This window comes from Sphingobacterium sp. UT-1RO-CII-1 (assembly GCF_026711005.1).
Lineage (GTDB): Bacteria > Bacteroidota > Bacteroidia > Sphingobacteriales > Sphingobacteriaceae > Sphingobacterium.
The window spans coordinates 57672-173014 of the sequence record NZ_JAPPVJ010000007.1 but is presented as its reverse complement, the minus strand read 5'-3'; the positions used below and the strand labels follow the sequence as shown (position 1 = coordinate 173014).

General features: G+C 37.0%; 104 protein-coding genes and 1 riboswitch (1 of these 105 only partly in view). Of the genes, 30 read left to right on the top strand and 74 right to left on the bottom strand.

What is annotated here, in order from left to right; genetic code table 11:
• Window positions 1-5: 5 nt before the first annotated feature.
• The 31 genes from infA to ORI89_RS15550 all read right to left on the bottom strand — a co-directional run bounded on the left by infA (window position 6) and on the right by ORI89_RS15550 (window position 20465).
• The gene (gene infA, locus ORI89_RS15700) at window positions 6-224 is read right to left on the bottom strand and encodes a translation initiation factor IF-1 (RefSeq protein WP_021071231.1); all 219 of its coding nucleotides are present in this window, start codon (window positions 222-224) and stop codon (window positions 6-8) included.
• A gap of 75 nt (window positions 225-299) precedes the next feature.
• Window positions 300-1082, bottom strand: a complete 783-nt coding sequence (gene map, locus ORI89_RS15695) for a type I methionyl aminopeptidase (protein ID WP_268231456.1) — start codon at window positions 1080-1082, stop codon at window positions 300-302.
• A gap of 7 nt (window positions 1083-1089) precedes the next feature.
• Window positions 1090-2433 carry a preprotein translocase subunit SecY gene (gene secY, locus ORI89_RS15690; protein ID WP_268231455.1) on the bottom strand — a complete coding sequence of 448 codons (1344 nt, stop codon included), beginning with the start codon at window positions 2431-2433 and terminating at the stop codon, window positions 1090-1092.
• 6 nt (window positions 2434-2439) lie between these two features.
• Window positions 2440-2886, bottom strand: coding sequence for a 50S ribosomal protein L15 (rplO, locus tag ORI89_RS15685; protein ID WP_268231454.1), 447 nt, complete (start codon window positions 2884-2886; stop codon window positions 2440-2442).
• 105 nt (window positions 2887-2991) lie between these two features.
• Window positions 2992-3171, bottom strand: a complete 180-nt coding sequence (gene rpmD / locus ORI89_RS15680; protein WP_268231453.1) for a 50S ribosomal protein L30 — start codon at window positions 3169-3171, stop codon at window positions 2992-2994.
• 5 nt (window positions 3172-3176) lie between these two features.
• The gene (rpsE, locus tag ORI89_RS15675; RefSeq protein WP_268231452.1) at window positions 3177-3695 is read right to left on the bottom strand and encodes a 30S ribosomal protein S5; all 519 of its coding nucleotides are present in this window, start codon (window positions 3693-3695) and stop codon (window positions 3177-3179) included.
• Between the two features lie 11 nt (window positions 3696-3706).
• Window positions 3707-4060, bottom strand: a complete 354-nt coding sequence (rplR, locus tag ORI89_RS15670) for a 50S ribosomal protein L18 (protein ID WP_268231451.1) — start codon at window positions 4058-4060, stop codon at window positions 3707-3709.
• A 5-nt stretch (window positions 4061-4065) separates the two neighbouring features.
• On the bottom strand, window positions 4066-4620 hold the full coding sequence (gene rplF, locus ORI89_RS15665; protein ID WP_268231450.1) for a 50S ribosomal protein L6: 555 nt from the start codon (window positions 4618-4620) through the stop codon (window positions 4066-4068).
• 21 nt (window positions 4621-4641) lie between these two features.
• Window positions 4642-5040: a 30S ribosomal protein S8 gene (gene rpsH, locus ORI89_RS15660; protein WP_442800891.1), complete on the bottom strand. Its 399-nt coding sequence runs from the start codon at window positions 5038-5040 to the stop codon at window positions 4642-4644.
• 136 nt (window positions 5041-5176) lie between these two features.
• On the bottom strand, window positions 5177-5446 hold the full coding sequence (gene rpsN / locus ORI89_RS15655; RefSeq protein WP_268231449.1) for a 30S ribosomal protein S14: 270 nt from the start codon (window positions 5444-5446) through the stop codon (window positions 5177-5179).
• A complete protein-coding gene (gene rplE / locus ORI89_RS15650; protein ID WP_268231448.1) occupies window positions 5439-6008 on the bottom strand; it encodes a 50S ribosomal protein L5 in 570 nt (189 codons plus the stop codon). The genes rpsN and rplE overlap by 8 nt, the downstream gene beginning before the upstream one ends.
• Window positions 6008-6349 (bottom strand): 50S ribosomal protein L24, encoded by a 342-nt coding sequence (rplX, locus tag ORI89_RS15645; RefSeq protein WP_442800890.1) that lies wholly within the window; start codon window positions 6347-6349, stop codon window positions 6008-6010. The genes rplE and rplX overlap by 1 nt, the downstream gene beginning before the upstream one ends.
• Before the next feature lie 2 nt (window positions 6350-6351).
• Window positions 6352-6720 carry a 50S ribosomal protein L14 gene (rplN, locus tag ORI89_RS15640; protein WP_268231447.1) on the bottom strand — a complete coding sequence of 123 codons (369 nt, stop codon included), beginning with the start codon at window positions 6718-6720 and terminating at the stop codon, window positions 6352-6354.
• A gap of 1 nt (window position 6721) precedes the next feature.
• Window positions 6722-6976 (bottom strand): 30S ribosomal protein S17, encoded by a 255-nt coding sequence (rpsQ, locus tag ORI89_RS15635; protein WP_268231446.1) that lies wholly within the window; start codon window positions 6974-6976, stop codon window positions 6722-6724.
• Between the two features lie 13 nt (window positions 6977-6989).
• Complete coding sequence (gene rpmC / locus ORI89_RS15630) at window positions 6990-7208, bottom strand: 50S ribosomal protein L29 (RefSeq protein WP_268231521.1); 219 nt, start codon at window positions 7206-7208, stop codon at window positions 6990-6992.
• 148 nt (window positions 7209-7356) lie between these two features.
• Window positions 7357-7779: a 50S ribosomal protein L16 gene (gene rplP / locus ORI89_RS15625; RefSeq protein WP_268231445.1), complete on the bottom strand. Its 423-nt coding sequence runs from the start codon at window positions 7777-7779 to the stop codon at window positions 7357-7359.
• A 53-nt stretch (window positions 7780-7832) separates the two neighbouring features.
• Entirely contained in the window at window positions 7833-8606 is a 774-nt protein-coding gene (gene rpsC / locus ORI89_RS15620) for a 30S ribosomal protein S3 (RefSeq protein WP_268231444.1), read from the bottom strand.
• 12 nt (window positions 8607-8618) lie between these two features.
• Window positions 8619-9050: a 50S ribosomal protein L22 gene (gene rplV, locus ORI89_RS15615; RefSeq protein ID WP_268231443.1), complete on the bottom strand. Its 432-nt coding sequence runs from the start codon at window positions 9048-9050 to the stop codon at window positions 8619-8621.
• A gap of 7 nt (window positions 9051-9057) precedes the next feature.
• Window positions 9058-9324 (bottom strand): 30S ribosomal protein S19, encoded by a 267-nt coding sequence (rpsS, locus tag ORI89_RS15610; RefSeq protein WP_268231442.1) that lies wholly within the window; start codon window positions 9322-9324, stop codon window positions 9058-9060.
• Window positions 9324-10148, bottom strand: a complete 825-nt coding sequence (rplB, locus tag ORI89_RS15605; protein WP_268231441.1) for a 50S ribosomal protein L2 — start codon at window positions 10146-10148, stop codon at window positions 9324-9326. The genes rpsS and rplB overlap by 1 nt, the downstream gene beginning before the upstream one ends.
• Before the next feature lie 5 nt (window positions 10149-10153).
• On the bottom strand, window positions 10154-10444 hold the full coding sequence (rplW, locus tag ORI89_RS15600) for a 50S ribosomal protein L23 (RefSeq protein ID WP_268231440.1): 291 nt from the start codon (window positions 10442-10444) through the stop codon (window positions 10154-10156).
• A 1-nt stretch (window position 10445) separates the two neighbouring features.
• Entirely contained in the window at window positions 10446-11075 is a 630-nt protein-coding gene (gene rplD, locus ORI89_RS15595; RefSeq protein ID WP_268231439.1) for a 50S ribosomal protein L4, read from the bottom strand.
• A gap of 5 nt (window positions 11076-11080) precedes the next feature.
• A complete protein-coding gene (gene rplC, locus ORI89_RS15590) occupies window positions 11081-11698 on the bottom strand; it encodes a 50S ribosomal protein L3 (RefSeq protein WP_268231438.1) in 618 nt (205 codons plus the stop codon).
• Between the two features lie 377 nt (window positions 11699-12075).
• The gene (locus tag ORI89_RS15585; RefSeq protein ID WP_268231437.1) at window positions 12076-12435 is read right to left on the bottom strand and encodes a CoA-binding protein; all 360 of its coding nucleotides are present in this window, start codon (window positions 12433-12435) and stop codon (window positions 12076-12078) included.
• A 54-nt stretch (window positions 12436-12489) separates the two neighbouring features.
• Window positions 12490-13677: a serine hydrolase domain-containing protein gene (locus tag ORI89_RS15580; protein WP_268231436.1), complete on the bottom strand. Its 1188-nt coding sequence runs from the start codon at window positions 13675-13677 to the stop codon at window positions 12490-12492.
• 193 nt (window positions 13678-13870) lie between these two features.
• On the bottom strand, window positions 13871-15499 hold the full coding sequence (locus ORI89_RS15575; protein WP_268231435.1) for a pyruvate dehydrogenase complex dihydrolipoamide acetyltransferase: 1629 nt from the start codon (window positions 15497-15499) through the stop codon (window positions 13871-13873).
• A gap of 46 nt (window positions 15500-15545) precedes the next feature.
• Complete coding sequence (pdhA, locus tag ORI89_RS15570) at window positions 15546-16541, bottom strand: pyruvate dehydrogenase (acetyl-transferring) E1 component subunit alpha (RefSeq protein WP_268231434.1); 996 nt, start codon at window positions 16539-16541, stop codon at window positions 15546-15548.
• Between the two features lie 150 nt (window positions 16542-16691).
• Window positions 16692-18071: a histidine--tRNA ligase gene (gene hisS / locus ORI89_RS15565; RefSeq protein WP_268231433.1), complete on the bottom strand. Its 1380-nt coding sequence runs from the start codon at window positions 18069-18071 to the stop codon at window positions 16692-16694.
• A gap of 54 nt (window positions 18072-18125) precedes the next feature.
• Window positions 18126-18869, bottom strand: coding sequence for a ribonuclease III (rnc, locus tag ORI89_RS15560; protein WP_268231432.1), 744 nt, complete (start codon window positions 18867-18869; stop codon window positions 18126-18128).
• Window positions 18870-18948: 79 nt separating this feature from the next.
• Entirely contained in the window at window positions 18949-20202 is a 1254-nt protein-coding gene (gene fabF / locus ORI89_RS15555; RefSeq protein WP_268231431.1) for a beta-ketoacyl-ACP synthase II, read from the bottom strand.
• Window positions 20203-20225: 23 nt separating this feature from the next.
• Window positions 20226-20465: an acyl carrier protein gene (locus tag ORI89_RS15550; protein WP_268231430.1), complete on the bottom strand. Its 240-nt coding sequence runs from the start codon at window positions 20463-20465 to the stop codon at window positions 20226-20228.
• Window positions 20466-20729: 264 nt separating this feature from the next.
• On the opposite strand from ORI89_RS15550, the gene ORI89_RS15545 reads away from it, so the two are divergent.
• From ORI89_RS15545 to ORI89_RS15525, 5 genes are all read left to right on the top strand, one after another.
• On the top strand, window positions 20730-21236 hold the full coding sequence (locus ORI89_RS15545) for an IPExxxVDY family protein (protein ID WP_268231429.1): 507 nt from the start codon (window positions 20730-20732) through the stop codon (window positions 21234-21236).
• 127 nt (window positions 21237-21363) lie between these two features.
• Entirely contained in the window at window positions 21364-22794 is a 1431-nt protein-coding gene (pyk, locus tag ORI89_RS15540) for a pyruvate kinase (protein ID WP_268231428.1), read from the top strand.
• 228 nt (window positions 22795-23022) lie between these two features.
• On the top strand, window positions 23023-25704 hold the full coding sequence (locus ORI89_RS15535) for an outer membrane beta-barrel protein (protein WP_268231427.1): 2682 nt from the start codon (window positions 23023-23025) through the stop codon (window positions 25702-25704).
• Window positions 25697-26569: a GLPGLI family protein gene (locus tag ORI89_RS15530; protein ID WP_268231426.1), complete on the top strand. Its 873-nt coding sequence runs from the start codon at window positions 25697-25699 to the stop codon at window positions 26567-26569. The genes ORI89_RS15535 and ORI89_RS15530 overlap by 8 nt, the downstream gene beginning before the upstream one ends.
• Before the next feature lie 19 nt (window positions 26570-26588).
• Complete coding sequence (locus tag ORI89_RS15525; RefSeq protein WP_268231425.1) at window positions 26589-27434, top strand: helix-turn-helix transcriptional regulator; 846 nt, start codon at window positions 26589-26591, stop codon at window positions 27432-27434.
• 15 nt (window positions 27435-27449) lie between these two features.
• On the opposite strand, the gene ORI89_RS15520 is transcribed toward ORI89_RS15525, so the two are convergent.
• Both ORI89_RS15520 and ORI89_RS15515 read right to left on the bottom strand, forming a co-directional pair.
• Window positions 27450-27770, bottom strand: a complete 321-nt coding sequence (locus ORI89_RS15520; RefSeq protein ID WP_268231424.1) for an MmcQ/YjbR family DNA-binding protein — start codon at window positions 27768-27770, stop codon at window positions 27450-27452.
• A gap of 7 nt (window positions 27771-27777) precedes the next feature.
• Window positions 27778-28329 carry a thioredoxin family protein gene (locus ORI89_RS15515; RefSeq protein WP_268231423.1) on the bottom strand — a complete coding sequence of 184 codons (552 nt, stop codon included), beginning with the start codon at window positions 28327-28329 and terminating at the stop codon, window positions 27778-27780.
• Window positions 28330-28544: 215 nt separating this feature from the next.
• On the opposite strand from ORI89_RS15515, the gene dnaK reads away from it, so the two are divergent.
• The gene (dnaK, locus tag ORI89_RS15510; RefSeq protein WP_268231422.1) at window positions 28545-30452 is read left to right on the top strand and encodes a molecular chaperone DnaK; all 1908 of its coding nucleotides are present in this window, start codon (window positions 28545-28547) and stop codon (window positions 30450-30452) included.
• Window positions 30453-30573: 121 nt separating this feature from the next.
• Here the strand turns inward: dnaK and ORI89_RS15505 are convergent, their stop codons facing one another.
• Together ORI89_RS15505 and ORI89_RS15500 are read right to left on the bottom strand one after the other, a co-directional pair.
• Window positions 30574-31488 (bottom strand): nucleotidyltransferase family protein, encoded by a 915-nt coding sequence (locus ORI89_RS15505; RefSeq protein ID WP_268231421.1) that lies wholly within the window; start codon window positions 31486-31488, stop codon window positions 30574-30576.
• Window positions 31489-31549: 61 nt separating this feature from the next.
• Complete coding sequence (locus ORI89_RS15500) at window positions 31550-33100, bottom strand: helicase HerA-like domain-containing protein (protein WP_268231420.1); 1551 nt, start codon at window positions 33098-33100, stop codon at window positions 31550-31552.
• Window positions 33101-33417: 317 nt separating this feature from the next.
• Here ORI89_RS15500 and ORI89_RS15495 point away from each other — a divergent pair, with 317 nt between their 5' ends.
• Window positions 33418-34065 (top strand): carbonic anhydrase, encoded by a 648-nt coding sequence (locus ORI89_RS15495; protein WP_268231419.1) that lies wholly within the window; start codon window positions 33418-33420, stop codon window positions 34063-34065.
• Between the two features lie 32 nt (window positions 34066-34097).
• Here ORI89_RS15495 and ORI89_RS15490 read toward each other — a convergent pair whose 3' ends face one another.
• On the bottom strand, window positions 34098-35372 hold the full coding sequence (locus ORI89_RS15490; protein WP_268231418.1) for a hypothetical protein: 1275 nt from the start codon (window positions 35370-35372) through the stop codon (window positions 34098-34100).
• A gap of 148 nt (window positions 35373-35520) precedes the next feature.
• On the opposite strand from ORI89_RS15490, the gene ORI89_RS15485 reads away from it, so the two are divergent.
• Window positions 35521-37191 (top strand): glutamine--tRNA ligase/YqeY domain fusion protein, encoded by a 1671-nt coding sequence (locus ORI89_RS15485; protein WP_268231417.1) that lies wholly within the window; start codon window positions 35521-35523, stop codon window positions 37189-37191.
• Window positions 37192-37455: 264 nt separating this feature from the next.
• Window positions 37456-38046 (top strand): outer membrane beta-barrel protein, encoded by a 591-nt coding sequence (locus ORI89_RS15480; protein ID WP_268231416.1) that lies wholly within the window; start codon window positions 37456-37458, stop codon window positions 38044-38046.
• 62 nt (window positions 38047-38108) lie between these two features.
• Here ORI89_RS15480 and metF read toward each other — a convergent pair whose 3' ends face one another.
• The 3 genes from metF to ORI89_RS15465 form a co-directional block, all read right to left on the bottom strand.
• Window positions 38109-39065: a methylenetetrahydrofolate reductase [NAD(P)H] gene (gene metF / locus ORI89_RS15475; protein ID WP_268231415.1), complete on the bottom strand. Its 957-nt coding sequence runs from the start codon at window positions 39063-39065 to the stop codon at window positions 38109-38111.
• A 138-nt stretch (window positions 39066-39203) separates the two neighbouring features.
• Window positions 39204-39309, bottom strand: a riboswitch (SAM riboswitch).
• Between the two features lie 67 nt (window positions 39310-39376).
• Window positions 39377-39901, bottom strand: a complete 525-nt coding sequence (gene rimM, locus ORI89_RS15470) for a ribosome maturation factor RimM (RefSeq protein ID WP_268231414.1) — start codon at window positions 39899-39901, stop codon at window positions 39377-39379.
• 120 nt (window positions 39902-40021) lie between these two features.
• Complete coding sequence (locus tag ORI89_RS15465) at window positions 40022-40561, bottom strand: 30S ribosomal protein S16 (RefSeq protein ID WP_268231413.1); 540 nt, start codon at window positions 40559-40561, stop codon at window positions 40022-40024.
• 339 nt (window positions 40562-40900) lie between these two features.
• On the opposite strand from ORI89_RS15465, the gene ORI89_RS15460 reads away from it, so the two are divergent.
• On the top strand, window positions 40901-44272 hold the full coding sequence (locus tag ORI89_RS15460) for a UvrD-helicase domain-containing protein (protein ID WP_268231412.1): 3372 nt from the start codon (window positions 40901-40903) through the stop codon (window positions 44270-44272).
• Between the two features lie 15 nt (window positions 44273-44287).
• Window positions 44288-47185, top strand: coding sequence for a PD-(D/E)XK nuclease family protein (locus tag ORI89_RS15455; protein ID WP_268231411.1), 2898 nt, complete (start codon window positions 44288-44290; stop codon window positions 47183-47185).
• A 74-nt stretch (window positions 47186-47259) separates the two neighbouring features.
• Here the strand turns inward: ORI89_RS15455 and hpt are convergent, their stop codons facing one another.
• Both hpt and ORI89_RS15445 read right to left on the bottom strand, forming a co-directional pair.
• The gene (gene hpt, locus ORI89_RS15450) at window positions 47260-47802 is read right to left on the bottom strand and encodes a hypoxanthine phosphoribosyltransferase (RefSeq protein ID WP_268231410.1); all 543 of its coding nucleotides are present in this window, start codon (window positions 47800-47802) and stop codon (window positions 47260-47262) included.
• A gap of 30 nt (window positions 47803-47832) precedes the next feature.
• Window positions 47833-49869, bottom strand: coding sequence for a transglycosylase domain-containing protein (locus ORI89_RS15445; RefSeq protein WP_268231409.1), 2037 nt, complete (start codon window positions 49867-49869; stop codon window positions 47833-47835).
• Between the two features lie 128 nt (window positions 49870-49997).
• On the opposite strand from ORI89_RS15445, the gene ORI89_RS15440 reads away from it, so the two are divergent.
• The 3 genes from ORI89_RS15440 to ORI89_RS15430 all read left to right on the top strand — a co-directional run bounded on the left by ORI89_RS15440 (window position 49998) and on the right by ORI89_RS15430 (window position 52886).
• Complete coding sequence (locus ORI89_RS15440; RefSeq protein WP_268231408.1) at window positions 49998-51056, top strand: Mrp/NBP35 family ATP-binding protein; 1059 nt, start codon at window positions 49998-50000, stop codon at window positions 51054-51056.
• Window positions 51057-51929: 873 nt separating this feature from the next.
• Complete coding sequence (locus ORI89_RS15435; RefSeq protein ID WP_268231407.1) at window positions 51930-52394, top strand: MauE/DoxX family redox-associated membrane protein; 465 nt, start codon at window positions 51930-51932, stop codon at window positions 52392-52394.
• 150 nt (window positions 52395-52544) lie between these two features.
• Window positions 52545-52886 carry a hypothetical protein gene (locus ORI89_RS15430; RefSeq protein ID WP_268231406.1) on the top strand — a complete coding sequence of 114 codons (342 nt, stop codon included), beginning with the start codon at window positions 52545-52547 and terminating at the stop codon, window positions 52884-52886.
• Between the two features lie 70 nt (window positions 52887-52956).
• Here ORI89_RS15430 and ORI89_RS15425 read toward each other — a convergent pair whose 3' ends face one another.
• The 4 genes from ORI89_RS15425 to ORI89_RS15410 form a co-directional block, all read right to left on the bottom strand.
• Window positions 52957-54309 carry a RagB/SusD family nutrient uptake outer membrane protein gene (locus tag ORI89_RS15425; RefSeq protein ID WP_268231405.1) on the bottom strand — a complete coding sequence of 451 codons (1353 nt, stop codon included), beginning with the start codon at window positions 54307-54309 and terminating at the stop codon, window positions 52957-52959.
• A gap of 11 nt (window positions 54310-54320) precedes the next feature.
• Window positions 54321-57515: a SusC/RagA family TonB-linked outer membrane protein gene (locus tag ORI89_RS15420; protein ID WP_268231404.1), complete on the bottom strand. Its 3195-nt coding sequence runs from the start codon at window positions 57513-57515 to the stop codon at window positions 54321-54323.
• Window positions 57516-57533: 18 nt separating this feature from the next.
• Window positions 57534-58412, bottom strand: a complete 879-nt coding sequence (locus tag ORI89_RS15415; protein WP_268231403.1) for a TlpA family protein disulfide reductase — start codon at window positions 58410-58412, stop codon at window positions 57534-57536.
• A gap of 330 nt (window positions 58413-58742) precedes the next feature.
• The gene (locus tag ORI89_RS15410) at window positions 58743-58889 is read right to left on the bottom strand and encodes a hypothetical protein (protein ID WP_268231402.1); all 147 of its coding nucleotides are present in this window, start codon (window positions 58887-58889) and stop codon (window positions 58743-58745) included.
• 264 nt (window positions 58890-59153) lie between these two features.
• Here ORI89_RS15410 and ORI89_RS15405 point away from each other — a divergent pair, with 264 nt between their 5' ends.
• Together ORI89_RS15405 and ORI89_RS15400 are read left to right on the top strand one after the other, a co-directional pair.
• Entirely contained in the window at window positions 59154-59681 is a 528-nt protein-coding gene (locus ORI89_RS15405; protein WP_268231401.1) for a helix-turn-helix domain-containing protein, read from the top strand.
• Window positions 59682-59698: 17 nt separating this feature from the next.
• Window positions 59699-59827 carry a hypothetical protein gene (locus ORI89_RS15400; RefSeq protein WP_268231400.1) on the top strand — a complete coding sequence of 43 codons (129 nt, stop codon included), beginning with the start codon at window positions 59699-59701 and terminating at the stop codon, window positions 59825-59827.
• A 1052-nt stretch (window positions 59828-60879) separates the two neighbouring features.
• On the opposite strand, the gene ORI89_RS15395 is transcribed toward ORI89_RS15400, so the two are convergent.
• The 4 genes from ORI89_RS15395 to ORI89_RS15380 form a co-directional block, all read right to left on the bottom strand.
• Complete coding sequence (locus ORI89_RS15395; protein ID WP_268231399.1) at window positions 60880-62652, bottom strand: alpha/beta hydrolase family protein; 1773 nt, start codon at window positions 62650-62652, stop codon at window positions 60880-60882.
• Window positions 62628-63287, bottom strand: a complete 660-nt coding sequence (locus ORI89_RS15390) for a hypothetical protein (protein WP_268231398.1) — start codon at window positions 63285-63287, stop codon at window positions 62628-62630. The genes ORI89_RS15395 and ORI89_RS15390 overlap by 25 nt, the downstream gene beginning before the upstream one ends.
• 249 nt (window positions 63288-63536) lie before the next feature.
• A complete protein-coding gene (locus ORI89_RS15385) occupies window positions 63537-65036 on the bottom strand; it encodes a RagB/SusD family nutrient uptake outer membrane protein (RefSeq protein WP_268231397.1) in 1500 nt (499 codons plus the stop codon).
• A gap of 5 nt (window positions 65037-65041) precedes the next feature.
• On the bottom strand, window positions 65042-68365 hold the full coding sequence (locus tag ORI89_RS15380) for a SusC/RagA family TonB-linked outer membrane protein (protein WP_268231396.1): 3324 nt from the start codon (window positions 68363-68365) through the stop codon (window positions 65042-65044).
• A 793-nt stretch (window positions 68366-69158) separates the two neighbouring features.
• Between ORI89_RS15380 and ORI89_RS15375 the strand changes: the two genes are divergently transcribed.
• Window positions 69159-69692: a hypothetical protein gene (locus tag ORI89_RS15375; protein ID WP_268231395.1), complete on the top strand. Its 534-nt coding sequence runs from the start codon at window positions 69159-69161 to the stop codon at window positions 69690-69692.
• Between the two features lie 542 nt (window positions 69693-70234).
• Here ORI89_RS15375 and ORI89_RS15370 read toward each other — a convergent pair.
• The 5 genes from ORI89_RS15370 to ORI89_RS15350 form a co-directional block, all read right to left on the bottom strand.
• Window positions 70235-71050, bottom strand: a complete 816-nt coding sequence (locus ORI89_RS15370) for a hypothetical protein (RefSeq protein ID WP_268231394.1) — start codon at window positions 71048-71050, stop codon at window positions 70235-70237.
• 18 nt (window positions 71051-71068) lie between these two features.
• The gene (locus ORI89_RS15365; protein WP_268231393.1) at window positions 71069-72616 is read right to left on the bottom strand and encodes a RagB/SusD family nutrient uptake outer membrane protein; all 1548 of its coding nucleotides are present in this window, start codon (window positions 72614-72616) and stop codon (window positions 71069-71071) included.
• 10 nt (window positions 72617-72626) lie between these two features.
• Window positions 72627-75791, bottom strand: coding sequence for a SusC/RagA family TonB-linked outer membrane protein (locus ORI89_RS15360; RefSeq protein WP_268231392.1), 3165 nt, complete (start codon window positions 75789-75791; stop codon window positions 72627-72629).
• Between the two features lie 616 nt (window positions 75792-76407).
• Window positions 76408-77772 carry a RagB/SusD family nutrient uptake outer membrane protein gene (locus tag ORI89_RS15355; RefSeq protein ID WP_268231391.1) on the bottom strand — a complete coding sequence of 455 codons (1365 nt, stop codon included), beginning with the start codon at window positions 77770-77772 and terminating at the stop codon, window positions 76408-76410.
• Window positions 77773-77784: 12 nt separating this feature from the next.
• Complete coding sequence (locus tag ORI89_RS15350) at window positions 77785-80802, bottom strand: SusC/RagA family TonB-linked outer membrane protein (protein ID WP_268231390.1); 3018 nt, start codon at window positions 80800-80802, stop codon at window positions 77785-77787.
• A gap of 599 nt (window positions 80803-81401) precedes the next feature.
• Here ORI89_RS15350 and trmD point away from each other — a divergent pair.
• The 5 genes from trmD (at window position 81402) to trpC (ending at window position 85315) form a co-directional block, all read left to right on the top strand.
• Window positions 81402-82079: a tRNA (guanosine(37)-N1)-methyltransferase TrmD gene (trmD, locus tag ORI89_RS15345; protein ID WP_268231389.1), complete on the top strand. Its 678-nt coding sequence runs from the start codon at window positions 81402-81404 to the stop codon at window positions 82077-82079.
• A 240-nt stretch (window positions 82080-82319) separates the two neighbouring features.
• Entirely contained in the window at window positions 82320-83723 is a 1404-nt protein-coding gene (locus tag ORI89_RS15340) for an anthranilate synthase component I family protein (RefSeq protein ID WP_268231388.1), read from the top strand.
• Window positions 83720-83920: a hypothetical protein gene (locus tag ORI89_RS15335; protein WP_268231387.1), complete on the top strand. Its 201-nt coding sequence runs from the start codon at window positions 83720-83722 to the stop codon at window positions 83918-83920. Before ORI89_RS15340 ends, ORI89_RS15335 begins: the two co-directional genes overlap by 4 nt.
• Window positions 83910-84485, top strand: coding sequence for an anthranilate synthase component II (locus ORI89_RS15330; protein ID WP_268231386.1), 576 nt, complete (start codon window positions 83910-83912; stop codon window positions 84483-84485). Before ORI89_RS15335 ends, ORI89_RS15330 begins: the two co-directional genes overlap by 11 nt.
• Before the next feature lie 44 nt (window positions 84486-84529).
• Complete coding sequence (trpC, locus tag ORI89_RS15325) at window positions 84530-85315, top strand: indole-3-glycerol phosphate synthase TrpC (protein ID WP_268231385.1); 786 nt, start codon at window positions 84530-84532, stop codon at window positions 85313-85315.
• A gap of 26 nt (window positions 85316-85341) precedes the next feature.
• On the opposite strand, the gene ORI89_RS15320 is transcribed toward trpC, so the two are convergent.
• The 7 genes from ORI89_RS15320 to ORI89_RS15290 all read right to left on the bottom strand — a co-directional run bounded on the left by ORI89_RS15320 (window position 85342) and on the right by ORI89_RS15290 (window position 93149).
• Complete coding sequence (locus ORI89_RS15320; protein WP_268231384.1) at window positions 85342-86211, bottom strand: cupin-like domain-containing protein; 870 nt, start codon at window positions 86209-86211, stop codon at window positions 85342-85344.
• Between the two features lie 149 nt (window positions 86212-86360).
• Complete coding sequence (gene porN / locus ORI89_RS15315) at window positions 86361-87404, bottom strand: type IX secretion system ring protein PorN/GldN (protein WP_268231383.1); 1044 nt, start codon at window positions 87402-87404, stop codon at window positions 86361-86363.
• A 75-nt stretch (window positions 87405-87479) separates the two neighbouring features.
• Entirely contained in the window at window positions 87480-89003 is a 1524-nt protein-coding gene (gene porM / locus ORI89_RS15310) for a type IX secretion system motor protein PorM/GldM (RefSeq protein ID WP_268231382.1), read from the bottom strand.
• Between the two features lie 51 nt (window positions 89004-89054).
• Window positions 89055-89696 (bottom strand): type IX secretion system motor protein PorL/GldL, encoded by a 642-nt coding sequence (gene porL / locus ORI89_RS15305; RefSeq protein WP_268231381.1) that lies wholly within the window; start codon window positions 89694-89696, stop codon window positions 89055-89057.
• A gap of 30 nt (window positions 89697-89726) precedes the next feature.
• Window positions 89727-91016: a type IX secretion system lipoprotein PorK/GldK gene (gene porK / locus ORI89_RS15300; protein ID WP_268231380.1), complete on the bottom strand. Its 1290-nt coding sequence runs from the start codon at window positions 91014-91016 to the stop codon at window positions 89727-89729.
• Window positions 91017-91471: 455 nt separating this feature from the next.
• Complete coding sequence (locus tag ORI89_RS15295; RefSeq protein WP_268231379.1) at window positions 91472-92239, bottom strand: uroporphyrinogen-III synthase; 768 nt, start codon at window positions 92237-92239, stop codon at window positions 91472-91474.
• 10 nt (window positions 92240-92249) lie between these two features.
• On the bottom strand, window positions 92250-93149 hold the full coding sequence (locus tag ORI89_RS15290) for a DUF4271 domain-containing protein (RefSeq protein WP_268231378.1): 900 nt from the start codon (window positions 93147-93149) through the stop codon (window positions 92250-92252).
• A gap of 100 nt (window positions 93150-93249) precedes the next feature.
• Between ORI89_RS15290 and ORI89_RS15285 the strand changes: the two genes are divergently transcribed.
• Both ORI89_RS15285 and dusB read left to right on the top strand, forming a co-directional pair.
• Window positions 93250-93813: a DNA-3-methyladenine glycosylase I gene (locus tag ORI89_RS15285; RefSeq protein ID WP_268231377.1), complete on the top strand. Its 564-nt coding sequence runs from the start codon at window positions 93250-93252 to the stop codon at window positions 93811-93813.
• 52 nt (window positions 93814-93865) lie between these two features.
• Window positions 93866-94867 carry a tRNA dihydrouridine synthase DusB gene (dusB, locus tag ORI89_RS15280; protein WP_268231376.1) on the top strand — a complete coding sequence of 334 codons (1002 nt, stop codon included), beginning with the start codon at window positions 93866-93868 and terminating at the stop codon, window positions 94865-94867.
• A gap of 3 nt (window positions 94868-94870) precedes the next feature.
• Here dusB and ORI89_RS15275 read toward each other — a convergent pair whose 3' ends face one another.
• Genes ORI89_RS15275 through ORI89_RS15265 form a run of 3 tightly spaced genes read right to left on the bottom strand, consistent with a single transcriptional unit; the run spans window position 94871 to window position 97874 of the window.
• A complete protein-coding gene (locus ORI89_RS15275) occupies window positions 94871-96385 on the bottom strand; it encodes an MATE family efflux transporter (RefSeq protein WP_268231375.1) in 1515 nt (504 codons plus the stop codon).
• Window positions 96386-96391: 6 nt separating this feature from the next.
• On the bottom strand, window positions 96392-96670 hold the full coding sequence (locus ORI89_RS15270) for an acylphosphatase (protein WP_268231374.1): 279 nt from the start codon (window positions 96668-96670) through the stop codon (window positions 96392-96394).
• 34 nt (window positions 96671-96704) lie between these two features.
• A complete protein-coding gene (locus ORI89_RS15265; protein WP_268231373.1) occupies window positions 96705-97874 on the bottom strand; it encodes an amidohydrolase family protein in 1170 nt (389 codons plus the stop codon).
• Window positions 97875-98265: 391 nt separating this feature from the next.
• Here ORI89_RS15265 and ORI89_RS15260 point away from each other — a divergent pair, with 391 nt between their 5' ends.
• The 3 genes from ORI89_RS15260 to ORI89_RS15250 all read left to right on the top strand — a co-directional run bounded on the left by ORI89_RS15260 (window position 98266) and on the right by ORI89_RS15250 (window position 101635).
• Window positions 98266-100728 (top strand): TonB-dependent receptor, encoded by a 2463-nt coding sequence (locus tag ORI89_RS15260; RefSeq protein ID WP_268231372.1) that lies wholly within the window; start codon window positions 98266-98268, stop codon window positions 100726-100728.
• 110 nt (window positions 100729-100838) lie between these two features.
• Complete coding sequence (gene dtd, locus ORI89_RS15255; RefSeq protein WP_268231371.1) at window positions 100839-101297, top strand: D-aminoacyl-tRNA deacylase; 459 nt, start codon at window positions 100839-100841, stop codon at window positions 101295-101297.
• 11 nt (window positions 101298-101308) lie between these two features.
• A complete protein-coding gene (locus ORI89_RS15250; RefSeq protein ID WP_268231370.1) occupies window positions 101309-101635 on the top strand; it encodes a nucleotide pyrophosphohydrolase in 327 nt (108 codons plus the stop codon).
• Window positions 101636-101637: 2 nt separating this feature from the next.
• Here the strand turns inward: ORI89_RS15250 and ORI89_RS15245 are convergent, their stop codons facing one another.
• From ORI89_RS15245 to ORI89_RS15235, 3 genes are all read right to left on the bottom strand, one after another.
• Window positions 101638-102405 (bottom strand): endonuclease/exonuclease/phosphatase family protein, encoded by a 768-nt coding sequence (locus ORI89_RS15245; RefSeq protein WP_268231369.1) that lies wholly within the window; start codon window positions 102403-102405, stop codon window positions 101638-101640.
• A 176-nt stretch (window positions 102406-102581) separates the two neighbouring features.
• Window positions 102582-103898: a DNA recombination protein RmuC gene (locus ORI89_RS15240; RefSeq protein ID WP_268231368.1), complete on the bottom strand. Its 1317-nt coding sequence runs from the start codon at window positions 103896-103898 to the stop codon at window positions 102582-102584.
• A 42-nt stretch (window positions 103899-103940) separates the two neighbouring features.
• Window positions 103941-105128, bottom strand: a complete 1188-nt coding sequence (locus ORI89_RS15235) for a formimidoylglutamase (protein ID WP_268231367.1) — start codon at window positions 105126-105128, stop codon at window positions 103941-103943.
• 114 nt (window positions 105129-105242) lie between these two features.
• On the opposite strand from ORI89_RS15235, the gene ORI89_RS15230 reads away from it, so the two are divergent.
• Both ORI89_RS15230 and ORI89_RS15225 read left to right on the top strand, forming a co-directional pair.
• Window positions 105243-106208 carry an NAD-dependent epimerase/dehydratase family protein gene (locus tag ORI89_RS15230; protein ID WP_268231366.1) on the top strand — a complete coding sequence of 322 codons (966 nt, stop codon included), beginning with the start codon at window positions 105243-105245 and terminating at the stop codon, window positions 106206-106208.
• A 24-nt stretch (window positions 106209-106232) separates the two neighbouring features.
• Window positions 106233-107528, top strand: coding sequence for an HAD-IB family phosphatase (locus tag ORI89_RS15225; RefSeq protein ID WP_268231365.1), 1296 nt, complete (start codon window positions 106233-106235; stop codon window positions 107526-107528).
• 38 nt (window positions 107529-107566) lie between these two features.
• Here ORI89_RS15225 and ORI89_RS15220 read toward each other — a convergent pair whose 3' ends face one another.
• From ORI89_RS15220 to ORI89_RS15190, 7 genes are all read right to left on the bottom strand, one after another.
• Window positions 107567-108139 (bottom strand): 5-formyltetrahydrofolate cyclo-ligase, encoded by a 573-nt coding sequence (locus ORI89_RS15220; protein ID WP_268231364.1) that lies wholly within the window; start codon window positions 108137-108139, stop codon window positions 107567-107569.
• Between the two features lie 79 nt (window positions 108140-108218).
• Window positions 108219-108779 (bottom strand): elongation factor P, encoded by a 561-nt coding sequence (efp, locus tag ORI89_RS15215; RefSeq protein ID WP_268231363.1) that lies wholly within the window; start codon window positions 108777-108779, stop codon window positions 108219-108221.
• A 165-nt stretch (window positions 108780-108944) separates the two neighbouring features.
• Window positions 108945-109568, bottom strand: coding sequence for an ABC transporter ATP-binding protein (locus tag ORI89_RS15210; protein ID WP_268231362.1), 624 nt, complete (start codon window positions 109566-109568; stop codon window positions 108945-108947).
• 20 nt (window positions 109569-109588) lie between these two features.
• Window positions 109589-110386: an acyl-ACP--UDP-N-acetylglucosamine O-acyltransferase gene (lpxA, locus tag ORI89_RS15205; RefSeq protein ID WP_268231361.1), complete on the bottom strand. Its 798-nt coding sequence runs from the start codon at window positions 110384-110386 to the stop codon at window positions 109589-109591.
• A 1-nt stretch (window position 110387) separates the two neighbouring features.
• On the bottom strand, window positions 110388-111785 hold the full coding sequence (locus tag ORI89_RS15200) for a bifunctional UDP-3-O-[3-hydroxymyristoyl] N-acetylglucosamine deacetylase/3-hydroxyacyl-ACP dehydratase (RefSeq protein WP_268231360.1): 1398 nt from the start codon (window positions 111783-111785) through the stop codon (window positions 110388-110390).
• Window positions 111786-111802: 17 nt separating this feature from the next.
• A complete protein-coding gene (gene lpxD, locus ORI89_RS15195) occupies window positions 111803-112852 on the bottom strand; it encodes a UDP-3-O-(3-hydroxymyristoyl)glucosamine N-acyltransferase (protein ID WP_268231359.1) in 1050 nt (349 codons plus the stop codon).
• A 50-nt stretch (window positions 112853-112902) separates the two neighbouring features.
• Window positions 112903-114141, bottom strand: coding sequence for an HD domain-containing protein (locus ORI89_RS15190; RefSeq protein WP_268231358.1), 1239 nt, complete (start codon window positions 114139-114141; stop codon window positions 112903-112905).
• Between the two features lie 315 nt (window positions 114142-114456).
• Here ORI89_RS15190 and porX point away from each other — a divergent pair, with 315 nt between their 5' ends.
• Window positions 114457-115343, top strand: the 5' portion of a protein-coding gene (gene porX / locus ORI89_RS15185) for a PglZ domain-containing protein (protein WP_442800889.1). It continues 673 nt past the right edge of the window; 887 of the gene's 1560 nt are visible here — the first part of the coding sequence; its start codon is at window positions 114457-114459; its stop codon lies beyond the right edge, outside the window.

Genomic DNA, 115343 nt, shown 5'->3' with positions numbered 1-115343 from the left:
TGATTCTATTTATAACGGTATGTAATTCTTCCTTTTGTTAAGTCATACGGGGACATTTCCAATTTAACTTTGTCCCCTGGCAAGATTTTGATGTAATGCATCCTCATTTTACCAGAAATATGCGCAATTATTTCGTGACCATTCTCTAACTCTACTCTAAACATAGCATTAGAAAGCGCTTCCTTAATTATACCGTCTTGTTCTATAGAGGCTTGTTTAGCCATATGTTTTAACTTAATTTACATTTTCGCCTGTATAAACAGGAGTGCAAAGATAAATAAAATAAATGAAATGCCAAATTACTTTTTACTCAAAACTTCTTCAACATACTTGAAATCAAGTAAAATATCCGGAGCTCCTTTTTCTATAGCAACCATCTGTTCAAAATGCGCAGATAATTTACCATCTATTGTACTTACAGTCCAACCATCATCCCAGAAACGCACACCAGCTTTTCCTAAGTTAATCATAGGCTCGATACAAATTACTAAGCCCTCTTCTAGTTTAGGCCCCGACCCACGTTTCCCATAATTTGGAACTTCCGGTTTTTCATGCAAATGCAATCCGACACCATGACCTACAAGCTCTCGAACAATTCCGTATTTATAAGGCGATACATGTTCTTGGACGGCAGATGAAATATCACCAACACGTTTCCCTACTATAGCCTGATCTACTCCCTTAAATAATGCCTCTTTCGTAACATCTAATAGTTGTTGTGCTTCTTTAGAAATCTCACCAACACCAAATGTATAAGCAGAGTCACTAATAAAACCATTTAAGTTAACTCCACCATCGACTGACACTAAGTCGCCTTCTTTTATCACGTAGTCGCTAGGAAAGCCATGTACAATCTGATCGTTAACAGAGATACATAACGAAAAAGGAAAACCGTGATAATTTAAAAAAGCAGGAGTACCGCCATGATCATGTATAAAATCAAAAGCCAACTTATCTAAAGACAGTGTGGTAATGCCAGGCTCAATTACCTTAGCTATTTCACCAAGCAATAACGAGAGTACATTTGCAGACTCTCGTATTTGCTCAATTTGTTCTTTAGTTTTAAAATAAACTTTAGACATTTAAATATTAAATTGTTGATTGGTCTATTCCCTCTACCGAGGTTGTAGTTCTTCCTTTCACTCTGCCACTTTTCATTAAACCATCATAATGACGCATTAACAAATGACTTTCTATTTGCTGAAGTGTATCTAGCACGACACCAACTAAAATCAATAATGAAGTACCCCCATAGAAATGTGCAAATTGATTATTCACACCTAACTTACTAGCTATAGCTGGTAGGATTGCAATTATTGCAATAAAAACAGCTCCAGGAAAAGTAATACGAGAGATTACATTATCAATAAAAACATTTGTGTCATACCCAGGCTTAATTCCAGGTATAAAACCACCATTCTTCTTCATGTCTTCGGACATTTGCTGTGGATTGACCATTATAGCAGTGTAAAAGAAAGTGAATGCTATAATTAACAACGCAAAAGTCACATTATATGCCACAGACGTATAATTACTCAATGAAGCAAGAAAATCTGACTGTGAATTCGGAAAAAACTGCGATAATGCCATAGGAAGAAACATAATAGCTTGGGCAAAAATTATAGGCATAACTCCTGCGGCATTCACTTTTAATGGGATGTACTGACGTACCCCACCAACTTGCTTATTTCCTACAATTTTCTTCGCATACTGTACAGGCACTTTACGTATACCTTGCACAACCAATATAGCAAAAATAACTACGAAAAATAGTGCAACAAACTCAAGCAATAATGGAATAGCGCCACCACCGCTTGGGCTCATACGGGATCCCCATTCAGCTACAATACCCGCCGGCAATTGTGCTATAATTCCAGCCATAATGATTAAGGAAATACCATTACCAATACCTTTATCAGTAATCTTTTCCCCAAGCCACATCACAAACAAGGTGCCTGCTGTTAATACAATAGCAGAAAGAATAGTGAACATAGGCTCAGCCAAAGTTTTGGCTTCTGCCGGAACCTGCGTTTTAACGTAAGCGACGGCTTGAACCAAGGTGATTGCCAATGTTAAATAACGAGTTATCTGTGTCATTTTTTTACGACCAGACTCTCCTTCTTTTTGCATTTTTTGAAAGGCAGGAACCGCTATCCCCAATAATTGCACAACAATAGACGCAGAAATATAGGGCATTACGCCTAATGCGAAAATAGCAGAACGTGAGAAAGAACCTCCGGCAAACATATTGATAAGATCCAAAATACTATTGCCATCACTGCTTTTATTTGCTAATGCATCAGGATTAACACCTGGTAATACCACGTGACATCCGATACGGTAAATAAGAAGAAGGAGCAACGTCGTAATAATACGATTACGCAGATCTTCTATCTTCCATATATTGGTTAAGGTTGTGATTAGTTTCTTCATGTAATATTATAGTTTTACGATAGAACCACCTGCAGCTTCAATAGCTTTCTGAGCTGATTCTGAAAAAGAATGTGCTGTAACTTGAACTTTAGCAGAGAACTCACCACGACCCAAAATCTTAACTAAGTCATTTTTAGAAGCTAGTCCGTAAGTTCTAAGAACTTCTAGATTAACCTCTGTCAAGTTGTGCTTCTCAATTAAAGCTTGCAAAACATCTAAATTTACAGCGGCATACTCAACACGGTTAATGTTTTTGAAACCAAACTTAGGAACTCGACGCTGCAAAGGCATTTGGCCTCCTTCAAAACCTATCTTTACAGAATAACCAGAACGAGATCCAGCACCTTTGTGCCCACGCGTTGAAGTACCTCCACGTCCAGATCCTTGACCACGTCCTACACGTTTTTTAACTTTAACAGAACCTTTAGCTGGTCTTAAACTACTTAATTTCATTATGTTGAAAATTGTGTTACGCCTTCGCTCTCACTAAACAGGACGTAACGATTAAAAATTAATTAATAAATGGAAAGAACCTTTCGGATCTTTCCATTGTTGCATTTAGATAGCCTCAACAGCTACTAGATGGTTTACTTTTCTAACCATTCCAATAATCGCTGGTGTAGCTTCTACTTCCACTGAGTGATTGATCTTTCTAAGACCTAAAGCCTCAATTGTTTTCTTTTGGCGCTCGCTTCTGTCGATAACGCTCTTTATCTGGGTGATTTTTATTTTTGCCATGATAATTAACCGTTAAATACTTTATTCAAATCGACGCCACGATTGTGCGCTACAGTATATGCATCACGTAAATTCGTTAACGCATCTATTGTTGCTTTTACTACGTTATGAGGGTTTGAAGATCCTAATGACTTTGCTAATACGTCTTTAATACCCGCACTCTCTAATACAGCACGCATAGCGCCACCTGCTAGTACTCCAGTACCATCAACAGCAGGTTTAACCAAAACACGGCCTCCTGAGTATTTTCCATATTGCTCATGAGGAACAGTACCATTGATGATAGGAACTTTAATTAAGTTTTTCTTTGCATCATCGATACCTTTGGTGATTGCTTCAGTAACCTCTTTTGCTTTACCTAGTCCAAAGCCTACTATACCGTTCTCGTCACCGACGATAACGATAGCTGAGAAACTAAAAGTACGACCACCTTTTGTAACTTTCGCTACCCGTTGGATACTTACCAAACGATCTTTTAATTCGATTTCGCTGGATTTTACTTTATTTCTATTGCTTAATGCCATTTTATTAATGATTAAAAGTCTAAACCACCTTCACGAGCACCTTCTGCCAATGATTTTACACGGCCATGGTACAAATACCCGTTACGGTCGAAAACTACTTTGCTAATACCTGCTGCTACAGCTTTTTCTGCAACTAGCTTACCTACTGCTTTTGACTGTTCAACTTTATTTCCAGAACCTGCAAAGTCTTTCGACATTGAAGATGCTGAAGTTAATGTTCTACCTGTCGTATCATCAATAATTTGAGCATAAATGCCTTTGTTACTTCTAAAAACCGATAAACGTGGGCGCTCAGCTGATCCGGTCAGGCGTTTTCTAATTCCTTGTTTGATTCGCTCTCTGCGAGATGTTTTAATTCCTGCCATGGTTATTATTTTTTAGCTGATTTACCTGCTTTTCTTCTTAATACTTCACCAACAAATTTGACACCTTTACCTTTGTAAGGCTCAGGCTTACGGAAGCTACGTATTTTTGCAGCTATTTGTCCAACAAGTTGTTTATCTGCCGACTCTAAAGTAATAGTCGGGTTCTTACCTTTATCAGAAGTAGTAGAAACTTTAACCTCATTAGGCAAAACAAAAACAATCGGGTGAGAAAATCCCAGCATCAACTCTAATGTATTACCGGTATTTGATGCACGATAACCAACACCCACTAATTCTTGAGTAGTTTTGTAACCTTCAGTTACACCTACCACCATATTATAAATAAGGGCACGGTACAATCCGTGTAATGATTTGTGCTTTTTTTGTTCAGTAGCACGTGTTACGATCAAATTACCATCCTCTTGAGAAACAGTAATATCACGATCTACTTGTTGTGTTAGTTCGCCTTTTGGTCCTTTTACTGTTACCAGATTCTTATCTGATACAGTAATTGTTACCCCCGCAGGAATAGCAATAGGCGCTTTTCCAATTCTTGACATTTCTTTGTGTTTTTACCTAGATTAATAAACGTAACATAAAACTTCACCACCTACATTTTGTACACGGGCTTCCTTGTCTGTCATAACTCCTTTAGAAGTAGACATAACAGCAATACCCAAACCGTTCAATACGCGAGGCATAGTCTCCACACTTGCATACTTTCTTAAACCAGGTTTACTCACACGTGTCAATGTGCGAATAGCCGGAATTTTGCTAATTGGGTGATACTTCAAAGCTATCTTAATAAGCCCTTGAGGTCCATTTTCTTCAAATTTGTAATTAGCAATGTAACCTTTATCAAAAAGAACTTTCGTAATTTCTTTCTTAAGGTTCGATGCAGGAATCTCAACAACCCTGTGGTTGGCCTTAATGGCATTCCTTACTCGTGTAAGGTAATCCGCTATTGGATCTGTATTCATTATACTATAAATTATGACAATGGTTTCTTCCCCTCCTACGAGGCAGACCTTTTGCCTGTTAAAAAATTGCGAATTTAAAAAGCAGATAAACCCTTTATCGGATTTATCTGCGCAAAAGTAACTTATTTTCTTCTGATTACCAAGAAGCTTTTTTCACCCCTGGGATCTTTCCATCAAGTGCCATCTCACGGAAAGTTACACGAGAGATACCAAATTGACGCATATATCCTTTTGGACGTCCAGTTAATTTACAACGATTGTGTAAACGTACTGGTGAAGCATTTTTCGGTAATTTATCTAAAGCAACGTAGTCACCAGCAGCTTTTAAAGCTGCACGTTTCTCCGCATATTTAGCTACCAGTCTCTGACGCTTTAATTCGCGTGCTTTAACTCCTTCTTTAGCCATTGTTATTTGTGTTTTGATTTTTAAATGGTAGACCGAATTGCTTCAATAACTCAAGAGCCTCAACATCAGTATTTGCAGATGTTACAAATGTAATATCCATACCTTGAATTTTATTGATTTTATCAATGTTGATTTCAGGGAAAATGATCTGCTCAGTAATTCCTAAGTTATAATTCCCTCTACCGTCAAACCCCTTATCGTTAATTCCACGGAAATCACGAATACGAGGTAAAGAAACAGCAATTAAACGATCTAAAAATTCATACATATTATTGTCACGCAAAGTAACACGAGCACCTACAGGCATTCCTTTACGTAACTTAAAGTTTGAAATATCCTTTTTAGATTTAGTAGGAACAGCCACTTGACCAGTAATCAGTGTTAATTCACTGATTGCGTTATCAATTAATTTTTTATCAGCTGTTGCCGCACCAATACCTTGGGATAAGACAATTTTTTCCAGTTTAGGAACTTGCATAATGCTTTTATACTGGAATTTTTCCTTCAGCGCAGTACGGATCTCTTCCGCATATTTCGCTTTTAATCTTGGTACGTAAGTCATTATTTAATTTCCTCCCCTGATTTTTTTGCGTAACGAACTATCTTTCCTTCAGCATTTACACGACGCCCCACGCGAGTAGGCTCGCCTGTTTTTGGGTCTATCAATACTAGATTAGAAATATGAATTGCAGCTTCTTTTTCAATAATACCTCCATTAGGATTAGCTGCGCTAGGTTTAGTGTGCTTTTTAATGATGTTAGCTCCTTCTACAATCGCTCTATCAGCATCAGTTAAAACTTGCAGAACTCTTCCTTGAACACCTTTTGAGTTTCCAGCGATAACTTTCACTAAATCACCACTTTTAATCTTGATTTTGTGAGTTGTTTTTTTATTTTGTGCCATAATTATAAAACCTCCGGTGCTAGTGATACAATTTTCATGAACTGCTTCTCACGTAATTCGCGGGCAACTGGGCCAAAAATACGCGTTCCGCGTGGTTCATCGTTATTATTTAACAATACTACTGCATTGTCGTCAAAACGAATATACGAACCATCTTTACGACGAATTTCTTTCTTCGTACGAACAACTACTGCTTTCGTTACTGTTCCTTTTTTTACGTTTCCTGAAGGTATAGCGCTCTTTACGGTAACAACAATTTTATCACCGATAGATGCATAACGCTTACGCGTACCGCCCAAAACACGGATTACTAAAACTTCTTTAGCTCCTGAGTTGTCGGCCACATTTAGTCTTGATTCCTGTTGTACCATCTTATTTAGCCCTTTCTATTACTTCAACCAATCTCCAATTTTTTGTTTTACTCAGCGGACGAGTTTCCATTATTAATACCGTATCGCCGATACCGCAGGTATTCTCTTCGTCATGAGCTTTAAATTTGGTAGTTTTTTTAAGAAATTTACCATATATAGGGTGTTTTACTTTACGTTCAACGGCCACTACAATGGATTTATCCATTTTATTGCTAACTACTAAGCCGACTCTTGTTTTTCTTAATTTTCTTTCCATTTCGACTTTCTATTTATGCCTCAGAGGCTGTTTCAGATTTTGCTGCAATTCTACGCTTTGATAACTCTGTAGAGATACGAGCGATAGATTTGCGTGCTGCTTTGATTACATTAGGGTTCTCAATAGCAGAAACAGCGTGTGCAAATTTCAATTTGTTAAGAGCAGCTTTCTCTTCATTAAGACGAGCTGTAAGTTCCTCTTGTGATAATTCGATAATTTCTGAATTTTTCATCATTTTAATTTTTAGCTGATGTTGATAAAACTTTTCTTAACGAAATAATTTCATCTTCTTTCAGTGATCAGTTGGGTTATCAAGCATGTTATTTATAGCCTTGTGGGTAACGGCCACAAGGCCTAACTATTGACATTACCAACGGGTTTTATGCTTCTACGTAATCTCTACGTATAACAAATTTAGTTTGAACCGGAAGCTTCTGAGCTGCTAAACGTAATGCTTCTTTAGCAATTTCTAAAGGCACACCTTCTGCTTCAAATAACATTCGGCCTGGGCGTACAACTGCCACCCAATATTCCGGAGCACCTTTACCTTTACCCATACGTACTTCTGCAGGTTTTTTAGTAACCGGCTTATCTGGAAAAACACGGATCCATACCTGTCCTTCACGTTTCATATAACGTGTAACGGCGATACGCGCAGCCTCAATTTGACGGCTGGTTATCCATGCTGGTTCCATAGTCTTGATACCGAAAGAACCGAAAGCTAATTCCGCTCCACGAGAAGCGTTACCTTTCATGCGCCCTTTCTGCATCTTTCTGAACTTCGTTCTTTTTGGCTGTAACATGTTCGTATTATTAATATCTGTTTAAAAACAGACAATTTCAATCTATTAATTAATTAACCTTTTCTAGCTCCGCCACGGTTTCCACCACGGTTTCCACCACGACCACCTTTATTACGGTTATCACGACGATCTCCGGCGTTATCATTACCTCCACGTGATTTAACACCTGAAGTCTGTCCTATATTAGGAGATAAGTCACGTTTACCGTAAACTTCACCTTTACAGATCCATACTTTAACGCCGATTTTACCGTAAGTAGTTAAAGCTTCAGCTAATGCGTAATCAATATCCGCACGGAATGTATGTAGAGGAGTTCTCCCTTCTTTATACTGTTCTGTACGTGCCATCTCAGCTCCGCCTAAACGTCCTGAACACATTACTTTAATACCTTCCGCTCCCATACGCATTGTCGAAGCAATTGATGTCTTCATAGCACGGCGAAAAGAGATACGAGCCTCTAATTGCTTAGCAATACCTTCTGCTACTAATTTAGCATCTAACTCAGGTCGCTTAATTTCGAAAATGTTGATCTGAACGTCTTTTTTTGTCAGTTTTTTCAACTCTTCCTTAATTTTATCAACTTCCTGACCACCTTTACCAATCACAATACCAGGACGTGCTGTATGTATAGTTACTGTAATGCGTTTTAAGGTTCTTTCAATAACAACTTTCGATACACCGCCTTTAGCGATACGAACTGAAAGATATTTTCTTATTTTTTCGTCTTCAACTAACTTATCCGAATAGTTGTTGCCTCCGAACCAATTAGAGTCCCATCCTTTGATGATACCTAATCTGCTACCTATTGGATTTGCTTTTTGTCCCATTCTAAATATAAATTAGTTGTTTTTGTTATTTAAACTATCTACTACCAAAGTTACATGATTTGAACGCTTGCGAATTCTATTACCACGTCCTTGTGCTCTTGGGCGTAATCTTTTTAACTGACGTCCAGGTCCCACAAAAACTTCTTTAACATACAAAGCACTATCTTCTAAAGAAGTTCCTTCGTTGCTAGCTTCCCAATTTTTGATAGCTGACAACAATACTTTCTCTACACGAATAGCCGCTTCTTTTCCTGTATGTTTAAGGATATAAATTGCATTTTCTACTTTCTCACCACGGATAAGATCCACTACTAAACGCATCTTACGTGGAGAAGTAGGGCAGTTCAATAACTTGGCAGTAGAAGCTCCTCCTACTTGAGCTTTTTCCTGCTCTTTGCGCTGTCTAATAATGACAGACTTTTTAAGTTTCTTTGTTGCTTCCATTACCTAATTATCTTTTCTTTTCTGCGTGGCCTTTAAATGTACGCGTAGGCGCAAACTCACCAAGCTTATGACCAACCATATTTTCCGTTACATAAACAGGAATAAACTTGTTCCCATTGTGTACAGCGAAGGTATGACCAACAAAATCAGGAGAAATCATTGATCTGCGTGACCATGTTTTGATTACTGATTTTTTGTTTGTTTCATTCATAGAAAGAACTTTTCTCTCTAAGTTGTGATCGATATAAGGACCTTTTTTAATTGAACGAGCCATTATTTTTTCCTTCTCTCAATGATGTAACGATTCGATGTTTTCTTCTTATAGCGTGTTTTAAAGCCTTTAGCTAACACACCGTTGCGTGAGCGAGGGTGACCTCCTGACGTACGGCCTTCACCACCACCCATTGGGTGATCGATTGGGTTCATGGCAACACCACGAACACGAGGACGACGTCCTAACCAACGCTTACGTCCAGCCTTACCTAACACTGTATTAGCTTTCTCAGCATTTGATACTGAACCGATAGTAGCAACACATGTTAATAAGATCATACGCACCTCTCCTGAAGGCATTTTAATAATAGCATACTTGCCATCACGAGCAGATAATTGTGCATATGTACCAGCAGAACGCGCAATCGAGCCTCCTTGTCCAGGGTTCAATTCAATATTATGAATGATAGAACCTAAAGGAATATTTGCTAAAGGCAACGTATTACCAACCTCTGGAGCAACATTATCACCTGCAACTACAGTTTGACCTACTGTCAATCCTGTTGGGGCAATGATATAACGTTTCTCACCGTCTGCGTAATGTAACAAAGCAATACGAGCAGTACGATTTGGGTCATACTCTATAGTAGCTACTTGTGCGGGGATATCTTTTTTATCGCGTTTAAAATCTATCAATCGGTATGATTTTTTATGTCCCCCACCGAGATAACGCATAGTCATTTTACCGGTATTGTTACGTCCACCTGACTTCTTAATGCTAACTACTAATGATTTCTCAGGAACATTCGTAGTAACGTCTGTATAGTCAGCACCTACTCTAAAGCGAGTACCAGGAGTAACCGGTTTGAATCTTTTAACTGCCATTTTTATTATAGTGTACTGTAAAAGTCAATTGTTTCACCATCTTTCACCGTGATGATGGCCTTCTTATATTTAGGGCTTCTTCCAGAAACAAACCCAGCTTTTGTGTAGCGGCTTTTGGCTTTTCCAGCAACAACCGCAGTATTTACAGCAACAACCGTAATACCGAACATCTCCTCCACAGCTTGTTTTATCTGAATTTTATTAGCTCTGTGATCTACTTTGAAAGCGTAACGGTTTAATTTATCCGTTAATAATGAAGCTTTCTCCGTCAAAATAGGTTTTTTAATAATCTCCATATTATTTAGCGAATGCTTCCTCCAAAGTTTTAACAGAATCCGTAGTTAATAGCAATTTCGTAGCATGCAATACATCGTATGTATTCAACTCTGATGCTACAATTACCTTTGCCTTCTTAAGGTTTCTGCTTGATAAATAAACATTGTCATTATATGCCGGTAAAACCAATAAAGTTTTTTCATCGGCAACATTTAGAGCATTAATTAAAGCCAAGTAGTTTTTAGTTTTAATCGTATCGAATTTTACATCCTCCAATACTAAAACATTATTCTCTTGAGCTTTATAACTCAATGCTGACTTACGTGCTAATTGCTTAAGCTTTCTATTCAACTTAAACCCATAGTCACGAGGCTGAGGTCCGAAAACACGTCCTCCACCATTAAACAATGGAGATTTAATAGAACCTGCACGCGCACCACCAGTACCTTTTTGCTTGTGGATTTTACGCGTAGAACCAGCAATCTCATTACGTTGTTTAGACTTGTGTGTTCCTTGGCGCTGATTCGCTAAGTACTGTTTCACATCCAAATAGATTGCATGGTCGTTTGGTTTAACACCAAATACTGTCTCAGGAAGTTGCACCTTGGCTCCTGTTTCTTGTCCTGATAAATTTAATACTTTAACTTCCATCTCTTCTATTTGTCTACGATTACATATGAACCCTTAGCTCCTGGAATGGAACCACTAACAACAAGTAGATTTTGCTCAGGATAAATTTTCAAAACCTGTAAGTTCTGAACCTTTACTCTGTCTCCACCCATACGTCCAGCCATGCGCTTACCTTTAAACACATGTGAAGGCGTTGAACCCGCTCCTAAAGAACCGGGAGCACGGAGTGTGCCACCTTGACCATGCGTTGCACTACCAGCACCACTATAGCCATGACGCTTCATTACACCTTGAAAGCCTTTTCCTTTCGAAGTACCGACTACATCTACGTACTCACCTTCTTCAAAAATTGCTACATCAACGATGTCTCCTAGTTGTTTTTCGTCTTCAAAATACTTAAACTCAACTAGTTTACGCTTAGGAGTAACACCTGCTTTTGCAAAGTGCCCTTTTAAAGGAGCTGAAGTGTTCTTTTCCTTGGCTTCGTCATAACCAAGTTGAACAGCAACATAGCCATCCTTTTCAACCGTACGTATATGCGTTACCACGCACGGCCCAGACTCTATTACTGTGCAAGGGATATTTCTTCCCTCTGCATCAAACAGGCTGGTCATTCCTACTTTTTTACCAATAATTCCTGACATTTTTTAATAAATTAATTACAAGTCCATCGAAGCAGTAGGGCTTCGCTCAAGACATACTTTTCCCAATAAGGGATTGCAAAGTTATAAACTTTTCCGTAACTATCAAATAGCTAATCAATTATTTTTTTTTATTTATGATATTAAAGTATTTAAAGAAACAGATAAAGCAACCCCAACTATTGTCATGACTCTTTAAAGTATTTTAATTATCTTTTTATAAATAAATTTAATCACACTTTCTAGTCTTATTGACACATAAAACCATTCTCTACTAAAATCCAAAGGTCAAAATGACAACTATCATTTTGACCTTTGGATTAACTTAATTAATTAAGTTTAGTTAATTCAAGATAAAAAATCTAACAATAGATCTTCCATTAATATTGCTCAGTGTTTAATAAAACCAAAGTACAAGCTTCGACACTTTCTATACCTGCCTCTTCTAATTTTAACCTTAACTCTTCATTTTCTGTTCCTGGGTTAAAAATAACGCGATTAGGCTTTGTTTTTAAAATATAATCATAATAGGACTCCTGATTCTTTGTCCCGACATACAATGTGATTGTATCTATATCATCATAAACATCGCCTAGCTCCTCAATTTGCACCCCAGCGGCTCTCCCATCTCTTCTTCCAATATTTACAATTGGATATCCTTTTCTTACCAACTTATTCGCAACTAAGTAAGAATATCTAGTAGGATTATCACTAGCACCTAAAATTAGCGTTTTTTTCATTTCAATACTTTATATATCACGTTATTTCTTTCGATTCTTATTTAAAATAGAAAACTAATTGTTTACCATTTCTCCCTCGGAATTATATGCCCCTTGTCGTAAAATTGGCATTCCTAAAATTTCATATAATTCATCTAAATTTAAAAGACTACCATTTGCCATATTCGTTAACAGAACAATAGTAATGTCATTTGTTAAATCCCGCACATATAAAGACCTAAATCCATGCCACCACCCCGTGTGATAAACCACTTGTGCGGCATTGGGTGAAAAAGTACGCCAACCATAACCATAACTAAACAAACTTTTCTTAGCATCACTTCTTGGCACATAAGCTGAATCTAATAATTCCTGACTAACAATGCGCCCTTCCTTCAACGCGATGTCTAATAGAAACAAGTCTTGAACCGTGCTATAAACCCCCTTATCCCCTACAGGTCCGTCCAAATAGTTTTGAACAACCGATCGCCTCCAAACCTTATCATGCCCGACAACATCTGTCGGTATCTTTTCATAAACAGCCTTAGATAAAACAGCCGTATTTTTCATACCGATCGGTTTGAATATCCGCTCTTTCATAAAAACTCCAAAATCTTGTCCTGTGACATTTTCTATGATTGAAGCTAAGACCATATAGTTTGAATTATTATAATGAAAACTCCCTCCTGGACTGCCATAGCGAGCAGGCTTATGCTCTATCAAAAGATTCATAGCATCCACATTGCTCATCCCTTTCTTAGGGTCATTCCAAACTGTTTCCGAAAAATAAATATAATTTGGCAGCCCACTTCTATGACTCAAAAGCATTTCAATAGTGATACCTTCATATGGAAAATCCGAATAGAACTCATTTACTGTCTGCTTCAAATTCAACTTCCCTTCTTGCACCAATAGTAAAACACCTAGAGCTGTCAATGGTTTCGAAACGGACGCTAATTCGAATTTAGAATCAATTTTCAAACTATCCTTTAATAAATAATTTGCCCAACCAAAACTATTCTGATATAGAATAGTCTTCCCCTTAGCGATCAACACATTACCATTAAACCCTGACTTACTGTGAAGCTTAAGCATAAAGTCAGCAATCTTTTTATCTTCTTTTACTTTATCATAAATAAGGGCTACACTATCTATCTTCTCCTGCTTTTCAATTTTCTTTCTTTCTTTAGCCTCCGGCGAAGAACAATTAACAAAACATATACTTAAAAAATAAAGTAACCCTATAACAATCCAATATCTCACAAGCTTCTCCGATATTATTATTTTAACAACAATTTTTTTATAATTAGGCTACCACAACTCGCTTACAATAACCGTTTTATAAAAGAACAATATTCAAATTCTCACATAACCCCTCGCTACGTATTCGATTTCAGCAAAACAATAAATAAAAAAGCCACTTTGATTAAAGTGGCTTTATATTATTCATTTTATTTTACGCTAAAAGTCTGATAGGCGCCTCTAGTAAGGACTTAACTGTTTGTAAAAAAGCTGCTCCAGTAGCACCATCAACCACACGATGATCACAACCTAAAGTCAACTTCATCACATTACCAGGCACAACAGCCCCATTTTTAACAACAGGTATTTGCTGAATAGCTCCTACTGATAAGATAGCTCCATCCGGAGAATTAATAATTGACGTAAACTCATCAATTCCAAACATACCTAAGTTTGAGACCGTAAATGTAGATCCTTCCCAATCCGACGGCTGTAATTTTTTAGCTTTCGCTTTTTGACCGAAGTCTTTAACTTCAGCAGATATATGTGATAAAGATTTTCCATCAGCAAAACGAACAACTGGCACCAATAATCCGTCCTCTACAGCCATGGCTACCCCAACATTCACATGCTCATTAAAACGTATCTTATCCCCCCTCCAAGAAGAATTCACTCCTGGATGTTGCTTCAATGCTACGGCTACCGCCTTAATGATAATATCATTAAAAGAAACCTTAACAGGTGCAACTTCGTTAATCTGCGCACGAGCTTGCATCACATTATCCATATCTACAGATATAAACAAATAAAAATGTGGTGCTGTAAATAATGATTCTGACAAACGTCTTGCAATTGTCTTGCGCATCTGCGAAACATTCTGCTCAGTATATTTTTCTTCACCAATATATTGGGGCAAAGTAACTGTCTTAACTTCGGCTGCCTTTGTAGCTCCTACTTCAGTTGTAGAACTCGCTTTTGGAACGAAATTTTCCACATCTCTTTTTACAATTCGGCCACCATCAGCAGAGCCTTGAACATCATTTAAATTAATGCCTTTTTCCTTAGCAATTTTACGAGCCAGCGGCGATGCTTTAACTCTTGAGTCATCAGAATTGGATGCTGTAGATGCAGCAGATTCAGTTTTAACCTCCTCCTTTGCAGGCACATCATCATTTACTTCTTTTTTCTCAACAACAGTTTTCTGTTTCAACAAAGGAGTAATATCTGTACCAGCAGGGCCAACAATAGCAATAATATCATTCACTTTAGCTGCTTCACCTGCTTCAAGACCAATATACAATAGTGTACCATCAGCGTAAGCAGTCACCTCCATCGTTGCTTTATCCGTCTCCACATCTGCTATAGCATCATCAGATTTAATCGTATCTCCAACTTTAAAATTCCATTGTGCTATAACACCCTCCGTCATTGTATCACTCAATAACGGCATAGTGATAACTGTACAATCTAAATCTTCTGGACTTACAGCTTCCCCTCCTCCAACTTGATCTTCAATTTTATTTTCCGCAGATTCTTCATTCGTCTGAACATTAGATTCATCAGATGAAGATGCGCTATTTTCCAACAATGGTTTATAATCCTCTCCCTCTTCACCTAAAATAGCGATAACAGCATCAATATCTACAGCTTCACCCTCTTTAGGTCCAATATATAGCAATGTTCCTTCTTGATAGGATTCAAAATCCATTGTCGCTTTGTCAGTTTCTATTTCAGCCACTAAATCTCCAGCATTCACCTTATCACCGACCTTTTTGTGCCATTTAGCAATTACACCCTCGGTCATGGTGTCGCTCATTTTCGGCATTCTTACTACTTCAGCCATTTGTATAGTAAATTATATCTTTAAGTTAAAGTAATTCTGTTACTTATTAATCCATTATAAACGGGTAATCCTCTTGCACATAGATATCCTCATAAATCTCCCTAGCATCAGGATAAGGCGACTCCTCAGCAAATTTCACAGACTCATCAACTGTTTTTTTCACTTCAGCCTCTACCTCTTTAAACCACTCGTCATCTGCATATTTATTTTCCAAAATAGCCATTTTGGTTGATATCAAAGGGTCTTTTCCTTTGTACTCTTCCAATTCTTCTTTTGTTCGATATTTAGCAGGATCGGACATGGAATGTCCTTTATAACGATATGTACGCACTTCCAACAAAGTAGGCCCCTCTCCCGATCTAGCACGACGTACAGCTTCATCCATTGCATTATGCACCGCAACCACATCCATTCCATCAACAGGAGCACTTGGCATATCAAAGCCATGACCCATTTTATATAAATCCAACATGTTGGTCGTACGTTCAACTGAGGTCCCCATAGCGTATCCGTTATTTTCGATAACGAAAACAACAGGAAGCTTCCAAAGCATAGCCATATTTAACGTTTCGTTAAAAGCACCTTGTCTTACTGCCCCGTCTCCCATGTAACAAATATTCACATTATTTGTTCCCAAATATTTCTCAGCAAAAGCAATACCTGCACCTAAAGGTATTTGCCCCCCAACGATACCATGTCCTCCCATAAACTTATGCTCTTTGGAGAAAAAGTGCATGGAGCCCCCTTTACCTTTTGAACAACCAGTTACTTTGCCAAACATCTCTGCCATACATGCATTTGCAGAAACCCCTTTAGCCAATGCATGCGCGTGGTCACGATAGGTAGTAATCAAAGAATCTTCTGGGTTAATTACGGACATTGTTCCAGCCACAACAGCTTCCTGTCCAATGTATAAATGGCAAAATCCACGGATTTTTTGCTGCCCGTACAATTGCCCGGACTTCTCCTCAAACTTACGCATAAGCAGCATAGACTTATACCACTCTAAATATGTTTCTTTTGTTATAGGTGTTGAACTCATTTTAACGTATTGAATTTCGTAACTAAACTGACTACAAATCTAATCATTTATAACCATATTTATAACATTACAAACCCACGATTTGGTTGTTTTTTGTCACAAATACGTATTAATAATATTTTTAACAATAATCTGATTGGCAGACGCCTATTAACGCAATAGACTAATCACCTCATCAATATTTAAAAGCTTTTGCTCACCTGTAACCATATCTTTTATAGAAAACTCTCCGTTCTCAACTTCCTGCTCACCAACGAGTAACACGTAAGGAATATTCTTATCATCAGCATAGCCCATTTGTTTACGAAGTTTTGCAACCACAGGATATAATTCAGCAGCTATTCCCTGATCTCTTAACCTAAGTAACAATGGAAGTGTGTGCTGCTCCAAGGATTTATCAAAATTAACGATCAGCACTTTTGTTACGGCTGAAGACGAAGACGGGAACAAATTCAACTCCTCTAAAACATCATATATACGATCAGCTCCAAACGAAACCCCCACGCCGGTCAGCCCTTTTAATCCAAACATCCCTGTCAAATCATCATAGCGTCCACCACCGCCTATACTTCCCATAGCCACCTCGTTCGTTTTAACTTCAAATATGCATCCCGTATAGTAATTTAACCCACGAGCAAGCGTTATATCTACCTCTACTGTCTTTTCCAAAAGATCAGACTTACCAAAAGATCTCAAGTAATTAAAAACTTCTTCAATATCTTGGATACCTTCTAAACCAATATCAGATTTTTCTAAAATTACTCGAAGACTCTCCAATTTCTCAAAACTATCACCTTCCAAAAGAATAATCGGACGCAAAATCTCTAAATCTTTCTCTTCAAAACCTCGCTCTAAAAGTTCCTTATTAACTCCTTCTAATCCAATTTTATCTAACTTATCAATGGCAACAGTCATATCAACAATAAGCTCAGGTTTACCTAAGATCTGTGCTATACCTGTTAATACTTTACGGTTATTAATCTTTATTGTAAAGTTCTTTAATCCTAAAGCTGTCAAAGCTTCATTGTAGATGAGAATAAACTCCGCTTCATTTAATAAAGACGCAGAACCAACAACATCAACATCGCATTGATAAAACTCTCGATACCGTCCTCTTTGCGGTCTATCAGCCCTCCAAACTGGTTGAATTTGAAAACGTTTAAAAGGCAATGCTATTTCATGTTGATGCATCACTACATAACGAGCAAAAGGCACTGTCAAATCATAACGCAAAGCCTTATCTGCTATATGGGGGATTATTTTTTTCGAATTTTTATCGTTAATTAAAATCTCAGGAGTTTTATTGAGGAAATCTCCAGAATTTAATATCTTAAAAATTAATTGATCTCCCTCTTCTCCGTATTTACCAGTTAAAGTAGAAAGATTTTCAAATGACGGAGTTTGAATTTCGTTATAACCGAATTTTTTAAATACTCTTTTTAAAGTATCAAAAATAAAACTACGCTTTTCCATTTCCTTTGCGGAAAAATCACGCGTTCCTTTAGCTAATGAGGGTTTGATGTTTGCCATAATATGGCAAAGGTAACATATAGCATTGAAAAGATAAAGCCTCTTGGAAAGGCTTTAGTCATCTGTTTCAAAAACACGCAGAAATTCACAAGCTTTTTCTGCCGCTAATTTTTCAGCACTCTTTTTATTAAAATCCCTACCTTCACCACATGTAGACCCATCTACTAAAACTTCCACACTAAATAACTTGGAAGACTCTCCTGCTGGATTATCTAAATGCACAAACTGAACTTCCTTCCCATAGTGCTGACACCATTCTATTAATCTACTTTTAAAGTTCGTCTCCGTTATTTCTAAGGTATGAATATCAACATGCGGTTTAATTATTCTATTCAGTAAGAAGTCTTTAGTAAAAGTATAACCTCTTTCCACATAAACTGCACCAACAACAGCCTCAAACGCATCACCTAACAAAGAGCTTTGCTTATTTGGATAGCTTACCATTCTAGCATCATACTCAATAAGCTCATTGAAGCCTAGCTTTCTCGAAAGCTGATTTAAATTTGCTCTACTTACAATCTTCGAACGTAATTCAGTAAGAAATCCTTCATCTTTATAAGGATAAAGTTTAAACAAAAGCTCAGCAATCACAGAGCCTAACACAGCATCCCCCAGAAACTCCAGTCGCTCATTGCTGTTTTTCACTCCTTCCTTAATGGTTATCGCCACCGATTTATGTCTAAACGCCATTTGATAAAGCCGAACATTCTTAGGAACAAATCCCAGCATATTCTTAAGCTTTCGAACATAAGCTCTTTGTGACGAAAAATGTAAGTTATATATCCTTGTAAAAGGCATTTTACTGCGTAAATAACAAATAGGCAGCTCCCTAAAAGAAACTACCTATAAAGATTTTGAATAAGCGCTCATATCTGCCTTACGCACGAAACTTCTTGACAATTAGTGAGGCATTATGCCCTCCAAAGCCAAAAGTATTACTTAACGCAGCATTTACAACCCGCTTTTGCGCTACATTAAACGTAAAGTTTAAGTTATTATCAATATTAGGATCATCCGTAAAATGATTTATTGTTGGAGGTACAATATCATTTTTAACAGACAAGATAGAAGCAATGGACTCAATTGCCCCTGCCGCTCCTAATAAATGTCCTGTCATAGATTTAGTCGAGCTGATATTTAGATTGTAGGCATGAGATCCAAACAAATCAATTATAGCTTTCGTTTCACTAACATCCCCTACTGGAGTAGATGTTCCATGTACATTGATATAGTCAATATCCGAAAAGTCTAAACCAGCATCAGAAATAGCAGTACTCATTGCTAACTTCGCCCCCAGTCCTTCTGGATGCGATGCTGTTATATGATGCGCATCCGCACTCATCCCTCCTCCGGCAATTTCTGCATAAATCTTAGCTCCTCTTGCCAAAGCATGTTCTAAACTTTCCAAAATTATAGCTCCTGACCCTTCCCCTGACACAAACCCATCTCGGTCTTTATCAAATGGTCGCGAAGCAGTTTTAGGATCATCATTCCTTGTCGACAAAGCGTGCATAGCGTTAAAACCACCTATACCTGCTTCATTAATTGTCGCTTCTGATCCTCCTGTAATTATCATATCAGCTTTCCCCAAACGAATATAATTGAATGCATCAATCATAGCATTCGTTGCGGATGCACATGCAGATACTGCAGAAAAATTTGGACCTCTCAAACCATGGCGCATAGAAATATGCCCTGGAGCGATATCTACTAGCATTTTAGGGATAAAAAACGGATTAAAACGAGGAGTACCATCTCCGTTAGCATAACCCACAACTTCATCTAAAAATGTTTTCAACCCTCCAATTCCAGACCCCCAAATAACACCAATACGATTAGTATCTAAACTATCAAAGTCTAACCCAGCATCCCTAACCGCCTCATCTGTAGAAGCAATAGCATACTGAACGAAAGGATCAACCTTTCTAGCTTCCTTACGATCCATATAATCATGTGGATCGAACCCTTTTACTTCACAAGCAAACTGGGTTTTAAATTTTGATGCATCAAAATGCGTAATAGGAGCAGCGCCGCTCACACCATTAACCAATCCATTCCAGTATTCTGAAACGGTATTGCCTAGTGGTGTAAGAGCGCCTAACCCTGTTACAACTACTCTTTTAAGCTCCATTAATATGTTTGGCCTAATAAATCTTAGTTATTAACGTTTTTTTCTAGGTAAGAAATAGCTTGACCTACAGTGCTGATGTTTTCAGCTTGATCATCTGGAATAGCGACGTTAAATTCTTTTTCGAACTCCATGATCAACTCAACGGTATCAAGTGAGTCGGCACCTAAATCATTCGTGAAAGAAGCTTCTAGTGTTACTTCACCTTCGTCAACACCTAACTTTTCAACGATAATTGCTTTTACTCTTGATGCGATATCTGACATGATTTTATAGTTTAATTGTTTAATAAATCTGTGCAAAGAAAAATAAATTTCCCCAAAAATCAAACCTTTTTGGCTTTTAGATGCAAAATAAGAATTTAACACAAGTCAAATTCTTACTAAAAACATCACTAGCGACCTTATATTCAATGTTAATGATTTTTTTTCTTTCTTGCAAGAATCTGTCACTTTATCTCGAATAAAGTCATAAATATCACGTGTCCATTTTTTTTTATGTAATTTCGAATCAATTTCTAAACAAAAAAAGTGGCGATTACGAAAAAACATTTAACCCTTGATCTTGACTTCAGTCTGGAGTTGGATTTCGTGTTGATTGGAATCAGCTCTCCACTACGCGACTATCGATTGTGCCACTTCATCTACAAAGAAACAGGCCTTGCTTTTACACGCGGAAAAGAAGACTATATAGATCATAAGGGATACACTAAGCAAAAAGAAAAAGACGAAATGGATTATCATATTGTCTTTGAAAAAAACAAACAAAAAGAAATTATCAAACAATATTACAGCATATATCGATTTTGCGAAGAGAACTTTGAATTTGAGTACTATATATTAAACAACCGTAGCTTGGAAGGAAGTAGTTTGGTTCCCGAACTACCAAACTTTGATTACTTCTTACTCATCAAACATTACATCGATCAAGATGATCTCAAAAGTCTACTGGAAAATATAAAAAATATAAATGAAGTGTTATTAACAAAAGAATTAGAGCCTAGTGCATTGAAATCAAAGGAAAATCTCATATTTTAGTTATAACAAGAAGATGATAGTGTAAATTTTACACAGTATTAAAGCTAAGTTAAAAAACAGATTGCTATTTTTGCATAAATATTTCAGTTATTGCATTTAAAATATTCATAATATAAAATATTATTACATGAACAAGATTCAAAAAAGGACAAAAATTGTTGCCACACTCGGTCCAGCTTCTTCGGATAAAGCGATATTAACTAACATGATTGCCAAGGGTGTTGACGTTTGTCGCCTAAACTTTTCTCACGGAAGTCAAGATGACCATTTAAAAGTTATACAAACTATAAACGAAATAAATCAAGAGCACCCATTCAATGTAGGAATTTTAGCTGACTTACAAGGTCCTAAAATCCGTATTGGAAAAATGAAAGAAGGAGGTGCTATTTTAGTTAATGGTGCTGAAGTTGAAATTACTACTCAGGAGCAAATAGGTGACGAAAAAAGAATATACATTACTTATGAAAACTTCCCGAATGATGTAAACGAAAACGAGATCATTTTATTAGATGATGGAAAACTACAACTAAAAGTTCTTAGTACCAATCATAAAGATACAGTAAAATGTCAAGTAGTACACGGTGGAGTCCTTACCTCACGCAAGGGTGTTAATTTACCTAATACAAAGGTATCCATTCCATCATTAACTGAAGAAGACTTAGACAATCTAAACTTTGCACTTGACCATGGGGCGGACTGGATCGCCATGTCATTTGTTAGATCGGCAGAAGATATTGTACAGTGTAAAGAAATTATAAAAGCTAAAGGTAGCCACGCTTTAGTAATAGCAAAAATTGAAAAACCAGAAGCTATTGACAATATAGATGCGATCATCGAAGCTACGGACGCAATCATGGTAGCTCGTGGAGACTTGGGAGTAGAAATGCCGATGGAAGAAGTTCCTGGTTTACAAAAAATGATCGTACAGAAATGTCGTGATTTATCAAAACCAGTCATTATTGCTACACAAATGCTAGAAAGCATGATTACTACGCCACGCCCAACAAGAGCCGAAGTAAACGATGTTGCGAACTCAGTATTAGATGGAGCAGATGCAGTTATGCTTAGTGGCGAAACATCTGTAGGTGACTTTCCTGAAATTGTTATAGAAACAATGGCAAAAGTAATTACCCATGTTGAAGAAACATCTTACCCTTACTACAGTAACAAGTCAGGTCAAGTAGAAAAGAAAACAAGAATACCGGATGCAATTTGCGGTTCATCGATATTCTTAGCTCAAAACACCGAAGCTGCCGCTATTGCTGTTATGACATCCTCAGGGTACACGGCTTTTGAAATATCTAGCTATAGACCTAACGCCGACATTTATGTATTTACAGGCAACAAAAGCTTACTAAACTTATTAAGCTTGGTGTGGGGAGTAAAAGCATTTATGTATGAAAAATTTGAGAGTACAGATGGCACGATACAAGATGTTAATAGATTACTAACGGAGAACAACCTTTTATCGCCAGGTCAAATTGTCATCAATACTTCTTCCACTCCTTTACATGAAAAAGGAAGAACGAACACTATTCGTGTTTCAGAAGTAAAGTAAAGTATTATTTTTAATAATCATCCACAATGGTCGTATTCTTTAGAAGAGATACGACCATTGCTTTTTTTTACACACCCCACCTCTATTATACCGCACTTCTTAAACGACTTCTATCGTTCTTTTACAAAAAAATTAAAAGGAAAACAATGTATTAAAACCATTACAAATGACTATTTAACACTTATTTACCTTTATTCTCTATTTCTTTATCAGACGAATTAACTGACAATGAAAAAAACACTTCTATTACTCTTACTTCTTACGATAACTTACACTTTATCTGCACAGAAAGCAATTCAAGGAATAGTCGTGGAAAATTCCGAAAAAAAGCCGTTGCAAAACACATCAATTATACTTTTAGACACAGATTCTATTCTACGCCATTATACCCGAACTAATGAAAAGGGAGAATTCACTCTACAGAACGTTCACCTAAATAATTATATATTACTAGCAAGCTATCCCAAATTCCTAACATACAGCAAACAACTCCTCTTAGATCAAGCGAACATCAATCTTGACTCGATTAAACTACAATCAGAGGCACACCTGATCGACGAAATTATTGTAACAAGAAGAATTCCAATACAAATTAAAGGTGATACCTTAGAATATGATGCTGCCAGTTTTGAAACAGAACAAAATGCTAAGCTAGAAGACCTTTTACGACGCCTCCCTGGGCTGACTGTATCTGCGTCGGGCGAAGTGACAGCTCAAGGCAAAACAGTTTCCAAAGTTTTAATTGATGGGGAGGAGTTTTTTGGCTACGATTCTAAAATAGCCATACGGAATATACGTGCAGATGCTATTGACAAAGTTCAAGTATATGATCGAAAATCAGATGAATCAGAGCTAACAGGTATCGATGACGGAGTGCGACTTAAAACTGTAAACGTAGTACTAAAAGAAGAAGCTAGAAAAGGGTTTTTTGGCAATGCTAACGCGAATATTGGCTCGAAAAAGCTGTTTGATTTCAACATGTTTTCGGCCTTATTTAATAAAAGTCAACGTATGGGAATTACTGGAAATTGGAACAATATGGGCTCTACAGGAGAAGCTAGTCATATTCGCTCCAATAGTCAGATAACAGGAAAACCTGAACATAAAAACATAGGCACAAACTATGAAAACAACTTTCTAAACAAAAAGCTACATTTAACAGCAAGCTACAATTTAAACAATAACAGCACAGAGAATGAATCTGAACGGTATAATAAAAAAGTCCTCACGGACAATAAATCTCAAGAAACAAGCTCTAAAGCTAATGCCATTAAAAACACGACACTACATACTTTTCGAACAGAGACAAGATATAAAATAGACTCGCTAAGCAACTTAACTATTCGCTTCAACACAGATTTTGGGAAAAACCAATCAAGTTCCTCATCTCTTAATAGGACGACACGCGAAGACGCCACATTAGCCAATGATTTCCAAAGCTCCAATATATCTCATAGCGACAACAATAATTTTAGTTTGAATACAAACTATAGAAGACGATTAAATACAAAAGGAAGAAGTATCAACATAAATATTAACACACAACGCAGCGACCAAACATCCATCAACCGTGTGGATGAAACTACAAACTTATATAATGATTTAGGTAAACTAGACTCATCAAAAACAATCAATCAACTCCGAGAAAATACATCCATAAACAATCAATTCGGCTCTTCCATAAATATTAACGAACGCCTAGGTAAGCAAATAAACCTTACATTAGGTTATCATTTTAACACCTCTTCACGAAGAGGGACTGTTGATGCCTATAATCAATCCGACAATTTAAACTTCAATGTCATTGACACCCTATATTCTAAAAACGAATTAGACAATACCACTAATAACAGCTTAGACCTGACTCTGCGCTATCACACCCAAAAGTTTAATTTTAGCGTTTCTAATCGTATTCGTCATAGACAACAAAATCTAAAGGATACGTATAGAGATATACATTTAGCAAGAAATTTCTGGCAAAACAACTTAAATGCTGATGCTTTTTATACTATAAGCAATAGTAAAAGTATAAACCTCCGATACCGAAACAACACAAATGTGCCCAATTTCAATCAACTGCAACGCATACAGCCTCCTACAAATGATCTTTACCATCAGATAGGAAACCCTAATCTTAAAAGAGAAAATATAAATGCAGTAGATCTGAATTTTAATAGATTCACTTTATTAAAAGGTTCTTCTCTCAACATCAACATGTCTGCTTCACTTACAGACAATGCTATAATCAATAAAACCAGTACCGATGATAAAGGAAAAACTACTGCTACCTTTGTAAACTTAAACGACCATACAAATTGGAATACACAAATAAACACAAATTACGGTTATCCTATTTTTAATGGATTAGTGCAATTCGGTCCTTCTGCGTCTCTTAGTTTTGATAATAATTATCAATACGTCAATGCCGAACTGAACAAAAATAACACAGGCAGAGTCAACATCGGCCTACATGCAAACAAACAAAATTCCAAACTAATTGACTTCAACTTCAGAGTCAATATGATTTTAAATGTCGAGGAAAACTCTGTACAAACACAATACAATGCCACAAGCATAGGCTCTTCATTAATGACCGATATTAAATATTTTCTTCCTTTAAAGTTCAATTTAACACAAGTTATTTATTATGGCTATACGGGCAAAACCAAAGCTTTCCCAAAACCGATAAATCAGTTTTACATGAACTTAGAATTATCAAAGAAGTTACTTAAAAATGAATCTTTACTATTAAGTATAAAGGGTTTTGATGTATTTAATTCATTCAATAATATAAATAGATCCGCAAATGGAAACAACTTTTCTCAAACCCAACAACAACTTTTAACACAATATTTCATGGTAGGCTTAAAATGGGATTTCAATAAAAATTTAGGTAAAAAAAATGAATAATCTAATATTAGTGTGCTCAATATCATTTATGCTTATGTCTTGTATAGTCTCCGCACAACATGCTTATTTTCCAAATAAAGGAAAAATAGTTTTTGAGCGAGAAGTGTATGTTAAGGCCCGAATGCGTGATATGCAGCAGAACATATCTCGCACAAATACAGAAATGTCATTTAGATTTGGAGCTAACATAGAACAAATGCCCGAAAAAACATCCACTTACTTTATAATGGAATTTGATGACGATGAGACATTAATGCGGCAAGATGATTCAAATACAGATTTAACTAACGCCACAAGACAACCCTCAAATAGTAGAATGAATCAGGGGAACCGCAATAATGGTAGAAACTCAAGATCTATTAACCGCTCAACGATACAGCGAAAGAGTTCTGAAAAAATATATTATCAGAACTTCAGTACTAATGAAACTGAAATAGCTTTAGAATTAGATGATAAATATGTATTAAAAGACAGTCTTCAGCATGTGACATGGCGCTTCACAGATGAGTATAGAGAAATAGCAGGCTATACCTGTCGCCGAGTTAATGGAGCAACTGCAGACTCTCTATATCTGATTGCTTTCTACACCGAGCAAATACCACTCTCTGGAGGTCCAGCTCTAGCAAACGGTCTCCCTGGTATGATTCTTGGTCTTGTAGTACCTGAGATGCACATTAACTACTGGGCTACAGAGGTAAGTTTCACTGTAGACAATGTCACGAAACAATGGAGAGAGAAAAAAAGCAAACAGATGTCTATTCAAGATTTTTTTAAATCACTTGAAAACAACCGTATATATGGAGGGGGAAGATCATCAAGCCCTTCACAAATACGGCGTAATTTATTAGAAAGCTTAATCTATTAAATATCATTTTCACTACGTCATGCCCTTTAGCATTCAAGTACCCACCTTAAAACTTAATCATTTCCAAGATGAGTTTCAGAATGATTATCGATTAATAAACCACCAAATTGACGGTAGGAATACAATCTTAAAACCTCATAAACACGAGTTTTATTTATTTTTTCTTATAGAAAATGGTGCGGGAATCCACACTATTGATCATAAAAAATTCGAAGTAAAAAACAGTCAATTACATATCTTACTCCCCGATCAATCCCACAAATGGGAACTGGCTCCTGAAACTACTGGTTATCAGTTTATGATAAATCAAGAAATACTCCATTCTCTAGCCGACCTAACGCATTTAAACCTTATTAGATCACAACAGCTTCAGGTTATTAATCTACAAGCACAGTATTTTAATGCTTTATTACAGGAATTTAAAGCTTTAGAAGATGAACTGCTCTCCAAAAAAGACAATAACTGGCGTATCATTTATACCAGAAGTCAACTGATAACCCTGCTCATAGATCAAGAAATAAAACGTTATTACCAAGTAGAAGTTGCAGAAAAAATCCCCAATCTACTTGTAAACTACCAATCATTGATCAATAAAAATTTCATAACACAGAAGCAGGTAAGCTATTATGCCCAGCGTCTTCACATCACACCCAATTATTTAAATATTTTATGTAAAAAACACTTTAATTCCACAGCTCTCTCTCTTATACAAAACCGAATAATACAAGAAGCAAAAACAATGTTATTGTATAGCAACCTATCTGTTAAAGAAATAGCTTATACTTTAGGATTCAAGGACGTCTCTTATTTCTCCAACTTTTTCAGAGGACAGATCGGAACCTCTCCTCGCTCCTTCAAAGAATAAAATCAGCAAAATTTTCTAGACGATTAATTGGTAGCTATGATCTATTAATTCAAAAATCCTAGCATCAGATAATTGACGGTTACAATAAACTGTATTCCAATGTCTTTTATTCATGTGATATCCCTCAAAGACTGTTTCTATATAATCTGCTCGCAAGTCTATTGCGTACTCGGGATCACACTTTAAAGTACAACTTAATGTCTCATATTGATCAAGTGGTAATAGCATAAAAATCTTACCACGACACTTAAAAACTAATGTTTGCGGACCAAAAGGGGTGCTTTCCTCTACGTCCATCTTCTGCAAACAATACAACCTAATCTGCTCTATATCCATTCACTATTTAAGCTAGCTCCTTAAGTAGTTCTTTTTGTAACTCTTCTCCTTTATCTTCATTATACCATTTCTGAGTTGCTTCTTTTATTACCTCCAAACTTACATTCTGCTCTTTCATACTGACAAAAATATCTTGCAATTTTTGCGGACGTGGCCCCCACACTACTCGATCATGACCTACATCATTTCTAATAATTAGCTTAGGAATGGATTTAGATCCATTTGTCAAATAGTCTTCAATCAAAAAAGGTTCTGTATCCCTTAATTGTATTTCGAAATCGATATTAGGATTATCTTTAATCATCTGGTATATTTGCGGGACAGAATGCGCCGCATCCCCACACCATGGTTCAGTAATTACAATCCAATGCTGCTGCTCAGTTATGGCTGCTATGAAGCGCTTCATCTCCTCATTAGGCTCAAATCGTCTCATCCACCGATTCATTCTCGACCAATTTAACTTCGTATAGTGGAGATATTCATCATCAGCATACAATTTAGAACCGGGGGGAGAATTTACAATCTGTGCAAAATAGTCCAAATATTCTTGAAAAGTCATATTTACTTTAAATGTTACAACTACGAATCTACTAATTTATTTTGGCTTAATAAACAGCTGTAGATGAAGTAAAGCCGACACTATCTACAGCTAAAAAATGACAGTTTGTCAGAATAACTGCTTTTTATTTTATATAAACATGCATTTCTAGGCTTGGCACAACACTTGATAAAGATGAGTAACGAATAAAATAAGTAAATAATAAAATACTAGATATGTCAAAAATTATAGGAATCGACTTAGGTACTACGAATTCATGTGTTGCAGTAATGGAAGGTAACGAGCCCGTAGTCATCGCAAACAACGAAGGGAAACGCACAACTCCTTCTATTGTTGCTTTTGTTGAAGGTGGAGAGCGTAAGGTCGGTGATCCCGCAAAGCGTCAAGCTATCACCAACCCACATAAAACAGTTTACTCAATTAAACGCTTTATGGGTTTATCTTATGACGAATCTGTTAAAGAAGCACAACAAGTACCTTATAAAATTGTAAAAGGCGACAACAATACACCTCGTGTTGAGATTGACGACCGGAAATATACAGCACAAGAGATTTCAGCAATGACTCTTCAAAAAATGAAGAAAACTGCTGAGGATTTTTTAGGTCAGGAAGTAACTGAAGCTGTTATTACTGTACCAGCTTACTTTAATGACGCACAACGTCAAGCTACAAAAGAAGCAGGCGAAATCGCAGGATTAACTGTAAAGCGTATTATTAACGAGCCTACAGCTGCTGCCCTTGCTTACGGACTGGACAAAGCACACAAAGACATGAAAATCGTTGTGTTCGACTGTGGAGGTGGTACACATGACGTTTCTGTCCTGGAATTAGGTGATGGTGTTTTTGAAGTAAAAGCGACAGACGGTGATACCCATTTAGGTGGAGACGATTTCGACAATGCCATTATCAATTGGTTAGCAGAAGAGTTTGCAAATGAGAACAATGGTTTTGAGCTTAAAAAAGATGCTATGGCTCTTCAACGCTTAAAAGAAGCGGCTGAAAAAGCTAAAATTGAACTATCAAGCACCAGCTCTACTGAGATTAACCTACCTTACATTACAGCTGACGCTACTGGCCCGAAACACTTAGTACGCACATTGAGCCGTGCAAAATTTGAAAGCTTAGTTGCTGACTTAGTAAAACGCACCATCGACCCTTGTCGTACAGCATTAAAAAATGCAGGTTTCAGCACATCTGATATTGATGAAGTTATCTTAGTAGGAGGTTCGACCCGTATTCCTGCGATTGTTGATGCTGTTAAAGAGTTTTTCGGTAAAGAACCTTCAAAAGGAGTAAACCCAGATGAGGTCGTAGCATTAGGTGCAGCTATACAAGGTGGTGTTTTAACAGGTGAAGTTAAAGATGTATTATTATTAGATGTTACACCTCTTTCATTAGGTATTGAAACCATGGGAGGCGTAATGACAAAACTAATTGAAGCTAACACAACCATTCCAACGAAAAAATCAGAGGTATTCTCAACGGCTTCAGACAATCAACCATCTGTAGAAATACATGTGTTACAAGGAGAACGCCCAATGGCTGCTCAAAACCGTACATTAGGACGTTTCCAACTTACTGATATACCTCCTGCTCCACGTGGAATCCCTCAGGTTGAAGTGACTTTTGATATTGATGCCAACGGTATCATCAAAGTATCAGCTAAAGATAAAGCCACCGGAAAAGAACAAAATATTCGTATCGAAGCATCTTCAGGTTTATCAGATGAAGAAATCCAAAAAATGAAACAAGAAGCCGAAGCTAACGCCGAAGCTGACCAAAAAATTAAAGAAGAAGCGGATAAAGTAAACGCAGCCGATGCGTTAATTTTCTCAACAGAAAAACAACTAAAAGAGTATGGTGATAAAATTTCTGCTGACAAAAAAGCTCCAATTGAAGCTGGTCTAGAGAAATTAAAAGCAGCTCACTTAGCTAAAAACTTTACTGACATAGATAGCGCCTCAGAAGAACTTCAAAATGCGTGGAATGCAGCTTCAGAAGAAATGTATGCAGCTTCCCAGCAAGGTTCTGAAGCACAAGGACAACCAAATACGGGTCAATCTCAAGATGGCAATCAAGGAGGAGACGACGTACAAGATGTAGAGTTCGAAGAAGTAAAATAAACATTTAAATCTTTGCTAAAGTCTCCCTCGAATAATTCGAGGGAGACTTTTTTTTTATTGTAAATAAAAAAAGCCACTTTTTAAAAAAGTGGCTTTTTATTGATCATTTTATTTACAATTCTTAAAACAATTTTTCGGGGTATGCTCCTTCCTCAATCAATTTAGAAATTGATTCTTGTACAATTTCTTTATCTTCTTTATAAGTGACGCCAAACCACTTAGAAGACGTCGGAATAACTAAAAAATCCGCCATTCCCTGTTTAACCATATAATCCGGTACTGAAGGAATAAAAAATTCGGACTTAGGGTTGTCAGCATTCTCTTCTACAAAAGAAGCGAACATACTTTCTGCAACCTCAAACACCTTAGGTGTAAAACCCCAAAAATTCATAGACACACGTGCATCAGGGCTAAGATCATATTGCTTTTCATTCTCCTCAAAAACAATTTTTTTGTCGCCATCAGTTGTTGGGGTATAGTATATATTCGTACGCTCTGTTACTGAAGACATATAGCCTTTCTCATCCACTTCACAGACACCTCTTGAAACATAACCATGATCTGACATCGTATTACCTACCTGAAAACCCATTAAGGCCATATTCGTATCACTCACCTCTGATCTTAAAAACTCTGCCATTTTATCAAACGAATCTGCTCCATAAAAATCATCAGCATTAATAACACAAAAAGGGCCATCTATTTGATTTTTCGCACTCATAACAGCATGCGCTGTCCCCCATGGTTTCGAACGTTCAATTTCTTTATCTATTCCAAACTTCTTCAAGTCATAGCTCTGAAAAGCATAGTCTACCTCAATCTTACCCTCAAGTTTAGCATCAAAAACTTCACGCATCTTATCAACAAATTCCTCACGGATAATAAAAACAACTTTACCAAAACCAGCACGAATAGCATCGTAAATAGAGTAGTCAATAATAGTTTCCCCATGTGGTCCAAAAGAGTCTATTTGTTTTAACGATCCGTATCGACTAGCCATTCCAGCCGCAAGAATTAACAATGTTGGTTTATTCATTATATTTTTATTATTCTATTTATATAAATTTTTAAAGGTCTGCAAAGATAAAAATATTATTTTACTTCTTCCTAAATATACTATCTAAGATGCCGTTAGCTAATTTTCCTAATAGCTTAGCTCCTTCTCGTGCTAAAGTTCTCGAAGCTTGATTTGTTGCAGCTTCCATAGGAGTCTGCCTTGTACTCCGTCTAACATTTTTATTAACAGCAGTAGCCTCTTTTCGTATTTCTTCCTTTTCTCTTTCTAAATTAAATTGAGTCATTTTCTCATCTACAATCTCTGCTGCACTACGTCTTTCTACACGTTGCTGATACTTTGCATAAAACTCAGACCCACTAACAATACTACTATAGGTCTGAGGTGAAGCTGGTCCCATTACAGCTCGCGCTGGCACCAAATGTGTAGCAACAACCTCTGTCGGGATCCCTTTATCGTTTAGTACTGTTACTAAAGCTTGTCCTGTTCCTAAAGAAGTTAATACTTTATCTATCTCATAAAAATCTGAGCTAGGGTAAGTTTTTACTGTCTTGCGTAGGTTATCCGCATCATTGGGAGTAAAAGCTCTCAAAGCATGTTGTATACGATTACCCAACTGTCCTAATACAGAGGGAGGGATGTCCGTCGCAGCTTGTGTACAAAAGAAAACACCCACCCCTTTTGAACGGATTAGTCTCACAATCTGCTCGATCTGGCTCAAAAAAGCTTTCGAAGCACCATTAAAAAGAAGATGAGCTTCATCAAAAAAGAAAACCAATTTTGGTTTATCTAAATCACCAACTTCTGGCAATTTTTTAAACAACTGCGCCAATAAGCTCAATAAAAAAGTAGAAAATAACAAAGGTTGATCCTGTATATCTGAGATATTCAATAATGTAATAACACCTTTACCATCTACCTTATTAAACAAATCATTGATATCAAACTCTTTTTCCCCAAAAATATGTCCTACTCCCTGTTGTTCAACTGCCACAATTTTCCGAAGAATAGTGCCCGAAGTAGCCGTACTTATTTTTCCATATTCTTCTTTTATCTCTGCTGCCCCTGGCCCTTCTGACAAATAAGAAAGTAGCTTTTTTAAATCATTCAAATCTACAATTGGCCATTTTTGATCATCTGCATACTTAAAAATAGCTGCAAGCACACCTGTCTGAGTTTCATTAAGATCTAAAATCCGCGATAATAAAACCGGACCAAAATCTTCTACTGTCAAGCGCATGGGCGCCCCCAGTTTACCGCTTAAAGAAAACACTTCTATAGGAAAATTTGACGGTTCAAACGGTATGCCAACAAGTCTTCCTCGCTCCAGCAAAGCTTCATTTGTAGTGCCAGGCTCAGCAAGTCCTGAAACATCACCTTTCACATCTAACATGAAAACAGGAACTCCCGCATCAGATAACTGTTCGGCAATCAACTGTAAGGTCCGTGTTTTACCTGTACCTGTCGCTCCGGCAATAAGTCCATGTCGGTTCATCATCTTTAGTGCCAAATTCACCTCAGCATCCGTTACAACCTGTCCTTCAAGAATACCTGCTCCTAAATGAATAAAAGCTCCTTTAGGCTTATAAGAATTCTTAATTTTCTCTATAAAATCTTCTTTATTAGAAATCATAATTAACTAATTAAATGATCTTCAAAACATGCAAGTTTACTCTAATTTAAAAAACAAGCAAGCATTCAACAAATAAAGATATCAAAACTTAAACATAGCACAACATTAACCCATAATCATTCTAACAAAAAACAAGCATCTTTATTATATTACCCAAAATCTCTTATTATTTTTCCTCCACATTGGAGTTAAGCTAAAAGCCTATAGAAAGCTAATGAGGGTCAGAAGAACCACATTCAAAAAAAATATTGGTAGACAATTATTATTCCTGTAACTTGCCAAGATTTTTATCCGCTAATACCGAAAAGAAATAAAAGATGCATAACAAAGAGCTCAAACTAGGTCTAGAAAAAATATTAGAGGGAAACAACTGCTGGATGGACCTCGTAAAAAACGACAAAACCGGTCGTTTTCAACAACTTGCTAAGGGGCAAAACCCAGAAATACTGTGGATAGGTTGTGCCGATAGTCGAGTTCCTGCTAACGAATTAACAGGTACTAAACCCGGTGAAGTATTCGTTCATCGTAATATAGCAAACATCTGTGTACATTCTGATATGAGTATGCTCTCTGTACTCGATTATGCAGTAAACGTGCTTAAAGTAAAACATATTATTGTAGCTGGTCATTATGGTTGTGGTGGAGTTACTGCTGCTTTAAGCCGACAACAATATGGCATTATTGATAACTGGCTTTGTCATATCAAAGACGTCTATCGCTTACATGCCAAAGAAATAGATGCAATCGAAAGTATGGAAGCTAAAACTGACAAACTCGTCGAACTCAATGTCCGTGAGCAGGTTTTCAATTTATGCACCACATCAATAGTACAAAATGCATGGAAAATCGATCAACCACTTGCTATTCACGGCATGGTTATTAATATTAGTACAGGTCAATTAATAGACTTGAACAATACCTTTATAAGCAATGAATCCTTAGGGAAAGTATTTGCTTTCAAATAAAATATTAAGCCTGCCGCTCATGCTAGACAGGCTTAATATTGAAAACTTCCATCATGAGTGATATTTACGCTATAAGGACTAGCATATTTATCCAAAATTACTGAAAATTGATACCGCGTTACCCCAGCATCTCCATCAAAAGCCCCCTCAAACCCAAGCTTATCAGACCAGTCTTTCTCTACCTGACGACGAACTTCATTCCCCTTTAAACCTACAAATTGTACAAAATCAATAAAATTATCCCACGTAAAACGGTCATCCTCCCGGCTCACACGCCAGAGCTGTGCACGGCTATAGATTTCCTCTAAAACGACTCTAGTCTCTGCATAGCTCACATCATCATCACGCTGCAGATTAAAAGACAAGTTTATCTTTTCTCTATCCAGCACCGTTGCTAACCCCACTTTCTGAATAGCTACAAAATGAATATCCTCTACAGGTACATCTTGATAAGGTAGTATTCGCATACCGAAGGTTAACAATTCATTTTGCAACTTTCTCACTTCAATCTTATCCGCTGTTGTTTTAAAAAAGGCTAAGTAAGCGGCTGTTGCCCCTATTGCCTGCCCCGTAGCTGCCAAAAACGGAATATTCTGCCCATTCCCCTGAAAAAGCTCAGCATTTCCAATCATATCAATAAACCCTTCCTTTTCCCCAACTAATAAGTCTGATAACTGTAAAGCTTTCAATTCTCCATCCAATTCTCCCGAACATATTAAAGTACGCAATTGCTTACTTGTAAAATCATTAAGCCTTCTAATCTTTCTCTCATTGCTAACATCTTCATGACTCCAAACCAACTTTCTTAAATCCTGTGTCCTTGACAAATCAGCAACAACTCGAACATTTAACCGTTTTTTATTGCCTAAACCGACCGACCAGTATTTTTTATTATGCTTCAACGATTTTAACTGTGTATCATAAATAACGGTCAGGTTTTTTTGTTCCTTTATCATCCTTAACACAGCGTTTATCAAAGAATCTGATCGCAAATTCGCTTTTACCACTCTTGCTAGAGAGTCCGATCGACTACCTGACCCAGACATTTCCATTAACAAATCCATCCATACTCCTCCATCACTAAAAAAAGTATTATCAATAGAATTCGTTCCTAATAAAAAATCGTCTGCAATTGTACTACTACTAACAACCCATAATGTAGGAACATCCGATTTAGCACTCTGCATAGCTGCAGCAAAGGCGGCGACATTTTCACCATAAATTAAAACACTAGGTTTTTTCACTTTTTGTGCACTTACAACTAACACACTCAACAGCCCAACATAAAATAACAACCCTTTCTTCATATGTTTTTATATAGTATCATAATCACGTAAACTCTTTTGTATCGCCAATTTACAGAACAAATCAGCTTTAAAAATACAGAAATTAAACCGAAGTATTAATTTTATACGACAACACGATATATCGACTATAAATATTTAACTTTGTACTATGTTAAATGAAGAAAAACCACTAAATTTTATCGAAGAAATTATCGAAGAAGATCTTCGTAAAGGGACTCATGATGGTCGTGTATTGACTAGATTCCCTCCTGAACCAAATGGTTATCTACATATCGGCCATGCCAAATCAATCTGTCTTAATTTCGGCTTAGGGATAAAATATAACGGCAAAACAAACTTGCGTTTTGACGATACCAACCCAGTAACCGAAGAGACCGAATATGTAGAAAGCATAAAAAGGGATATACAGTGGTTAGGGTTCCAATGGGAAGAAGAACTCTATACATCTGACTATTTTGAAACGCTTTATGAATATGCTGTTAACCTTATAAAAAAAGGACTAGCTTATGTAGACAGCAGTACTTCTGAAGAAATTGCTGCCGCCAAAGGCACGCCTACAGAACCAGGTAAACCAACTCCTGACCGCAGCCGTAGCATAGAAGAAAATCTAAGCCTATTTCAAGCGATGCGAGAAGGTAAATATAAAGATGGTGAAAAGGTATTACGGGCTAAAATCGATTTAGCAAGCCCTAATATGCATTTGCGCGATCCTATCATATATCGTATAAAACATGCACATCACCATCGTACAGGAAATGATTGGTGTATCTATCCTATGTATGATTTTGCACATGGGCAATCTGATTCTATCGAAAAGATAACACATTCAATCTGTACAGTAGAATTTATACCTCATCGTCCATTATACGATTGGCTAATCGAAGAGTTAGAGATATTCCCTTCAAGACAATATGAATTTGCACGTTTAAACTTAACGTATACCGTTATGAGTAAACGTAGACTTTTACAATTAGTAAATGAAGGTCATGTTGAAAGTTGGGATGACCCTCGTATGCCTACCATATCCGGTTTAAGGAGACGTGGCTACACGCCTGCGTCTATACGCGATTTTTGCGAACGCATTGGTGTACAGAAACGAGAAAACATGATTGATGTAGGTCTTTTAGAATTCTGTATACGGGAAGACCTCAACAAGACAGCTCTTAGACGCATGGCTGTACTTGACCCTATCAAATTAATAATTACCAACTACCCTGAGGGACAAGTTGAAGAGTTAATCGGAGAAAACAATCCAGAAGCTGAAAATGGAGGAGGCTCTCGTATCATACCTTTCAGTAAAGAACTGTGGATCGAACGTGATGATTTTATGGAGGAGCCTCCTAAAAAATTCTTCCGCTTAGGCCCTGGCTTATCTGCCCGTTTAAAACATGGCTATATTGTACAATGCCACGACTATGTTAAAGACGAACAAGGAAAAGTAACAGAAGTTCACTGTACATATGTGCCTACTTCAAAATCAGGAGAAGATACTTCCGGTTTAAAAGTAAAAGGAACCATACATTGGGTTTCTGTGCCTCATGCAAAGGAAGCGGAAGTCCGCCTGTACGATCGTCTTTTTAACGACGAAGACCCTATGGCAGCAGAAGACTTTAAATCCTCCATTAATCCAAATAGCTTAACAGCAATAGAAAAGGCATATATAGAGCCTGATTTAGTACATGCTGAAGCCGGCACAGGATATCAATTTATTCGCTTGGGCTATTTTACCTTAGACACCTCATCAAATAGTGATAAACTCGTATTCAACCGTACAGTAACACTAAAAGACTCTTGGGCGAAAGAAATAAAAAAAGGTTAATATAAAAAGAGTTTTATCATTTTGGAACAAGTTTCAAAATGATAAAACTCTTTCTTCTATAAAAATAGTTGCCCAAACTACTCTAAACTCATCACCTCTTTCCCTGCTCGGACAAAATATCCATTACTTCCCTTGACAAGCTGTTTTTAATAACACGTGAAACAACTACTATAAACGCTTAAAGCTCATATATTAACCTGATTAAAGTCATATTTCTGTTACAAATAGCTGCGTACATTTGACTATCAAACAAATGTTAATATTATGAAAAATATATTTTTATCAATCGCAGCACTTCTTGTATTAGGCACAACAACTGTTAGTGCTCAAGGCTTCAAAGGTAAATGGTTTATTTTAGGAGAAGCCAGCTATGGGACAAAATCTGATGGCGACATAAAAAACTACAGTATTCTACCTGTGGTTGGTACATTCGTAGCCCCTACAACAGCTGTAGGTTTAGGAATAGGTTATTTAGGTTCCAAAAATGAAACTGATGCAACACTAACACTTAAAGAAGGAACTTTTATTGTGCAACCTTTAGCTCGTAAATACTGGGCGGTTACAGACAATTTTTTAATCTTTGGTCAAGCTGCAGTTCCATTAGCATTCGGAAAAAACACAACAGAACCAACAAATGGCACTAAAACAGAAACAAAATATACTGGTTATGGTTTTGAGATTTCGCCAGGTATTGACTATTTCTTAAGTAAAAACTTTTCTATTGAAGCAAGTTTTGGTATAGCGAGTTGGTCTTCAGTAAAACCAAAAGGAGGCGATGCTTCAAATGACTTTAACTTTGGTCTAAACTCAGGCTTTCTAAACGGAATGAAGTTCGGGTTAAAGTATGTTTTTTAAAAACTCCAAACCATCATATCTTTATATTAAGAACCCTGCGCTTAAACGCAGGGTTTCTTATTTTAAGCCAATTGTTCAACAATTTTTTTCGTTGGCCCCGGATTACTCATCGTATAAAAGTGTAAAACAGGCGCTCCAAAATCAATTAATTCTTTACACTGCTGCACGAGCCATTCCTGCCCCACAGCTCGAACATCTGCATTGTTTTTACAACTATCTACCGCATCGCTCAACTCTTCCGGAATATCTAAGTGAAATACTCGAGGCAAGGTAATCAACTGTTTCTTGGATGTCAGTGGTTTTAGCCCTGGAATAATTGGCACGTGAATACCGTTATCTCTACACTTCACTACAAACTCTTTGTATTTATCTACATTAAAAAACATCTGTGTAACAATAAATTCGGCTCCCATCTCCACCTTTTTTTTCAACCATTTAAAATCTGTGTTAAAATTGGGCGATTCAAAATGCTTCTCCGGATAGCCAGCCACCCCTACACAGAAATCTGTTTTTTCCGAGCTTTCCACATCTTCGTGCAGATATTTCCCATTATTCATATCCACAACCTGCTGCAATAAATCTGTCGCATAAGCATGTCCACCAGGTGTAGGTATAAAGTTAGGTTCACCACGTTGCGCATCGCCGCGTAATGCCAATACATTATCGATACCTAAAAAATTTAAGTCAATCAATGCATTTTCAGTTTCCTCTTTTGTAAAACCTCCACAAATTAAATGTGGCACAGCATCTACTTTATACTTATTAATAATAGCTGCACAAATAGCTACAGTTCCAGGTCGTTTACGGTACGAAACTCTTTCAAGCAATCCATTACCATGCTCTTTATACAAATAGTCCTCACGATGGTAGGTAACGTCGATAAAAGGAGGCTTAAACTCCATAAGTTCATCCATCGTTTGAAAAATACTTTGTATACCTTGCCCCTTTGCCGGCGGCAATAATTCAAAAGAAAATAAGGTTTTCCCTTTTGCATTTTTAATGTGCTCTGTAATCTTCATTTTTAAATATTTTGCTCATTATTTTTTCATGCAACAGCTCAAGTTTCCATATTAAAATTTAAGAAACTTTAGATATCACATACTTAAAAAACACTATAGCTTAGGAGAAAACGCACAATAGGGCACCTATGTTTGTTCAGCTTATCTTTCCCCAATATTTTTTGGAGTAGAATGTAGCACCTTGACAAGTGTCAGGTTGCTAAGGCTTCATCGGGTCTATTCCCTCTGCCTTTCTCTATAAGCAAACGCTAATATCGTTAATACAATTAACAATAAAAAGAAAAAATAAAAATATCTATCTTTCTTGTAGACTAATCTTTGTAAATATCAACCAACCCTTCTGGTAAATTAACTACAATAATTTCTTCATCACGATCAATACCAACTATAAAATCCTCACTTAAGGGAAATAAAAGGTCTTTCTCTCCATAATTCACAGTTGCAATAAATTGTTGCGGCAATTCCTGTACATGAATTATATCTCCGAGCTCTCCTTCAAGTTCATCTATCACTAAAAAGCCTATCAAATCAGTATAGCGAAAGTCCTCCGGATCTCTTTCTGGTAATTTATCATTTGATAAATACACCTTTTTACGCAATAAAGGCTGTGCTTTATCAATATGATCTACATCATCTAAGTTAAGGTATGCCGTACTATTTTTTTGAACTTTTATTGACCCTACAAAAAAAGGAACTAGTTTTTTATCAATCTCTATAAAAAGCACATCAAAATCCAGATCTAAATAATCTTCAAACTCAAAAAAGAGCTGCAACTCCCCCTTTAAACCTCTAGTTTTTGTAATATAACCTATATAAAAAGATTCTTCAAAAGTCATGATAAACGAATTAAGTCGTAAAGATAAAAAAACAGAGACATTTACGCACTGTTCCTAAAACATAAAAAAGCCGAACTCTTTTTCAGGTTCGGCTTTCTTTGAATTTCTTCAGGATAAGTATTATCCTTCTGTTTCTTCAGAAGCTGGAGCTTCAGCGTCTGCTTCTGGAGTTTCTTCCTCAGCAGGAGCTTCTTCAGCTGGAGGCGTATTTTTTGCTGCAATAGCTGCTGCTTTTTCCGCCTTTTTGATAGCTTCAGCAGCTAAAGCTGCTTTTTTAGCTTCTTCTTTAGACTGTGCTAAACCTGTTTTGGCAGCTTCTGTTTTGTTAGCTTTTCCTTCTAACCATGTAGCAAAAAGCTCTTCAGCTTTAGCCTCATCGAAAGCACCTTTTTTAACACCACCTTGTAAGTGTTTTTTGTAAAGAACACCTTCTGTAGAAAGAATAGTACGTGCAGTATCAGTAGGCTGTGCCCCTTTGTTTAACCAATCAACAGCTTTATCTACGTTTAAAACGATAGTTGCTGGGTTAGTATTCGGGTTGTAAGAACCTAAACGCTCGATAAATTTACCGTCACGTGGTGCACGTGAATCTGCTACTACTACGTGGTAAAAAGGTTTTCCTTTTTTACCGTGTCTTTGCAATCTGATTTTAGTTGCCATTTTCTTTAATTATTTATGTATTCAACATATCCCCCGTACAACGAGTAAGAGGGGACGCAAAGATAGTAATAAAAATAGAAATAAAAACAAATAAAGTCCTCATTCCCTAAGCCTTCTTGTCTTTTCCCATTTTACTTTCTACCTTCACCATATGATAATGTTCATCTCCCATAAACGTCTAACAATTCACATAATAAAAAGACATGAATACTGTTATAAAAATATTTTACGTCATTCCATATGATGGTTAAAATTCAAACCGTACTTTCGAGCTTAAACAGTGAATACAACGTTTTCATTCGCTCGACCAACAAATAACACACGAATAATTGTTTATATATGAATCCTGTTGCGCCTCTAAAAATCTTGAAAGCCTCTGCCGGTTCAGGCAAAACTTTCAGCCTCACCCTACACTATATCAACCTTCTCCTAATCGACGAGAATAACTATCGGGAAATACTGGCTGTCACGTTTACCAACAAAGCTACTGCCGAGATGAAAGAACGTATATTAAGTGTGCTTCAGGGGTTAGCAACAGGCGACAAACAACCTAAAATAGATAGTTTTCGTAAACTATTATTAGAACAACACTATTATTGGAAAACCGACGATTTGCTCGAAAAGGCAAAACGCGTATACCGTCGCATACTACACGATTATGGGCGTTTTACAATAAGCACGATCGACGGTTTTTCACAAAAGGTTATTCGCAGCTTTACATACGAACTAAACCTGGATGCTGCATATAAAGTAGAAATGAATACCGCGAAAGTTAAGCAAGATCTCAGTATTATGCTTAACCAGATGCTTGACGAGCGTCCCGACCTACTTGAATGGATCATCGCTTTTGCCGAACAGAAAATAGCGAATAATGAAAACTGGAACTACAGGAAACAATTACTCAATTTAGCAGGACTTATTTTTACTGAAAACTTTCAAGAGTTTAATGCAGCTATTTCTGCTACGGATGATAAAAAGATATTCCACCTTCTACATAGCGAAGTACAAGAACAAACAAAGACTTTTTTAGACAGCCTTAGTTTAGCTATTCAAACTTACATAGATTGTATAAAATCCTTTCAACTCGGTAATGAAGATTTAAAAGGAAAATCCCGAAACAAACTTCTCGTTGCCAGCCGTATCAGTCCCAACATTCAAAAGGAAAGCCCATCAAGTTTACAAAAGATTTTCGAACGTTTTACAGATTTACAGACACATGAAGACAGCTATATCGATTCAGATAAAAACCAGCGAGATGATATACGCTACGCAGTTGCACCTATCTTACAACAAATAGCAGAGCTCCAACAATATTTCTCCGCCTATATTGCCTATCAGGCTGTACAAAACAACTTATACTACCTCCGGTTGTTGAAAGAAATGAGCGATTTACTAAGCCTATGGCGTAAAGAGAATGGAGCGCAACTCATATCCGACTCCCAAATCCTGCTTAACAAACTTGGCTTGGATCACAACAACGACCCCACCTTTATTTGGGAGAAAATTGGCAACAGGTATAACTATTTTCTATTCGACGAGTTTCAAGACACATCTCGCATACAATGGAAGAACTACAGCCCACTTTTAATAAATGCATTAGGCAATGCTCAGCAAAAAACTCATGAACATCTAATTGTTGGCGATGTCAAACAAAGTATTTATCGCTGGCGCAATGGCGATTGGCGTATACTCCTTCAACAGGTAGAAGAACAAATAGCCACAGCCTTCCATTTACAGCCACAACAACGGCAACAGTTTATAGAAAACGGCACGTTAGAAACAAACTATAGAAGTTTGCCAAATATTATATCCTTTAACAACTATCTTTTCAAAGAAATTCCCCATATATTACAAAGAGTACTTAACGAAAAAGTACGGGAAAGTTTAGATGGAGATGCATGGGATTGGTGGAACACCTCAGGCAACGACCGCATGCTCCTTAAAGCTTATGAAAAAAGCGAACAGCAAATACCCGAACATAAACAATTCAGCGAATCGTTTTCCGGATCTATAGAAATAGACTATTTTCCTGTAACGGACGGTCGCTTTCGAAGCAACAAGGTACAAGCAGAGTCCTTAGCCGCACTTTGCCATAAAGTTGCTGAATGGTTAAACTCAGGTCGATATAAAGCAGGACAAATCGGTATTCTAGTGCGCAGCAATGCGCAAGCAAAAATGGTTATCGAACAACTCATGCTTTATAAAAACGAAACTGGCTTGAACTTCAATGTTATATCGGGCGATGCACTTTCTTTAGCCGCTAACGAGGCAATACAACTCCTTGTAGAAACTCTTAAAGCATTTGTTTACCAATCAGATCAACATATTATCTACAGGGCCAAAATGGCCTATTTATACCAGCTCATTAATCAAGGAGAAAGCTTTCCTCCAAACGAGTGGTTAAATTTCAAGAGCAACCGAATAAATGATCTAAGCGCCCTCTTACCTGCCGACCTACTCATGCAGTGGTCAGAGCTTCAACGCTCTCCCCTTATTCATTTAATCGAACAACTCATTGAGATTTATGGTTTACAACAAAAGAATAATATACATCTTCCATATATACTGGCTTTTAAGGATATGGTAAGCAATTTCTCAACGCAGGGCGATCGTGGGCTCAACCAATTTATACAATATTGGGAGGAAGATGGGCATAAAGCTTCTTTGCCTGCCAGTACACATATTGACGCCATTGAGGTAACAACCATACATAAATCAAAGGGTCTGGCATACGATGTAGTTATGATACCTTTTTGCTCATGGACCTTGGATAGTATGTTAAATGGCGATTTTTGGATCGACACGACAGACAGTCCTTTTGCCCAGCTTGGCAAAATACCTATTAAATATAATAGCACTGTTGGTCAATCTATCTTTTACAAGCAATATTTTGAAGAAATGCTTTTCAATTACATGGACTCCCTCAACACTTTCTATGTTGCTACAACACGTGCCATCCAGCACCTCTATATAACAGCACCAGGCTTTACTGAACAGGTAGATAAAAAAACAGGCGCAATCACAGGTTATGCCATCAAAAACGACTACATCAGTGACATACTTTATCAAGTGCTCGACAAAGAAGACACTCCATTTGCCTTAACAGCTAACAGCCTGAAAATAGATCCTACGTCAAATCAGGCACAAACCTTCGATAAAAACTTATCAGAAGCTTCTAATGAAACAATAATTACCTTAGAGCAATACCCTTTATCCAACGAACTCAAAAACGCTTTCGACAGCACAGCCAAAAGAAGCATAAATAACATCATGCAACTAGAGAAAGCGGCCCAATACGGTCTTCTTGCTCATGAAATAATATCCGAAGTCAGTAGAGAAGATGAAATATTAACATCAATAGATAGTTATATAGAACAAGGCATATTAGGCAAAGAAGAACGCTCATTACTATTAGAGGAAATTATGCGCATTTGGCGGCACCCCCAAATAAACAAATGGCTGTCCGGCAGTTACAAAATATGGAATGAAGCAAGCATCATATTGGCAGATGGACAAACCATTAGACCGGACAAAGTATTCACTGCCGCAGAAGAGACTATTGTGTTAGACTTTAAGTTTACAAAAGGCGATTATGCCGACCACAAATGGCAAGTAGACAGCTACAAAAAAGCCTTACAAAACCTAGGCTACCAACAAGTAAAAGGCTATTTGTATTATGCTAAGTTTAACGAGTTAGTCGAAGTAAAATAATCGGGAGATAAAGAAATGAACAAACCTTTTTTACAATTAGTTGCTGAAGATATACAAACACGGTTTGGCGATCAACTTTCTGATGTAGCCATTGTTTTTAACAATAAGCGGCCTATTACTTATCTTAAAAAACATCTTTCGGATGTGTTTGGAAAAGCTATATGGTCGCCTCAATTTTTCACTATCCAAGAATTCATCAAGCTTTCAAGCGGCAAAACAGAGAGCAGTCAACTCACTCAGTTCTTCTATTTATACGAACTACATAACGCTATGCTTATCGAAGAAGGCATCGAACCGGAAACCTTAGAAGAGTTCTATCCGATAGCCGAGATAATACTCAGCGATTTTAGCCAGTTGGATTATGAACTCGTTAATGTCGATCATATATTCATGGAACTACACGATAGTACAAAAATAGACTTAGCGTTCCAGCAGTTCACTCCAGAGCAACAAGCATTCATCCGGCAGTTTTGGCAGTCGTTTAGTATAAACGGTCACACGGCCGTACAGCAACGTTTTCTACGTCTTTGGAAGCGTCTTCCAAAGCTTTACCTTAAATTTAAACAGAAACTACACAGCGAAAAACAAAGCAACTATCCTACCTTATATCGCAACTTAGTAGAAGGTAAAGCAGATAATCCCAATTTTATTCAAAAGTATAAAAAAGTACTTTTTATTGGTTTTAATGCGCTGAACAAAGCAGAAGCTCATTTATTTAAAAAATGGCAAGCGGAAGAAAAAGCACTTTTCTACTTCGATGCTGATGCTTATTATTTAGACGATAAACAACAGGAGGCGGGGCTATTCATTCGTAGAAATATACAAAGCCACAATCTACACAATGCGTTGGGCGAAAGTCCCAATATTATTGGCAACCGCAGCAACAATATACACTTATATGCTGCCGACGGTAAAAACAGCCAAACCAAGCTTTTACACCAAATTCTACTGCAAGAAGAAAAAGAAAATCAAAGCTCGGCCATATTACTTGCAGACGAAAGCCTACTCGTGCCATTGCTACAAAGCTTGCCCGATTTAAAGCCAAACATTACAACAGGGTATCCCTTAATGCAATCGCCTATTTATGGATTGCTTGATTTATGGATGAAAGTGCAAGAAGATATAGCTCATTTAAGGCGTAATAAAATACCTTTTCAATATGTAGAGACTTTTGCCAACCACCCATTGAGCCGCTTAGCAGATAAAGAGCGCTCTGAATTACTAAACAACATTACAGCAAAACAACTTTTTGAAGTAGATCTAGAATCTATACATATTAAAACCAGTGTGCTACCCTATTTTTTCAGACCGATCAGCAACAGCCAAGATTTACTTCCCAGCTTAATACATATACTGGAAACACTCCAAAACGCCATGGCTGAACAAGATCGAGTTGGACAAATTGACAGTAATTTACTAGTCGAAACCAAGAAAGTGCTCAATCAGCTTCAACTGGGCATAGACAGCCTTGCTCCAACCTCGATAGCTTTTCAAATAGGTTTGGTCAAAAAAGCGATTACCCCAATCAATTCAGCCATCGAAGGCGATCCGCTGAAAGGACTACAAATCATGGGATTACTAGAAAGCCGTTGCTTAAATTTTGACACTGTATATATATTAGGAGCCAACGAAGGCATTCTTCCTCCCACATCGAGCTCGCCTACATTTTTACCCAATAGCTTACGCATGGCCTACGATTTACCTATTTTAGAAAATCAAGATGCCCTGTCTGCTTATCTGTTCTACCGTAATTTTCAATATAGCAAAGGAATACATATATTTTACAATAGTCTTATTGATGAGAACAGTAGTGGCGAAGAGAGTCGATTTATCAAACAGCTGCAATTTGAAAGCAATTTCAATTTCATTACCCATCGACAACAGCAGCCTATACAATTTGGCGAACCAGCAAAAGAGCTAGTTATACCAAAACAAGGAGCAGTATGGACAACCTTATTCGACAACTATGTAGCAAAAAAGAAAAAATTATCAGCCACAGCCCTAACTAGCTACCTACAATCACCGCTACAGTTTTTCTTAAAATACGTCGCCGAAATTAAGGAGCCCCCAACACTTTCTCAAGAATTTGAAATGAACAAACTCGGAACTGTCATTCACGAAGTCATGGAGAAAGTATTACAGCCTTACAAAGGCGTAGAATCCTTTACATCAACCAACGAACTAAAAAAGAAGCTGACAATCATAGATCAACTTGTCATTCAAGAAATAGCTGTGCTATACCACGTGAAACTTGAGAAATTAGACGATCTAAACAGTATGCAACGCATTATGCATAAAATCGCTTACGAATACGTGTGTATGTATCTGCAATATGATATCGATCATTATCAAGCTTTCAAAATCATAGAGCTTGAAAATGATAAAGATTACAACCTTGATTTTCCAATCACTATTCAAGGGAAGGAAGAAACTATACGCTTATTCGGGATTATAGACCGCGTAGATGAAGTACTTACAGCAGATGGCGAGGTGAAAACAAGAATTGTAGACTATAAAACCGGGGGAGACAGTGTTGTATTTAAAAGCCTTGACAAAGTCTTTGCCTCCGACACCGACAATAAAGCCTTGGTCCAAACACTTTTCTACGCATATGTATTTGAAAAATGCAGCAATATAACGCAGCTTGAACCACATCTCTATGTCGCTCGTAAAATGCGGGAAGAAGGCTCTATTTTCAAAACAACCCGAGAGATTTTAGAAGGCCCTACCTTAGCAAAAGCTAAAGAAGAATTTGTTGTTTTTTTAAAACAAATACTAGAAGAGCTATTCAATCCTGATATTCCTTTCAAACATAACCCCGAAAATAAAATTTATGAATCGGACCCATATAAACTCTTTTATAAATATGCCGCAACTGAAGCCGAAGACGAGCATACTGTGGTCGATAATTAATTTTATCTAAAAAAATAAGGAGAGTTTATTTAACCCTTAAACTCTCCTTGCAAAAAATTCCAAAAAATAAGCTATTACTGTTCTGGTGCACACTGATAAATATCTGCTAAGTTTCGGCCAAGGCCGTCATAATCTAGACCGTAACCAACGACAAACTCCTTCTCTATTTCGAAACCCACGGCTAAAATATTATCGAAAGTATGCAGTAAACAGCTAGGCTTCAACAATAGGGCACAAACAGCTATACTTTTCACTTTTAATTTCTCCAGTGCTTCTATCGTATATTTCAGTGAATTTCCAGAATCAATTACATCTTCTACAAGAATAACATCCCTGCCTGTCAAATCAATCCCTACCCCAAGCAGCTCATTTATCTGTCCGTAGGCTGTTCCTTGGTAAGAAGACAATTTTACAAAAGACAGCTCGCACGGAATATCAACCTCCCTTATCAGATCTGCCATAAACATAAAACAACCATTCAAAACACCTATAAATACAGGCTTTTTATCCCCATATGTTTCGCTTATTTTTTGCCCCATTTCAGTTGTACGCTCTTTAATCTGATTAGCACTAATAAACAAATCAAAGGTTAAGTCGCCGACAATTACCTGTTTCATACATTCATCTTTTTACTTTGTAATATTTTATTATTCCAACAAGAGCAGCCTTTCTTCTTTTTCCAGCTCTTTAATTATAGCTTCTTGTTCCGCTTCTATATCCTCTGCTTCTAAACTATCCGACACTCCCGCAGGACGCGGAGGTCTTAAAGCTTCACGCAATTGCACTTGATAGAACCCATAGGCTTCCAACATTTCTTCTTCCTCCAATTGCCCTCTTTTCGCCATGATCGACCCGTAGGTATTAAAGTAGCGCTGTAGCCATGGTTTTAAATGTCCGCTATAATCAAAAGAAGACAAGCCTGTTTTCGGTCTCGGTACAATACTCGCTAGGTACAAGCTCTCTCCTAGCGTGAGCATACTTGGTGCTTTAGCAAAATAATACTGCGCAGCCTCCTGTATACCATATATATTTTTGCCCCATTCAATCACATTCAAGTACACTTCATACATCCGCTCTTTACTCACTTCTCCTGAATTTTCTATTAGCCATACCAATAGCACCTCTTCAAACTTTCGCATCATGGTTTTATTACGGTTCAGAAACACATTTTTCACCAATTGCATAGAGATAGTACTTGCTCCACGCTTGAATGCTTTCTCCTTAACATTCGTAATAAGAGATAATTTAAATGCTTCTTCTTCAAACCCTTTATGCTGAAAAAAATTAGGGTCCTCCGTGTTTAAAACGGATTTTCTCAAAACCGGAGCAATATCCTCCAATGCCGTAAACTTAGGATTAGATCTGCCCACCACAATCTCTCGCATCAATACCGAATCTTCGTAAGCTTTATAAACAAACGCTCCATTCATCTCTGTAGGATCAAGTGCTCCCCATTTTACTATTTTCAACTGCTTATCATCAATTTTCGAGCTAAAGCTCAGACTGTCCGGATTATCTATATTTATCTTAAAATCTAAATCATAAGCAACCTGCCCTTGCACTTCTATACCTTCTACACTATTAAACAGACCGGAAGGTATAGCATCAAATAATTTTTGCGCCTCAAAATACCCGGTATGCACCGCAAGTGAAAAAACTTTTTCGGGATTCATATCATAACGGATATGCGGATGTACAACAAAATCTTTAACCTTTACCGTACTTTCCGGATCAATCTCTACACTTGACTTTCCAATATTAATCTGCCCTTGTCCAGAAGCTTCGGGCCAAGACACCTTCTGCTCGGACAACCTGCGATGTTCTACGCTAAGGTTAGCAAACGACCAGCTCCCAGCTAATGTTAGCGAATCTCTACTTTGCCGTTTAACTTTTTCTAAATCAAAAACAAGTTCATCAAAACTAACACTTAAGCCATACTTGCCCTTTAAAAAAGGCAACTCCACATTCTCTTTTTCCGAAGAAACAACAAGCTTCATTTGCTGTCTTTTAGAATTTACATGCCCAGTCAAATTCCACTGCGCCTCATGGTTATTTAAAAATAATGCTGCTCTAAATTCTCCATCATCTATCAAGCCATCGGGCACATGCACCCGCTGCTCCATGTAATCATCACGGTATGACAGTTCAAAGTTTTTCACTTCCATATTACGAGGTATTTTAAAAAAAACCTCTTTGATAATACTTTCAAGCAAAGCTGCATAATTCTGTTCATTCGTTAGTTTCGCTACCGTGCTATCCTGTTGTTTTTTGCGAAATAAAAAATCATAATTGCTTAAGCTGTCCCGTTTAACAAAGCTCACTTGCGTATCATGGAGCTGTAAATTCCCGACTTTAACTTCGCCGAATAAAAGTGACCACAATTGAATGCTTATCTCCATATAACCGATGTCTGCAAGCTTCTCCCGATTATCAGGGAGAAGCTCTACATGGCGCATACTGACGCTATTCAGTCCCGAAAAACGAGCTTCTTCAACTTTAAATACGATAGCATAATCATCCCTGAACTTTCGCTCTACTTTTGCCAGTGTTTTGCTCAACAGCTCCTTCCGTATACTTAAACCCACTACTACTGATAAAGCTAATAGCCCGACCAGTACCCCTAGAGCAATCCATATTACCTTTTTATACGGCATTAAATATTCCTGTATGTCTTTCAGTTTCATATGACCTATTTAACATTTCGTCAAAATTAGACAATTATGACAAACTATTTTTCTTCAACTTTTATAACAACCCAAAAATGACATTATTGTAGCCTGCATTTTGTAGATTTGTTTAAGAAAATAGGATTATGGTTACTAAAGAAAATGTATTACACGCATTGAGTCATGTTGACGATCCGGACTTGAAAAAAGATCTCGTCACGCTTAACATGATTCAAAATATAGAGATATTACCGAATAAAGTAAAGTTTGATGTTGTTTTAACTACGCCCGCCTGCCCGCTCAAAGATCATATAGAGCATGCATGCCGTAATGCAATTGCACTTTTCATAGGCAAAGAAATCGAGGCAGAAATCAATATGACATCCCGGGTTATCAGTACCGAAACAGCACAACTTAACAATATAAAGAATATTATTTTAGTTTCTTCAGGAAAAGGCGGTGTTGGTAAATCTACTGTTGCCAGCAACCTAGCTCTAGCCTTGGCAGACACAGGCGCTAAAACCGGGCTCTTAGATGCAGATATTTATGGCCCGTCGCTTCCTATTATGTTTGGTCTGGAAAACGCACGCCCCGAGTCTATGAAAACTCCTGATGGCAAAACGAAAATGGTTCCTATTGAAAAATATGGTTTAAAACTATTATCTATCGGTTTCTTTACCGACCCCAACCAGCCAATTCCTTGGCGAGGGCCTATGGCCACCTCTGCCATAAAACAGCTTTTTGGTGATACCGAATGGGGCGAGCTAGATTATCTTGTTGTAGATATGCCACCAGGAACCGGAGATATTCATATCACTGTAGCACAATCCTATCCTATATCGGGCGCTGTCATTGTCACGACACCACAGCAAGTAGCCGTAGCCGATGCTGTAAAAGGATTAGCGATGTATCAAATGGAAGGTATTAATATCCCAATTATCGGTATTGTGGAAAATATGGCTTACTTCTCCCCTGCTGAGCTACCGGATAATAAATACTATATTTTTGGAAAAGACGGAGGTAAAAGATTAGCCGAAAGTAACAACGTGACGCTTCTTGGCGAAATCCCGTTAGTCAAGTCAGTAGCGGATGCCGGAGACAATGGTTTTCCAATTTTATTGGATGCAGAAGAAAAAGTAGTAGAGTCGTTTAGAGATATTGCCGGTAAAGTAGCACAGGAACTATCCATCTTAGCAAGAAAATAAGAAATTATGCCTGATCTTAACAGGCAAATATTTTAAAAGGCTGTGTATTTATAGTTTAATACACAGCCTTTTTATAATATAATTTATCAACTCCTTTGTCCCCCCCTACATTCATGCAATAGCTTAACCGGCTTTAAAGTTTTAGCTACTTTTATAATATTTTTAAAATAAAGGGGGGATCATCCCCCTTAACACCTCTTCCATTTCTCAAAAAAACATACCTACAACGGCTTATAACGCCACTCCTGTAAGAATGTAACTTTTCAAAAAATAGCTCTTCGACTCACCTTTTTTGAGCTCACCTAGCTTAGAAGCTTTAAAACGCCTGTCGTCTTTCAAAATATCATCCCCTCACTCACTTCTTTTTTGATATACATTTGAATTGTAAGCGATGAGGAAGTAAAAACAAAGCTTCAGATAGGTGGCATAACGCAGCAATTGTTCTGTGTCTGCCTACCACGGGAATAAAAAAACATACCATAACAAAACTGTAAAAGTAAAAGAGAGATCGCCGCACTACGCTCGCGATGACGGAGAGAAAAAACAACACAGAGATCATAAACACAAAACAGGACCGACCTCGGATACTGTCGCGTAAAGAAAGCAATCAAAAAGACCGAACAGAATAGGTTTCCGAAGTGAAGCGTAGCGAAACGGCTTAAACCTATTCCGGGCTTAAAGATGCTTTTAGCGAAACAGCATCCCAGTCTTGATTTTTCATTACTTTTTATCAAGAAAAAGTAAAACTAAACACAGTCGTAACGGCATAAAAAAACATACCATAACAAATCATCTCGAGAAAAACCTTTGTTATAACACAAATTTTCAAAAAATATGTGCCTTAGCTTTGCTTAAAGCAAAAGATAGAAATACATGAACAAGAAAATCATAAAATACAGCCCTTACATTTTCATACTCCTTTGGGGGTATGCTGCCATCGTCAAGTTATACAACTGGGATAGCAGCCGCAGAGAAATGCAGCTACAGATTTTCCCAGGCTGGCTGGCGAATATCTTGTTCTGGTTTATCCCCCTACTAGGCCTTATCGTTGCGGGCTTGCTCATACAGCGCCGCACAACTTTAATAGGCATCAAAACCTCTGTCGGCTTACTCGGCCTATTTACACTTTACCTCGCTTTAGGGGCTGCCAAAGTTTTTGGCAAAGTTCCCTGCGCCTGTGGTGGCATACTCAACAATGCCAGCCATATAGAACACATTTTTTTCAATATAGCATTTATTGCTTTAGGTATATATACATGGATATTGGCCTCTAGAAGCCTCCCTGTTGGAGATGTCCAGACGGATGCAGGCAGAAGGGAGGGTAGCAAAAACCAGTGACTAACATAGGCTTGCAGGGTGCAGACCTCCCCTGCCATACATCATATGTGTTATCCTCTTTCAGGCAAAGGTCAAGGTATTGCCAAGAGGCAGGTCATGCAACGGACCTGGGTAAATCGAAGCATACGAACGTTTTAATACTTTTCAATTATGAAAAAACTATTTAAAAACTTCAACATACTGGGCTTAGTCGCTTTTATCGCTGCTGGAATATTCGCTATTTCATGGACAGAGATAAAAAAGAACGATGAGGTGCTTTGGTATCAAGTGGAGCTTAAGCAAGGAGGATCTCCAGCTAACAATAGTGATCTAGAGATTGTTGGTTTATATCCAGGTGGTGCGCCAACTACCCCTTGCACATCTACAGACGATAGCAAACCTCTTTGTGCGAAAGAATTAGAGCTTCCCGCTTCTACTACTTTCCCGATCACCATGCAGGATGTCATCGACAACGGCTACGCCCAGGGTGATTCGCGTCACAGACCGGAATAATTCATAAGCATGTTTTCATCACGGGGCTAATACCGAGGATTAGGGGCTAAAAAGCCCCTAATCTTTTTTCTCAGCTTCTTTTTGGCAGCCCCCAATACCATACTCCCGTATCCCATTTGTTTTCATGCCGTTCACCTTTTACTGTACGCTCTAGCGTTTCTGTATACATCCCCTCTGCATTCAATCTTCTTAAATCTTCCCAACGAATAGCTCGAAAGCACAATTCTTTTCTACGTTCTTCCAACACCTTACCCACTAATTGGTCTTTAGACAGTCCTTTCTTCAACTTATAATCAGCACCTTTTTCATAACGATTTTTCAGCAGCTTTTCCAATATTGCTTGTGCATCGTCTAGGGCATTATCCCTTGCCAAACATTCTGCCATTATAAGGTAAGCCTCCGCAGTTGTTAAACCGTCATAATAAGTATAATTATTACCACTCAACTGACCATTAAAAACCCAGCGACCATCCTCTTGCTCAAGAAAAAATATTTTACTTCTTAAATCCCTCGTTTCATAAAGATTGAGAAGATTGCTGGAAACATTCATCCGCCTATCACTCATAAAATAGCCGCCCTCTGAAGAGTGATAAAACAAAATTTCAGGGTTTGACAATCCATAATCTTCTTTAAACGGCGATGCTGTCGTTTGCTCTATGACATTAAAATCTAACAAATCCAGGCTTAGCGACACACATTCTTGCGCATGGGCCAGCGCCTTCTTGTAATCGTGCATCTGCAAATAGATTTTTGATAACAATAAATTTGCTGCCGAACGGTTTGGTCTGGTTTTCGCTGGTTGCGAAAGAGGTAGCAACTGTATAGCCTCTTCTACCGCTTCAATCAGGTGTTCATAATAATCTTTGTATGATAAGTAGCGTTCCTTTACCTCCAAGTCATAATCTGTACGGAACGGAATAGGGCATATTTCGTTTTCCATCTCTTTTTTCCATGGCTTTCCATAATGCTGCATTAGCCTAAAGTAATTCCAACTGCGGTGGAATAAAGCAATCCCCCTTAATTTATCCCACTCCTCCGTTTCTTGAGCAGAATTGCCCGACTTCTTACCTGCTAGCACTAGGTTAGTATACATAATGCGGGCGTACGTAATATTCCAGTCCTGAAATTCCTTATCTTCAAATAAATCACCTTTCTCCCAAGTATAAGCTCTTTTCTCAGGCAAATAATTGACAATATTTATCGCATCGTACACTTCATCTGCTACTATGTACTCTTCGCCTGCACCCAAAAGTAATCTACTAGTGATATTCCCATTCATCATGCTCTTATAATCCATAAGAGCCAAAAAGTCTTTGGCTGAAGCAGGCACCACCTGATTAGCATTCCGTTTTTTATCTAAAAACTCTTTGCCACAACCTATACAGGAAAGTATGACAAGAATAAATAAGTATATATGTTTCATAATCATAATGTTTAAAAATTAGCCTGCACACCAATGGAAAATGACTTTGGAGTTCTATATTCTGCATTTGCAAAGTCAGGGTCTATCCCCTGTTTATTTGCTTTCCACAGTATACCCAAGTCCCGGGCATAGGCAAATACACGCAGCTCTGCAAATCCACCGGTAGCAGACCTCGGCAACGTATAAGACAGGTTAATATCCTGCAGGCGAACCTGATCTCCACGAGTGACCAACACTTCTGCATCGTCATATATACTAGCCGAATAAGTCACATTATCACCAATTTTTCTAGTAGCAGGTATGTCTGTTCGCTTCTCATCCCCTGGCTTCTGCCATCTGTCTACGTAATCCGAATGATACACCATCCCATATACACCTCCAAAATTGGACATGCGTCTAAATTTGTAGTTGCCTTTCCAACTCAAAAGAAAGTCTAAAGAAAAGCCTTTATAGAAAAATGTATTTCGCAAAGAACCATAAAGCGGAGGAACTCTTAGCCCCTCTCTTACTAAACCAGACAACTCTAACTGATTAAAATATGCCGTATAATCCTGTGATTCAATACCATCTATTAGCACGGTTGGATAACCATTCTCAGGGCTTAAACCATACCACGGAAGTGCCCATAGCACATCTTTACTTTCTCCTAATATGGGTATATTACCATTTAAGTAATTAGAAACAGGCAAACTTTCATTCCCTTTATATTCCTTCACCTTATTGGTCGTATAGCTCAATAGCAACGTGCTGTTCCATTGAAACTGCCCGACTAAGTTTCTGCTGTTCAACTGCAAATCCCAACCCTTAGTGCGCAGGTCTGCATAATTGATCAGATTCGACGAAGCGGCTAATGAACCTTTGTATATGCCTGTATTTGTCGGTAAAATATCTTCCCCGATCAGGTCATGCGCATTCTTCACATAATACTCAATAGAGCCCGACAGGCGGTTCTTTAACGCACGAAAATCTGCCCCAAAATTCAGCGTATTCACCTGCTCCCAGCGTAAAGACGGGTTACCTACACTTCTCACCGTAGCATTTGCAAACCCTGTATGCGCATCTATCGCTCCATAATAAATGACAGGATAAGCGCTCACGCTCTTGTTCACATTGCCTGCGCTGCCATAGGTAGTCCGCAACCTGAGGTAAGGCAGCCAATCTACCGCATAAAAGCCTTCTTTACTGATATCCCAGCTTCCACCCACTGACCAAAGCGGCGTGCCCTTTTGGTTGGTCTTCACGCCAAAAAGGTTGGAACCATCCCAACGCGCAGAACCCGACAAAATGTAACGCTCCTTAAAAGTATAGCTGGCATTTCCAAAGTACGACAGGTAACGGTCAGTAAATTGCCGCCTGGTAGATGATGGAGCGGGTAAACGCAAATTAAATCCGCCAGGGTTACTTTTATAATATTCGGGATAATTATACGACGCAGACCCCAACAGTAATTCTGGATCATAATTGTACAAGGTTTTGCCCGGAAAGGTATTCTGCACAAAGCTGCGGATTTCGCCTCCTGCCAAAGCAGCGATAACATGATCCCTGCCAAAACTCTGCGTATAGTTTAGCTGCGCACGCCCCGAGTGGCTAGCCGAAGCGTTAGGATCGCCCTCCTGATAGATGCCCGCATTAGGGACAATCATCTTGCCATCGGGCTGCGTAAATTTATTGATCAGGTCGCGCGCATAATAGCTGTCCTTATCATAAACCACACTGCTCTGGCCACTCCCTTTTACATATTGATAGGTCGCTAAAAAGTTAAAACGCTCTAAAAAGCTATATTTCAAGCCCAAGTTAGCCCGCAGCTCTTCCCGCTTACTACGCCTATCTACTAAATCCCGATCTTCCAAAGGCCTATACTCCCAATCCAGCAGCCCCATTTCTTCAGCCCCCTGTACATAAGCGCGCCGTAGGTCTTTAATAACGGGAAGCGCATTCCCCTCTTCGTCCATCAGACGGGTGTAGGGAGACAGGCCTACGTAACTGCTATAGCCCTTAATGTCGTTTATGCCTATACCGTTATTTTTGCCCCGCTGCTCGGCATACCACAAACTCGCACTAACTTCCATATCCCGAAAAGGCTTGAAAGTATTCTGCAGATTGAGGTTGATACGGTTATGATCATTACCGATAATATCCGCGCGCCCTTTATCATAATTGGCTGAAAAGAAATAATTATAGCGTTCGCCACCGCCCCTACCGCTCAAGGCATGTTGCTGCGAAACCGACGATTGGTACAAGTGCTCCATCGCTTCTTCACGCACTTCTGTTTGCTGCAAAATAGCTTCTTGGCGGTCAAAGTCCGCCCTGGAGAGCGTGCCGTTCTCCAGCGCAATCAACATTTCTACATACTCGGGGAAAGCCAGCTCCCGGTTGTTTACCGGATAATATCCACCATGTTCATATTTTTCTTTTTCAATTTCCATAACTACAGATGACGGCAGCCTATTGCGGCTGTACAGCAGGTCGGGCTTCTGACTTACCGTAACATTACTGCTCAGCGAAAGCTGCGACCTTTCGTTATAGCGCCCCTGCTTGGTGGTAATCACGATCACGCCGTTAGCTGCCCGTGCACCCCATATCGAAGCCGCTGCAGCATCTTTCAATACCGTTACACTTTCCACATCATTCGGGTTGATGCTAGAGATATCACCCTCGTAAGGAAAATTGTCTATCACGATGAGCGGTGTAGCATCTGAATGCAGGGTAGCTATGCCGCGCACCCGTATATCTGCTGTTTCGGTGCCGCCGGGGTTCACAAACTGCACACCCGAAGCCAGACCTTCTAAACGCTGCAGGATATTGCCACCCGTCGAGCGGTTTAGCAGTTCGTTATTTACTACCGTAAATGACCCCGTTGCACGCTCTTTAGGTACTTCATAAAACCCCGTATGAACCACTTCCACCCCTTCTATCTGCGAACCATCTTTCTGCATATACAGCTTAAAGTCTCCCTGCTCGGAAGCAACCCATAACCGCTGTTCTGTATAGCCTACATAGCTAACAAACAGGGAGTCGGGCAGGCTAACATCTGAAAATGAAAACTTTCCTTCTTTATCCGTCTGTGATGATTTATTGTTGTTTTGCAAAAATACTGTAGCCCCTGACAATCGATCCCCATTATCAGAATACAGAACACCATAAACCTGCGCCTCAGCAACATAAACTAAAACAGCAAAGCCTATAAAAAGTAAAAACCTTATCATAATTTAAATCCTTCTTTTTTAATTTAATGTTTTATCAAAATAGGTGTAGTAATCATTCATCTCAATATCAAGCGGCTTGCGCATTAATGCTTTTCTAACAAGCTCTGCATTTACGTCTTTATGTTTAGGGATAGCCAGTAACTGACCGTCCATTATCCATACCTGCCCAAAACTTCTATGCGCATAGAATAATTGATTGATAAGCGTATCCGCCTTATTTCCCACGGCAATAGGCAATTCCCAACCTCGCTTGTCAGCAAATGCTGAGACCAACTTATTATCACCGTACAGATGTACAGCTAGCACCGCCACGTCTGATTTAAATTCTTTTTGTAAAGCATTCCATATGTCAATAGATGCGATACACGGCCTGCATGCGGTATTAAAAAAATCCAAAATAAGGAGCTTATCTTTAAAGTCAGATAATTCTAATTTCTCACGCCCTAGAGGATCGTTGGTAAGTAATAATTCTTGCATCCAAAAAGCTTCAGGCAACCGGTCCCCTAACACGACCCCTGCTTCGGGAACAGCTAGCTCAGCGTTTTTAGAGCCAGTCGCCCCACCTTGGCGGGGCTTCTGAGCCTGTGCTTCCATAACGGAAGCGAAACTAAACAGCACACAAAATATCGTTGATAACACCGCAGCTGATCGCCTTCCGTCACGGCGAGCAATGCGAAGCAGCCTCTCTTTTACCACTCCCCTTACCCTACTATCTCTCTCCACGCCATAGCCAGTTGTCCCGCGGGCGCGGGACTTCTGAACATTACAACTAAACTGATAATAAATTGTGCTGAGAGACAGCAATAAACATTGAAAGCTATTTAGAAATAAGTAATATCTATTCTTTATAGGTTTTGAAAGGGCATAACAATCCCCTTTGCGTAAAAATCGCATCATAATAATCTGGTTTTTAATTCTTTTTATTGAATAAATAAGTCAAAAAACCGACTTTCCTCCCCATGTTTATGCCATAGGGAAAACGCAACAGCTTGGGAATACTAAAAAATCAGGCTATATTTATTGTGCAAACATGAAATTGACCGATTTTTAGCAAACTTAAAAACTGTATAGTTTTTATAGGAAAAGTCGGCAGACAGATACAGAGGGCACGTTAAAGCATTGTGATGCTCAAACGCTTATACTATGTTTTGAAAAGGTTTTATTAGGCGCCTTTTCTTTATGTAATATATTGGCTGATAAGCCTACCCTTTTTGCATCTGTTTATTTTTAGCCTGCCGTTAATCCGGCGGGCAACAAACGTTCTTTATCAATAACGATAAGGTGTAAGCAAGCCGCCCCTGCAATTGCAGCTGCTGCTTGTAAATGGGAAATGACTCTTTGTGTATCATACAATTTATAATGTTGGTTATACATTTTTAAAAAGAGTCTCAAGAGAAAGTAAAACAGGGCTAATAAAAAAAAGGCTAGCCTCTACTATCTTTCATTGAACATCTGGTACGGCAAAGAACCTCAACACAATTCCAGATAGGGAGGCTAGCCCCTTCTTTTTGTAAAAATACAAAAAGTATGGGGGTTCGCAAACCCTACGTCCCGTGTATTTGAAATTTGCCGTTTCGATGTTCGAGACTCAATCAGATAAACTGATTATAAGACAAATATAATATTAAAATACATTATTTGAAAGCTTTTAACCAAATAATTAATCTCAATCATAAAATGGCTAATTTGACAGCTCTAGGTAGCTTTTTGACTATAAATAATATTTCACAAAAGTCTGTTGCAGACTCCACAAAATTTTCAACAACTAAGGTCAATAAACTATTTAATGACAAAAACACATTACTATATGCAGACGAATTTTATAAAATAATAAAATGCACTCATCTCAATTTTGATGTTAGCTGTGATAAAATTTTTCAGAGCTCACAAATCAAAAGCCCAGACAACAAATGGGAATCCAAACTCGGACAATTGCTATTTAATGTATTCAAGCCACAGAGTTATTTAGAAAACGCTACAGGAATTAAGAACGTAAGGTTAAACAAACTTTTGACAAACACTTACAAAAGGCCTTATGCAGAAGAGTTATATATTATCGCAAAACTTTTAGAAATCAGCCCCAGTCAATTATTTGAGTACTTCTACGGTGACGGTGAACGCCCTATAATATTGGTGCCATTTGTAAAGGAGAATAAAGAAAAATAAAAGTATAAAACCGGCAAATGAAAAACAACTATGACCAAAGTATAGGGAATATCACAACAGCAAATAGAAAACAGAATCTTCAAAATTCGTGGCGAACAGGTCTGCTGGATAGAGATCTGGCTGATATGTATCGAGTTGAAGTTTAAAAGACTAACTAAGCAAGGTCAAAAGAAATAGTGAACGTTTTCCTAAATCTTTTCGATTTCAACTGAGTGATATAGAAAAAAAATGAATTGGTCGCAAATTGCGACCGGTTTGAAAAACTAAAGTATGCTTCTACAAACCCTTATGCGTTTACTGAACAAGGAGTAACTATGCTCTCTGCTGTTTTGAGAAGCGATATCGCTGTTAGGGTTAGCATTCAAATAATCAATGCTTTTGTAAGGAGGCATAAAAAAGCCATCCCAATTTACATCAAGAAGGCTCAAAATACCTATAAATATACTATCTATTATCTAGAGGTTTTCTACCTCTTCTACAGAAAAGCCCGTGCCCTTAGCAATATCTGCAATAGGTAGACCTATTTTCTTAAACTCTAAAGCTATGGCAATGGCTTCTTCTTTCTTACTCTTTTCTATTCCAGTCTGGATTGAAAAATAGTTAAAACACGTTTACACACTTATTGGGATGGTGTCACATTGCCCGCAAAGCGTTGCTAAAAGGGATCACTTTGTCACGTTCAGCGACTGCTCTTCACCATCCAGTGATCACCTCTTAACAAAAAGCAACCACATTTACACAACAAGGGATCACTTAATACCAAGAAGTGATCACTTTGTAAGAAAATGTGATCACTTTACACTAAAATGTGACCACTTCATCACGCATAGTGATCACTTCTTCGTAAAAAGGAATCACAAGTTCAGAAATACGAATCACTATAAACCAACAAGAGATCACTTTGTAAGAAAATGTAATCACTTTACACTAAAATGCGACCACTTCATCACGCATAGTGATCACTTCTTCGTAAAAAGGAATCACAAGTTCAGAATACGAATCACTATAAACCAACAAGAGATCACAATGAGCCAACAAGTGATCACTTTGTAGCAAAAAGGGATCACTTTGCAAGAAAAGGTAATCACTTCTTTACATAAAGCAATCACTAGTTCGAAACAACCGATCACAGATAGGCACCTGTAAAGATTTGACAAAGCGAGTTACAAGCACATATACTTGTAACTCACTATTAAAACTATTTTAGGTATTTCTCCAAAAACTGATCTTGCTCCCACAGGGTATGCATGATACTTTCTTCTGCTGCATAACCATGAGACTCTAAGGGAAGTAAAACCATACGAGCCGGAGCACCTAGGTTCTTTAGTGCTTGGAAGTAACGTTCTGTCTGCAGGGTAAACGTTCCGGGATTGTTATCTGCATTTCCATGTATCAATAAAATGGGGGTCTTCATCCTGTTTGCACTCATAAATGGTGACATCGTGTTATACAACTCTGGATTATCCCAATAATTTCGCTGTTCGCGCTGAAATCCAAATGGTGTTAAAGTACGGTTATAAGCTCCTGACCGAGCGACTCCAGCCGCAAAAAGATCAGAGTTTGAAAGTAGGTGAGCCACCATAAAAGCACCATAAGAGTGCCCGCCAACTCCCACTTTCGAACGATCAATATAACCCAACTCATCAACCGCATCGATCGCAGCCTTACCGTTAGCAACCAACTGCTCAATAAAAGTATCGTTTGGTTCTGTTCCCTTTTCACCAATAATAGGGAAAGAGGCATCATCTAATACTGCATAACCTTTGGAAACCCAATAGATAAAGGATCCATAAGACGGAAAAGTAAAAGAATTAGGATTGGCTGTACTTTGACCAGCAGCGTCCTTGCTATTAAACTCTGTAGGGTAAGCCCAAATAAGCAAAGGTAGCTTTTGGTTTTTCGCATTCCTGTCATATCCTGCAGGCAAGTACAAAGTTCCGGACAAATCCACCCCGTCGCTACGCTTATAATTAATCACCTCTTTGTGAACATTAGCCAGTGATTTAAATGGGTTTTCAAAACGGGTTAGCGTATCCAGTTTATTTTTCTTTAAATCTCGGAGGTAATAGTTCGGGTATTCCGTTGCTGACTGTATAGACACTAATGCTTGCTGACGCTTAATATCTGTGATAGAAATAATATCTTCCTTTTTATCTTTATATTCAGAAGTATAAAGACGTTTTTTAGCCAGATTTTTTAAGTCCTGTTCTTCTATAAATGGGAACTGACCTTCTTTAGAAAACCCTGGCCCTGTCCAATATATTTTGTTTTTGTCGATGTACATAACGTAGCGCCCAAAAGCATTTCTTTCCATATGCACACTACCAGGATGACTATATACGTCCTGCGAGTTACGTTCTAAAAGAAGCTTACTTTCTCCTGTGCGAGGGTTTAGTAAATATCGTTTATCACTTCGCGTATCATAAAAGCTAGTAGACACTATAGCATTATTATCATCGCCCCATAACACACCTGCAAAACGATCATTTAGTTTCATCAAAGATGTTGCCTGTGAAGTAAAAGGAGCATCCCAAGTATAGAGCTCATCTCTAAAATCTGCACTTTTCGTAGCATCGCCACCATCCAATGCTTCTACATAATACAGGCTCGCTGGCTTATCAGCCCGCCAATACATATTGCGTTTACCGGTTCTTGTAGACGAAAATCCTTTGGGTTGAATTTCAATAAGCGGCACTTTATTAACCTCTTTTATTAAGTTGCCATCAATGTCGTAGACTACGCTGTTTTGTGGAAAGCTATACAGCGCTACCACATATGAGTAGGGCCGCTCAATGGTAGTTGCTAGTATGTAATTTCCATCTGGAGAAAATGACAGACTACCGTAAATTGCAGCGTCTTTAAACTTGCTTTGAGAGCCATCTAAAGTGACCCAATAGAGCTCAGACTTTGCAAGAGTTTCAAAGTTAGCCTCGTCATCAGGCGTTTTTAACAAATCCTGATAAGTACGCAATTGCGAAACTTCCCCTGTACTATTGTACTATTGGATACAATAGGCCCTTTAGGAAGATCTTTTCGTCCGTCAATTAATGCTGGACGATTATCAGGCAATCTTTCTATTAACAGCTTTTGACCATCCTTATACCACGTATAGGGGTTTCCCATATTAGCATTCAGATTATCTGCTGACAGCTTTTTAGCTTGCCGCTCCTGGACATTAACAACCCAAAGCTCTACGCCCTTAGCTGTGGTATTTGTAAAAGCAACGTGCTTGGAGTCAGGCGAAAAAGAAATATGTGCAATCTGTGCATTATCGGGCATCCCAAGAATTTGCATCTCTTCTTTACCGGCGATAGGTTTAATGGTTATCCTGTGCGAGTAGGTTACTCCACTTGATATGTTAAGAAGAGGATTTATCCGCAACCCTGCCAATCGCATTTCCTCCTGATTTAAATCGTTCAAATTTTTATATGTGGGCCTATAGACAGATAGCATCCACTCGGTATCCGGACTTATCATCACGGAAGGCACACGTTCAAAATTAGCCAACTCATAGATTTCCGCCGAAGGTTTTTGAAAATTAATGTTTTCTTGACCTACACTGAAAAAATAACTTCCTATAAGGAGAGCACTTAAAAGAATACGCATAGATTTATTATTTAGTTAAACAATACTTTAATAAAAAAGTGGTGTTAGTAATTTTTTAAAGATAAACACTTAACACCACTTTTCATAAATAGAAAATTTTATTTGCCTAACACTCCATTAATGCGAGTATTCCTCGTCCAAATATTTAAATAACAGTATTATTTTAACATAAGAATACTTTTGCATTTTAAAAAGAAGAACTACTCTTGAAAAGTAGCTCTTCTTATATTTCAACAATGAACTGTAAGATTAAATTGGATTTTGTTTCACAACATCTAATGTTCTATTTAACTCGCCTTGAGGGATTAAGAATTCCCACCTTTTATCCCCTGCGGGCACTGTCAGGACTCCTGCCAATGAAGCTATATGGTTCGCTCCCTCTCTATTTAATGGCATATTCAACCTTTTTAAATCATAGAAGCGAAACCCTTCTCCCCATAACTCTACTCTTCTATGCGTTAAAATTTCTTCAATTAATGGAGCTCCCGACTTAGTAGACAGTGTATAATCAGGATCTCTAGTAATTACTAAATCAAAAAGTGCTTTTCGCGCATCTACCTCTCTACCTGTCAAATTTGCTAAAGCTTCTGCCTCTATGAGGAACATCTCAGCAGCTCTCATAAAAGCAAGATCTCCATTACTATTATTCGGATTAGGCATCGTAAATTTACGTGTCATGTATGGCATTCTTACACCACTAGCAGCTAAAGGAAATGTGTTATCTGCCCCCGTAGGATCCCACAATTGCTTCCGAATATCCGTATCAGAAATCTTAGCATACAATAAAGAATTAATAGCCTTCGGATTTCCCCTTGTATTTGTAGAGCTAAAATTCCCTATATAAGCATAAAAAGAATAAAAATATGTAGGCTGATCATCTCTGTGATTTATACCCCACATCCATTCTGGGTTAGAGAAACTTACAAATCCATCAATATATTGTTCTGGATTCATTAATGTAAAACCTTGTTTAGCTTCACGAGCATTAGTAGCGGCCACTTCATAATTTTGTTGGGTTAATGCCACTCGTGCTTTAACTCCCTTCGCCACATTTACATTAAGGTGAGATTTATCTGGTCTACTTTTTGCAGAACCAAACAAGATAATAGCCTCATCCAAATCCTGATTAACTTGCGCATAAACCTCTTCCACCGTATTTCTTGGCTTGGCTTCTAAACTTGCCTCTTTAATTATTGGCACTCCAAGGCTACCATTATCCCCCCCTTTAACATAGCGCTTACCATACAACTGTACCATTTGATAATAACTCCAAGCTCTATAAGTCAATGCCTGGGCTTTTAGAAAGTTTTTATCTTCATCTGGCCCTACTGCACCATCTATATTAGCTATAATAGCATTGGCATTGCCTATCATTGCATAATAAAATGCATAGTTGAAGAGGTTAATATTTGATTCTGCATTTCGATGGTTCAACCATTTATATTCATTGATGAACCATCCATTAGCTTGCGCCGTCATCACGAAATCTTCTCCCAAGACTTCCATATATAGCATATTTCCACTCTGTCCACCCGCTGCTTGATTGTCGTGCCACTGCGAGTATAGATATTTATGCATTCCGTTTATTGCCGCATATGCATTTTGAGTAGTTGCAAATACAGTAGATGGCGCAACTCTACTGACAGGATCTAATTGTAATGCATCTTTACTACAACTTGTCAGTGATAAAGTCACTACCGTCACTGCTGTAGAAAATATTCTTAATTTACTGTTTCTAAAAATTTTCATAGCTCTTAAAATCCAAAGTTCACACCAAAGTTAATTGTTCGTCCATGCGTGTAAGCCGAATTAGCCGATACAGATGTCAGCCCGCCTCCAACTGGGTTAAATCCTTTACGAGCAGACCAAAAGTATAGGTTTTCAGCACTTGCAAATACACGGGCACGCTTGATACCTGCTTGCGATATTAGACTTTCTGGTAATCTATAACTTATATTAACCGCACTAATATTTAAATAAGATGCCTTTTGCAACCATCTCGTCGACATAGCACCATTCTGAGCTGTGCGACCTACATCCATAAGTGGAATATCCGTGATATCTCCTGGCTTCTGCCATGCACCATATAAATCACGATGCAAATTAGCTCCATTATTAGGGCCAGAGCTCATTAAAGAAGAGTAGCCACTTTCATTATAATACCCTCCCAAACTATACGTTAAAACAAAACCAAAATCAAAGTTTTTATAACTAAACTCATTCACAATGCTACCATAAACTGGTGGCAATGAAGATTTCCCCACATAACTCAGGCGTGCAGCATTATGATCGAAGGTAACTGTGTCCGTAAGTCCATTACCACGATCAATTAATTTGTATTCCTCTGATTGTGGATCATATGTTACATCTTCTTTTAATCCTAGGTAAAGTGCTCTACCAGTTTCAGGGTCTACGCCATAATAAGTTCTTGTATAATACTCGTACAGAGATTTTCCAACCTCTCTTTTATAAGGAGAGCTCACGATTTCTGGAGTTTCCTCTGGCATTTTTGTCACTTTATTCTTTATTGTCGTTAAGTTCAGTCCCAAATTCCAATTAAAATCCTCCTTACGAATCAGATTACCAGTTATAGATAATTCAATTCCTTTATTATCCATTGAGCCCACGTTCTTCGCTATTTGGAATGAACCACCTGTCGTACCCCCGTTATGATAAGGTTGCTGTACATTGAACAATAATCCATCTGATTTTCTGCTGTAATACTCTAAAGATCCTACTATACGCCCTTTTAAAAATGAGAAGTCTACTCCTACATCTAAAGGCTTTTGCGACTCCCAAGTTAACTCGTTAGAACCTAAGACCGTTAGCGCTGCTCCTGAAGCTGAAGCATTATTATATCCTATACTATATCCTGGCTGGTAAGGATAATAATCTTGATTACCTCCAGTCAACAACATAGCATTACCCAGCTTACCATAGGAAGCTCTTAACTTAAACAAATCGGTGTAGTCATTTGCAAAAAAACTTTCTTGATCCAAGCGCCAAGCCCCACCTACAGACCAGAAATTTGCCCACCTTAGATGCTCCGGAAATCTAGAGTTACCATCTCTCCTGATCATCGCACTTAAATAGTAACGACTATCATAATTATAGTTTGCTCGTGCAAAATAGCTTTCAACAGCTGTTTCACCTAAACCAGAAGATAGACTTGCAATATCTGAAAAGTTGGAGAACACATACATCCCTTCAAAGCCCTGACCAGTACGTCTTCCAGAAATAGATTCTGTTTTGTACGAATAAAATTCATGCCCTAGTAGTGTTTCCAAGTTATGTATGCCAAAAGTATTATTAGCACGAAGAGTTTGATTAAAAGTATAACTCAGCTGCCTATACCAATCTTGATTGTACCTACCTGCAGGTGCACCATCTCCAACCTCTGTGTTTTCATATCCCTCTTCACGATAATTTTGGAGATCGGCACTAAACGAAGTGTTAAATACCAACCAAGGTAAGATATTAGCCTCTATAAATGTTCTTGCAGAACCAAAATCTCTATCTGAACGACTTTTATTCATTAATGTTTCTGCTATTGCGTGACGCCCACTATTATAAGGTCTGGAAAGACCATATTCAGCTACAAGATTTCCATAATCATAACGTCTGTTACCTAGATAGTCGTACACAAGATCACCTGTAGAAGGATCTCTTAAATAAACTGGGTAAATTGGAGCAATACCTCTAGAAAATGCAAATGGATTATTGATTGAACTACCACCGGTATACGCATAATCAAACTTAGTGGTACCACCGGAAATATTTAGACCAGTTTTCAACCACTCTGTGATTCTAGTGTTTGCATTTACACGGCCCGAGAACCGATCTGCAGATGAACGTAATCCCCATCCATTGTCATCCAAATAGTTTAAAGAAGCATATACATCCGTATTCTTTATTCCCGTTGAGTAACTAATATTGTACTCATTACGTTTCCCATTTCTAGAAGCCTCATCCTCCCAAGATGAAAAACCATTATATTTAAATTGAGCAGCAGAATTCAACTTGCCATCTGTCCCCACTAACTGATCGTTTGCTACATTAAAAGCATTATAATTACCTAAATACTGAACAATATCTTGAAATGTTTGCCCTTCATATACTTGAAGACCTGCCGAATTCCTAGTCAAAAGTCCAGATCCGATCTGCCTAGCAACGTCTAGTGGCACTTTTAATGTTCCGTAATGTAAATTGTTAGTATATGCTTGCCACATCAATTCATAATACTCGCCCGCAGAAACTGTATTATATTTTGGAGCCGCATTGTGATTAGTTCCCATCTGGACAGATACGTCCAAATTAGTAACACCGGCTTTCCCTCCTTTTGTTGTCACCATAATAACACCATTAGCTCCCCTCGAACCATACATAGCAATTGTTGCTGCATCTTTGAGAACAGTAACCGTCTCAATATCTGCAGGATTAATATTTGACATCCCTCCGTCGAAAGGAACACCATCAACTACTATTAAAGGATTATTTGAAGCCGAGTAGGAGCCAACACCTCTAATATTAATGGTAGGTGATGAACCTGGTGCTCCAGAAGGAGCAGCAGTTTGAATGCCTGGCCCTGCCCCTTGTAACGCGCCTAAAACGTTACTTAACGGGCGTTTATCTAACTCTTTTGCTCCGATTTGAGTAGCTGAACCAGTAAAATCGGATTTTTTAACAGTACCATATGCGACAACAATTACATCATCCAAATCAGTCAACGACTCTATCAAAGAGATATTTAAAATACTACGGTTATCAATAGTCTCTGTAGCTTCAACATATCCTAAAAGAGAAAAAGATAAGGAAGAGCTAGCAGACGACACCTTAATGTTATAATTTCCATTATTGTCTGTTTGTGTCACAGCTGTTCTATTTAGCTCCCTGACAGTTACTCCAGCAAGTGGCTTACCATCTTGAGCAGACGTTACTTTCCCCTCTATAATTCTTTCTTGTGAAGACCCAATGGTCCCACGGGCGTGGGACTCACGGGCTTCTACTAAACCACTAAACAACATAGTGATGAATAATATCCAAGAAAACACATTTAAAGCACGTCTATTAAAAGACATGCATTGCAGGAATTGTAAAGTGCGTTTTATAAAAAGCACAACACTCCTGTACCAGTAAAAGTTCTTCATTTTTAAGGCATATATAGTTTAATAATTGCACTTACTAAAGTCGATATGAAAAGCTTAAAGCAACTTATGTAAGTGATAAACTCGTTAGTTTTATTTTAATACACCGACAAAACCCTATATACATATTTTGTCAATGAAGAAATTGTTACTACATTTAAATGGAATATTATTTATACGTAGCTGACAACTCCTCATCATCTCGAAGTGCGACCTTCATGAATGTTAATGAGATTAAGTCGGTGATTAAGATAAGATTGATCGCTGCAATGCTGCTTTATAGTTTTTTTAAATTATAAAGTACTAGCAGCCGTCTTTCTTATCTATTCTTTTTTTCTTGCCCCACTAAGGCGGGATAATTATACCGTAAAATAAATTCACACAAGTTTTAGAGAAACACCTTGTCTTTATTAAAAGAGATAAGGGCAAAGTGAGATAATTAAAATTTACTTTCATAATCCTAAAATTTATTATATGGCTAATTTTTATAACAAATTCACCTATAGTAACGAGAAGAATAATATGCTAGTTTATAACCCTTTTATATGGCAACAATTCATGCGTTTATAATGAGGCTTTATAATTTAATTGTTATCAAGCTAACGTTATTTAACAAATGACTATAGACAATTAAACTTCGTCAATTGAAGCCAAAAAAATAACTAACTATCTCAAATATAATAATTTAAATATTAAAAAAAGACAAATGTCTATACATTTAACTTAAATGGCTGATTATAAATCAAATAAGTTTTTATTGTTCAAAAAAATCGTAAATAGTATTTTACGAAAGAGGTATAAACACAAAGATATATACACAATAGAGAGGGAGAGAATAAACTTATTAATAACAAGTTATGGAACAAAATTTTATGGAAAACTACTTTTCGAGGTGGCAGATCAATTACAATTAAATATCGATGAATTATGCGAACAATTATTTTACGATTATATTCATGATTACATTTATGCGGAAAGCAAACATGCCAGCAAATTGGATCAATTCATTTCCCTATTTACAAATAGTGAAAGAAAGCTAGCTGAGGCTGCCAGCATCGATAAAGGAAGATTAAACCGAGTAAAAAACAATGAAAATGAAGATTTATTTTCATTTGAGGTATATGGTTTAGCAAAAGTTTTAGGCTTTACACCAAGCTCGGTCTTCCATTACCTTTATGGAGAACGCAACGACTGGTGTCTAATTCTACAATTAAAGAATAGTATAGACTCCCTCCCTTCAATCCCCCCTCAAAACCAATAATTATACTCAGCAGTTATATAGTTTGATAGGAGATGTTAATTGATTTTTCAATCAAAAAAACCTTCATTAGATAAAAAATCACTTCAAAAAATGATAACCGATATTTTATGTAGCATTTTTAACTTAACGCTTTTCAAAAAGAAAATAAATACGGTTTATTTATTCCAATTATCATATTTTATTGTTCAAAAAAATATAATGTAAAAAGTTTCTTTTTTCACGTACCACCCCTAAGAAATTACTATGCAAAATACGGTTGGATTCACGCACAAATTATGATATATAATCAAAACACTCCATAAAACGCATTATAAACCTTACATGTAGACCACTAAAAAAAACAACCAAACTTGAGATATACAAACTAACTATCATGAAAGATATACCTTCAGAATTAGCCAGCTTATAGATTTCAGATGAAGGCATTTTTTGAATTATATTATTGCAAAGTGACAATAAATAAAGCTAAAAAGCCAGCTAAAGTTTAGCTGGCTTCTGTTAACTTAAAACATTAGTTTATAAATCATTATTTATACCTAATACTATGGCAAATCTATTATTTCAACACCTCCACCAAAACTTCCAGCAGAAACAGAATATGACCCAACATCAAGTACAATTCGTTTACCTGATTTTTTTCCTTTTACACTAGTGATGGAAACTGGACCATAATCAGGATGTGTGTCTATAACTTGGTTCGGACAGACAACAGTTTCACCATCCGCATCTACCATAAATGAAATATTACTGTAACCAAAAGGTTTGATTAATTTATAAATTTGAGAACCATTCTTGGCTTGCTGTATATCTACATCAAACTCATCTCCAAACCAACCATCTTTAGAGTTTAATTTTCCGGTGTTTGACTCCTTATCAAATTCAACTTCAGAAGAAGCTAGCACATTCACAGTAGGCATAGTAGTAGCTGACAAGTTTTCTTTTGATATTTTTAATTGTAATGGAAAAGCAACTTTAGCTATAACATCAGAGCCAGATAAAGTAGTGACAAAACCACTTGGATTGATATTTCCAGTATTACCATATTTAATAGAAACGAATGCTTTTGCTTCGCCATTTTTAAAATTTACATCACCATCAACTTTAAAAACATCTAAATAGTCTAAATCTTTCTCATTTGAAACAGCTAAACTTACTGGGGCGGAAAAATCACCATTAGAAGATGTACGTGTTATAGGAACTAATAGTGTTCCAGTTTCCATGTTCAGATTAATAGTAGGAGATAAAAAACTCAATTTGTTGCTCTCTCCTGAATATAATGCACCATCAGTCTTATCACATCCTAAAATAGTCATAGAAAGTAACAAAGCACTAAATATTCTTATATATATATTTTTCATTATAATCAATTTTTATAATTACATCGGATTTTGATCTTTTGTAGCATCCATATTTGGATTGCCATCAAATTCTTTTTGCGGTATAGTCAATATAAACTCTTTATTTTTAGGATCTAGAGTATTCCAAGAAAATGTCTTAGTATGATTTGTACCTGAAGCTTTTCTATCAAATCCAGTTTTTAGTCGTAAAATATCAAATATTCGCTCAGTCTCTCCCCACAGCTCAATCCTTCTCTGTAAAATAATCATATCCATAAGTGTCGTTGGTATCCCTATAGAGCCCATTTTCAACTCCTTAGACATTACTAAACCATTAAGATCAGATTGATAACTTTGAGGATTTCGAACCTTCATTAAAGTTTCTAAAGCAGCTTTAGCTTCAACTAATTTATTATCGTTAGCTAATGCTTCTGCCATTACGAGTTGCATTTCTTCAGCTCGCATAAATATATAATCTCCTAAATCAGAATTCATATTTGAATATCTAAATTTATGTTGATTATATGGCTTTAGATCAGCTGTTCCACCATCATTTGGTCCATTCCACCATTTTTTACGCAAATCAGTACTGGGAATTTGATCATACAACCAGTTATAAATAACCTTTCTCGATGACTTCGCATACCTATCTGCCCTTGCATCCATATGTGAAAAGAAGGAAGCATATATTGTTGACTGATCTGCTATCACTTCCGCACCCCATAAAACGGACTTTAATGAGACACTATTAAAACCGCTATATAACTCATCTCCTGTTAACATCCCCAAACCAGGCTTTGACAATGCTTCTTTAGCATATCCCACTGCATCCGCCCACTTATTCTGTACTAAACTAACATTAGCCTTAATAGCATTAGCTATATAATAATCTATATTAGTTTTATAACCTTCTTGTGATTCTTTATTATTGGAAAAAAGAAGAATAGCCTTATCAAGGTCATTATTAATAACTTTATAAACATCTTCAACTGTTCCCCTCCCCTTACCTTCAGACTTCGAGGTTGTTGGCTCAACATAAACTGGAACCCCTGGCGCTCCTTGATGCCCCATATAAGTTTGTTGAAATGACTGTATTAACTGAAAGTAAGCATAGGCACGTATAGCATACGCTTGTGCCATTACAACATTCACTGCCTCGGGGTCTCCTGGCAAAGTTTCCTCTTTTGATAAAATGACATTAGCATTACTAATCAAAGTATAATAAAAATTCCATGTAGCATATGGACGCCAACTTGCTGCAGTAAATCTACTTCTCACATCATACCCATAATCAAAATAAAACCATCCATTACCTTGTGCGTCTTGTAGTAAATCTTCACCCATTAATGAAGTATAAAGTTTAGTAGAAAGAATGCCAAAGTTTTGATCTGTATTTCCTACCGACCAACCAGAAGAATACAGCATCCTATAAATACCATTCATTGCGACCTGAGCTCCCTCTATAGTTGAAAACATCTCTTCTTCTGTAGCTTTATCTGTTGGAGCGGTCTCCAAAAAATCTTTTTGACATGCCGAAAAAGACAGAATCAAAGAAACTCCAGTTATATAATATAATATTTTTTTCATTACGTTAGATTTAAAATTTAACATTTACTCCTCCTGAAATCGTTTTGCTTGGAGAATATACATAATCTGTTGTCCCTGTAAAATTATATTGTGGATCTAATCCCTTACGAGCTGAAAAAACAGCTAAATTATCTCCTTGGACAAATAAACGGATTGATTTTAAGCCCAAACGATTTAATCCGAAGGTATATCCTATTGCTAAATTTTTAATAGCAAAATAAGATGCATCTACCACGGCACGATCAGTTAAAGTATGTGTATTTTCTTTCTGTATTCTTGGAATATCCGTAATATCACCCGGTTTTTTCCAAGCATTTAAAAGCTCTCGTGAATAATTATTTCCGATATATAAAGGATTCATATAATTATTATGTACTTGATCATAGATTTTACCACCAATTGAATAAGTTCCCATAGCTGAAAAATCAAAGCCTTTATAATTCAAACTAGTTGCCAAAGATCCAGAAATTTTCGGGATACGATTACCAACAATAACGCGACTGGCTGCAGCTTTATTTTTATCTGCAGAAACATAATGTTTACTGACATCGAACTCATCATCTTTATTATCATACACCCAGTATAACTGATCTCCGTTACCAGGATTTACCCCAGCACTCCTTGCCATATAAAAAGAATTTATTGCCTCTCCAACTCGAACAATTGTTGTCCCAGAAATAATTTCATTCTGATCGTCCGTAAGTCTTATTACTTTATTTTTTACTTTTGATCCCATGGCAGTGATATTCCATGTTAAATCTTGACTTTTTATAATATCATATCCAATAGATAAATCAAACCCCGTATTTTTCATATCCCCGATATTATCATTAAAACCATCAAACCCCAATGATAATGCTAGAGGTCTATTTAATAACATATCAGTGGTTTTTCTAGTATACCAATCAAAACCGACAGTTAACCTATGTTCTAGAAAACGACCATCAAAACCTACATTAAAACTATGATTCTTTTCCCAAGAAATTTCTTGATTTTCAACAGAAGACAAAACCCCACCATTATTATTACCATTATTCCATGTCAAATCATAAAAAGACTGCCAAGCATAGTACATTGCTGTAGAACCAGACATTAAGCTATTATTACCTTGACTTCCATAACTAGTTTTTAAAGTAAAACTATTCAACCATGAATAATCTTTCATAAAATCCTCTTCCGACAGCTTCCATGCGCCACCAATCGAAAAGAAGTTACCCCAGCGCTCACTTTTCTTAAACCTTGACGACCCATCTGTTCTGAAACTACCAGATAAAAAATATTTGTTATCAAAATTATATTGTATTCTACTAAAATAGGATTCAAGAGTTTCTTTATCCTCATAAGAATTAGCATCTGCGATGCTTGAGCCAGGAGCTAATTCATACAGGCCACCAAAAGGAAATCCTGTTTTCTGCGCACTTAACAAATTAAATTTATAGCTATAACTTTCATGACCTAATAAGACATCTATGTTATGCTTATCGAAGCTACGATCCCATGTTAATAATTGATTAAATGTATATGAAAAAACTTTAGTCCATTGTTTATTTAATCTCCCTGAACCTGCTGCATTACCAAAATAAGGATTATAGTAGTAAGTATATGAATTATCGCGACTATCCACTCCTAAATTAACTGCAAAAGCGAAACCTTGAAACGCACCATACTTCTCATCTTTAGTATTAAATTCTATAGACGCCCTAGTTCCAACATTATTACGATGATCATAATACTTATCATCGTAGAGTGTTGCTATAGAATTGAACTTTTGTTGAGCTCCTGATGCTCTATTCTCTCCATAATCAAATAAACGTTCTCCATTCAACCCTAATTTAAAGTCGCCATTTAATTCTCGTTCCCAAATAGGATAAATTGGTGCCATTTGCTCTGCCGAATACCACACATTACCAGTAGAACTACCCGTGCTATTTAAAGAATTAGATTCTCCTTTAGAAAAGTTGGCTGAAAGTGATGTTTTAAACCAATCAATCGGTTTAAACTCAGTATTAACACGCCCAGTATACCTTTGATAATCTGTCGTTTTAAGCAATCCTTTTTCTTTTAGCGCAGCCATAGATGTGAAGGCCCTAAATTTATCATTCCCACCTCCAGCATCAAACTGATACTCTTGTCGAATTGGCTTATCTGCTTTTATTTCATCCATCCAATTATCATCCCATTTCAAAGTCGCTTTTGGATTTATTAGACCTGTACTTAAATCAAAAAGCTCCGCTACTGGGAGATCATATGGATTATATTGTTCATTCTTACCAAATATAGGACTTACTGTACCCTTCATATTATTAATTGCCGCTAACCCTGCATTCTCCTCAGAGATTCCATTAACGACCATGGCTTCATTTTTATATGCCTGAAAAGCCGTCTCTAAATACTCTTTCTGGTTCATCACATCGTAACGACCTACAGCTCTAGAGGCTACACCAACATTTGCCTTAAAGTTAATATCAATTCTACCTGTATTTTTACCACTTTTAGTTGTGATCATTATTACACCATTGGCAGCCCTAGAACCATATAAAGTAGATGCTGCGGCATCTTTTAAGACAGTTAAGCTCTCTACATCATTAGGATTAATTGAATTCAAATCACCATTAAACGGTATACCATCAACTACATACAAAGGATCTGCTGAGGCATTAATTGAACCGAAACCTCTTACGCGGATATTAGCACCAGAACCTGGTTGACCTGATCCAGATGTAGAAACTACCCCCGGAGCTGCACCATCTAAAGCCTTAGTAATACTCGTTATAGACCGATTTTCAATAACATCGGACTTCACAGTAGAAGCAGCACCTGTAAAAGATGATTTGGAGCTTGTCCCATAAGCTACTACAATCACTTCGTCTAAAGCAGTTTCTGCATCTTGCAAAATAACATTAATCGTACTTCTACTACCTACAGAAATACGCTGTTCCTGATGTCCAATGTAACTAAATATTAATGTTCCGTTGCTTGCCACATTAATAGAGTAATTTCCCGAACCATCGGTTTGTGTAGCGGCACTTGCTCCTGCAACAGATACAGAGACACCACTTAAAGCGGAACCATCTGTTGATGAAGTAACTCTACCACTCACTTGCCGATTCTGTGCAATCGATTGCCCGACTAGGCAAAAAAGCACAAAAATAAAACTGAGTAATTTTTGTTTCATATTGTTTAGTTGTTTAGTAAAATGTTTCTTTAATTAAAGAAACTGTTGTTTTTGTTGTTTAGTCAGTAGCTTTTATGCTAACAATAATTTAACATTATTTAACAGCAATATACAGGATTAAACCAAATTCCAAAAGAGGTCCACAGATTGTGCAGACAAACCAATTACTCAATAACTAATAAAAATGTCTTTTTATTATAAAAAAACAAACAAAACACCTCAGATACAGAAATAACAAAACAAGATAAAGGAAGGAAATGAATTTTTAACAAAAAATTAAATTTTATAAATTCCTATTACTATGCGAGCATTGTAATAGGATAGCACTAAAAATCCGTAAAAAATTAATTGGATTATGCAGTTACAAATTTTCAATAGCTAACTTATATCTTATTGTTTTGCAATAAATTAAAGATTTAAAAGATTGATGTAAGAAGGTCTTAGACAAAAACAGAATATCAAAAAGTTAGACAAACAACTATTCCTGCTGTATTAAATATTTATTAATTGACAACACCTTATAAAAAACCATTAGAGCACATCAGAAATTTAAGACTATAAAAACAAAGGGCTCTTTTGTGAAAAAGAACCCTTTGTTTTTATAGATAACTAAAAGCTAGTTGTAGCCTTCATTATTGGGTAAAAGTTGTGGGTTAGTACTAATTGCCGATTGTGGGATCGGGTACAATTCGTCATTAACACTTCTACCTTTTTTCTCTAAAAAGATTGTAGCCATAGACTTGCTTGCATTTTCTTTTGATGGAGTTCTACGCATATCCATCCACCGCAAGTTTTCGAATGCAAACTCTACTCTGCGCTCTTTGATAATATCATCTAATGTAACTGCTTTTAAAGCTTTCAAACCACGATTTGTTCTAACCTCGTTAATATAAGTCAAAGCAGTTGCTGGCGCAGTACTCAGCTCACACTCAGCTACAATAAGATACATTTCAGACAGCCGCAAAATATAAAAGGGATGCGCCCCATCACCATCAGGGCTATGATATTTTTTGACATACCATCCTGGATTAGCCTCCGATGCTAAAACCTCTTGAATAGATGCAGATTTACGCTCATCACCATCTTCATAGGCATCTACTAAGCTCTGATCAACAGGCAGTTCTGCTCTCCCACTCCCAGGCATACTTGGATGCTGCAAAAAGTAATAAAGACTATTTGTCCCTTCGATCGCTGTATTTGTTATTTTAAAAATGTGCTCTGCTGATTCAAGCGAGGTGGTAAACATTTTACTATAATTACTTTCGATCGCGAACTTCTTATTTGCAATAACCTCTAATGCCATTTCTTTAGCCAGTGCAGGTTCACTGCGAAGCAAATAAACTCGTGCTAATAAAGCTTTTGCAGCATCAACAGATACAAAATCACTCTTTGTGAATGGAGCGGGGTGCTGTATACTCAACTTTAAATCACTAATAATCTGATTGTAAACTTCATCTACTGAGTTACGCGGAACTTCTTTAATATCACGATCATTAACAATAGGAACTGCCCCAAAGAGCGTTACTAAACGGTAGTAAGCATAAGCTCTAAAAAAATAAGAGCTACCCAACAACCTATCTTTAGTTGCTTGATCCATCGACTCAGAAGCATTAACAATAGCAATCAAATCGTTTGCCCGTTGTATCGCAACATAAGGAAAGTTAAAGTAACGCGATGTTAGAACATTATCTGTCAATATATTATTATCATCTATCTCGCCATGCTGAAAGAAAGTCGCTCTATAAATCAAGTTATCAGCAGATAAATCTTCTGTGACATAACTCAAATAAGCATAACTAGATCCTAAATTTCCATTCTGAAAAGCATCGTAAATACCATTTAACAATTTGTCTCCTTCAGGACCTCCAACCTGCTCTGGCAATACCGCATCTTTAGGCGATAGGTCTAATTTACCATCACAAGCAGACAAGCTAACAACGGCAAGTAGTAAACCCAGTGTTTTTTTTATATTTTTATTCATCTTTGTTCAATTTTATAATCCTAAATTAATACCTAACATAAAGGTTCTAAACTGAGGTATAGCACCTTGATCGACCCCAAGCCCTGCAACACCTAGTTCAGAACTTACCTCTGGATCAAAACCGGTATATTTAGTAAATGTCAATAAATTATAAGCACTTGCGTAAATCCTAACGTTACTAAACTTTGCTTTATTAATAAATGATTTTGGAAGGTTATAACCTAACGTTAATGTTTTCAGACGTAAATATGAACCATCTTCCAAATACCTAGAAGAACGTTGCGTATTAGCACTACCTGCCGCACCACCTGTTACACGTGGGTATTTCGCATTAGGATTTTCAGGTGTCCATCGTTCATCGTAATACTCTTGATAAACATTTGTTGGCGTAGATACTGACTTTGGATCAGTACTCATTATCGCGCCTAAACTTCCTTGCCCCCCAGTTCCTTCTGCACCTAGATTATAAAGATCATTACCGTAGCTATATTGAAAGAAAACATGTAAATCAAAATTCTTATAGGATAAATTGTTCGTAAATCCCCCGTGGAACTTAGGCAAAGGATTACCTACAAACTGTCTATCAGCAGCATTGATTGTTCCTGAGTTATTAATATCCTCATACATCATATCTCCTGTCTCAGGATCTACTCCTAACGATTTAATTAAGAAAAATGAACCTAAAGGCTGTCCTTCAGCATGACGCACTACAAACCCTTGATCTATAGGCTGATTATTAAACAGCTTTGTCACCTCATTTTTATAGGTAGAAACATTTAAAGAAGTAGACCAATCAAAATCATTTCTCGAGATGTTTCTAGAAGTAATTTGAAAATCAAATCCTGAACCTTTAATATTACCGATATTCTCTAAAATACTACCAAAACCAGTTGTAGAAGGAATAGGTCTATTCAACAATAAATCTTTTGTTTTCTTATGATAATAATCAGCCGCTATTTCTAACTTATTATTAAACAAGCCAACATCAACTCCAACATCTATTTGATTGGTTGATTCCCATTTTAAATTAGGACTTCCCAACGCAGTCAAGCCGAAACCAGGAGTATCATAATAATTGAACCCCCCAGCAAATGTTCTTAAATACGCAAAATTACCAATCCCCTCTTGATTACCTGTAGCACCATAAGAAGCACGAACTTTTAATAAACTTATTACATCAACTGGTTTCATAAAGCTTTCTTCTGACAATACCCAACCTGCAGAAACAGACGGGAAATAACCAAAGCGCCCGGACTTAGGAAACTTAGAAGAACCATCTCTACGTAAAGATGCCGAAAGCAAATATTTACCTTCCCAACCTAAATTAACACGACCTAAAATGGAGGTAATACCGAATTCCGTAAAACCTGCTGTACCACCAGTAATAGAAGCTGCAGAAGTTATATACGGCAGTTGATCATCAGGAAAGTTTGCCGCATCAACACGGTTGTTTTCTCGTTGATTTTTTTGATATTCGTAAACAGCAATAGCATTCAAGTCTAAACGACTGTCAAAAAATGACTTGTCGTAAGATAAAGTCTGCGTCGCTAGAAGGTTACGAGTCTGTACTGTACCAGAGGCTGCGGAACCATTACTGCTTGAACCCGAAAAAGAATTTAATGGATTATAAAGACGCTGATCTAAGTAAGTAAAATCAATACCTAAAGCAGTTTTAAATTTTAATCCGGAAAGAATATCAAACTCTAAATAGGAAGAGTTGAAAGCATTGGAAAGATTTACATAATTTTCTTCCAAAAACATACGCTTCGGGTTATTATAGTCATTCGAACCAAATGTACCATCTGCATTATAAACTGGTTGATCGGGACGAGCAACCATGGCCCTTGGAAATGGTGAATAAATACTATTATCTACTGGTGTTTCATTTCGCTCAGTCCTTGATAAAGCTGTATTTGATCCTAAGCGGATAAAATCGTTAATATGGTGAACAATATTCGCCCGTAAAGCATAGCGCTTAAAGCCTCCTTTTGCTAACGCACCGTCCTGGTCGAAGTAATTAAAAGAAGTATAAAATTGAGTTTTTTCATTTCCTCCAGACGTAATGGAAAGTTGAGCGGAATTTACTCTGGAATTATCATTCAGAATTTCATCCAACCAATTAACGTTATGTTCTGGATTGTCAATTTCATCCTGAGTAAACAACTCAGGACGATTAACACTAACAAGCGCTTCATTATACATACGACGATAATCGGATGCACCAAGAAGATTTTTCTTCTTTGTCAACGACTGCCATCCTGTATAAACAGAAGCAGCTATCTGAGAATCACCAAACTTACTACCACCTTTAGTTGTAATAATCACCACTCCATTCGAACCTCTAGACCCGTAAATAGATGCAGAAGCAGCGTCTTTCAGAATTTCTACAGAGAGAATATCCTCTGGGTTAAGATTAGCCATAGGCGATACCCCCGCTCCAACAGAGTTGGGAGTAGAGGAGTTATTTGACGGCATAATTACCCCATCAATAACATATAAAGGATCATTGCCAGCATTCATTGAAGAGCGTCCACGAATTTGTATAGCAATAGGTGCTCCAGGCCTGCCGCCTCCTGAGCTAATTTGAACACCGGCAGCCTTTCCCTGCAACGCCTGTTGCATATTTGCCACAGGCATACCTTTTAAATCTTTTGCCCCCACGGATGATACAGACGTAGTAAGATTTTTTTTCAACTGCGTACCGTACCCCACAACAACCACCTCTTCTAAAGCTTCTGAATCAGCAGAAAGTTGTACGTTAAGCACAGTCTGTCCGTTGAACTTCACTCGTTGTTCAACATAACCTACATAAGTAAAAGCTAATGTAGCACCAGGAGTGACATCTATAGCATAATCGCCATTTGCTCCTGTTTGCGTAGCTACACTCCCCCCTACAATAGACACCGACACACCCGCTAAATTTTCATTCTCGGTTGAAGTAACCCTCCCGGTCACTTTAACACTCTGCGCTTCTGCCACACCTATAAATAGAGTAAACAGCAGCATAAAACTGAGTAATTTTTGTTTCATGTTTAGTATATTAATGTTTCAAGTTGTTCTTAAAGAATAACAAGTTATTGTGATAACTATATTGAAGAAAAAAAATGACACTTCAAAAAAAGAGAGTCAAATACTAATCGAAAAAATATTTTCGAACGAATAAATGACCTGTTAAATAGTTAAAACAAAGAAAATGTTAAAAACTGTTAAATCGAAACAAATATAACAGATAACAATTGTTGTTACAACAATTTCAAAACAACAAACAAAATGTTAATGTATTTCAATAAAAACAACTCCAAATTCACATTAGACAAAAAGCACAACAACCAGTATAATGTTTAAAAAATACTGTAAATTAAAAACATACATCTGAATAATTATAAAAAAACAATATATAATTCTTAATAAGTTTGAAAAAATATATTCAATTAGAATAAACAACTAATTGTAACAAAATGATAAAATTTTCACCGACAAACCTGTATTACCTTACGACAACTATACTTTACACTCCGACTCAACCTCTTTCTCTAAAAGGTCAAAAGAAAATTATTGCCGAAAATTAAAACGATACTTATAATCAACATCTTCATCGCAGATAAAATGAATTTATGTAAGTTTGCAAAATGCGATTTGATATAATTACTGTTTTACCGGATTTGCTATGCAGCCCATTTGCACACTCTATTTTGCAACGCGCGCAAAGTAAAAATTTAGTTGAAATCCATGTTCATAACCTCAGGGATTATGCAAATAATAAACATAAGTCCGTAGACGACTACCCTTATGGAGGAGGATCTGGCATGGTTATGCAAATAGAACCCTTTGCAGCGTGTATTGAAAAACTACAAGCAGAGCGCAAGTACGATGAAGTCATATATATGACCCCGGATGGTGTAACTCTAAATCAACAAATCGCAAACAATCTGTCGGTATCTCAAAATATAATTATCCTCTGTGGTCATTACAAAGGTATTGACCAACGGATACGTGACATTTTCGTCACCAAAGAGATTTCTATAGGCGATTATGTTTTATCTGGCGGAGAATTGCCGGCCGCTATATTGGTAGACGCTATTGCCCGTATCATCCCTGGAGTCTTGTCCGATGAAACATCGGCTTTATCTGACTCCTTTCAAGATGGTTTATTAGATGCCCCAATATATACAAGACCAGCCGTATGGCGAGGACATGAAGTACCAAAAATTTTATTAAGCGGCCATGAAGCAAAAATAAACGCTTGGCGAGATGAACAACAATTAAAACGCACACAAGAAAGACGTCCTGATTTACTGAATGACTAATTAATTTTACATAAAATTGATTTTTTATCAAAAAAAATTGGATAAACGAAAAATAATCATAAATTTGTGGTTTAACAATGATAATTAGAAATTTACATACAAACTGGTGGTGGCTCGATGAAAATAACGTCGGGGGTGAATTTGGTATGTTTTAAAAATATTCATAATCAACCAAAACCAAAGTGAAAGTAGGCCCGACGATCAATCGTCGGGCTTTTTTTGTTTATAAAAACACAAAAGATGAGATATAAATTAAAGACAACTTGTAAAAAATTATTAGCGGATACAACTACACCTGTTAGTATCTACCTACGTTTGAGAGATAGCTTCCCTAATAGCTTATTGCTAGAAAGCTCAGATTATCATAGTAAGGATAATAACATTAGTTATATATGTTGTGAACCAATCGCTGGAATAGTTTTGACCAAAGAAGATTTACAAATAAGTTATCCAAATGAGAAAACTGTCACTAAATCAGCTAAAGAAATAAATCTACGCGAAGAGATATCAACTTTTAGACAAGCTTTTGCAAGAGAGACAGATAAAGCGTTTACAGTAACATCATCTGGACTTTTTGGCTACTTTACTTTTGACACCATAGAACACTATGAAGACATCCACCTAACAACAGAAGCTGACAACGCTAGAGATATACCTTATTTACAGTATCATGTGTACCGTTACGTAATTGCAATAGACCACTTCCGTAATGAGCTCTACATCTTTGAGAACCTTTTAGACGATGAAATATCAACATTAGATAAATTACAATACCTTATACAGAATAAGAACTTTCCTGAATACGCGTTTTCAAGAAAAGGCTCAGAAACCTCAAACATGTCTGATGAGAGTTTCAGGCAATTGGTTATAAAAATGAAAGAACATATCAAAAAGGGAGATGTGTTTCAGATTGTACCCTCTAGAGCATTTGCAAATCAATTTTCGGGTGACGAATTTAATGTGTATCGAGCACTAAGATCAGTGAATCCCTCACCTTATCTTTTTTATTTTGACTACGGCGACTTCAAACTCTTTGGCTCTTCACCCGAGGCACAGCTAACCATTAAAAATGGAGAAGCAACAATCTACCCTATTGCCGGTACTTTTAAAAGAACAGGAGACCTTACAAAAGACCAAGTTCTAGCAGAGGAATTGAAAAATGATCCGAAAGAATCGGCAGAGCATGTCATGTTAGTCGATCTCGCACGTAATGACTTGAGCAAGCATTGTACAGAAGTCCAAGTAAAATCATATAAAGAAGCGCAGTATTACTCACATATAATTCACTTAGTTTCTAAAGTAGTTGGTAAACTAAAACCAAATGTTAATCCTTTTGATGTCGTCGCAGACACTTTCCCGGCAGGAACACTGTCAGGTGCACCAAAACACAAGGCTTTACAACTTATTGACAAATACGAAGGTTTGCAACGTTCATTCTACTCGGGTGCTATAGGTTACATGGATTTTAATGGAGACTTTAATCATGCTATCATGATACGCTCTTTTTTGAGTAAGCAAAATGTATTGCATTATCAAGCTGGGGCTGGTATAGTGCTCGATTCAGACCCTGAAAAAGAACTACAAGAAGTAAATAATAAAATAGCCGCATTACGTCGCGCATTAGAAATCGCAGAAACACTATGATACGTCCACTAGAATATTGCGAAAACACAACGCATATTGATACATCTCTCGATACAATCGATAGACGTATTAAAGATTTAATAATATTGAAAGAAGAGTATCTTAAAAAGAAGATTATATTAGCAAATAAAAAAGAAGGTGTTGACCATAAGAATACGCTGAATATTGTGCTTAAAAAAGATAAAAATGACAAATAAAAAAATATTCGTAATAGACAATTATGACTCTTTCACCTATAACCTTGTTCATTTACTGCAAGAACTAGGACGTGAATATATAGTAAAACGGAATGACAAATTTGAGTTAAATGAACTAATTGATTACGAGCACATATTACTTTCCCCTGGCCCGGGATTGCCCGATGAAGCAGGTTTGTTAAAAGAAGTAATTAAGCGTTATGGACCGAGTAAAAACATATTGGGTATATGTTTAGGTCAACAGGCTATTGCAGAGGTGTATGGAGGCAAACTATATAATATGCCAAAACCATTGCATGGCGTTGCTAGCGACATTATAGTAACAGATTTAGAAGAAAGTCTCTTTCAATCATTTCCAAGCGACTCTCAAATTGGCCGATATCATTCCTGGGCAGTAGAGAAAGAAAGTCTTCCAACGTGTCTCCAAATCACGGCAGTAGATCGTGAAGGGGTTATTATGGCACTGAAACATAAAGAGTATAATCTACGTGGGGTACAATTTCACCCAGAATCGATTTTAACAACTAACGGAAAAACATTAATTCAAAACTGGCTCTTAAGTTAACAAAAGACCATTCAGCCAGTATACACAGAATAGATAAACAGAAAATGAATATACTTGATAAAATTATAGCTCAAAAAAGAATAGAAGTTGCTGAATCAAAGACAAAAGTAAGCTTAGAACAACTTATGAGCAACCCTTTATTTAGCCGTACATGTTTTTCCCTCAAAGAGAATATAGAAGATAAAAACAAAACAGGTATCATTGCCGAATTTAAAAGAGCTTCACCATCGAAAGGAGTTATTAATAACAAGTCAGATGTAAAGACGGTAGTAAAAGGTTATCAAGATGCAGGCGCATCTGCTATATCGGTATTAACTGACGAACAATTTTTTAAAGGGTCTCTCAGTGATTTAAAAGAAGCCAGAGAAGTACTGGAGATCCCTCTTCTGAGGAAAGAGTTTATTATAGACACATACCAAATTGCAGAAGCGAAAGCATATGGTGCAGACATTATTCTACTTATAGCTGCTTGCTTGACAAGCGAACAGATAGAAGAACTTGCTACTTATGCCAAATCATTAGGGCTAAATGTACTTTTAGAAATACATAATGAAACGGAACTTTCAACTAATTTGCACGACAACATTGACGCAATTGGGGTTAACAATCGGAATTTAAAAGATTTTATAGTGGATTTAAATCACTCATACAATCTTGCAAAAAAAATCCCTGAAAGATATATTAAAGTTTCAGAAAGTGGAATTTCCGATCCTAAAACCATAAACGAACTAAAAAAAGCAGGATATCAAGGCTTTCTAATTGGTGAAAATTTCATGAAGACAGAAAACCCTTCAAATGAAATAGCAAACTTTGTGACCCACCTTAAATAAAAAGGCGACCTACCGTCGCCTTTTTATTATTTTCTTCTCTTTTGTATACCTCTCTCAGCCCGTTTTTTAGCTGTTTTAATTTTATAATCAAACCATTTTTGATTAAATATCTTACGCATAGTATCATCAAAGTGTCGGGTGACAAACAAGTTTCTTGCCCCTTTCACCTTCTCGCTAACAGAGTTTGCTAATGCACGCACAGAAATTGAATAACCTTCAGTCTCATACTGTATATAATGCCACCAACCAGCAGGCATATACAATGTTTCGCCAGGGTTAATAACAGCTTCATATCCATCTAAATACTTCAAACCCGGATATTCATCTATACTACTAGACTTTAAGTTCGCTATACTATGAAAGTTATAAGGTAACTTATACATCAAATCGGATTGGTCGTTTGGAAATAACCAAATCCGCTTTGCACCCTGAAACTGAGATATAAATACATGCGACATATCGATATCAAAGTGGTTACGTGTAGCAGACCCCTCTCCTCCAAAAAACATATAAGGCAGCCATTGTAGGACCTTACCTCCTGTAACATCATTGAACAGCACATCGTTCTTGAGCTCTGGACGTAATTTGATCAAATTAAAAAGAAAAAGACGAAGCTCCGTAGGCTTTGAACTAATTAGATCTAAATACTCTCCAAAAGTCATGCGCCCTACAGGAGGACTTGCGGCATGGTTTTGAGAATCTTCTTCCCTACCATAAATATCGACCATTTCATTACCAGCTATTTCCTTGAAATAATCATAGCTCCATTTCTGCCAACAAGGACTATCACTGCGAATAAAATCTTTTATAAGAACAGGATGTCCATTTTTAAGATATTCTTTATTGAATTCTTCTGGAGATATACCTGATATGCTTTTTACGGGTTTTAATTTCACGAATGCTATATTTTACAAGTACCTAAACAAAATTAAAAAAAAATATTTCTAATAATCCTGCTTGAAAGCCTATAAAACTATATATTTTTTAGACAAAAGCAATCTATTAGAAATATTTTAAAACAAATATGACACTAGTCACATTATGTCTAATAAGACCATAAGTCTTGCTCGTAGTCCATCAACGACTTCTTAATGCGCTCTGACTCAAAAAGTCTAGCTAAGCCATCCTCTACATAATCCTTAATTCTTAAATCTTCCGGATTCGATTCTTTGACAATGTAACTTGAAAACATTCTTTTAATAAAAACATCATCATAACTCAAGCCAGTTGCATCATTATTCCTATTAACTACTTCTCGATTGACAAAAATATGTCTAGCTTCCGGGAAATAAATCCAAAAAGCAGGAGTAGGATCGATCTGACTAACAAAATCATTATTAACACTCGGAATATCAAGTACAGGAATATCCTCTTGGACATTTGCAGTACCCCCTGTCGACTCAGGTCTAACAGCAAACGGATCAAATGGGTCGTAATCAAGCTGCTCCCCAGACGAACTAGTGCCAGATACACCTGCAGAATTAGCATCCATACCTGGTATTTGTGGTGTAATTAATGGAGCAATTCCTATAATACGAGGTTCAAAAACAGAACGTTGCTTATCAAAGATCCAATCCTCTTTAATTCGAAATTTAATAACATTTTCTCCACTGAAGGCTCGTGCTTCATAGCGTGACGAGATAACTTCATTGTTTTCATTATACTCTTCAACTAATATACTATCACCTCCAAACCGAGCCATAACTTGATCAGTTGGTAAAATATTTTTAAAACTATCCCCATTCGGATCATTCTCAGTTGGTGTAGGATCATATGCTGTAAGCTCACCCTTCATTATAGCCTCCATAATGATATCCATTAGCCTAGACTTAGGAGATAAAAAAGCCTTATTCATTTTCTCCCGAAGATCTATTTCACGCCATACTCGTTTTGAATAAGCAATATCAGCCTGTCGTACAGTAGCATAAGGGACAACTTTTCTACTCGCTATATCTTCCTTAGCCAAATAACCATCTACAGGTGGCTCGTCAGCATGAATAGGTTTTGTACTATTTGATAAATTCTCCTGCTGTGCAAAAAGCATAGAAGAATAGGCTATTGTCAACATTGTAAAAACTATCCTTTTCATCTCTATAAAATTATATTCAAAAGTACTCAAACCAAAAACATACAATTAAATTCCTATTTAAATAATTATAGTTTTTTAATTTGTCACTCGAAACGTAATCGGATCTAAATTCTGAGCTACGCCATCCGGGCCTACACCAACGATATCATATATCATGACGACACTTCCAGGCGTAGCTGCCCCTAATCCCGTCTTCATTTGAGCAGAAAATGAAGCTCCCGAAGATTGGTAAGGACCAATAGGATCTACCCTTGGCTTGGCGATATACATATTAAATTTCGAAATATTGAATTTGGCATCAAACTCAAAATTATCCAAAGAAGCTGCTACAACATTCTGACCTCGCAATTGAGCTGCAGATATTGGACCGCCAACTTTCCCTGCAACACGCGCAGTAGGTTTAGGAATACGTTTTACCCGAAATTTCGAACTCCCTATATTTTGTTCTTTTCCATCGATCTTAGCAGCCACGTTCACGGTAGCTTCACCTGTATTACTAACTTTAGCAACATACCCACTTCCTGATCTGCTTACAGTAACACCAGTACCTGTAACAACTAAATTTTCAGCAGGAATACCTGGAGCAGATACAGACAAAGGATTGTCAACACCGATATACAATACATTCATAGCGTCTGGTGAGACCACAGCAGATGGTTTAGCAACCTGATAAGTCATTGGCTCTGTTTGATATGTTTTAACAGTACCATCTGTTTGCTGAACTCGAATTGTACCTTGCCAAGAAAAAATCCCTGGAGTACTCGTATTCACCTGATAGGTCCCCTGACCATCAGATACAGACAGATTGCTGCCTCCAACCGATATTTCAGGGCTTGATTTAGAGTCATAGGCCGTTAAAAACACTTTTGCAGTATAAGGCTGTCCTTGTATTAAGTACGAGGTCGGCGCAACAGCTACTGCAGCAAACTTATCCAAATTTACTACAGCTTGATCCATTTTACCAAAAATATGTTTTACGACAGCAGACTCAGCATTTTTAGCATCAGCATTGATCTTTTCTAACGCTGTAACTGCAGCCGTTAGCGGAATTCCGTCGCCGAAATTAACATCTTCCCAACTCTTTTTAACTCCAGCCCTAGGCTTAGGATCAGAAGCGTCCAAAGAAATATTAACTTCATTATTAGTCAATTTAAGGAGCTCTTCTTTAGTCGACACAATTAAATCACGCAATTCCTTCCCTCGGCCTTCGTTAATCATTAACCGTGTTGCAATATCTGTCGAACTTCTATATTTCACATCACCAGTATCCTCATCTAAACCTCCTCCTTCACTACTTAAAAGCGTTTCTAGTTCCTTAACTTTTCCTGTTAACTGCCCAACTAAAGCTTGAGCTTTCTCAGCCTTTTCTAATATAGGCTTAGCCCGTTCCGGGTTTTCCTTCATTTTAGTCTCACGGAAAGCCATAAACATATTGTCTATACCTGCTTGTGTATTCTGTGTAGACGTATTTAAACTTTCTCCCAAATTTTTAAAAGCGTCTAAAATCGAATCGCTTACATTTAGTGCCACTAAACCTAGTAGTACTAAATATAATATGCCGATCATCCGCTGTCTGGGAGTCTCTCTTTTACCTGCCATAATGTTTTACTTCAAATTATACAATACATCAATAAACAAAACCGTCCTTAATTAACGGTTTGTATTCATCGCGGAAAGCATATTACCATATATAGCATTCAGAGAGGCTAGATTTTTATTAAATGTGTTCACCTGTTCTTTAAACTGTTGCATATCCGTTGAAGACTCATTAAAAGCTTGAAGATCTGTAGCTGCTTTTTCAAAAGCACTGCCTAACTGTGCCGCCCCTGTCGATGCAGCATTTAATCGCTCAGCAAATTGGTTAGTAGCCGCAGCTGTATCAGCAACTTTAGATATAGAAGCAACCTTGTCTCCAAAAGAACGAAGACCATCGCCTAGATTCCCTATCAGATTCTCATCAATTTTAGCATCCTGAAGTAGTTTATCCAATGCTGCGGTGTTACCAATAGATACCGGCTGAGCAGATGTTCCTACATGTGCCGATCTGACAGGCAACTCTCCATTAAAATTCTCATCCAACTCAGGATACACTCTCGTCCAATCCGGTTCAGGTTCTGACTGAATAAAACCCATCACAAAAAATAAAACGGCTTCGACAGCTAAACCGATACCGATCATCCACTCGCCTCCTTTAAAGTGAAGTATTTTAAACATTAAACCTGTAATAACTACAGTCGCTCCCCAGTTAATTAGCGTATTAATTCCGAATCTAAATTTTCTTTTCTTTGCCATTATTTTAGCATGTATTATTATGTTATAGTTTTATCTTGTTGAAACACCAGGGTACTTCGTTATAGAACGAAATCCTATATAAGATTTTGCCGTATCTTGATACTCATACTGTCTGGAACCGTTTTGTAAAAACACACCGATATCTTTCCACGAACCTCCACGAACCACCTTCCGCTTTAAGGCTTCGGGATCAGAGCTTTTAGCATCATAATTATACGTAGGGTTCATGTCATGAACAAAATTATAAGCTGACTCATTATAACTAGATTGCGTCCATTCAGCCACATTACCTGCCATATTATATAGACCGAAATCATTTGGCCAATACGAATAAACAGGAGCGGTATAAGCAGCACCATCATCAATGTAATTTCCACGCCCTGGCTTGAAGTTTGCCATCAAACAGCCACGTGCATTACGAGCGGAAGGACCACCCCAAGGGTATTGCGTACCTACTTTGCCTCCACGAGCTGCATATTCCCACTCAGCTTCAGTTGGCAGTTGATAAGGTAAGCGTGTAGCCTGCTTATTACTAGCAGCAGCATTATTAAACAATCGTGTTCGCCAAGTATTAAAAGCTTGCGCTTGACGCCAAGTAACACCCACTACTGGATATTCATCGTAAGAAGGATGTGAAAAATAGCCTTCAACCATGGGCTCATTTTGTGCATAACTAAAATCATTCAACCAGACAGTAGTATCGGGATAAATTAACATGGTATCCCGCATAATAAAATCAGATCTCGATTTTGATTTATCGTTCTTTGCTGCTGTCGCCGACCGTAGGTCATACCATTCAAAATGGTACTTTAACAAACGGACATCCAACTCATTTTTACCAAAAATGCGATCTTCACCCTGATAGAACATACTGGAAAGCCGTTCTTTCGAGTTCTCATCTTTAGTTTTCCATGGCGAATTCGAACGAACTTTTTTCCAATCTATAAATCGCTCACCATTCCCAGCATCAATAAAATAACTATCATCACCTAGAAAGTTATATATTAAAATCGAATCACGAACCCAAAATACAAACTGCCGATATTCACTGTTCGATATCTCGGTATCATCCATGTAAAATGGAGCAATAGTCACTTGTCGGCTTTGCGCCGTTTGTGAAAAGGTAATATCTTCATCAGATTGATTCATTATAAAAGTGCCGCCTGGTATTAGCACCATACCATGCGGTGTCTTATTTGCTTTTAATTTATCTAATCTTACACCTACTAATTCTCCCGTATTCGAAGGCCCCTTACAGCTCGTAAGAAAAACAAAAAACAAACTTAGCAAGACCAAAAATCGGTATTGATTATATTTCATATATGTATAATCTGTTTTTAACTATCATATGGCATATCCATATATCTTATGCATGTACATTATACTATAAAAGACAAGCTGTTTCACAATTCCTCATGTCTGTATGCAATACTTATATAATTTCATCTATTATGTAAGAAACCTACTCCCACATTTTAATCAACTAAACAGCATAAAACTCTTTATAAGGTAACTAACCAGCAATTACAAAAACTAACAATTAGCTCTTAATAAACGGTATAAAGATATAAATAAAGTGCACATTATCACAGTCTATTATAACCCAACGACAAAGTGCGTAAAGTTACGCAGCAAAAACATAAACAAGAAAAAAGTTACACTTTAAAATATAAAATATGTAAACTCTTTACTACAAATCATCTATTAGGTTTTTTCCTTTCAACGGCCTTGCACCTATTGTCCTAAAAAAAGCAGCTTCAGAGCTGCTTCAAATTTTACTTGTTAACGTTTTTAATATAATGCTCAACAGCCATTGTCATACTGGGTGCTTCTGGCGTAGGAGCTGGTATATCCAAAATCAAATCATGCTTTAATAACTCCTGCTGAGTCGAAGCTCCGAAGGCAGCAATTCGTGTTTCTTTCTGTTTGAAATCAGGAAAATTTTCAAACAACGATTGAACACTAGAAGGGCTAAAAAAGACAATAACATCATAAAAAACCTTCTCTAAATCTTTAATATCACTGATCACAGTTTTAAAGAGCACAGCCGGTGTAAAATCATACCCATTATCTTGAAGCCAACGATGTGTACTTTCATTAGCAACATCAGAACATGGAAACAAGAACTTCTCCTTTGTATGCTTTTTCAAAACATCCTCTAGATCCTTTGGAGATTGTTTCCCAAAAAAAATCTTACGTTTACGGTATTGTATATATTTTTGCAAATAAAGCGCAATGGTCTCCGAGATACAGAAGTACTTCATTTCGGCAGACACATCATGCCGCATCTCTTCACAAACCCTAAAAAAATGATCAACAGAATTCTTACTGGTAAAAATAACAGCAGAATAATCTGCAAAATTTATTTTCTCCTTCCTTACATCTTTAGCTGAAACTCCTTCTACATGAATAAAACCTCTAAAGTCCAGCTTTAGGTTATACTTTTCCGCCAAGGCAAAATAAGGTGATTTATCATTTTCAGGTCTCGGCAAGGTAACTAAAATGCTTTTTACCTTCTTGGCTCTTGCTACATCTACTTGCATATTGAATTTTTTATTTGCTCAATGTTTTAACCAATATTAAAATCGGCGCTACTTCAAGAACGCAAAGATACAGAATTAAATAAAATACTGAAAACCTAAGATTCCCAAAAAGACCAACAAATGTACGTAAGAGCCTATATAGGAACAAGATAGAGGCAACAACAGAAAATAAAATTAATATTAACTTAAAGTATGTAACCGGAATAAAAAGAACAAGGAGCAAAAAAGGCATTAAAATCAACATACTGTTAAAGTATACCAAATACAAAACTGCTATATACTCCCGAGCCATCTTCTTCAACTCGAAAACAAAGGACAAAAACCTAATCATTAAAATTTTCGCTATAAACAATACGGCGACGATTAAAGAGGTTCTCATATAACTTTCAAAATTCAGTATATCATAATTCAAAAAAGAAGCATTTATTACAGTGATGAACAGACCCAAAGCTAAACTGAATATGAAGTATAAAGTCACATAGGGCCAAGAGGTCATCATATTATCCTCCTTACTAACCTGTTGCAATAGACGCTCATTAAAACAGGCACTTACTATCACATCAAAATCCAGAGGGAATAATAACTTAACAATTGCTAAGGCGCAAAAAAGAATAAAAACAACAACTAAAACCCAAATGGGGCGCACCGTTTTCTCTATCCCACTCAATGACATAAACTTAACACGCTCAACATCATACTGCTTCAATGTCTTGAAATAGTCGACACTTCTATCTAAAATACTATCAGCAAAAGCCTTAAGCAACTTATTCTCCCGATCATTAGGGGGGTATGCATAATTAAAATTATCAATAAAACTAGAATCTCTCCCGACAGATTGTTCAACACTTTGCACTAATGAAACCTCTTCGTGCGAAGCACTTGCTATACCTCTAGTAACAAACAGAAACAAGATTATAGTTAAAAAAAACTTTCCGAACAGATCCATTAAAAAATATCTTACTTACTTTGTCGTAAAGTTAAAATAATTTGTAACGCTAAAGAAACAAAAGATGAAAGCAACTCCAAAAAGGTGCAGCTGGTGCGGAACTGATGAGCTATACATTAAATACCATGACAATGAGTGGGGGAAATTTGTTCAGGATGATCAGATTCTATATGAATTCCTCATCCTCGAGGGAGCCCAAGCAGGATTAAGCTGGATAACCATATTAAAGCGAAGGGATAGCTATGGACTTGCATTTGCAAATTTCGACTTCAACATAGTAGCAAATTATACACAAGAAAAAATTGAAGAACTTCTCTCTTCCAGTAACATCGTGAAACATCGAGGAAAAATAGGCTCTGCTATTACGAACGCGAAGTTATTTATCGAAGTTAGAAAAGAATATGGGTCTTTTTTCAACTATTTATACAGTTTTATGCCCAACAACAAACCAATACTTAACAATTTCGATTCCCAAAGCGAAGTACCAACTAGAACCAAAATCTCTGATTCAATATCTAAAGATATGAAGAAACGAGGTTTTAAGTTTTTCGGGACGACTATTTGTTATGCATTTATGCAAGCAGTAGGTATGGTGAACGACCACATAAGCTCATGCCCGTTCAGATAGTAAAAAGAAACGATCCTACTAATATTTTCTTACCTTTGTAAAAAAAAATAATATGTCTGTAAAGATCGGTGAACATATTGACTTAGGAGAGTTTCCATTACTACTGGCGCCCATGGAGGATGTCAGCGACCCTCCATTTCGCTTTGTCTGCAAACAAAATGGAGTAGACATGATGTACACCGAATTCATATCATCAGAAGGTCTTATACGTGATGCTGCCAAGTCACGACAAAAACTTGATATTTTCGAGTATGAACGTCCGATCGGTATACAAATTTTTGGTTCCGACATCGAGAGCATGAGGCAATCTGCAGAAATATGCACCATAGTACAACCCGACTTAATTGACATAAACTATGGCTGTCCAGTAAAAAACGTAGCTTGCCGTGGCGCAGGAGCTAGTTTACTGCAAGATATTGATAAAATGGTAGCGATGACCAAAGCCGTGGTAGATGCCACACACTTGCCCGTAACAGTCAAAACACGCTTAGGCTGGGACGACAATACTAAAAATGTATACGAGGTTGCTGAGCGACTGCAGGACATAGGTATCAAAGCCCTTTCAATACATGGGCGCACAAGAGCTCAAATGTATAAAGGGCAGGCAGATTGGTCAATGATAAAAGATATAAAACGCAACCCAAGAATACAAATACCCATTTTCGGGAATGGCGATGTAGATTCCGTAGAAAAAGCCGCTGCCTGGCGTCAAGAATATGAAGTTGATGGTATTATGATTGGCAGAGCATCTATTGGCTACCCTTGGATCTTTAGAGAAATCAAACACTTTTTCCAAACAGGAGAACGTCTAGAAGGTCCGACGATCGCTGAACGCGTAGAAGTTTGCAAAACACACCTAAATAAATCCATACAATGGAAGGGAGACAAGACAGGCGTCTTTGAAATGAGAAGACATTACGCTAATTACTTTAAAGGCATTCCAAACTTTAAAGAATACAGAACACTTTTAGTAAGCTTGCAGAAACACGATGACATTCTCGAGGTACTGGAAGAAATTAAAAACAAATTTGTTGCTACAGAAGCGATACTATAATTTCTAAAAATCACTTTTACGAAAAACTTTTAAGGCAACATTTTTCTCAAGAAATATTACTATAACAATAAAAAACAGAAACAATAGATTGCTCCACCAGAAGTCACTATCTAAAACATAAAATATAAAAAACGAAAATACAGTCCCTGAAAACACATACAGAATATTTTTCATTCTGTGATATGGAATAGGATAGTTCTTTTGCCCCCAAAAGAACGATATAAACACCATACAAGCATAAGCAACTGTTGTAGACAATGCAGCCCCGAGATAAGAATATTCGGGAATAAAGATAAAGTTTAGAATAATCGTAATCACAGCGCCTATACCTGATATATACAGCGCATATCTTGTTTGATCTGATAGTTTATACCAAACGGAAAGGTTCATGTATATACCCAACAAAATGTTATTAAACAATAAAACTGGGATAATAAACAAGCCCGACCAATATATTTCCTTTTGTTCTGCAGTACCTCTTATAAAATGCTTGAGCCACTCCATATTTGCGGAGACACCTATCATAACCACAACCATGGCTATAATAAAGTAATCCATAATTAGGGCATAAGTTTTTCTTGCATTTTCATTCTTCGCATACGAAAAGAAAAAAGGCTCGACACCTAATCTAAAAGCTGTTACAAATAAGTTTAAAAAAACTGCAATTTTAGCGACGGCACCATAAACTCCTAACTCTCTTTCTCCCTCAACTCCAGGCACAAGTTTAAGAAACATCATTTTATCTAAATGCTCATTAATAATAAATGATATGTTAGCAATCAAAATAGGAAAACTATAATTGAGCATACTCCACAGAAGCCTCTTATCAACTCGCCATCTAAAATTACGTAATTGTGGAATAAGGAAAAAAAGAGTTGCAATACTAGCAATAAAATTTGCAATGAACACATTACCTAGCCAACCTTCATTATACCAAGAGTGGGCGAAATTTTGCCAAAATATAGACTTTTCGATCAGCGCAGGCAACAAATAAAGTAAAAATAGAATACAAAAGATCTGAACCAAGATGTTAACTAGCTTGATAACACCATAACGAATGGGACGCCCATCCGATCGAAGTCTAGCAAATGGCACTACAGCTAAAGCATCCGCGACTAATATTCCGGAAAAAACTTTCACATAAAATAGGTAATCCTGTGTCTTTGCTACACTTTCGCTCCCCCCTAACCAGATTGCAATAGGCTCTGTAAAAGCAAACATGGTTAGTAAAAAAAGCGCGCTGGTTACGACAGTGATTAGAAAACTAGTATCAAAGACGCGATCCTGATCTTTCTTATCGACGCGCTGTAGATATCGGAAGTAAGTAGTCTCCATACCAAATGCTAAGACAGCATTTAGCATAGCTGTATAAGCATAAAGATGAGTGAAAATCCCGTAAACTTGCGCTGAAAACTTAGCTACAAAAAGAGGTGTTAGTAAAAAATTAAGAACACGAGCGACTATAGTAGATAATCCATATATCATCGTATCACTCAGCAATTTTCTTAAGGCAGACACAGAAATTTATTTTACTTTTTTAACAATCTCGAAATTTCTATACCCCTTAAAATCCCCTTCCTCGACACTTACTTCTTTTACCTCTGCACGATCTGGCCCTTCATTACAAAATTCTAAAAAAGACTCTAATGAAAAAGCGTCGCCTTCAGCTTCAATGTACACAGACCCATCAGCCAAATTTGAAACAATACCCTTCACACCTAATTGATCAGCTACAGCTTTAGTAGTCACTCGATAATAAACGCCTTGCACTACACCTAATACTCGTATATTTAAATGCTTCATACGAAACAAATGTAAGCAAGAATTTTTGAAGAATCTAAACGATTCTCTTAAGAGTTACTTTATCACTTAAGCGAAGATTATTCATTCCTTCCAACAATACCAAACCTGGTTTTTTCCCAACTTCAATGGAACCTAATATTTCATCTAAGCCTAAGGCCTCAGCTCCGTTAATAGTTGCCCATTGTAAGACCTGCAAAAACTCTAAACTTGGGTTTGACTCTACTAATACTTTTAACTCTTCTAAAATAGACAAAGTATCATTTGACGCCAGGCTGTCCGTTCCTACAATAACCCTATTTTGGTTAGGGATGAAATTCAAAATTTTCGGCAATCTTTCTTCTATATATAAATTTGCCTTTGGACAAACACAAAGATATACATCTCGCCCCTGCCTACTAATAAAGTCTAAATCCTTCGCAGAAGTGTAGGTATTATGCACTAATATCAGCTTGTTAGTTTTGGGCGTATAAGGTAAAAAAGACTGAATAGAGTTTCTTGCTTGCGCTTTCATTTCATCTACATTTATACCCATATCAGCATAAAACTCTAAAAACTCACCCTCTTTGTATCTAAATAGTTTATTCTCTTCCTCACTTTCTTGATTGTGCACACTTAAAATATTCTCTTCACTAACGACTTTACGCAGCACTTTAAAGAGCTCTTTCGAACAGGAGTATGGAGCATGAGGTGTAATAGAGGTGTGATTAGCATTAAAATAAAATTCAACATCACGAGCTGCATCTATTCGGTCTTGAATATCGTCCTTATTGATAGCCATGATTTCTACAAATGTATGGTAAAATATAGGACTTTTTTCTTTAACAACAGATGAGACCTCCGTGTTGACATGATCTCCAACAGCCTGTATACCATTTCTAAACATTAAAGCATCAGCCTCTTCCATTTTAGAAATCACTTTCTTCTTATCAACAGCTCGCGTCTTCATAACGCTAGCAAGAAACTTAGGGAGACCTTTCCCCTTAGGCGTTTTACCTAACATATGAGACAACTCAAGATGACAGTGCGCATTAACAAAACCTGGCACCAAAACTCCCTCATGATGTTCTTTATTGACATCCTTAACAACAGGATCATCTTGTTCATAAACACCATTAATAGTTCCATCTTTGTCAATAGCGACTACTCCATTTTTAATGAAGCCTCCCTTGACCGGAACAACAATACTTGCTGAAATAAATCTCATACCCCAACTTTAATATTAAAAACTAATAAACACAAAAACTAAATTATGAAAAAGGGATCATAATATCGTCGGCAAAATAGCGCATAGACCACGCTATTGCAAATATATAAATTTTACTGAAAGAATTATAATATTTATTAATAAAAAGTTTTTTTAACCACTTTGTTAATTGAAAAACAACTTTGTTAACAGGTATATTATAGCTACATTTGCCCCTATCGTAAGGGGTGCCTTGTTTTATTAAACACAAATTAAGGCTGAGATTACACCCGGTTCTGTAGTTCACAGAACGCACCTGATCCAGATAATGCTGGCGTAGGTAGAGGTTAGTTAAATTATATGGCTATTGCGACCCCTTTGCATTAGTTATTTAACTTTTTATCAAAATAAAATGACAAATTTTTCCATGAGCATCACCACGGTAATGCTTTTATTCTGTATGAGCACATTCGGACAAAACTCCGTTTCCATTAACATAACAGGTGATAATAAAAACCCTTTAAGTAACGTATCGGTGATACTTGGTGAAACGGCGAAACAAACCAATCACGAAGGCAAAGTAATCTTTAATTCAATCTCTACAGGAACACAAAAAATTAAAATTTCTCACATAGGTTACAGGCAAATAGATAGTCTTATTCAAATAACTAATAACCCTACTTTTCACCTACAACTTCAAAAGAATCATATACGTACAGAGGAAGTGCTAGTTACCGCAACCCGGGCAAAAAACAATGCTTCTACAACTTTTAAAAACATTGATAAAAGAGAAATTGAACGTAAAAATATCGGACATGACATACCTTTTTTACTAAACCAAACCCCTTCTGTAATTGTTAGTTCTGATGCAGGGAATGGCATAGGATACACAAATATCACAATTAGAGGCTCAAGCAACGAGCGGATTAATGTGACGCTCGACGGAATACCTCTTAATGATGCTGAAAGTATGGGCTCTTTCTTTGTCAATGTTCCGGATTTTGCTTCTAGCGTACAAAATATACAAGTCCAGCGGGGAATTGGGACTTCAACAAACGGAGCGGGCGCATTTGGTGCTTCTCTTAACATGCAAACAAATGCAGTGGAGGAAATTCCCTATGCAGAACTTAACAACTCCTTCGGTTCATTCAATTCTTGGAAAAACACTCTTAAAGTAGGTTCTGGACTTATTAATAATAAGTTCGCATTCAATGCACGACTCTCCCGTATAGCATCTGACGGATATATTGAAAGGGCTAGTTCTGATTTAAAGTCCTTTTATGTAGATGGGGGCTATTATGGCAAAAAGCAAACATTGAAAGCCACCTTATTTTCTGGAAAAGAAAAAACCTACCAGGCTTGGTATGGCACACCAGAACCTCTACTTTTATCAAATAGCGGACGGATGCACGACTACGCAACTAATGCTTTAGGATTTAAAAAAAACACAGAGACATACGATCGTTTTATGAACGCCGACCGTAAGTACAACTATTATACCTACGATAACCAAACAGACAATTATACACAAACACATGCCCGCTTACATTACAGCAATTACATCTCCGAAAATTTAAACTTTAGTGCTGCATTACATTATACCCGAGGCAAAGGTTACTACGAAGAGTTTAGAGAAAATGACAAACTAGCTCACTATAAAATTCCTCCTGTTTTAGATGGAGCTGATTCGGTCAAAAAATCAGATTTAGTACGAAGACGCTGGCTTGATAATCATTTTTATGGCACTACATACGCTCTTAATTACCAACCGAACAGCAATTTAAAGTTAACATTTGGAGGCGCATACAACCAATATCGTGGAGAGCATTATGGAGAAGTTATTTGGTCAAAACACTCCTCTCCAAGCATGTTGGGAGAAAAATATTACTTCAATGATGCAAAGAAATATGACATGAGTATATATGCAAAAGCAGACTACACGCTAGACAAATGGTTGTTGAATCTGGATATACAATACCGGAATCTGCATTACAAAACTAAAGGTGAAGATGATAAAGTAAAAAATTTAGATATACATGATGATTTAAATTTTCTTAATCCAAAAGCAGGAATAACCTATTTAATAAACACAAATAGCCATGTATACACTTCCTATGCTTTTGCTAACAAAGAACCAATACGAAAAGACTATGTAGAAAACCCATTAAATGAATTCCCTAAACCAGAGAAAATGAGCAATATCGAAGCGGGCTATAGGTACACCTCTTCAGAAATAAATATTGGAGCAAATCTATACGGCATGTTTTATGAAGATCAACTGATTCCTACAGGAGCTATAAATGATGTAGGTAGTCCAATACGTCAAAATGTTGACAGAAGTTACCGAATGGGAATCGAAGTAGATGCTGGATGGAATATTAATCGCTACTTTACTTGGCGGGCGACAGCTGCACTAAGTGATAATAAAATCAAGAATTTTAAGGAATATGTCGCGGTTTACGACAATCAGGGAAATAACACCGAACTAAAAGAGATTACATATCACAAAACAACCATTGCCCTTTCCGCATCAAACATACTATCTAGCGAACTGCAATTTAAGCCTACAGAAGGTTTGGAATTGGGCCTACAAACAAAATATGTTTCTCGCATGTTTCTTGACAACACAAACAGTAAAGAACGAAGTATTGCCCCATTTACAACCACCAATTTCACATCAAGATACAGTTTTTCTGCGCTGGGCTTAAAGAAAATAGATTTGTTTTTACATGTAAATAATATTTTAAATGAAAAATATGCAGCTTCAGGCTATACCTGGGGTTCTATGGATACAGATGGAAATCGTTCCTATTATAATTTTTATACACCACAGGCCACAACAAACTATATGCTTGGCATGAATGTAAGATTCTAACTCTTACTTAGAAAAATCTAGATCAATGAAGGCGGTTAAAAAGCGAACCGCCTTCATTGATTTAATCAACTTGGTTTTGATTTTTGCGGATATAATTTTACATTTAACTAATGCGAGCGGTAATACAACGAGTATCCCGTGCCAGTTGCACGGTCAATGAAGAAATAACAGGCACTATAGAGCACGGTCTACTCGTATTATTAGGAGTAGAAGAACAAGACACTATAAGTGACATGAAATGGCTAGCTGAGAAAATTGTCAACTTACGAATATTTAATGACAGTCAGGGATTAATGAACAGATCTTTATGTGAAGTTAATGGAAATATTTTGCTAATATCCCAATTCACTTTATTTGCACAAACAAAAAAAGGAAACCGTCCATCTTTTATACGCGCTGCAAAACCCGAAATAGCAAAGCCTATGTATGATCAAATGGCTATCTATTTAAATGAACTAATGAATAAAAAAGTGGCCTTAGGTATATTCGGTGCAGATATGCAGATCGAGCTCTGCAATGACGGCCCTGTAACTATCATAATGAACACACAAGATAAAAACAACTTTTAAAATAAATTAAGATGACTATTGAAGAAGCTCAAAAATTAGTAGATAAATGGATTAATAGTACAGGAATCCGCTATTTCAATGAACTAACCAATACAGCTATACTTATGGAAGAAGTCGGTGAAATAGCCCGAATTATGGCTAGACAATATGGTGAGCAATCGTTCAAAAAATCAGATAAAGATATAGACCTTGCAGATGAAATGGCTGATGTGCTTTTTGTATTAATCTGTCTCGCTAATCAAACAAATATAAACCTAACAGATGCTTTGGAAAAAAATCTAATAAAAAAATCTATCCGTGACGCAGACCGACACAAGAATAATGAAAAGCTAAAATAAAACTAATCTATCTCTATCTCAGCAAAAAGAGGTAAGTGGTCCGAAGCATAAGTTTCATCTAGTGTAGTATAAGAAAGCCACTTAAAATTCGTTTTACGATTCAACATAATATAATCTATTTCGGTAGACGCATCAATATTGGGAAAAGTAGGTTGATTCAACTCCGTGTTACGTGTAAATTTTTCTTCAAGCAACCGTATAGGGGCACTATCTGGCTTGGCATTCAAATCTCCGACTAAAATTAAAGGTCTAGAATACCATTCTGCCAATTCGTTAATATATGCCACCTGAGCCAGTCTATTTTCTTCATATAAATCTAAATGTGTGTTTGCCAGCGAAATAATTTCACCACCAGGCATCTCGACATCAATAATAGCCAAAGATCTGTTTTCACTTTCTCTTGGCATAGGCAAATCATAGCGCCGCTGGGCAACAACCTTGTGCTTAGTTAAAATAACGACACCATATTCTCCTTCTTCCAAATCTATTCCTTTCGAGAAAAAATAATGCATTCCGGTAAGTTCTGCCATTTTTTTCGCTTGATCTTGATTTAGCGAGCGTGAAACGTTAACATCCACTTCTTGAACACCTACTATATCTGCATCAGAAGCTTTAATAACCTTTGCGATACTTTCCAGATCTATCTTATTTGGCTCAGACGGTGGGTTAGCATGATGTATATTGTAAGTAAGAATTTTGACACGCTGTGCATAAAGTGTAGATACACCCAAAAATAAAATAGTAATTATAACAATTTTGTATTTATACATAATGAACATTGACTTATAAATCAAAAACATATTTCCTTTTAAAATCGGATAAGAACCTTTCTACAATTTATTCAGATTATTATCTAAGCTGCTAATAAGCATGTTAAAATTAAGAAATATATACCGTATATCGTTTATAAATTCATTATTACACTTTGACAAGCTCCTGCTCTTAATTATTCTAGATACCGAGAATCGATCTTTTTATTTGCCTTTGCACCTAAAGTTTTAAGATTCTCTATTTTACGAATTACGTTTCCTCCACCCGACGAGAGTTTTTTCATCGCTTCAGTATGCTTTTCAGCAGCTTTATTTAAGTGAACTTCAATCTGCTGCATGTCTTGTAAAAAGCCCACAAACTTATCATAAAGTGCACCTGCTTCTTTAGCTATTTCTAAAACATTACGATTTTGCCGTTCCTGTACCCATATACTAGCTATAGTACGCAAACTTGCTAATAAGGTAGATGGACTAACAATAACTACCCGTTTATCCCAAGCTGTAGAAAAAATATCAGGTTTTTCACGTACAGCCAAACTCAATGCAGACTCTATTGGCATAAAAAGCATTACAAAATCTGGAGATTCTATTCCATATAATGCATGATAATTTTTAAGCGACAAATCCCGGACGTGAGCTTCAATAGATTGAATATGCTGCTTTACAGCCTGCTGTTGTTCTGCCTCATCTTCCGAATTTACCCACCTCTCATAAGCGACTAATGATACTTTAGCATCCACTACCAAGTGTTTATCTTCTGGCAATAAAATAATTGCATCAGGTATCTTCCTACTCTCATCTTCTTTATGCACAGACTGTAGGATATACTCTTGTCCTTTCGTCAACCCTGACCTTTCCAAAACACGCTCTAAAATCACTTCACCCCAATTTCCTTGCTGTTTATTATCTCCCCGAAGCGCTCTCGTCAAGTGATTTGCTTCTTCTTTTATTTGCAAACTCTGCTGCATCAACTGCTCAACAACTCCTTTCAGAACATTTCGTTCAGCAGCTTCTTGCTGATAAGTACGCTCCACTTTTTCTTCAAAAGATTTCAACTTATCCTTTAGTGGATCCAAAATCAAACCTATATGCTCTTGATTAACTCGTGTAAACTTAGCGGTCTTCTCTTCCAGTATTTCATTTGCCATTTGTTGAAACTCTAGTCGAAATTGCTCTCTAAGCTCTGCTACTTCTTTGCGCTGTTCTTGAAATTTTTCTTGTTGTGCCTGTAAAAACGCATTGGTACTCTCTAGTGTTCTTTCTATAGACAATCTTTCATTTCGCTCCTTTTCTAACTGAATTTCTAAAAACTGATTACGTTCAACAAGTAAACGTTCTCTCTCAGTTAGCTTCGTTAAATCTAAAAGTATACTTTCTCGCTCCTTTTGTAAACTTTCATAAACCTTAGCATTAATTTGATTTCGTCTCTCCCAAAGCAACAATCCGACAATCACCAATAAAACACCTGATATTAAAAAAAACAACACATCCATAAATACATTATTGAATATTGAAAACCACCACAACCACGGTCTCTACTGTAGTTTCTGATGAGTTTTCCACCAAATATCAGGCATATCGCCATCCACAGCGGTTTGATAGTCTTCATAACGACAAGGCACCCAGTAATAACGTTCATTGACGGACTTAGAACCAAAGTAGGGTACTTGCATCCACCAACGATCAGATTTTTTACTTTTCACAAACACCAACTCATAATCTTCATTCGCAAGTGTAGTACGATAAATTATATAACTTGATTTTGGAATTAAAGGAGCATCATTTTTACGATTGTAATAGCCATCTATAAAACACCAAATCATTTGAGCTAATAAGCTTGCTGTATGCCCCATAGGATCAAAAGTGGGATTAAACTCATAAAAGCCAATTGACGAACACTTATCGGACATACCTGCATATCGTGCCAATTGACAGGCTTCATCTCCATAAAGCCCATTAGGCCATGCATTCGCATTGCCAGGGGCTTCGGACGCACGTATAGATCCAATATCAAAGCTTATCATATCAGCAGCACGGATAAGCGGCTCAGCTTGGTCCAACTTACCTGACATCATTCCTATACGCATAGTTGTAAAAAATAGCTTATCATACATATTGATAGATTCCTTACTAGCAAGATATGTCTGATAGGCCAAATTGCTTAAGTTGAACAGATAATCTGGCTGGTGCAAAATAATATGATTTAGAAAAGTATTGGAGCTAAGTTCAGTTTCTTCCGCATTGTCTTGATCTAAATCAAATTTTGCATCAATTACTGCCACCTCAACCCGTTGTTCTAAACCTTCATAACCTAAGTATTGTGCATACGTAAGATCTTGCCCCCCCCCGATAATTACAGGAACAATATCATTTTTCACCAACTCTTCTACAACTGTTTTAAGCGCATAATAAGTGTCTCTAATAGTAGCACCCGCTTGAATATTCCCCAAATCTGCAATACGCACTTGATAATCGCCTTGATACAAAGAGTAGAAATACCTACGCACCGCATCCGCAGACTTTTTTGTTCCTTCATTATTTACGGCTCCTCTTTCTTCTTCTACTCCTACCAGAGCTATTTGAGGTTTGACTTCAGCATCTTCCAAATCAGGAAATGAATCCGTGTAAACTTGCACAACCTTCCCGAACTGAGAATTATAATATCCATTACTTCCTGAAAATTCAGAAAGATTTATAGGAGTAAAAAAATCAACTAATGACATAGTATATGAAATATTATTTTAGAGAAAACAGAAACAATGTAAGCAGTATTTCGCAAATATGCATTTATTAAGCTATTTTTGAAAAGAATAAGTTATCAACAATTATATTAACAAGTGATACTAGTAACAGGAGGAACAGGTTTTTTAGGTGCTAGATTAATCAAGCTTTTGATTGATGATGGCGTAGCATTAATTGCCACAAAGCGTGAAAGCTCGATAATCCCTGCTAGCTTGAAATCTTCGAGCTTAATTCAATGGATAAACGCCGACATTACAGATTACTTTACATTAGCTGACTTGTTTCCAGGCATAACAGAAGTATATCACTGCGCAGCTTTAGTATCTTATCAAAAGGCAGATAAAGTTAAAATGTTGCACACCAATATTGAAGGCACTAAACATTTGGTGAATCTATGCATCGAATATAACGCTCGTTTAATACATGTTAGCTCGATTGCAGCACTTGGTGTTAGCAAAAAAAACGAGCTTGTTGATGAAAATAGTAAATGGGACAGTGGGTTAAAGCACTCTAATTATTCTATTTCAAAATATGAAAGCGAAATGGAAGTCTGGAGAGGGGTGGCTGAAGGTCTAAACGCTGTAATTATCAACCCTTCACTAATCATGGGAAGCGGTACGGAAGGGAAAGGCTCAGGAGCAATATTTAACGTCATAAAAAAAGGGCTTAATTTTTACCCATTAGGCAGTGTGGGTATTGTTGATGTAGAAGATGTTGCTAAAATATCGATTATTCTCATGAATAACACAGAAATAAGAGGCGAACGCTTTATACTTAACAGCGAAAATGTAAGTCATAAGAAACTCACAGAGCAAATCGCCATATTATTGAACAAAAAACCACCAACAACTAAGGTTTCACCATTTATGCTTAATGTCGCATGGAGATTTGCTAAGATTTCATCATTTTTTACAGGCGAAACCCCTGCCTTAACAAAAGAAACCGTCCAAGCAGCTTCTTCAAGATTAGCTTATTCTAATGAAAAAATTACAAATAAAATAAATTATACATTCAAACCTGTTGAACAAACACTAACAGAAATGAGTATAAATTTCAAATAACAATAAACATCAAACTAAACCACCGTGAAAAACTATTACATCATTGATTTCGACAGTACATTTACACAAGTCGAAGCATTGGATGAATTGGCTATGATTTCGTTAGAAAATCATCCCAATCGAGAAAAAATATACCAACAGATTGAAGACTATACCAACCTAGCAATGGAAGGCAAGATTTCCTTTAGAGAAAGTCTTGCGGGACGTGTCAAATTGTTAAACGCTAATAAAAGCCACTTAGATAAACTTGTCTTACGGCTTAAAAAGAAGGTGTCTCGATCATTTGAGCGAAATAAAGATTTTTTCAAAAAAAATGAAGACACTGCTTGGATTGTTTCTGGAGGGTTTAAAGAGTTTATAACACCAGTGGTCACACCGTACCACATCAAAAAAGAAAATATTTATGCCAATACCTTTAAGTTTGATGATGCTGGAAATATTATTGGTTATGATGAAAATAACCCTTTGTCAGAAGAAGGCGGCAAAGTTAAATTGTTAAAAGAATTAAATATTGAAGGCAGAATTTTTGGAATAGGAGATGGTTATTCCGACTTTCAACTAAAAGAGTCGGGCTTGATTGAAAAATTCTTTGCGTTCACAGAAAACATCTCACGTAAAAGTGTAACAGAGAAAGCCGATCATATAACACCAAGTTTTGATGAATTTCTATACGTAAATGATTTACCTAGAGCGATATCTTACCCAAAGAATAGGATACTGTGTCTTATCGTCGGCGATGTACCTGCAATAGCAGTCCATATATTAAAACGTGACGGATTTTCTGTTCGTATTAAAGACTCTTTTGAGGAAAAATACACAAAAGACGTAGGCCTCTTATTATTGGGTCAGGATATAACCTTGAATGACGAACAACTATCCAGAGCTGATAAACTTAAAACTATTGGCTACTTAGGTGAATCTAAAGAAAAAATAAACCGGGAGCTATGCACGGAGAAAGGCATTGTGATCTTCGATGATAAAAAGAACAAAAAACGTAACGCCGAGTTTATTCCACGGAGAATGGCCGACTTTATCAATAACGGCGATACCGATATGAGTCGCAATTTCCCTAATCTTACTTTACCGAAACTTACCCACGCACATCGGTTGTTACACATTCACAAAAATGTTCCTGGTATTATGGCGCAGATCAATAATGTATATGCTGAAAACAGTGTCAACATTATCTCTCAATTCTTAATGACAAGAGGGAATATTGGCTACGCTGTAACTGATATTCATTCAGCCTACGACAAAAAAATGCTCCGACAGCTCAAACAAATCGATAACACCATTAAATTTAGAATATTATATAAGTAAAAAAAACTATGCGGCTTAAGCCGCATAGTTTTTTTTACTTATATAAACTTTTTCAAACCAGTAGGAGTAATCAAATAATCTAACGGAATATCAAAGGAACCGACATCAGTAATATGTTGAACCGGTTCAAAAAAAGAAACACCGATTTTCAAACAGCTAGGCTTGCATCTCATTAAAAACCTGTCATAAAACCCTTTCCCATACCCTACCCTATTTCCATAATTATCAGCCACCAACAAAGGAACCAATACAGCATCGAGCTCCGTCTCTTTAATTTCCTCTCCAGAATTAGGCTCCATGATGCCCCATCTATTTTCTACCAAAGACACCTCTTCTGTAAATAAAAAATGACACATAGAAAAGTCTAAATTATTAGAGCGACCTATCACAAGTGCCATATTAGACCTATAATTCTTCACGTAATTTATGAAAGGGTATATATTAGGTTCATTCATCTTTTTAATGGGTAAGAAAACATGCAAAAACTTAATAGTCGCCCAAGGAAATTTAATCAGCTCTCTAACAATTGCAGCACTATTTTGCTCTTGATCCGAAGAAGACAGCAAGTTTCTCTCTTCCTTATATTTTGCTCTCAATTGTTGCTTTGTCATAATCAAAGTCCATAAAAAAACAAACGGTCTTGCGCCGAATTAGCAACAAGACCGAATAATCAACCTAAACCTAAAGATTTTATTTAACACGCTCAATATAGTCGCCTGTTCTTGTGTCTATCTTAACCTTATCCCCTTCATTAATAAAAAGAGGCACCCGAATTTCCACTCCCGTTTCTACTGTAGCCATTTTTAATGCATTTGTTGATGTATCACCCTTAACTGCAGGTTCTGTATAAGTTATTTCTAACTCCACAGTATTAGGAGTGTTTGCCATTATAGGCTCTTCACTTTCAAAAGCTACAACGACATTCATACCATCTTTCAAAAACCGCGCCGATTCCCCGAATAATGTTTTTGGTATGTTAAATTGTTCATATGTATTATTATCCATGACAACGAAGAACTCTCCATCATCATATAAATATTGATAATCATTAGTTTCTACACGTGCAATTTCTACTTCTTCATCTGTTCTAAAACGATACTCCACTATTTTACCCGTGCGAATATTTCGCATACGTGCCTGATAAAATGCACGTAAATTCCCTGGAGTACGGTGAATAAATTCTTCAACTGCTACCAATTCTCCGTTATAACGAAGTACATTTCCTGATTTTACGTCGGATGCTTTAGCCATTACAAAATTTCTTGATTTTACTCTAGCAAAAATACTAATTTATATGCTGTTTATCAAAAACCACTCGACTCATTACAAATAATAAATATACAGTAACACTCCTTCTCCAAACAATTTCACTTGAACAAAACGTTAAGGAAATAATAAAAAATGCTGTTAGGTGGGTTATTTGTAGGATAGGATATTAACATGCTGATCACAAAAACTATACTCTTTTTCTTGATTAGAGCCGACTATCAGCAATCTGTCAGCCCCTATTGTTTCTTCAATTAAAGAAAGATACCAATTCTCTCCTGCATAATCTAAATTACTAGTAGGTTCATCCAACAAAACTAATTCACTAGCAGAACAACAGGCCAAAGCTAGTTTAACACGTTGCTTCATTCCAGATGAAAAAAATCGAAGCTCCTTATTCGCCGCTTGCGGTAAAGCCAAAAGATCCAGTACTCTTTCAAGAGTATAATCCCCTAAAAAGTCTGTAAATTTAAAATGGAAGGTCAACATTTCCGTCAAAGTTAACTCTTCAATGAGTTCCATATAGGGTGCGGCAACACTAAGGTACTTATAAAGATGATCGATAGGCAACAGGCCATCTTGTTTTTGCCTATACATTATGGTCCCCTCACTCGGGGAAAGACTGCCTGATATAACTTTAAGTAAAGTTGATTTGCCCGAACCGTTGGGTCCGAGCACTGCATATTTATTTCCTAATGAAAAAGTATAATCCAATCCTCTAAAAATCCACTCTCTATTATACCTTCTTCCTAAATTGTGTAGAGTTATATTCAATAATATTCCTTTTTCTTAATTTAAAGTGTTGAGGTTTTCCCTTGATTAAACCCCTTGATTACTCCTCGATTCGAATTACGTACAAATGAAACAATTTCATCTCGTATCTCTGTGGGTGAAAACTCCGCTTCGATCAGATCTAATGCTTTTGTTAAATTTCGATTCTGAACGAATAAAACACGGTATATATCTTGAATTTCTGTTATTTGCTCTGGAGAGAAACCTCTCCTCCTAAGGCCTACAGAGTTAATTCCAGCATAAGAAATAGGTTCTCGTGCAGCTTTAATAAAAGGAGGGACATCTTTTCGAACTAAAGTGCCTCCCGTAACAAAAGCATGTGAGCCGATCTTACAAAATTGATGAACAGCAACCATACCTGCCAACACTACGTAATCACCTACAGTAATATGTCCGGCCAACGTGCTAGAGTTGGAAAAGATACAGTTATCCCCTACAAAACAATCATGCGCTATGTGACTATATGCTTGAATCAAACAGTTTTTACCAATAACCGTTTTATAACGATCTTTAGTCCCTCTATTAATAGTGACACATTCCCTGATCGTTGTATTATCTCCAATTTCTGCCGTGGTTACTTCCCCTTCAAACTTTAGGTCTTGTGGTTCTCCAGAAATAACGGCTCCAGGGAAGATACGACAATTCCTACCGATACGAGCTCCATTCATAATAGTCACATTAGATCCGATCCATGTTCCTTCTCCAATTTCAACATCCTTATGAATTGTAGAAAAAGGCTCTATAACAACATTCTGAGCAATTTTCGCTTCTGGATGTATATATGATAACGGTTGTATCATTCTATATATTTTTAACTTTTACAATTTGAGCCATCAATTCGGCCTCACTAACTACTTTATCCCCTACCATTCCTAATCCTTTCATCTTCGCTATACCACGACGAATAGGCTCTAATAGCTCACAGGTAAATATCACGGTATCACCCGGCGTCACTTGATTCTTAAAGCGCGCATTCTCTATTTTTAAAAATAATGTCAGCCAGTTTTCAGGATCAGGAACTGTATTCAACACAAGGATACCACCTGTTTGTGCCATTGCTTCAATTTGTAAGACCCCAGGAAATACAGGAGAACCAGGAAAATGTCCCATAAACAGATCTTCATTCATAGTCACATTCTTCAAACCCACAACATGTGTTTCAGAAAGCTCCAATATTTTATCGACCATTAGAAAAGGCTGGCGATGTGGCAAAATATTCATTATTTGAACAGTGTCATACACCGGCTTCATATTAGGATCATAAGTTTTTATATTTTTACGATTCCTATCACGCTTAATTTGTGCTTTGATCTTTTTTGCAAATGCAACATTCGCAGCATGGCCTGGGCGTGCTGCCATAATGTGACCTTTAATGGGCCGTCCTACCAATGCTAAATCCCCTATCATATCTAACAGTTTATGTCTAGCTGGTTCATTTCGGTATCGAAGTTGGATATTATTAAGAATTCCTTCACTTGCCACGTCGACACTCTTATTAAACAACGTAGATAGTTTTTCTAATTCGACATCACTGACCTCTTTATCCACCACAACTATAGCATTGGATAAATCTCCCCCCTTAATGAGATTATTGCTCAACAGAGCCTCCAGCTCATGCAAAAAACAAAAAGTGCGTGAACCTGATATTTCATTTTTAAACTCTGTTATATTACTTATTGATGCATGCTGACTACCAAGTACAGGTGAGTTAAAATCAATCATACATGTTAACCGATACCCATCAAGGGGCATCGCCATAATCTCTACCTTTCTGTCTTTTTCAATATAAGTGACATTCTCTTTAATCTCGTAATAATCACGGTCAGCGTCTTGTTCTACATACCCTGTTTCTATAAGTTTATCCACAAAGATACGGGCACTGCCATCTAAAATCGGTACTTCGGGAGCATCCAATTCAATTAAAACATTATCTATTTGTAGACCAACAAGTGCAGCCATTAAGTGTTCTATTGTACTAACGGACGCTCCGTTTTGACTAATTGTTGTCCCACGAGAAGTATCTGTCACATTATCAGCATCAACATCTATAATTGGGTTCCCCTCTAGATCTACCCTTTGAAACTTGTACCAATGATACTCCGGTGCTGGTTTAATGACCATGTTAACCGATCTCCCCGTATGTAAACCAATTCCTGAAATTGATATTTCAGATTTAATGGTTCTTTGCTTGACATTCATATCTAACATTCTTTTTGCTATTTTTCGAGTTTAGCTATATACAAATCTTTCAATTGAGCTTCTAATTCAGCTATACGTTGTTCTAACTGAGGCAATTTAGCATAGATTACATGTGATCTTAAATTGCTACTATATCGCATAGCAGGGGTGCCTCCCCATTTTTTATTCTCTTCAGAGATTGAACGGTTAATTCCTGATTGTGCTTGTACTTGCGAACCAGAGGCAATATGTATATGACCGACAACACCAACTTGGCCCCCCAATACAACATTTTGTCCTACCTTTGTACTCCCTGAAATACCCGTTTGGGCTGCTGCCACCGTATTAGAACCTAGCTCAACATTATGTGCTACCTGAATAAGATTATCCAATTTCACCCCATCCCTTATAATTGTTGAGCCTATCGTTGCCCTATCAATAACTGTATTTGCTCCTATTTCTACGTTCTTCTCAATAATAACGTTACCTATTTGCGGAACCTTACTAAAAGTACCGTCCTTCTGTGGAGCAAAACCAAAACCATCACTGCCGATTACTGTGCCGCTATGGATAGTAACATTATCAGCAATGACACAGTCATAATATATCTTTACGCCAGGGTATAAAACACAATTCTCACCTATAGTCACATCATCACCTATAAAAACCTGCGGATAGATTTTCACATTATTACCAATACGCACATTTTTACTAATATAACTAAAGGCTCCTATATATATATTATCTCCAAGCTTTGCTGATTCATGAACAAAAGATAACTCTTCGATACCCCTTTTCTCTGTACGCAAATTATGATAAACTTTTAAAAGTTCTGAAAATGCAGAGTAAGCATCTTTAACACGTATCAATGTCGAGTTTACAGCTTTGGACAGTTGTAAATCCTCGTTCACAATAACAATCGATGCATTAGTCTGATACAAAAAATGTTCATATTTCAGATTAGATAGAAACGTTAATGAACCATCAACACCTTCTTCTATTTTAGCCAATTGATTTACAACGGCTTCCGAATTTCCTTCAACGTACCCTCCTAAAATGGCCGCTATTTGATTTGCAGTAAATTGCATGTTACAAATGTAAACTATTTATTAATAAATATTTACCTACATATTAACTATTAGTGTAGCGGAAAACCTATTTCCTTGGGGTAAGAAATTGAAAATTTCTCAACACGCCTCGCCAAAGCTTCTAAGTTAGATAAATCTGATGCTTCAGTAATATCTTGCACATTACCAAGCTTGTTTAATATTTTTATGGTGTTATGATGACTATCGTAAGCACGATTCTGAATAACCTGCGTATATACAAAATACCCTACCTCATCATCATTCAAATCAAAATGTTTCTGCACTTCTTCACGAACCTTAGCTACTTCAGCAGTTGTATAAGTTGTATTTCTTAGCTCTGTTCGCAACAAATCACGTTTCATTAATCGTTTACACAATGAACTTAAAATAAAGTCATCTGCAGATATCCATTCCTTTAATGCAGATAATATATCTGTATCATCCAATTTGGTAAACCAATTCAAATGAATTGGATCTTCCCAAAAATTATCCTTATTTACTTTATTCTCCAAGAAATACTTAAGTGCAGAAGTCGCAAACAAATTAACTCCCTGAGTACTTAACTCCTTCGCACGATATAAAGCTTTGATAAGCATTTGCTCAGCCCCAATAACTGTTTTATGCAAATACACCTGCCAATACATTAATCGGCGAGCTATTAAAAATTTCTCAACAGAATAAATACCTTTAGCTTCTACAACTAACTCATCATCATGAACATTAAGCATCTTTATAATTCGATCAAAAGAAATCACTCCCTCCGAGACTCCTGTATAAAAACTATCTCTATTTAGATAGTCCATGCGGTCAGTGTCTAGCTGACTCGACACCAATTGATGAAAAAACTTACGCGGGTAAGCGTCATTAAACATAGTAATAGCTAAATCTAGCTTCCCCTTAAACTCTAAATTCAATACATCCATGAGTTGTGATGAAATCATCTCATGCGAAACCCCTTCCACTAAGGTATGCTCCAAAGAATGTGAGAAAGGACCATGTCCAATATCATGCAAAAGAATTGCTGCCAAAGCAGCTTCCTCTTCATCTACACTAATATTAACCCCTTTACTACGCAAGGTGTCAATGGCCAAAGACATCAAATGCATAGCGCCCAAAACATGTTGAAATCGCGTATGCAAAGCCCCCGGGTACACCAAATGGGTCATACTAACTTGCTTAATAAATCGCAATCTTTGCAAGAAAGGATGTTGGATAAGATCAAAAATAAATGCAGACGGAATTGAAACAAATCCGTAGACAGGGTCATTTATTATTTTTCTCTTATTCAAATCTCTTATTTTACTTTATATTCTAAATCAAAATTTCACAAAAATAAACCATTGATTTTCACAGACAAATCACTTAGTCAAACTATATAAAAGAAAAACAAAAAAAGATCTTTTTATTTTTCTTTTATATAGTTTCAGTAACTTTTCTTACCAAAGTCTAAATTATGGCAAAGATACGCAGAATGAAGTTAATTTATGTTAAAAATAAAGCACCTACGTAGTCATTTCATTATTTTGTTAAAGAATACATATTCACTACTACAAACAGTTCTTGTTTTATAACAAGAAAAAAAGTTACTGCACGAAAACACAAACATGATAAACAACATACACATACTTTGGGCTGATGATGAAATTGATTTTTTACGCCCTCATATTATGTTACTTGAAGAAAAAGGTTATAGAGTAAAAACAGTAAATAATGGAAATGATGCAGTAGATGCGTTTCGAAATGAACCATTTGACTTGGTATTCCTTGATGAAAACATGCCAGGCAAAACAGGTCTAGAAACATTAGCCATATTAAAAACAATAAATCCAACAATTCCCACGATATTAGTTACAAAAAATGAAGAAGAACATCTAATGGAAGATGCAATAGGCTCTAAGATTGACGATTACCTAATTAAACCTGTCAATCCAAAGCAAATTCTATTAACGATTAAAAAATTCACAGAAAATAAACGACTGATAAGTGAAAGAACTTCCATGGCTTATCAACAAGAATTCCGCAATTTGGGAATGAGTATTAACGATGATCTAAATCATCAAGAGTGGGCAGATGTCTATAAGAAGATAGTATACTGGGAACTTTCTCTACAAAAATTAGAAGATGCAGGCATGCATGAAATACTAACTATGCAAAAGGCAGAAGCCAACAGCACATTTTCCAAATTTATAGAAAAAAAATACCTTAGTTGGATACAGAACAAAGAAGAAGGCCCTTTACAGTCTCATCAATTATTCAAAAAGAAAGTTCTCCCGACACTAGAAGAAGGGAATCCTACATTTTTCTTTCTCATTGACAATCTACGATACGATCAGTGGAAAATAATCAATGACATCATAACAGACTACTACAGACTTGAAGAGGAAAGCACCTATTACAGTATACTCCCAACAGCTACACAATATGCGAGAAATTCGATTTTTAGCGGATTAACCCCTTTAGAAATGGAGAGACGATTTCCTAAAGAATGGCA

Excerpts from the sequence above, each read along its gene's own strand:
- infA (WP_021071231.1), bottom strand. The coding sequence starts at position 224 with ATGGCTAAACAAGCCTCTATAGAACAAGACGGTATAATTAAGGAAGCG.
- map (WP_268231456.1), bottom strand. The coding sequence starts at position 1,082 with ATGTCTAAAGTTTATTTTAAAACTAAAGAACAAATTGAGCAAATACGA.
- secY (WP_268231455.1), bottom strand. The coding sequence starts at position 2,433 with ATGAAGAAACTAATCACAACCTTAACCAATATATGGAAGATAGAAGAT.
- rplO (WP_268231454.1), bottom strand. The coding sequence starts at position 2,886 with ATGAAATTAAGTAGTTTAAGACCAGCTAAAGGTTCTGTTAAAGTTAAA.
- rpmD (WP_268231453.1), bottom strand. The coding sequence starts at position 3,171 with ATGGCAAAAATAAAAATCACCCAGATAAAGAGCGTTATCGACAGAAGC.
- rpsE (WP_268231452.1), bottom strand. The coding sequence starts at position 3,695 with ATGGCATTAAGCAATAGAAATAAAGTAAAATCCAGCGAAATCGAATTA.
- rplR (WP_268231451.1), bottom strand. The coding sequence starts at position 4,060 with ATGGCAGGAATTAAAACATCTCGCAGAGAGCGAATCAAACAAGGAATT.
- rplF (WP_268231450.1), bottom strand. The coding sequence starts at position 4,620 with ATGTCAAGAATTGGAAAAGCGCCTATTGCTATTCCTGCGGGGGTAACA.
- rpsH (WP_442800891.1), bottom strand. The coding sequence starts at position 5,040 with ATGAATACAGATCCAATAGCGGATTACCTTACACGAGTAAGGAATGCC.
- rpsN (WP_268231449.1), bottom strand. The coding sequence starts at position 5,446 with ATGGCTAAAGAAGGAGTTAAAGCACGCGAATTAAAGCGTCAGAGACTG.
- rplE (WP_268231448.1), bottom strand. The coding sequence starts at position 6,008 with ATGACTTACGTACCAAGATTAAAAGCGAAATATGCGGAAGAGATCCGT.
- rplX (WP_442800890.1), bottom strand. The coding sequence starts at position 6,349 with ATGGCACAAAATAAAAAAACAACTCACAAAATCAAGATTAAAAGTGGT.
- rplN (WP_268231447.1), bottom strand. The coding sequence starts at position 6,720 with ATGGTACAACAGGAATCAAGACTAAATGTGGCCGACAACTCAGGAGCT.
- rpsQ (WP_268231446.1), bottom strand. The coding sequence starts at position 6,976 with ATGGAAAGAAAATTAAGAAAAACAAGAGTCGGCTTAGTAGTTAGCAAT.
- rpmC (WP_268231521.1), bottom strand. The coding sequence starts at position 7,208 with ATGAAAAATTCAGAAATTATCGAATTATCACAAGAGGAACTTACAGCT.
- rplP (WP_268231445.1), bottom strand. The coding sequence starts at position 7,779 with ATGTTACAGCCAAAAAGAACGAAGTTCAGAAAGATGCAGAAAGGGCGC.
- rpsC (WP_268231444.1), bottom strand. The coding sequence starts at position 8,606 with ATGGGACAAAAAGCAAATCCAATAGGTAGCAGATTAGGTATCATCAAA.
- rplV (WP_268231443.1), bottom strand. The coding sequence starts at position 9,050 with ATGGAAGCAACAAAGAAACTTAAAAAGTCTGTCATTATTAGACAGCGC.
- rpsS (WP_268231442.1), bottom strand. The coding sequence starts at position 9,324 with ATGGCTCGTTCAATTAAAAAAGGTCCTTATATCGATCACAACTTAGAG.
- rplB (WP_268231441.1), bottom strand. The coding sequence starts at position 10,148 with ATGGCAGTTAAAAGATTCAAACCGGTTACTCCTGGTACTCGCTTTAGA.
- rplW (WP_268231440.1), bottom strand. The coding sequence starts at position 10,444 with ATGGAGATTATTAAAAAACCTATTTTGACGGAGAAAGCTTCATTATTA.
- rplD (WP_268231439.1), bottom strand. The coding sequence starts at position 11,075 with ATGGAAGTTAAAGTATTAAATTTATCAGGACAAGAAACAGGAGCCAAG.
- rplC (WP_268231438.1), bottom strand. The coding sequence starts at position 11,698 with ATGTCAGGAATTATTGGTAAAAAAGTAGGAATGACCAGCCTGTTTGAT.
- ORI89_RS15585 (WP_268231437.1), bottom strand. The coding sequence starts at position 12,435 with ATGAAAAAAACGCTAATTTTAGGTGCTAGTGATAATCCTACTAGATAT.
- ORI89_RS15575 (WP_268231435.1), bottom strand. The coding sequence starts at position 15,499 with ATGGCTGAAGTAGTAAGAATGCCGAAAATGAGCGACACCATGACCGAG.
- pdhA (WP_268231434.1), bottom strand. The coding sequence starts at position 16,541 with ATGAGTTCAACACCTATAACAAAAGAAACATATTTAGAGTGGTATAAG.
- hisS (WP_268231433.1), bottom strand. The coding sequence starts at position 18,071 with ATGGCAAACATCAAACCCTCATTAGCTAAAGGAACGCGTGATTTTTCC.
- rnc (WP_268231432.1), bottom strand. The coding sequence starts at position 18,869 with ATGCCTTTTACAAGGATATATAACTTACATTTTTCGTCACAAAGAGCT.
- fabF (WP_268231431.1), bottom strand. The coding sequence starts at position 20,202 with ATGGAGCTTAAAAGAGTAGTTGTAACAGGGTTAGGCGCTCTTACACCA.
- ORI89_RS15550 (WP_268231430.1), bottom strand. The coding sequence starts at position 20,465 with ATGTCAGATATCGCATCAAGAGTAAAAGCAATTATCGTTGAAAAGTTA.
- pyk (WP_268231428.1), top strand. The coding sequence starts at position 21,364 with ATGAACAAGATTCAAAAAAGGACAAAAATTGTTGCCACACTCGGTCCA.
- ORI89_RS15535 (WP_268231427.1), top strand. The coding sequence starts at position 23,023 with ATGAAAAAAACACTTCTATTACTCTTACTTCTTACGATAACTTACACT.
- ORI89_RS15530 (WP_268231426.1), top strand. The coding sequence starts at position 25,697 with ATGAATAATCTAATATTAGTGTGCTCAATATCATTTATGCTTATGTCT.
- ORI89_RS15525 (WP_268231425.1), top strand. The coding sequence starts at position 26,589 with ATGCCCTTTAGCATTCAAGTACCCACCTTAAAACTTAATCATTTCCAA.
- ORI89_RS15520 (WP_268231424.1), bottom strand. The coding sequence starts at position 27,770 with ATGGATATAGAGCAGATTAGGTTGTATTGTTTGCAGAAGATGGACGTA.
- ORI89_RS15515 (WP_268231423.1), bottom strand. The coding sequence starts at position 28,329 with ATGACTTTTCAAGAATATTTGGACTATTTTGCACAGATTGTAAATTCT.
- dnaK (WP_268231422.1), top strand. The coding sequence starts at position 28,545 with ATGTCAAAAATTATAGGAATCGACTTAGGTACTACGAATTCATGTGTT.
- ORI89_RS15505 (WP_268231421.1), bottom strand. The coding sequence starts at position 31,488 with ATGAATAAACCAACATTGTTAATTCTTGCGGCTGGAATGGCTAGTCGA.
- ORI89_RS15500 (WP_268231420.1), bottom strand. The coding sequence starts at position 33,100 with ATGATTTCTAATAAAGAAGATTTTATAGAGAAAATTAAGAATTCTTAT.
- ORI89_RS15495 (WP_268231419.1), top strand. The coding sequence starts at position 33,418 with ATGCATAACAAAGAGCTCAAACTAGGTCTAGAAAAAATATTAGAGGGA.
- ORI89_RS15490 (WP_268231418.1), bottom strand. The coding sequence starts at position 35,372 with ATGAAGAAAGGGTTGTTATTTTATGTTGGGCTGTTGAGTGTGTTAGTT.
- ORI89_RS15485 (WP_268231417.1), top strand. The coding sequence starts at position 35,521 with ATGTTAAATGAAGAAAAACCACTAAATTTTATCGAAGAAATTATCGAA.
- ORI89_RS15480 (WP_268231416.1), top strand. The coding sequence starts at position 37,456 with ATGAAAAATATATTTTTATCAATCGCAGCACTTCTTGTATTAGGCACA.
- metF (WP_268231415.1), bottom strand. The coding sequence starts at position 39,065 with ATGAAGATTACAGAGCACATTAAAAATGCAAAAGGGAAAACCTTATTT.
- rimM (WP_268231414.1), bottom strand. The coding sequence starts at position 39,901 with ATGACTTTTGAAGAATCTTTTTATATAGGTTATATTACAAAAACTAGA.
- ORI89_RS15465 (WP_268231413.1), bottom strand. The coding sequence starts at position 40,561 with ATGGCAACTAAAATCAGATTGCAAAGACACGGTAAAAAAGGAAAACCT.
- ORI89_RS15460 (WP_268231412.1), top strand. The coding sequence starts at position 40,901 with ATGAATCCTGTTGCGCCTCTAAAAATCTTGAAAGCCTCTGCCGGTTCA.
- ORI89_RS15455 (WP_268231411.1), top strand. The coding sequence starts at position 44,288 with ATGAACAAACCTTTTTTACAATTAGTTGCTGAAGATATACAAACACGG.
- hpt (WP_268231410.1), bottom strand. The coding sequence starts at position 47,802 with ATGAAACAGGTAATTGTCGGCGACTTAACCTTTGATTTGTTTATTAGT.
- ORI89_RS15445 (WP_268231409.1), bottom strand. The coding sequence starts at position 49,869 with ATGAAACTGAAAGACATACAGGAATATTTAATGCCGTATAAAAAGGTA.
- ORI89_RS15440 (WP_268231408.1), top strand. The coding sequence starts at position 49,998 with ATGGTTACTAAAGAAAATGTATTACACGCATTGAGTCATGTTGACGAT.
- ORI89_RS15435 (WP_268231407.1), top strand. The coding sequence starts at position 51,930 with ATGAACAAGAAAATCATAAAATACAGCCCTTACATTTTCATACTCCTT.
- ORI89_RS15430 (WP_268231406.1), top strand. The coding sequence starts at position 52,545 with ATGAAAAAACTATTTAAAAACTTCAACATACTGGGCTTAGTCGCTTTT.
- ORI89_RS15425 (WP_268231405.1), bottom strand. The coding sequence starts at position 54,309 with ATGAAACATATATACTTATTTATTCTTGTCATACTTTCCTGTATAGGT.
- ORI89_RS15420 (WP_268231404.1), bottom strand. The coding sequence starts at position 57,515 with ATGATAAGGTTTTTACTTTTTATAGGCTTTGCTGTTTTAGTTTATGTT.
- ORI89_RS15415 (WP_268231403.1), bottom strand. The coding sequence starts at position 58,412 with ATGATGCGATTTTTACGCAAAGGGGATTGTTATGCCCTTTCAAAACCT.
- ORI89_RS15410 (WP_268231402.1), bottom strand. The coding sequence starts at position 58,889 with ATGTATAACCAACATTATAAATTGTATGATACACAAAGAGTCATTTCC.
- ORI89_RS15400 (WP_268231400.1), top strand. The coding sequence starts at position 59,699 with ATGAAAAACAACTATGACCAAAGTATAGGGAATATCACAACAGCAAAT.
- ORI89_RS15390 (WP_268231398.1), bottom strand. The coding sequence starts at position 63,287 with ATGCGTATTCTTTTAAGTGCTCTCCTTATAGGAAGTTATTTTTTCAGT.
- ORI89_RS15385 (WP_268231397.1), bottom strand. The coding sequence starts at position 65,036 with ATGAAAATTTTTAGAAACAGTAAATTAAGAATATTTTCTACAGCAGTG.
- ORI89_RS15380 (WP_268231396.1), bottom strand. The coding sequence starts at position 68,365 with ATGTCTTTTAATAGACGTGCTTTAAATGTGTTTTCTTGGATATTATTC.
- ORI89_RS15375 (WP_268231395.1), top strand. The coding sequence starts at position 69,159 with ATGGCTGATTATAAATCAAATAAGTTTTTATTGTTCAAAAAAATCGTA.
- ORI89_RS15370 (WP_268231394.1), bottom strand. The coding sequence starts at position 71,050 with ATGAAAAATATATATATAAGAATATTTAGTGCTTTGTTACTTTCTATG.
- ORI89_RS15365 (WP_268231393.1), bottom strand. The coding sequence starts at position 72,616 with ATGAAAAAAATATTATATTATATAACTGGAGTTTCTTTGATTCTGTCT.
- ORI89_RS15360 (WP_268231392.1), bottom strand. The coding sequence starts at position 75,791 with ATGAAACAAAAATTACTCAGTTTTATTTTTGTGCTTTTTTGCCTAGTC.
- ORI89_RS15355 (WP_268231391.1), bottom strand. The coding sequence starts at position 77,772 with ATGAATAAAAATATAAAAAAAACACTGGGTTTACTACTTGCCGTTGTT.
- ORI89_RS15350 (WP_268231390.1), bottom strand. The coding sequence starts at position 80,802 with ATGAAACAAAAATTACTCAGTTTTATGCTGCTGTTTACTCTATTTATA.
- trmD (WP_268231389.1), top strand. The coding sequence starts at position 81,402 with ATGCGATTTGATATAATTACTGTTTTACCGGATTTGCTATGCAGCCCA.
- ORI89_RS15340 (WP_268231388.1), top strand. The coding sequence starts at position 82,320 with ATGAGATATAAATTAAAGACAACTTGTAAAAAATTATTAGCGGATACA.
- ORI89_RS15335 (WP_268231387.1), top strand. The coding sequence starts at position 83,720 with ATGATACGTCCACTAGAATATTGCGAAAACACAACGCATATTGATACA.
- ORI89_RS15330 (WP_268231386.1), top strand. The coding sequence starts at position 83,910 with ATGACAAATAAAAAAATATTCGTAATAGACAATTATGACTCTTTCACC.
- trpC (WP_268231385.1), top strand. The coding sequence starts at position 84,530 with ATGAATATACTTGATAAAATTATAGCTCAAAAAAGAATAGAAGTTGCT.
- porN (WP_268231383.1), bottom strand. The coding sequence starts at position 87,404 with ATGAAAAGGATAGTTTTTACAATGTTGACAATAGCCTATTCTTCTATG.
- porM (WP_268231382.1), bottom strand. The coding sequence starts at position 89,003 with ATGGCAGGTAAAAGAGAGACTCCCAGACAGCGGATGATCGGCATATTA.
- porL (WP_268231381.1), bottom strand. The coding sequence starts at position 89,696 with ATGGCAAAGAAAAGAAAATTTAGATTCGGAATTAATACGCTAATTAAC.
- porK (WP_268231380.1), bottom strand. The coding sequence starts at position 91,016 with ATGAAATATAATCAATACCGATTTTTGGTCTTGCTAAGTTTGTTTTTT.
- ORI89_RS15295 (WP_268231379.1), bottom strand. The coding sequence starts at position 92,239 with ATGCAAGTAGATGTAGCAAGAGCCAAGAAGGTAAAAAGCATTTTAGTT.
- ORI89_RS15285 (WP_268231377.1), top strand. The coding sequence starts at position 93,250 with ATGAAAGCAACTCCAAAAAGGTGCAGCTGGTGCGGAACTGATGAGCTA.
- dusB (WP_268231376.1), top strand. The coding sequence starts at position 93,866 with ATGTCTGTAAAGATCGGTGAACATATTGACTTAGGAGAGTTTCCATTA.
- ORI89_RS15270 (WP_268231374.1), bottom strand. The coding sequence starts at position 96,670 with ATGAAGCATTTAAATATACGAGTATTAGGTGTAGTGCAAGGCGTTTAT.
- ORI89_RS15265 (WP_268231373.1), bottom strand. The coding sequence starts at position 97,874 with ATGAGATTTATTTCAGCAAGTATTGTTGTTCCGGTCAAGGGAGGCTTC.
- ORI89_RS15260 (WP_268231372.1), top strand. The coding sequence starts at position 98,266 with ATGACAAATTTTTCCATGAGCATCACCACGGTAATGCTTTTATTCTGT.
- dtd (WP_268231371.1), top strand. The coding sequence starts at position 100,839 with ATGCGAGCGGTAATACAACGAGTATCCCGTGCCAGTTGCACGGTCAAT.
- ORI89_RS15250 (WP_268231370.1), top strand. The coding sequence starts at position 101,309 with ATGACTATTGAAGAAGCTCAAAAATTAGTAGATAAATGGATTAATAGT.
- ORI89_RS15245 (WP_268231369.1), bottom strand. The coding sequence starts at position 102,405 with ATGTATAAATACAAAATTGTTATAATTACTATTTTATTTTTGGGTGTA.
- ORI89_RS15240 (WP_268231368.1), bottom strand. The coding sequence starts at position 103,898 with ATGGATGTGTTGTTTTTTTTAATATCAGGTGTTTTATTGGTGATTGTC.
- ORI89_RS15235 (WP_268231367.1), bottom strand. The coding sequence starts at position 105,128 with ATGTCATTAGTTGATTTTTTTACTCCTATAAATCTTTCTGAATTTTCA.
- ORI89_RS15220 (WP_268231364.1), bottom strand. The coding sequence starts at position 108,139 with ATGACAAAGCAACAATTGAGAGCAAAATATAAGGAAGAGAGAAACTTG.
- efp (WP_268231363.1), bottom strand. The coding sequence starts at position 108,779 with ATGGCTAAAGCATCCGACGTAAAATCAGGAAATGTACTTCGTTATAAC.
- lpxA (WP_268231361.1), bottom strand. The coding sequence starts at position 110,386 with ATGATACAACCGTTATCATATATACATCCAGAAGCGAAAATTGCTCAG.
- ORI89_RS15200 (WP_268231360.1), bottom strand. The coding sequence starts at position 111,785 with ATGAATGTCAAGCAAAGAACCATTAAATCTGAAATATCAATTTCAGGA.
- lpxD (WP_268231359.1), bottom strand. The coding sequence starts at position 112,852 with ATGCAATTTACTGCAAATCAAATAGCGGCCATTTTAGGAGGGTACGTT.